This window comes from Rhizobium sp. 05L429, from assembly GCF_056397645.1.
Window position 1 is genome coordinate 53909 of sequence record NZ_JBFTNV010000011.1, and the last position, 111932, is coordinate 165840.

Annotated in this window: 112 protein-coding genes, 4 pseudogenes and 1 other annotated feature (2 of these 117 running past the window's edge); of the genes and pseudogenes, 70 read left to right on the top strand and 46 right to left on the bottom strand. The window is 61.4% G+C overall.

The window, feature by feature from the left end:
* The 6 genes from AC1DNW_RS13750 to AC1DNW_RS13775 all read left to right on the top strand — a co-directional run.
* Window positions 1-164: the end of a hypothetical protein gene (locus tag AC1DNW_RS13750; protein WP_113310936.1), read on the top strand. The gene continues 400 nt to the left of window position 1, outside the view; 164 of the gene's 564 nt are visible here — the last part of the coding sequence; its start codon lies beyond the left edge, outside the window; its stop codon occupies window positions 162-164.
* A 240-nt stretch (window positions 165-404) separates the two neighbouring features.
* On the top strand, window positions 405-1040 hold the full coding sequence (locus AC1DNW_RS13755; RefSeq protein WP_477853181.1) for a phage connector family protein: 636 nt from the start codon (window positions 405-407) through the stop codon (window positions 1038-1040).
* Window positions 1033-3132, top strand: a complete 2100-nt coding sequence (locus AC1DNW_RS13760) for a phage tail protein (protein WP_113310938.1) — start codon at window positions 1033-1035, stop codon at window positions 3130-3132. The genes AC1DNW_RS13755 and AC1DNW_RS13760 overlap by 8 nt, the downstream gene beginning before the upstream one ends.
* Window positions 3113-3607 (top strand): hypothetical protein, encoded by a 495-nt coding sequence (locus tag AC1DNW_RS13765; RefSeq protein ID WP_113310939.1) that lies wholly within the window; start codon window positions 3113-3115, stop codon window positions 3605-3607. The genes AC1DNW_RS13760 and AC1DNW_RS13765 overlap by 20 nt, the downstream gene beginning before the upstream one ends.
* On the top strand, window positions 3600-4112 hold the full coding sequence (locus tag AC1DNW_RS13770; protein WP_113310940.1) for a virion core protein, T7 gp14 family: 513 nt from the start codon (window positions 3600-3602) through the stop codon (window positions 4110-4112). Before AC1DNW_RS13765 ends, AC1DNW_RS13770 begins: the two co-directional genes overlap by 8 nt.
* Window positions 4113-4120: 8 nt before the next feature.
* Window positions 4121-6655 carry a hypothetical protein gene (locus AC1DNW_RS13775; protein WP_113310941.1) on the top strand — a complete coding sequence of 845 codons (2535 nt, stop codon included), beginning with the start codon at window positions 4121-4123 and terminating at the stop codon, window positions 6653-6655.
* Window positions 6656-6746: 91 nt separating this feature from the next.
* Here AC1DNW_RS13775 and AC1DNW_RS13780 read toward each other — a convergent pair whose 3' ends face one another.
* From AC1DNW_RS13780 to AC1DNW_RS13795, 4 genes are all read right to left on the bottom strand, one after another.
* Window positions 6747-8000: a hypothetical protein gene (locus AC1DNW_RS13780; protein ID WP_477853183.1), complete on the bottom strand. Its 1254-nt coding sequence runs from the start codon at window positions 7998-8000 to the stop codon at window positions 6747-6749.
* Between the two features lie 16 nt (window positions 8001-8016).
* On the bottom strand, window positions 8017-9603 hold the full coding sequence (locus AC1DNW_RS13785) for a CHAT domain-containing protein (protein ID WP_113310943.1): 1587 nt from the start codon (window positions 9601-9603) through the stop codon (window positions 8017-8019).
* A 15-nt stretch (window positions 9604-9618) separates the two neighbouring features.
* A complete protein-coding gene (locus tag AC1DNW_RS13790) occupies window positions 9619-11946 on the bottom strand; it encodes a PAS domain-containing protein (RefSeq protein WP_113310944.1) in 2328 nt (775 codons plus the stop codon).
* A 280-nt stretch (window positions 11947-12226) separates the two neighbouring features.
* On the bottom strand, window positions 12227-13882 hold the full coding sequence (locus tag AC1DNW_RS13795) for an alpha/beta-hydrolase family protein (RefSeq protein WP_113310945.1): 1656 nt from the start codon (window positions 13880-13882) through the stop codon (window positions 12227-12229).
* Between the two features lie 196 nt (window positions 13883-14078).
* On the opposite strand from AC1DNW_RS13795, the gene AC1DNW_RS13800 reads away from it, so the two are divergent.
* From AC1DNW_RS13800 to AC1DNW_RS13810, 3 genes are all read left to right on the top strand, one after another.
* Window positions 14079-14516 carry a GNAT family N-acetyltransferase gene (locus AC1DNW_RS13800; RefSeq protein WP_113310946.1) on the top strand — a complete coding sequence of 146 codons (438 nt, stop codon included), beginning with the start codon at window positions 14079-14081 and terminating at the stop codon, window positions 14514-14516.
* Window positions 14517-14620: 104 nt separating this feature from the next.
* Window positions 14621-16219 (top strand): hypothetical protein, encoded by a 1599-nt coding sequence (locus tag AC1DNW_RS13805; protein ID WP_113310947.1) that lies wholly within the window; start codon window positions 14621-14623, stop codon window positions 16217-16219.
* On the top strand, window positions 16216-16629 hold the full coding sequence (locus tag AC1DNW_RS13810) for a hypothetical protein (RefSeq protein ID WP_113310948.1): 414 nt from the start codon (window positions 16216-16218) through the stop codon (window positions 16627-16629). The genes AC1DNW_RS13805 and AC1DNW_RS13810 overlap by 4 nt, the downstream gene beginning before the upstream one ends.
* A gap of 64 nt (window positions 16630-16693) precedes the next feature.
* Here AC1DNW_RS13810 and AC1DNW_RS13815 read toward each other — a convergent pair whose 3' ends face one another.
* Window positions 16694-17365, bottom strand: a complete 672-nt coding sequence (locus AC1DNW_RS13815) for a VOC family protein (protein WP_113310949.1) — start codon at window positions 17363-17365, stop codon at window positions 16694-16696.
* 105 nt (window positions 17366-17470) lie between these two features.
* Window positions 17471-18388 carry a LysR family transcriptional regulator gene (locus AC1DNW_RS13820; RefSeq protein ID WP_162748606.1) on the bottom strand — a complete coding sequence of 306 codons (918 nt, stop codon included), beginning with the start codon at window positions 18386-18388 and terminating at the stop codon, window positions 17471-17473.
* 117 nt (window positions 18389-18505) lie between these two features.
* On the opposite strand from AC1DNW_RS13820, the gene AC1DNW_RS13825 reads away from it, so the two are divergent.
* Together AC1DNW_RS13825 and AC1DNW_RS13830 are read left to right on the top strand one after the other, a co-directional pair.
* Window positions 18506-19375, top strand: a complete 870-nt coding sequence (locus tag AC1DNW_RS13825; protein WP_113310950.1) for an aldo/keto reductase family oxidoreductase — start codon at window positions 18506-18508, stop codon at window positions 19373-19375.
* Between the two features lie 284 nt (window positions 19376-19659).
* A complete protein-coding gene (locus tag AC1DNW_RS13830; RefSeq protein WP_113310951.1) occupies window positions 19660-20676 on the top strand; it encodes a carbon-nitrogen hydrolase family protein in 1017 nt (338 codons plus the stop codon).
* Window positions 20677-20744: 68 nt separating this feature from the next.
* Here the strand turns inward: AC1DNW_RS13830 and AC1DNW_RS13835 are convergent, their stop codons facing one another.
* From AC1DNW_RS13835 to AC1DNW_RS13865, 7 genes are all read right to left on the bottom strand, one after another.
* The gene (locus AC1DNW_RS13835) at window positions 20745-20888 is read right to left on the bottom strand and encodes a hypothetical protein (protein ID WP_477853187.1); all 144 of its coding nucleotides are present in this window, start codon (window positions 20886-20888) and stop codon (window positions 20745-20747) included.
* On the bottom strand, window positions 20888-21151 hold the full coding sequence (locus tag AC1DNW_RS13840; RefSeq protein ID WP_477853188.1) for a TetR/AcrR family transcriptional regulator: 264 nt from the start codon (window positions 21149-21151) through the stop codon (window positions 20888-20890). Before AC1DNW_RS13840 ends, AC1DNW_RS13835 begins: the two co-directional genes overlap by 1 nt.
* Before the next feature lie 136 nt (window positions 21152-21287).
* Window positions 21288-21785: a hypothetical protein gene (locus tag AC1DNW_RS13845; protein WP_113310952.1), complete on the bottom strand. Its 498-nt coding sequence runs from the start codon at window positions 21783-21785 to the stop codon at window positions 21288-21290.
* Window positions 21786-21959 carry a hypothetical protein gene (locus AC1DNW_RS13850; protein ID WP_162748592.1) on the bottom strand — a complete coding sequence of 58 codons (174 nt, stop codon included), beginning with the start codon at window positions 21957-21959 and terminating at the stop codon, window positions 21786-21788.
* 43 nt (window positions 21960-22002) lie between these two features.
* Window positions 22003-22707, bottom strand: coding sequence for a hypothetical protein (locus AC1DNW_RS13855; RefSeq protein ID WP_113310953.1), 705 nt, complete (start codon window positions 22705-22707; stop codon window positions 22003-22005).
* 85 nt (window positions 22708-22792) lie between these two features.
* The gene (locus tag AC1DNW_RS13860) at window positions 22793-23098 is read right to left on the bottom strand and encodes a hypothetical protein (protein WP_113310954.1); all 306 of its coding nucleotides are present in this window, start codon (window positions 23096-23098) and stop codon (window positions 22793-22795) included.
* Entirely contained in the window at window positions 23083-23409 is a 327-nt protein-coding gene (locus tag AC1DNW_RS13865; RefSeq protein WP_113310955.1) for a hypothetical protein, read from the bottom strand. The genes AC1DNW_RS13860 and AC1DNW_RS13865 overlap by 16 nt, the downstream gene beginning before the upstream one ends.
* 269 nt (window positions 23410-23678) lie before the next feature.
* Between AC1DNW_RS13865 and AC1DNW_RS13870 the strand changes: the two are divergent.
* From AC1DNW_RS13870 to AC1DNW_RS13895, 6 genes and pseudogenes are all read left to right on the top strand, one after another.
* A pseudogene (locus AC1DNW_RS13870) lies at window positions 23679-23972 on the top strand (hypothetical protein); the annotation flags it as partial.
* A 10-nt stretch (window positions 23973-23982) separates the two neighbouring features.
* Window positions 23983-26775, top strand: coding sequence for a hypothetical protein (locus AC1DNW_RS13875; protein ID WP_477853239.1), 2793 nt, complete (start codon window positions 23983-23985; stop codon window positions 26773-26775).
* Between the two features lie 239 nt (window positions 26776-27014).
* Window positions 27015-30641: a hypothetical protein gene (locus AC1DNW_RS13880; protein ID WP_162748595.1), complete on the top strand. Its 3627-nt coding sequence runs from the start codon at window positions 27015-27017 to the stop codon at window positions 30639-30641.
* Between the two features lie 55 nt (window positions 30642-30696).
* Window positions 30697-30948, top strand: a complete 252-nt coding sequence (locus AC1DNW_RS13885; protein ID WP_113310958.1) for a hypothetical protein — start codon at window positions 30697-30699, stop codon at window positions 30946-30948.
* A 151-nt stretch (window positions 30949-31099) separates the two neighbouring features.
* On the top strand, window positions 31100-31303 hold the full coding sequence (locus AC1DNW_RS13890; RefSeq protein WP_113310959.1) for a hypothetical protein: 204 nt from the start codon (window positions 31100-31102) through the stop codon (window positions 31301-31303).
* Window positions 31300-31695, top strand: a complete 396-nt coding sequence (locus AC1DNW_RS13895; protein ID WP_113310960.1) for a hypothetical protein — start codon at window positions 31300-31302, stop codon at window positions 31693-31695. The genes AC1DNW_RS13890 and AC1DNW_RS13895 overlap by 4 nt, the downstream gene beginning before the upstream one ends.
* Before the next feature lie 134 nt (window positions 31696-31829).
* On the opposite strand, the gene AC1DNW_RS13900 is transcribed toward AC1DNW_RS13895, so the two are convergent.
* The gene (locus AC1DNW_RS13900) at window positions 31830-32255 is read right to left on the bottom strand and encodes a hypothetical protein (protein ID WP_113310961.1); all 426 of its coding nucleotides are present in this window, start codon (window positions 32253-32255) and stop codon (window positions 31830-31832) included.
* 131 nt (window positions 32256-32386) lie between these two features.
* Between AC1DNW_RS13900 and AC1DNW_RS13905 the strand changes: the two genes are divergently transcribed.
* From AC1DNW_RS13905 to AC1DNW_RS13965, 13 genes are all read left to right on the top strand, one after another.
* Complete coding sequence (locus AC1DNW_RS13905) at window positions 32387-33187, top strand: hypothetical protein (protein ID WP_113310962.1); 801 nt, start codon at window positions 32387-32389, stop codon at window positions 33185-33187.
* 438 nt (window positions 33188-33625) lie between these two features.
* Complete coding sequence (locus AC1DNW_RS13910; protein ID WP_113310963.1) at window positions 33626-34213, top strand: thioredoxin family protein; 588 nt, start codon at window positions 33626-33628, stop codon at window positions 34211-34213.
* A gap of 60 nt (window positions 34214-34273) precedes the next feature.
* A complete protein-coding gene (locus AC1DNW_RS13915) occupies window positions 34274-35905 on the top strand; it encodes an FAD-dependent oxidoreductase (RefSeq protein ID WP_113310964.1) in 1632 nt (543 codons plus the stop codon).
* Complete coding sequence (locus AC1DNW_RS13920) at window positions 35902-36228, top strand: 4Fe-4S dicluster domain-containing protein (RefSeq protein WP_037107632.1); 327 nt, start codon at window positions 35902-35904, stop codon at window positions 36226-36228. Before AC1DNW_RS13915 ends, AC1DNW_RS13920 begins: the two co-directional genes overlap by 4 nt.
* A gap of 13 nt (window positions 36229-36241) precedes the next feature.
* Window positions 36242-37078 (top strand): ABC transporter ATP-binding protein, encoded by an 837-nt coding sequence (locus AC1DNW_RS13925; RefSeq protein WP_113310965.1) that lies wholly within the window; start codon window positions 36242-36244, stop codon window positions 37076-37078.
* Window positions 37079-37094: 16 nt separating this feature from the next.
* Entirely contained in the window at window positions 37095-37952 is an 858-nt protein-coding gene (locus tag AC1DNW_RS13930) for an ABC transporter permease (RefSeq protein WP_113310966.1), read from the top strand.
* A gap of 30 nt (window positions 37953-37982) precedes the next feature.
* Window positions 37983-39017: an aliphatic sulfonate ABC transporter substrate-binding protein gene (locus tag AC1DNW_RS13935; protein WP_113310967.1), complete on the top strand. Its 1035-nt coding sequence runs from the start codon at window positions 37983-37985 to the stop codon at window positions 39015-39017.
* A 154-nt stretch (window positions 39018-39171) separates the two neighbouring features.
* Window positions 39172-39999, top strand: a complete 828-nt coding sequence (locus AC1DNW_RS13940) for an oxidoreductase (protein WP_113310968.1) — start codon at window positions 39172-39174, stop codon at window positions 39997-39999.
* An 86-nt stretch (window positions 40000-40085) separates the two neighbouring features.
* Entirely contained in the window at window positions 40086-41024 is a 939-nt protein-coding gene (locus tag AC1DNW_RS13945) for an AraC family transcriptional regulator (protein WP_113311156.1), read from the top strand.
* Between the two features lie 201 nt (window positions 41025-41225).
* The gene (katE, locus tag AC1DNW_RS13950) at window positions 41226-43340 is read left to right on the top strand and encodes a catalase (RefSeq protein ID WP_113310969.1); all 2115 of its coding nucleotides are present in this window, start codon (window positions 41226-41228) and stop codon (window positions 43338-43340) included.
* 342 nt (window positions 43341-43682) lie between these two features.
* A complete protein-coding gene (locus tag AC1DNW_RS13955; RefSeq protein WP_113297112.1) occupies window positions 43683-44180 on the top strand; it encodes a hypothetical protein in 498 nt (165 codons plus the stop codon).
* A gap of 2 nt (window positions 44181-44182) precedes the next feature.
* The gene (locus AC1DNW_RS13960) at window positions 44183-45409 is read left to right on the top strand and encodes an HlyD family secretion protein (protein ID WP_477853195.1); all 1227 of its coding nucleotides are present in this window, start codon (window positions 44183-44185) and stop codon (window positions 45407-45409) included.
* A 153-nt stretch (window positions 45410-45562) separates the two neighbouring features.
* Complete coding sequence (locus AC1DNW_RS13965; RefSeq protein ID WP_113310970.1) at window positions 45563-45877, top strand: hypothetical protein; 315 nt, start codon at window positions 45563-45565, stop codon at window positions 45875-45877.
* Here AC1DNW_RS13965 and AC1DNW_RS13970 read toward each other — a convergent pair.
* Window positions 45838-46767, bottom strand: a complete 930-nt coding sequence (locus AC1DNW_RS13970; RefSeq protein ID WP_113310971.1) for a LysR family transcriptional regulator — start codon at window positions 46765-46767, stop codon at window positions 45838-45840. The two genes, AC1DNW_RS13965 and AC1DNW_RS13970, sit on opposite strands and share 40 nt — an antisense overlap.
* Before the next feature lie 116 nt (window positions 46768-46883).
* Between AC1DNW_RS13970 and AC1DNW_RS13975 the strand changes: the two genes are divergently transcribed.
* Both AC1DNW_RS13975 and AC1DNW_RS13980 read left to right on the top strand, forming a co-directional pair.
* The gene (locus tag AC1DNW_RS13975) at window positions 46884-47483 is read left to right on the top strand and encodes an NAD(P)-binding domain-containing protein (RefSeq protein WP_113310972.1); all 600 of its coding nucleotides are present in this window, start codon (window positions 46884-46886) and stop codon (window positions 47481-47483) included.
* A gap of 12 nt (window positions 47484-47495) precedes the next feature.
* Complete coding sequence (locus tag AC1DNW_RS13980; RefSeq protein ID WP_113310973.1) at window positions 47496-47879, top strand: limonene-1,2-epoxide hydrolase family protein; 384 nt, start codon at window positions 47496-47498, stop codon at window positions 47877-47879.
* A gap of 347 nt (window positions 47880-48226) precedes the next feature.
* On the opposite strand, the gene AC1DNW_RS13985 is transcribed toward AC1DNW_RS13980, so the two are convergent.
* Complete coding sequence (locus AC1DNW_RS13985; RefSeq protein ID WP_113310974.1) at window positions 48227-48850, bottom strand: LysE family translocator; 624 nt, start codon at window positions 48848-48850, stop codon at window positions 48227-48229.
* A 220-nt stretch (window positions 48851-49070) separates the two neighbouring features.
* Between AC1DNW_RS13985 and AC1DNW_RS13990 the strand changes: the two genes are divergently transcribed.
* From AC1DNW_RS13990 to AC1DNW_RS14020, 7 genes are all read left to right on the top strand, one after another.
* Window positions 49071-49370, top strand: a complete 300-nt coding sequence (locus AC1DNW_RS13990; protein ID WP_113297076.1) for a hypothetical protein — start codon at window positions 49071-49073, stop codon at window positions 49368-49370.
* A gap of 79 nt (window positions 49371-49449) precedes the next feature.
* Window positions 49450-49593 carry a hypothetical protein gene (locus tag AC1DNW_RS13995; RefSeq protein ID WP_477853199.1) on the top strand — a complete coding sequence of 48 codons (144 nt, stop codon included), beginning with the start codon at window positions 49450-49452 and terminating at the stop codon, window positions 49591-49593.
* Between the two features lie 62 nt (window positions 49594-49655).
* Window positions 49656-49832: a hypothetical protein gene (locus AC1DNW_RS14000; protein ID WP_162748596.1), complete on the top strand. Its 177-nt coding sequence runs from the start codon at window positions 49656-49658 to the stop codon at window positions 49830-49832.
* A gap of 83 nt (window positions 49833-49915) precedes the next feature.
* Complete coding sequence (locus tag AC1DNW_RS14005) at window positions 49916-50161, top strand: hypothetical protein (RefSeq protein ID WP_113297077.1); 246 nt, start codon at window positions 49916-49918, stop codon at window positions 50159-50161.
* A 102-nt stretch (window positions 50162-50263) separates the two neighbouring features.
* Complete coding sequence (locus tag AC1DNW_RS14010) at window positions 50264-51163, top strand: transglutaminase-like domain-containing protein (RefSeq protein ID WP_113310975.1); 900 nt, start codon at window positions 50264-50266, stop codon at window positions 51161-51163.
* A 66-nt stretch (window positions 51164-51229) separates the two neighbouring features.
* Window positions 51230-52039: a transglutaminase-like domain-containing protein gene (locus AC1DNW_RS14015; protein WP_113297079.1), complete on the top strand. Its 810-nt coding sequence runs from the start codon at window positions 51230-51232 to the stop codon at window positions 52037-52039.
* Between the two features lie 175 nt (window positions 52040-52214).
* Complete coding sequence (locus AC1DNW_RS14020) at window positions 52215-53618, top strand: AAA family ATPase (RefSeq protein WP_113310976.1); 1404 nt, start codon at window positions 52215-52217, stop codon at window positions 53616-53618.
* A 35-nt stretch (window positions 53619-53653) separates the two neighbouring features.
* Here AC1DNW_RS14020 and AC1DNW_RS14025 read toward each other — a convergent pair whose 3' ends face one another.
* The 3 genes from AC1DNW_RS14025 to AC1DNW_RS14035 all read right to left on the bottom strand — a co-directional run bounded on the left by AC1DNW_RS14025 (window position 53654) and on the right by AC1DNW_RS14035 (window position 58150).
* The gene (locus AC1DNW_RS14025) at window positions 53654-54304 is read right to left on the bottom strand and encodes an HD domain-containing protein (RefSeq protein ID WP_113310977.1); all 651 of its coding nucleotides are present in this window, start codon (window positions 54302-54304) and stop codon (window positions 53654-53656) included.
* A 102-nt stretch (window positions 54305-54406) separates the two neighbouring features.
* Window positions 54407-57307, bottom strand: coding sequence for a PAS domain-containing protein (locus tag AC1DNW_RS14030; protein ID WP_477853201.1), 2901 nt, complete (start codon window positions 57305-57307; stop codon window positions 54407-54409).
* A 210-nt stretch (window positions 57308-57517) separates the two neighbouring features.
* Entirely contained in the window at window positions 57518-58150 is a 633-nt protein-coding gene (locus tag AC1DNW_RS14035) for a CatB-related O-acetyltransferase (RefSeq protein WP_113310978.1), read from the bottom strand.
* Between the two features lie 167 nt (window positions 58151-58317).
* On the opposite strand from AC1DNW_RS14035, the gene AC1DNW_RS14040 reads away from it, so the two are divergent.
* Entirely contained in the window at window positions 58318-58656 is a 339-nt protein-coding gene (locus AC1DNW_RS14040) for a YciI family protein (RefSeq protein ID WP_113310979.1), read from the top strand.
* A 38-nt stretch (window positions 58657-58694) separates the two neighbouring features.
* Here the strand turns inward: AC1DNW_RS14040 and AC1DNW_RS14045 are convergent, their stop codons facing one another.
* Window positions 58695-59480 (bottom strand): ATP-grasp domain-containing protein, encoded by a 786-nt coding sequence (locus AC1DNW_RS14045; RefSeq protein ID WP_113310980.1) that lies wholly within the window; start codon window positions 59478-59480, stop codon window positions 58695-58697.
* 233 nt (window positions 59481-59713) lie between these two features.
* Between AC1DNW_RS14045 and AC1DNW_RS14050 the strand changes: the two genes are divergently transcribed.
* Window positions 59714-60244, top strand: coding sequence for a DUF1269 domain-containing protein (locus AC1DNW_RS14050; RefSeq protein ID WP_113310981.1), 531 nt, complete (start codon window positions 59714-59716; stop codon window positions 60242-60244).
* Between the two features lie 156 nt (window positions 60245-60400).
* On the opposite strand, the gene AC1DNW_RS14055 is transcribed toward AC1DNW_RS14050, so the two are convergent.
* From AC1DNW_RS14055 to AC1DNW_RS14065, 3 genes are all read right to left on the bottom strand, one after another.
* A complete protein-coding gene (locus AC1DNW_RS14055; RefSeq protein ID WP_113310982.1) occupies window positions 60401-61888 on the bottom strand; it encodes a SulP family inorganic anion transporter in 1488 nt (495 codons plus the stop codon).
* Window positions 61889-61957: 69 nt separating this feature from the next.
* Window positions 61958-62013 (bottom strand) — a sequence feature (sul1 is cis-regulatory element that is thought to sense ions involved in sulfur or methionine metabolism; They are found in Alphaproteobacteria).
* A 259-nt stretch (window positions 62014-62272) separates the two neighbouring features.
* A complete protein-coding gene (locus AC1DNW_RS14060; protein WP_113310983.1) occupies window positions 62273-64051 on the bottom strand; it encodes a PAS domain-containing protein in 1779 nt (592 codons plus the stop codon).
* A gap of 322 nt (window positions 64052-64373) precedes the next feature.
* Window positions 64374-64988, bottom strand: a complete 615-nt coding sequence (locus AC1DNW_RS14065) for a helix-turn-helix domain-containing protein (RefSeq protein ID WP_113310984.1) — start codon at window positions 64986-64988, stop codon at window positions 64374-64376.
* A 268-nt stretch (window positions 64989-65256) separates the two neighbouring features.
* Here AC1DNW_RS14065 and AC1DNW_RS14070 point away from each other — a divergent pair, with 268 nt between their 5' ends.
* The 8 genes from AC1DNW_RS14070 to AC1DNW_RS14105 all read left to right on the top strand — a co-directional run bounded on the left by AC1DNW_RS14070 (window position 65257) and on the right by AC1DNW_RS14105 (window position 70929).
* Entirely contained in the window at window positions 65257-65379 is a 123-nt protein-coding gene (locus tag AC1DNW_RS14070) for a tautomerase family protein (protein ID WP_162748597.1), read from the top strand.
* Window positions 65372-65584 (top strand): hypothetical protein, encoded by a 213-nt coding sequence (locus AC1DNW_RS14075; RefSeq protein WP_113310985.1) that lies wholly within the window; start codon window positions 65372-65374, stop codon window positions 65582-65584. Before AC1DNW_RS14070 ends, AC1DNW_RS14075 begins: the two co-directional genes overlap by 8 nt.
* A gap of 79 nt (window positions 65585-65663) precedes the next feature.
* On the top strand, window positions 65664-66092 hold the full coding sequence (locus AC1DNW_RS14080) for a hypothetical protein (protein ID WP_113297092.1): 429 nt from the start codon (window positions 65664-65666) through the stop codon (window positions 66090-66092).
* Window positions 66093-66186: 94 nt separating this feature from the next.
* The gene (locus AC1DNW_RS14085) at window positions 66187-68724 is read left to right on the top strand and encodes a CHC2 zinc finger domain-containing protein (RefSeq protein ID WP_113310986.1); all 2538 of its coding nucleotides are present in this window, start codon (window positions 66187-66189) and stop codon (window positions 68722-68724) included.
* A 99-nt stretch (window positions 68725-68823) separates the two neighbouring features.
* Window positions 68824-69039 (top strand): hypothetical protein, encoded by a 216-nt coding sequence (locus AC1DNW_RS14090; RefSeq protein ID WP_113297094.1) that lies wholly within the window; start codon window positions 68824-68826, stop codon window positions 69037-69039.
* A gap of 106 nt (window positions 69040-69145) precedes the next feature.
* Window positions 69146-69370, top strand: coding sequence for a hypothetical protein (locus tag AC1DNW_RS14095; protein WP_113310987.1), 225 nt, complete (start codon window positions 69146-69148; stop codon window positions 69368-69370).
* 178 nt (window positions 69371-69548) lie between these two features.
* Window positions 69549-69827, top strand: coding sequence for a hypothetical protein (locus AC1DNW_RS14100; protein ID WP_113297096.1), 279 nt, complete (start codon window positions 69549-69551; stop codon window positions 69825-69827).
* 304 nt (window positions 69828-70131) lie between these two features.
* Window positions 70132-70929, top strand: coding sequence for a glycosyl hydrolase 108 family protein (locus AC1DNW_RS14105; RefSeq protein ID WP_113310988.1), 798 nt, complete (start codon window positions 70132-70134; stop codon window positions 70927-70929).
* 45 nt (window positions 70930-70974) lie between these two features.
* Here the strand turns inward: AC1DNW_RS14105 and AC1DNW_RS14110 are convergent, their stop codons facing one another.
* The gene (locus AC1DNW_RS14110; protein WP_162748598.1) at window positions 70975-71964 is read right to left on the bottom strand and encodes a LysR family transcriptional regulator; all 990 of its coding nucleotides are present in this window, start codon (window positions 71962-71964) and stop codon (window positions 70975-70977) included.
* A gap of 116 nt (window positions 71965-72080) precedes the next feature.
* Here AC1DNW_RS14110 and AC1DNW_RS14115 point away from each other — a divergent pair.
* Both AC1DNW_RS14115 and AC1DNW_RS14120 read left to right on the top strand, forming a co-directional pair.
* Window positions 72081-73066 (top strand): annotated as a pseudogene (locus AC1DNW_RS14115) (MBL fold metallo-hydrolase).
* Between the two features lie 245 nt (window positions 73067-73311).
* Window positions 73312-73653: a hypothetical protein gene (locus AC1DNW_RS14120; RefSeq protein WP_113297099.1), complete on the top strand. Its 342-nt coding sequence runs from the start codon at window positions 73312-73314 to the stop codon at window positions 73651-73653.
* A 197-nt stretch (window positions 73654-73850) separates the two neighbouring features.
* Here AC1DNW_RS14120 and AC1DNW_RS14125 read toward each other — a convergent pair whose 3' ends face one another.
* Together AC1DNW_RS14125 and AC1DNW_RS14130 are read right to left on the bottom strand one after the other, a co-directional pair.
* Window positions 73851-75191, bottom strand: coding sequence for a hypothetical protein (locus AC1DNW_RS14125; RefSeq protein ID WP_477853207.1), 1341 nt, complete (start codon window positions 75189-75191; stop codon window positions 73851-73853).
* Between the two features lie 212 nt (window positions 75192-75403).
* Window positions 75404-75598 carry a hypothetical protein gene (locus AC1DNW_RS14130; RefSeq protein ID WP_113507809.1) on the bottom strand — a complete coding sequence of 65 codons (195 nt, stop codon included), beginning with the start codon at window positions 75596-75598 and terminating at the stop codon, window positions 75404-75406.
* Between the two features lie 483 nt (window positions 75599-76081).
* Here AC1DNW_RS14130 and dusA point away from each other — a divergent pair, with 483 nt between their 5' ends.
* The 3 genes and pseudogenes from dusA to AC1DNW_RS14145 all read left to right on the top strand — a co-directional run bounded on the left by dusA (window position 76082) and on the right by AC1DNW_RS14145 (window position 78918).
* Entirely contained in the window at window positions 76082-77119 is a 1038-nt protein-coding gene (gene dusA, locus AC1DNW_RS14135) for a tRNA dihydrouridine(20/20a) synthase DusA (protein WP_477853208.1), read from the top strand.
* A 149-nt stretch (window positions 77120-77268) separates the two neighbouring features.
* On the top strand, window positions 77269-77787 hold the full coding sequence (locus AC1DNW_RS14140) for a DUF992 domain-containing protein (protein WP_113297103.1): 519 nt from the start codon (window positions 77269-77271) through the stop codon (window positions 77785-77787).
* A 294-nt stretch (window positions 77788-78081) separates the two neighbouring features.
* A pseudogene (locus tag AC1DNW_RS14145) lies at window positions 78082-78918 on the top strand (SDR family NAD(P)-dependent oxidoreductase).
* Between the two features lie 71 nt (window positions 78919-78989).
* On the opposite strand, the gene AC1DNW_RS14150 reads toward AC1DNW_RS14145, so the two are convergent.
* On the bottom strand, window positions 78990-79529 hold the full coding sequence (locus tag AC1DNW_RS14150; RefSeq protein WP_113297105.1) for a Pycsar system effector family protein: 540 nt from the start codon (window positions 79527-79529) through the stop codon (window positions 78990-78992).
* 178 nt (window positions 79530-79707) lie between these two features.
* Between AC1DNW_RS14150 and AC1DNW_RS14155 the strand changes: the two genes are divergently transcribed.
* The 4 genes from AC1DNW_RS14155 (at window position 79708) to AC1DNW_RS14170 (ending at window position 86846) form a co-directional block, all read left to right on the top strand.
* Window positions 79708-83424, top strand: a complete 3717-nt coding sequence (locus tag AC1DNW_RS14155; RefSeq protein ID WP_477853210.1) for a FecR domain-containing protein — start codon at window positions 79708-79710, stop codon at window positions 83422-83424.
* On the top strand, window positions 83424-85448 hold the full coding sequence (locus tag AC1DNW_RS14160) for a CHASE2 domain-containing protein (RefSeq protein WP_477853212.1): 2025 nt from the start codon (window positions 83424-83426) through the stop codon (window positions 85446-85448). Before AC1DNW_RS14155 ends, AC1DNW_RS14160 begins: the two co-directional genes overlap by 1 nt.
* Window positions 85449-85612: 164 nt before the next feature.
* Window positions 85613-86305: a fumarylacetoacetate hydrolase family protein gene (locus tag AC1DNW_RS14165; protein WP_115034591.1), complete on the top strand. Its 693-nt coding sequence runs from the start codon at window positions 85613-85615 to the stop codon at window positions 86303-86305.
* A 10-nt stretch (window positions 86306-86315) separates the two neighbouring features.
* Window positions 86316-86846 carry a gamma carbonic anhydrase family protein gene (locus AC1DNW_RS14170; protein ID WP_477834690.1) on the top strand — a complete coding sequence of 177 codons (531 nt, stop codon included), beginning with the start codon at window positions 86316-86318 and terminating at the stop codon, window positions 86844-86846.
* Between the two features lie 106 nt (window positions 86847-86952).
* On the opposite strand, the gene AC1DNW_RS14175 is transcribed toward AC1DNW_RS14170, so the two are convergent.
* The 3 genes from AC1DNW_RS14175 to AC1DNW_RS14185 form a co-directional block, all read right to left on the bottom strand.
* On the bottom strand, window positions 86953-87879 hold the full coding sequence (locus AC1DNW_RS14175) for a pentapeptide repeat-containing protein (RefSeq protein WP_477834688.1): 927 nt from the start codon (window positions 87877-87879) through the stop codon (window positions 86953-86955).
* Window position 87880: 1 nt separating this feature from the next.
* Window positions 87881-88732, bottom strand: coding sequence for a hypothetical protein (locus AC1DNW_RS14180; RefSeq protein WP_113310996.1), 852 nt, complete (start codon window positions 88730-88732; stop codon window positions 87881-87883).
* Between the two features lie 456 nt (window positions 88733-89188).
* Window positions 89189-89887, bottom strand: a complete 699-nt coding sequence (locus tag AC1DNW_RS14185; RefSeq protein WP_113310997.1) for a DUF1223 domain-containing protein — start codon at window positions 89885-89887, stop codon at window positions 89189-89191.
* Window positions 89888-90121: 234 nt separating this feature from the next.
* Between AC1DNW_RS14185 and AC1DNW_RS14190 the strand changes: the two genes are divergently transcribed.
* The 5 genes and pseudogenes from AC1DNW_RS14190 to AC1DNW_RS14210 all read left to right on the top strand — a co-directional run bounded on the left by AC1DNW_RS14190 (window position 90122) and on the right by AC1DNW_RS14210 (window position 93411).
* Window positions 90122-90982, top strand: a complete 861-nt coding sequence (locus AC1DNW_RS14190; protein ID WP_113310998.1) for a cytochrome b/b6 domain-containing protein — start codon at window positions 90122-90124, stop codon at window positions 90980-90982.
* The gene (locus tag AC1DNW_RS14195) at window positions 90979-91755 is read left to right on the top strand and encodes a molybdopterin-binding protein (protein WP_477853214.1); all 777 of its coding nucleotides are present in this window, start codon (window positions 90979-90981) and stop codon (window positions 91753-91755) included. The genes AC1DNW_RS14190 and AC1DNW_RS14195 overlap by 4 nt, the downstream gene beginning before the upstream one ends.
* A 178-nt stretch (window positions 91756-91933) precedes the next feature.
* A complete protein-coding gene (locus AC1DNW_RS14200; protein ID WP_113311000.1) occupies window positions 91934-92206 on the top strand; it encodes a hypothetical protein in 273 nt (90 codons plus the stop codon).
* 75 nt (window positions 92207-92281) lie between these two features.
* A pseudogene (locus AC1DNW_RS14205) lies at window positions 92282-92473 on the top strand (gamma carbonic anhydrase family protein); the annotation flags it as partial.
* A gap of 167 nt (window positions 92474-92640) precedes the next feature.
* A complete protein-coding gene (locus AC1DNW_RS14210; protein ID WP_113311162.1) occupies window positions 92641-93411 on the top strand; it encodes a glucose 1-dehydrogenase in 771 nt (256 codons plus the stop codon).
* 93 nt (window positions 93412-93504) lie between these two features.
* On the opposite strand, the gene AC1DNW_RS14215 is transcribed toward AC1DNW_RS14210, so the two are convergent.
* The 3 genes from AC1DNW_RS14215 to AC1DNW_RS14225 form a co-directional block, all read right to left on the bottom strand.
* On the bottom strand, window positions 93505-95028 hold the full coding sequence (locus tag AC1DNW_RS14215) for a hypothetical protein (RefSeq protein ID WP_113311001.1): 1524 nt from the start codon (window positions 95026-95028) through the stop codon (window positions 93505-93507).
* Window positions 95029-95143: 115 nt separating this feature from the next.
* A complete protein-coding gene (locus tag AC1DNW_RS14220; RefSeq protein WP_477853217.1) occupies window positions 95144-95302 on the bottom strand; it encodes a hypothetical protein in 159 nt (52 codons plus the stop codon).
* A gap of 180 nt (window positions 95303-95482) precedes the next feature.
* Window positions 95483-96223 carry an SDR family oxidoreductase gene (locus tag AC1DNW_RS14225; protein ID WP_113299194.1) on the bottom strand — a complete coding sequence of 247 codons (741 nt, stop codon included), beginning with the start codon at window positions 96221-96223 and terminating at the stop codon, window positions 95483-95485.
* 136 nt (window positions 96224-96359) lie between these two features.
* Here AC1DNW_RS14225 and AC1DNW_RS14230 point away from each other — a divergent pair, with 136 nt between their 5' ends.
* Window positions 96360-97034: a TetR/AcrR family transcriptional regulator gene (locus AC1DNW_RS14230; protein ID WP_477853219.1), complete on the top strand. Its 675-nt coding sequence runs from the start codon at window positions 96360-96362 to the stop codon at window positions 97032-97034.
* A gap of 59 nt (window positions 97035-97093) precedes the next feature.
* On the opposite strand, the gene AC1DNW_RS14235 is transcribed toward AC1DNW_RS14230, so the two are convergent.
* The gene (locus AC1DNW_RS14235; protein WP_113311002.1) at window positions 97094-97471 is read right to left on the bottom strand and encodes a nuclear transport factor 2 family protein; all 378 of its coding nucleotides are present in this window, start codon (window positions 97469-97471) and stop codon (window positions 97094-97096) included.
* Between the two features lie 115 nt (window positions 97472-97586).
* On the opposite strand from AC1DNW_RS14235, the gene AC1DNW_RS14240 reads away from it, so the two are divergent.
* Complete coding sequence (locus AC1DNW_RS14240; RefSeq protein ID WP_113311003.1) at window positions 97587-98048, top strand: MarR family winged helix-turn-helix transcriptional regulator; 462 nt, start codon at window positions 97587-97589, stop codon at window positions 98046-98048.
* A gap of 23 nt (window positions 98049-98071) precedes the next feature.
* Here the strand turns inward: AC1DNW_RS14240 and AC1DNW_RS14245 are convergent, their stop codons facing one another.
* The 8 genes from AC1DNW_RS14245 to AC1DNW_RS14280 all read right to left on the bottom strand — a co-directional run bounded on the left by AC1DNW_RS14245 (window position 98072) and on the right by AC1DNW_RS14280 (window position 104291).
* A complete protein-coding gene (locus AC1DNW_RS14245) occupies window positions 98072-99616 on the bottom strand; it encodes a DHA2 family efflux MFS transporter permease subunit (protein WP_113311004.1) in 1545 nt (514 codons plus the stop codon).
* A gap of 290 nt (window positions 99617-99906) precedes the next feature.
* Window positions 99907-101142, bottom strand: a complete 1236-nt coding sequence (gene arsK / locus AC1DNW_RS14250) for an arsenite efflux MFS transporter ArsK (RefSeq protein WP_477853222.1) — start codon at window positions 101140-101142, stop codon at window positions 99907-99909.
* Entirely contained in the window at window positions 101139-101864 is a 726-nt protein-coding gene (arsH, locus tag AC1DNW_RS14255; protein ID WP_162748600.1) for an arsenical resistance protein ArsH, read from the bottom strand. The genes arsK and arsH overlap by 4 nt, the downstream gene beginning before the upstream one ends.
* Complete coding sequence (gene arsC, locus AC1DNW_RS14260; protein WP_113311006.1) at window positions 101839-102267, bottom strand: arsenate reductase (glutaredoxin); 429 nt, start codon at window positions 102265-102267, stop codon at window positions 101839-101841. Before arsC ends, arsH begins: the two co-directional genes overlap by 26 nt.
* Window positions 102264-102968, bottom strand: coding sequence for an MIP/aquaporin family protein (locus tag AC1DNW_RS14265; RefSeq protein ID WP_113311007.1), 705 nt, complete (start codon window positions 102966-102968; stop codon window positions 102264-102266). The genes arsC and AC1DNW_RS14265 overlap by 4 nt, the downstream gene beginning before the upstream one ends.
* Window positions 102965-103408 (bottom strand): arsenic resistance N-acetyltransferase ArsN2, encoded by a 444-nt coding sequence (gene arsN2 / locus AC1DNW_RS14270; protein ID WP_113311008.1) that lies wholly within the window; start codon window positions 103406-103408, stop codon window positions 102965-102967. The genes AC1DNW_RS14265 and arsN2 overlap by 4 nt, the downstream gene beginning before the upstream one ends.
* Window positions 103408-103938 carry an arsenate reductase ArsC gene (locus AC1DNW_RS14275; RefSeq protein WP_113311009.1) on the bottom strand — a complete coding sequence of 177 codons (531 nt, stop codon included), beginning with the start codon at window positions 103936-103938 and terminating at the stop codon, window positions 103408-103410. Before AC1DNW_RS14275 ends, arsN2 begins: the two co-directional genes overlap by 1 nt.
* Window positions 103935-104291: a metalloregulator ArsR/SmtB family transcription factor gene (locus AC1DNW_RS14280; RefSeq protein WP_113311010.1), complete on the bottom strand. Its 357-nt coding sequence runs from the start codon at window positions 104289-104291 to the stop codon at window positions 103935-103937. Before AC1DNW_RS14280 ends, AC1DNW_RS14275 begins: the two co-directional genes overlap by 4 nt.
* 42 nt (window positions 104292-104333) lie before the next feature.
* Here AC1DNW_RS14280 and AC1DNW_RS14285 point away from each other — a divergent pair, with 42 nt between their 5' ends.
* Both AC1DNW_RS14285 and AC1DNW_RS14290 read left to right on the top strand, forming a co-directional pair.
* Window positions 104334-104852 carry a DUF6428 family protein gene (locus AC1DNW_RS14285; RefSeq protein ID WP_113311011.1) on the top strand — a complete coding sequence of 173 codons (519 nt, stop codon included), beginning with the start codon at window positions 104334-104336 and terminating at the stop codon, window positions 104850-104852.
* A gap of 173 nt (window positions 104853-105025) precedes the next feature.
* On the top strand, window positions 105026-105340 hold the full coding sequence (locus AC1DNW_RS14290; protein ID WP_477853226.1) for a pyridoxine 5'-phosphate oxidase C-terminal domain-containing protein: 315 nt from the start codon (window positions 105026-105028) through the stop codon (window positions 105338-105340).
* Here AC1DNW_RS14290 and AC1DNW_RS14295 read toward each other — a convergent pair.
* Window positions 105331-105984, bottom strand: coding sequence for a TetR/AcrR family transcriptional regulator (locus AC1DNW_RS14295; RefSeq protein WP_113311012.1), 654 nt, complete (start codon window positions 105982-105984; stop codon window positions 105331-105333). The two genes, AC1DNW_RS14290 and AC1DNW_RS14295, sit on opposite strands and share 10 nt — an antisense overlap.
* A 186-nt stretch (window positions 105985-106170) precedes the next feature.
* Here AC1DNW_RS14295 and AC1DNW_RS14300 point away from each other — a divergent pair, with 186 nt between their 5' ends.
* A complete protein-coding gene (locus AC1DNW_RS14300; RefSeq protein ID WP_113311013.1) occupies window positions 106171-107076 on the top strand; it encodes an NADP-dependent oxidoreductase in 906 nt (301 codons plus the stop codon).
* A gap of 8 nt (window positions 107077-107084) precedes the next feature.
* Window positions 107085-108311 (top strand): TCR/Tet family MFS transporter, encoded by a 1227-nt coding sequence (locus tag AC1DNW_RS14305; protein WP_113507827.1) that lies wholly within the window; start codon window positions 107085-107087, stop codon window positions 108309-108311.
* A gap of 109 nt (window positions 108312-108420) precedes the next feature.
* Here the strand turns inward: AC1DNW_RS14305 and AC1DNW_RS14310 are convergent, their stop codons facing one another.
* From AC1DNW_RS14310 to AC1DNW_RS14320, 3 genes are read right to left on the bottom strand one after another with little or no spacing between them, the layout of a single operon-like run.
* Window positions 108421-109536, bottom strand: a complete 1116-nt coding sequence (locus AC1DNW_RS14310) for an alpha/beta hydrolase (RefSeq protein ID WP_113311015.1) — start codon at window positions 109534-109536, stop codon at window positions 108421-108423.
* A 53-nt stretch (window positions 109537-109589) separates the two neighbouring features.
* Window positions 109590-110015: a cyclophilin-like fold protein gene (locus AC1DNW_RS14315; protein WP_113311165.1), complete on the bottom strand. Its 426-nt coding sequence runs from the start codon at window positions 110013-110015 to the stop codon at window positions 109590-109592.
* 49 nt (window positions 110016-110064) lie between these two features.
* Window positions 110065-111264 (bottom strand): MFS transporter, encoded by a 1200-nt coding sequence (locus AC1DNW_RS14320; RefSeq protein WP_477853237.1) that lies wholly within the window; start codon window positions 111262-111264, stop codon window positions 110065-110067.
* Window positions 111265-111404: 140 nt separating this feature from the next.
* Between AC1DNW_RS14320 and AC1DNW_RS14325 the strand changes: the two genes are divergently transcribed.
* Window positions 111405-111932: the 5' portion of a LysR family transcriptional regulator gene (locus AC1DNW_RS14325; protein ID WP_113311016.1), read on the top strand. Its footprint extends 360 nt past the window's final position; 528 of the gene's 888 nt are visible here — the first part of the coding sequence; its start codon is at window positions 111405-111407; its stop codon lies off the right edge, out of view.

A 111932-nucleotide genomic window follows, 5' to 3' on the forward strand; every position in this document is an offset into this window, starting at 1 on the left:
CGGAAACGGCAAAGACGGTGCATGACAATATCCTGCAGCGTACCGGCAAGGATGTGACGGTCATTTCCGGACCTGGCCAGAACCGGTATTTCGAAGACAACGGCTGGATCACCGACTATGGCACCTACAGCAAGTACACCTGCAGTATGATTGGCGACTCCTGATAGGTGGGAGCCAGCCAATGCCGTTTGGGCGAAACGATTCTGGGAGGGACAAAGTTGTGGCACCGTCTCGCTCTCCCGATAGGTCAAGGATGTGGAAAACGGTCGCGGCACGTTAAGTTCCCCACGCCGGCGGCTTTGGGGCGGGCTCTTCTGTTCGCGTCGTCACGGTGAAGGTGTAGCGCCACTTCACCCCAACAACCATCCCCACGCTAGCCCTAGCCCAACTCAAGAGGTTGGTTCATGGCTACTGTCGTCTCTATCTGCAATCTCGCCCTTTCCAATATCGGCAAGGACAATATCAACGATCTCACCGAAAAGAGCGCCGAAGCGCGCGCCTGCAATCAGTTCTATGCGCAGACGCGCGATGTGCTGCTGCAGTCCTTTTCCTGGCAGGCCGCCGGCAAGACGCTGTCGCTGGGCGAACTGGAGAATGACAAGCCGGGGGTCTGGCGCCATTCCTATGCGCGGCCGGCCGATTGCCTGCAGATCCGCTGGATCCGGCCGCGTTATTCCACCGATGCCGCCGCGACGCCCGAAGCGCTGAACCCCGATCTCGACGAGGCCGGGCGCGAGCTGCAGTACCCTTACGCGCTCGAAGGCGACAGGCTCTATTGCGATCTCTCGCCGGTGCTCCTGCGCTATACCTGCCGCCTGACCGACCCGACGAAATATTCGCCGCTCTTCGTCGAAGCGCTCTCCTGGCATCTGGCCGTGCGGCTTGCCATGCCGCTGACGCGCGATCCGAAAATTCGCGCCGATGCGATGGCGATTGCCCAGAGCACGCCGGCCGCCGCCGAACAGGCCGAGGCCAATCAGGTGAGGCACACGAGCGAGAATTTCGTCAGCGAACTGATTGCGGTGCGCGCCCATGGCTGATTTTCGCGCTTACCAGCCCTCCTTCACCGCAGGCGAGCTTTCGCCGGCACTTGGCGCCCGCGTCGATCTCACCAAGTATCAAAGCGGCTTGCGCACGGCGCTGAATGTCTTCGTGCACCCGCATGGCGGCGTGTCGAACCGGGCCGGGCTGCAATTCATCCACGAGATCAAGGACAGCACGAAACAGGCCCGGCTGATCCGCTTCCAGTTCAATACCGAGCAGACCTATATCCTGGAATTCGGCCACCAATATATCCGCATCTTCCGCGATGGCGGGCTGGTGCTGACCGGCGCCGCTCCCTACGAGGTCGTGACCGCCTATACGGCAGCGGACGTGCAGGATCTGGTCTTCGTGCAGGAAGCCGATGTGCTCTATCTCTGCCACGTCAATCACCCCGTGCGAAAGCTCGGGCGGCTGGCCGACAATAACTGGACGCTGACGACGGTCCTGTTCAAGCCGCTGATCAATCCGCCGGCGGGCACGCCTTCGGTCACCAAGCCCGGTGATACATCAGGCAAGCCCGGCTATGTGGCAACCACATACCGCTACTGCATTTCTTCCGTCGCCGACAGCGGCGAGGAAAGCCTGCCCTCCAATGCCGGCGCCACCGTCAACGACCTCGCCATCCAGGGCGGCATCAACCGTGTCGCCTGGGCCGCCGTCACGGGCGCGGCGCGCTACATCGTCTATCGCGATGATAACGGCATCTTCGGCTATGTCGGCGGCACGACCGGCCTCACCTTCGATGACGAGAACATCACGCCCGACCTCTCAGACACGCCGCAAACCGGCCGCAACCCCTTCAATGCGGCGGGCAATTATCCGCGCTGTGTGACCTTCATCGAGCAGCGGCTCGCCTTCGCCTCGACCTCCAGCGATCCGCAGGCCGTCTGGCTCAGCCAATCCGCCAATTACGAAAATTTCAGCGTCTCCTCGCCCGCCAAGGCAAGCGATGCCGTGACCTTCCGCATCCGCGCCCGGCAGGTGAACGAGATCCGCTCGATGATCTCGGTGCGCGGCCTGCTGCTGCTGACATCGGGTTCCGAATGGATCGTCACCGGCGGCTCGACCGCGGATGCGATTTCGCCCTCCGCCATCAAGCTCGATAACCAGGGCTATCGTGGCGCCGCCAAGGTGCAGCCGATCGTCGTCGGCAATACTGTGCTCTTTGCCCAGCGCCTTGGCGGCGTGGTGCGCGATTTCTCCTATGACTATACGCAGGACAGCTATGTCGGGAAGGACCTGACCATCCTTGCCCGCCACCTTTTCAAGGGCCGCGAGATATCAGCCTGGGATTATGCGCAGGCGCCCGACTCCGTGGTCTGGGTCGTGCTCGACGACGGCGCACTGGTGTCGCTCACCTACATGAAGGAGCAGGATGTCTGGGCCTGGACCCGCCATGAAAGCGGCCCCGGCAATGACGCCTTCTTCGAGGATGTGACCGTCATCGAGGAGAATGGCGAGGATGTGCCCTATTTCATCGTGCGCCGCACGGTCAATGGCACCCGGAAACGCTATATCGAGCGGCTGCACAGCCGCGCCTTCGACGCTGTCGAGGATGCCTTCTTCGTCGATTGCGGACTGACTTATCAGGGTCCGCCCGCCGCGACCATCACCGGACTTGGTCATCTCGAGGGTCAAGCCGTCGTGGCGCTTGCCGACGGCAATGTGGTGCGCAATCTGACCGTCAGCGGTGGCAGCGTGCGGCTGCAGAACGCCGCTTCGAAAATCCATATCGGCCTGCCGGTGACGGCGGCCATCGAAACGCTCGATCTCGATGTCGGCCAGGTGCAGGGCCTCGGCACCGTGCAGGGCCGCACCAAATCCGTCTCCGAAGTGACCTTCCGGGTGGAAAACACCCGCGGCATCTTCACCGGGCCGCAGGATGGCGAACGCGACAGCAATGTGCTGGTGGAATACAAGCAGCGCCGCAACGAAAACTGGAACGAGGCGATCAGCCTCTATACCGGCGATCTCACCATCACCCCCTATTGGGACTGGAACACCAGCGGCGCCATGTGGGTGAAACAGTTCGACCCGCTGCCGATGACGATCCTCTCCATCATGCCGGATGTCACCCTTGGCCGCTGAGATCGCGATCATGCCGGCGAGGCCCGACCATATCAGAGAGATTGCTGCGCGAATGCGGGCCGCCGACCGCGACGAAGTCTTCGCCGCCTCGGGCCGCTCGCCGATCTCGGCGCTCTCCTTCTCCTACCGCCACTCGTCGCTCGCCTGGACCGCGTTTTTCGATGGCCGGCCCGAGGTGATGTGGGGTGTCGGCGATATCAACATCCTCACCGGCATCGGCGCGCCCTGGCTGCTCGGCACGGATGCGGTGGAGGAAAACTTCCGTGCCTTTCTTCGGATCTCACGTGATTGGCCTGCTCAACTGTTGAGCCGTTATGCCGTGATCAGAAACTTCGTGGATGCGCGCAACACGGTCTCCCTGCGCTGGCTCGAATGGCTGGGCTTCCGGCTTTTCGAGCCTGTGGAGATCAACGGGCATCCATTCCGGCTCTTCGAAATGGGCCAACTCTTTGAAATGGGAGAGACCGATGTGTGATCTTGGTCTTGCACTGACATTGGGCTCGACGCTTCTCGGCGCAGCCGGTCAGGTGCAGCAGGCAAAGGCGACCAGCGAGGCGAACAAATACAACGCCCAGGTCGCCGAAATGAATGCCCAGATTGCCGACAAGCAGGCAAAGGACGCGATCGAACGCGGCAAGCAGGAAGAGCAACAGAAGCGCCTGCAGACCTCGCAACTCGAAGGCCGCCAGCGCGCGGCGATGGCCGCAAACGGCGTCGACCTCACCTTCGGCTCACCGCTCGATACGATCGTCGACACGGCTAAAATGGGCGAGATCGATGCGTTGAACGTGCGCACCAATGCCTATCGCGAAGCCTATGGCTACAGGATGCAGGGCACCAACCAGCTGGCGAGCGCCAAGCTCGACCGCATGCGCGCCGATGCCGCCGTCAAGGGTGGCTACCTCGATGCCGTAGGAACGATCCTCGGCGGCTCGGGCAAGGTTTATACGCAGGGCCAGGCCCTCGGCTATTTCAAGTGAGGTGATGAATGCCGACCGTTCCAACCTATCAGGATACGCAGCAGCACGTAGCACTTCGCCCGGAATATACCGAGGGCTTCACGGTCAAGGCTGATGCCGAGGCCTTCGGCGCCGCCATCGGCCGCGGCATGCAGAATGCCGCCACCGGCCTCGGCACGCTGGCCGATGCCGTCGTGACGGTCGAAGAGCTGGACAATGCCAACGCCGCCAAGGATCGCCAAACGAAATTGGGCGACTGGCAGCGCGAGGCGCTTCATGGCAAGAACGGCTTCCTGACGCTGACCGGCCGCGCCGCCGTTGAGGGCCGCGCCGCCTTCGAAAAGCTCGCCGAGCAGAAACGCGCCGAATTTGGCAAGGGCCTGAGGCCCGGTGCGGCGCGCGCCTATGAGGAGGCCACCCGCAGCAGCATGAGCACCCTGCTGGACAGCACGATCCGCCACACATTCGACCAGCGCAAGGCCTGGTTTGCCGAGACATCCCAAAAGAGCATCAAGTCCTCGGCCGAGGATGCCGTCGCCGTCTATAACGACCCGGCCAAGGTCACCGCCGCCATTCACAAAGGCATCACCGAGATCGAGCATCAGGGCCGCATGCAGGGCTGGAGCAAGGAAAAGCTCGCCCGGGAGAGCGCGCAATATGTCTCCGACACGACGAAGAAAGTCGTGCTGCGAATGGCGAACGAAAGCCCCATCAAGGCCGAGCAATATGCCAGAACGGCCCCCGGCCTGCTGCCCGCCGACCAGACCGAACTGCTGAAATCACTGGAACCTGCCGTCACCAACGAGAAGGGCAAGCGCAACGCCGCCGACATCATCGCCGGCCTTCCCCCGACCTATACCGGCGCGCCGGACACAGGCGCTTCGCCCGGTTCGGCGCAGGCCGAGCCCCAGGCGGCCGACGGCGAGACAGATAACCGCCAGCCCGCCGGCGCAGGCACAAAATCCAGTGGCCGACAGGCCGGCAGCCTCGAGGTAAAGGACGCCGGCGACAGCACCGCGGGCACCCGTCCGGCCAATTCGCCGACGACAGCATCTCAAACCGCAGTCTCACAGAACACGGCCTCGCAGACCACCGGCGCTCAGACCGCTGCCCCTCCGGCCCCTTCCCGCCAGCCGAGTGGCCCCGAAGATTTCCGCACCGTCGCAGGCACGCTCGCCTTCCCCGGCAAGGCGAAGGACGACGTGGCACTCGCAGGTTTCGTGAAAAACGCCGCCGGCCCCTCGGTGGATCCCTCGCTCAAGCCTTGGCTGGCTACGCTTGCCACACGCGTTCTGCGCGCAGCAGCCCCTGCCGGCACCGCCATCGAAGCCGCGACGCTCGCATCCAAAGCCTTCTTGCGCTTCGGCCTGCCGACCGAAACGCCCCGCCCGGGCGACCTCGTCGTCCTCGGCACGGCACAGCAGGCCGGCACCACGAGCGGCACTCGCAACAGCAACAACAACAACAACGAAGACAAGGGCCATATCGGCTTCTTCCGTGGCTACGATGCCGACGGCAATATTCTCGTGCTCGGCCCCGATCCCAGACGTGCGGGCGAAACCGCGCTGACCGCCCATGCTGCAAATCAGGTCATCGGCTTCCGCACATCCGGCATCGTCGACGAGAAGACGATGAACCTGCCGAACTACAACCCCGACGGCCTTGCAGCGATCGACGAGGGCCTGAACGGGATCACCGATCCCAGCCTGCGCGCCGCCACTGCCGCGCAGCTGGAATCCTATTGCATCTCGCAGAAAAAGGCGGTGGACGCGAACCGCGTACAGATGCAGGAATGGGCCAACAACCAGGTGATCGCCGACCCCAACTTCGACCCGAGGGCACTGCCGGTCCACATCCGCCAGGCCATTGGCCCCACAGGCATGTCGACGCTTCTCGACTACAAGGAAAAAGTCCGCGCCTACGGCCAGCCGACCACCGATCTTCACACCCTCTACGATCTGCAGATGCAGTTCGCCAACGACCCCGCCGCCTTCGCGCAGATCGACGCCTTCCAGTATCGCGCAAAACTCTCCGACAAGGACTGGGAAAAGGTCACCGGCTGGCAACAGATGGCTGCAACCAACCAGCGCAAGGCACGCCTCGAAAGCCTCGACCTCACCACCGCCTTCGAACTCGCCCGCCCGCAGCTCGAAGGTCTCGGCCTCCTGAACAACGCCGGCTTCCTCTCATCGAGTGAAGCCCCCCGCCGCGCTGCCCTGTTCCAGACCATGCTGGTGGACCAGATGGACGAGTTCAAAACGATCAACAACGGCCAGAACCCGCAGCAAAGCGACGTCCAGAAAATGATCAACCGCCTGCTCCTGCCGATCGTCATCAGCATGCCCAGCCACGGCCGCGGGCTGCCGGCAAGCGAGACCTCAGGCTACATCTTCGAAGCCAACAGCCGCGCCAACGACGCCAGTTTCGATATTGCGGTGCAGTACGAGGATATTCCGCGGGATCTCAGGATGGCGATCGAGGCGGATCTGACGGAGCCGGGCAAGCCGAGACCGACGCGCAAGCAGATTGAGGATGGATATGAAGCATTTATTCTCAATCGTTGATGTAGGATATGAGGACACGCGGCTGCTGTGCATTGCCCGGCAGCTGCTCAGCCGGGGCCTTGATTGAACCTCTCTGGCCGATGAGGTCAGGCTAACTCGCCAGGACAGCCTGGACGATCCGATCGGACACGTGCCCTGTCGGCTGCTCCGCGAGCGACGGAAATAATTCGGAAGCACGCTTCCAGACGGTTGATCCCGATCTCAGCTCGTCTTTCTGTTTTTCATTGAGATCCTGGCCGCCACCGACGAGAGCCTCATAGATCGTCGGAAACTCTGCGACCGCGCTCATCACACTGTCCAGTTCGCCGCCGCGCGATGCACCCGCCGTCGCTACCTCGACGCCGAAGACCTGCGCCGCCTTTTGATATTCCACCAGATAGCCCGCAATGAGCGCGTCGCGATCCCGCGGGATCAGCTGCGCCGATCCGTAGACGGCGCGCTGCAATTTCTTGAAGGCATTGGCCGCAGCGCTCGGATCGCCGCCGAAACCCTCGATCACCTCCTGCCAGAGAGAACCGAACAGATCCGGCGCCGTGCCCGTGGTTTCCACCAGTGAATCGAGCCTCTGCACGCTGACCAGGCAATAGTCGAACTCCGTGACCAGCCTGGAAACCGGATCCGCGCCATGGCGAAGCCTTCCCTTCGAAACGAAGAGCTTGCCCTTGAGGGGCGTATCCTCCGGTGCGTTTGACACGAGGAGATAGCCGCTGTTGCGCAGCAGGTTTCCATGCAGCGCCTCGACCGCCGGCGTGACCTCCTTCACGCCCAGCAGGGAGGTAAATCCGTCATAAACTTTTTCGGCCACCGCCAGCGCCGGCGACAGCGCCCCGCCGAAAGCCTGGCTGATGGTTCCCATCACATTCAAGAGCGTCTTTGCAATATCGTCGCCCGGAACGGCATAGACGCCGATAAAGGCTTCCACATTGGCCTGGGAAACCGGCGTCGGCGGAATGATTTCGATATCGCGAAGCTCGACCCAGCCCGACTGGGGTTTGTCCTCGTCACCGGCATCCGGCTGCGTCAACTGCAGTTTTTGCCTGATCGTGTCAGGCCCGAGCGAGAAAGGCACCGTCTCCCGCTTGCCGCCGCGGTTGAACTCCGCAAGGCAGACGCAGAGCGGCAGCACCTTTTGCGCATAACGCCGCGAGTCCGTGAGATGCAGGCCCGCCAGCCGAAGCGCGAAATAGCACCCGCCCGGCTCGAACGCCCGGCCGTCGACCCGTGCAGGCAGATCGTCATGCGTGACGCGATCATTCTCGAACCATTCGACCAGACGCGGCTGGCTGGGCGCCGAGCGGATCTTGTCGATGGATTGCTTGAAGCCGAGCAGAGTCGTTAACGACACGGTCTCCTCCTTGGGATCATACGGTCCACTCCTCATTCTGGGCGAGCAGCATGGGGGACGCAAAGGTTGGGCTCCTCGGATAATTCGTCCGGGTCAGGCTGACAGCATGGTGAAAGGCGCGCGCCATCGCGATGTTCTTGGCGAGCTCCTGATGGAGGCATTGGGTAAAGTAGGAGGCCTCCTGATCGTCCACTTCCCAGCGGAACCCGATCACGGCCGGGATACCGGCCTGCGCCAGCCTGAAGACCGCATCGGGCGAACTGCTCTGGCACGATGACAGCACGACGAGCCGCAGCTGGGATTCTCTCGCCCAGCGCGCAAACGCGCCGATCTCGAGCATCGCCAGTTTGCCCGGCGCGGATCCGGGCAAAACCAGGAAGACGGTGCCATCGTCGGCACGAACGCTGTGCCCGGCAAAATGCAGGATCTGCCACGGCGCATCCTGCAGCGGCGCGGCCATCTTTTCCCGCAGCTGCGTCAATGCATCCAGCGGACCGGCCTGCAGCAAAAGCAGCTCCGGATGCGGCAGCTCGGCCTCTTCCCGGGCGGTCCTTATGCCTTCGAATTCCGCGTCGAGCGCTGCAAGCTTGGGCAGCACCAACTGTGGCCTGCCGCCGAACTTCACGCCCGGCAGTTCCTGCACCCCATGCGCATCCGACTTCACGAACAGGACGGGGCCGGAAAAAGACTGCGCGCTGGCCAGAGGTGTGGCGATCAACGATTCCTTCTGCAGGCAGATGCGGCGCGCTACCGGAGAAAGAAACCGGACGAAATTCTCCTTGGGCTGATCGTAGAGCAGCTCGAACGGAACGTAGACAAAGGGATGGGAGGGATTTGCCGCGTCGGTCAGAAGGCTGAAGCGGACATGAATATTGTCCAGCGTACCGACATAGTTCAGGCACTCGACGATCCCCTTGCGGATTTCTTCGGCCGAATAGGCGAGCTCGTCCGACAGGTCCTCGCCGGTTTCCTTGAAAATCAGATCCCAGTCGTCGACGTAGCGGGCCGGCGCCGTGCCGGCCCGGCGCCGCAGTTCCCATGTCGAGAATTTCTGGTTCAGCTGCGTCAGCTTGTTGCGCCCGGTCCAGGCGCGCGTCATCTCCATGATGGTGCCCTTGCCGCTTGCAGCAACCACGACACGGATGCTCGTCGCGCCGATTTCGAGTTCGACCGTCCCGCTCGGCGCGGTGGCCGTCGGGACGGACCGGTATTTCCTGCGCGACTCCCTGAGGCGCGTCAGCGTCTCGCCGATCCTGTCGGCCGTGTCCTGCGAGATGATGGCCGTTGTTTCGTAGCGGCTGGCAATTCGCGCAAGTGAATCATAGGGATGCGGAGCCCATAACAGAATGGGAATGTGCCCGTCGCTCTGGCGCACAGCGCTCATGATGTCCACGGCATCAAGCGCCGCACGCTCGGCACTCTCTCCGTGCACAGGCATGGCGCCGATGAGAATGCCGTCGAACGCTCCCTTCTTGCTTGCCACCGCTACGACCGCGTCATTTCCCGTCTCTGCACCAACGGTGCTGATCTCAATCGAGCTCAATTCGATATCAAGGGCTTGATTCCAGCTCTTGTCGGGCGAAACGACCAGTAGGCATGTCATCGGCTTATCCTCGATTCAGGTCGGGCTGATCGGCAGGCGCACAATCACCCGCCATTCCCCGTTGGAACCAATGCCCTGTTGAATTTCTCCGTTATGCGCTTCGACCACGACCCGGATCACACCCAGACCGTGCCCTGACAATGCGTGTGCCCTGGACTCCGCATAGGCGATCTGGTCCCGGCCGCCATCGCCTCCATCCACCTCGTCAACTTCGCTTTCAATTGTCGCCATGCTTGCGATCGCGTGCTGGAGGACGACTTCGATCTCGGCAACGGCGCCATTGGCGGTCAGTCGGGCTCGCAACAGATTGTCCGCACTGCTGATGGACAAGGGATATCCCAGCAGCGAGCGAAGAGCGAAGGAAAGCCGCTCCGGATCGCCGCCGACCAGCAGCGGACCGTCGGGCACATCAAGGGTCAGCGTAGCGGCTTCGTTGGCAGGCAGTGCGTCACGGAACCGGAGGAGTTCTGCTGTCAGATCCAGTTCGCTCGTGCGCCGTCTCGGCTGTGAGATGACGTCATAGACGCTTGCCACTCTTTCATATGGAATCTTCGCCATCGTGAGGCAGCGCAGCGCCTGCTCCACCGACAAGTAGGCCGGTCCGGCGGCATCCATGCCGGCGAGTGACCGTTTCAAGAGGGCGGCTGCAAGCATCAGGTTGCCATGCGCCTGCCCCATGACAGTCTGCACCGCCATTTCCATATATTTGAGGGAGCCGACCCATGCAGCATTTTCGACATCACCCAGAAGCCATACGTGCCGATGGAATGCGTCGTCATGATAGGACGCCCCGGCCATCGCCGGACGCTCGATGCCGTCAGGCCCGATAAGGCGCAGATGCTCGCCCGACGCCGGGATAGATCCGGAAGCAATTGCTTCCTGGCTGGCCCGATCGGCTCCATAGGCTTCCAGATGAGCGTACCGGTCCGCCTCCGGCAGCGGCAGCGGAACATCTCTCATGAGACCCAGCAATCTGCGCGCCGCCTTGTTTGCGCGCTCGATGCGCGTACCTTCGCCCAGGACAACGACGCCCTGGTCGACAAGGTCCAGCAACACGGAACCGAGCCGTGCCTCGAACCAGAGCTGCAGCGCGCGTTCGATTTCCTCAACGAGATGTTTCAGCGCCTCCTGCTCCGGCGGCGGGAAGGCGTCGAGCTGCGTCGACTCCAGATCGAGTATCCATTCGATCTCGACGGATGTTTCCCTCATCAATCGAAGCGGCAGGCACATGGCCGATGCAGCAGCCTCCGCAGCTTGCTTATAACCGAACGGCGGCGGCTTAGTGCGGACATCTCGCGCGTACAGGGCTTTTCCCTCGCTCAGCACATGGCCAAGCATTCCCTGATCCAGCTTCTGGACAAATCCGTCCTCGACCTTCAGGGACTTCTCCGTGTCATATTGCGCGACGATCTCGAATTGTCCGCGGGCGCGATTGACGCGAAACAGGCCCACATATTCGAGCTCGAACCCTTCGCCGATCATGCGCACGCAGTCATTCGCCAGGGGGCGCGGCAGGGCGCGGGGTGTGAACAGCGCCGAGATTGCCCTTGCCCGGGTCACCGTGCGCCGCTCGAAAGCTTCGCCTATCAGCCGCAGGACGAGTTCCAGGCGAAAACTGTTCAGATATTTCTGTTCCGTGTCCCCGAAAGGCCCAGGCTCCGTTTTCGCACGGCGCCCAAGCGTCAGCGAGGCCGCAACGCGGCCGCCGTCCATGCGCATGGCAGAGACGTAACTTTCGATGCCCCGCTTGCTATATTCCTGGGAAACCGGATTTTCCTGCAGCGCCCTGGCTTCGGGATTTTTCTCGTAATAATCCTCGAGACTGGAAATCGAGATATTGGCCCCCTCCGTCCTGTCCATCAGGATCGTGGGGATTTCCATCCAGCGGGCGGGCCACGGAAACTCGGCATCGCCATCCATGGCAAATCGACCGCGGATCAGGGTCATGTCTTTCCTGGGGCTCGTATAGGATTCGATATAGGTGAACACGTCGAAGGCGAGATAGCTGCGCAGGATCCTGTGCACCTCGCGCAGCATTTGCACGGGATCGCCGCCGGCGGCGCAGCAGGCATCGAACATCTCGACCGACGCATTCCGACCGGCTTCGTCGGCACTCTTGCTGACGAATGCCTCCAGCATGGTGGCGGAATCCGGCAACTGAGAATGAACATGCTCCTTGGCCAGGCTCAGACTTTCCCAATCAAGCTTTGGTGTTGCGAGCATGCCGGCGACGTCATGGGCAAGAATGTCCCAATCACCTGTTCCGGATGCAGCTTGCGAAAGGGCCGATACAAGTTCATTCGACCCCGGCGCCGTTATATTGTCGCTGGAAGACTTTGACATGGGTTAGCCCGCCAATACTATTCACAGGAACTACATCAGCGAGCTAAAATTTCTATCACAACTGCAGGAAGAAGAATAGCCTGTTTATTTATTCGAAACTCCAAATGATGGTAGTCAGGTCAACTGATGACTGACAAGGAATAAATACCGCTCGGTAACATGTGATCCAGAACACATGATCACAATTTCGTAGTCTATCGAAAGTATAACTCGGAATTTCACCTGAATAAGACATTTTTAATATTTCGGCTTCGGCGATGAATGCCCTCGTCCGTTTCATTCACTTTGCAACAGACACCCTCTCGAAATGCACCTTCAACCGCTCAATCTCCTCGGGCGACCATCCGGCCGGGTCCGTCACCGCGACCCAGGCATCGATGTAATGCTGCGGCGCATAGACATGGCCATAGCCCATGGGCGACGTGGTGGCGATCATGGCGTCGAAGCCGAGTTGCAGAGTGGTTACGATCGGAAACCACCGGAAATACGGCGAGACATCAGGACCTCTCTCCCCCTTCATCCAGTCCGGCTCCCGATAAAGCGCGCGCCAGTCGAAAAAGGTGACGGGATCGCTGGCATATTGCAGGAAAACGATGCGGACCGGCCCCCAGGCAGCGTCCGGACGATCGGCGGTCGTCTGCTGATTGGCAAAGCGGATCATGCTGCCATCGCGGAATTGCGGCAGCCAGGCCGGCGATCCGGGGTTCCGGTTTGCCGTCACATGGGCCCATGTGGAACTCGCAAAGGGCGGCCCGCTCCATAAAGCCCCCTGGAACGGATCGGCAAACACGTCGTACAGATTGACGGACGATTGGGAATTCAGTGCCCCGAGGCTCAGGCCGTGCAGATAGAGTTTCGGGCGATGATCGCGCGGCAGTGTCCGCCAATAGGCATAGATTTCGTTGAAAAGTGCTCTTGCCGCATCGGACCCGTATTCAGGCTCGACCATCAATGAGAGCCAGCTGCTGAGATAGGAATATTGCATCGCGACCTCAGCCACATCGCCGCGTAGGAGATATTCGACCGTATCCATGGCCTCGGGATCGACCCAGCCGGTCCCCGTCGGCACGACGACGATCAGGAAGGCCCGCTCGAACGCGCCCTGGCGCTTGAGTTCCGCCAGCGCCAGGCTTGCCCGCGCCTCCGGGCTATCTGCGCTGTTCAAGCCAACATAGACCCTGATGGGCTCCTTTGCGGGAGACTGCAGGAAGGTGCCGATCTGGTCCCGTGTCGGCCCCGATGTGACGAAATGGCGCCCCTGCCGCCCGAGCTCCTCCCAGTTGACGAGCGATGCCGCGCTTCCCGTCTTGCCTTGATCGCCAGGCATCGGCGTATCGTCATCGATCAGCGCGTCGGCCTCCTGAAAGGATGAATCGACGAGGCGCAGCGCAACATGGAACAGCAGACCTTCGGCAATGGCCCAGAACACGAGGATCGACAGCAGGGTTCCGGCAACGGCGGCGAGCCGCCTTGGAATGAAACGGCTGGTGCGGGCATAACTGGCAAGAACCATTCGTCTGAAAAGCCGGCCGATCGCGACCAGCAGGATGAAGACGAATGCCGCGGTAAGGACCAGCAGGAAGGGTTCGATCGTGGCGTTGGGAGCAAGCTGCATCAACGCCCGGACGGAATTCTGCCAGGATGACGACTGCCACACGAAAAACGCAGCAACCATGACGCCTGCTATCACGGCCACGGACCGGGCCAACCGCCCGGTGATAAGCCGGAACGAGGGAATCTCGAGATAGATCCAGAGCCATTGCAGGAAGGCGCCACAACAATATCCGGCCGCCGCACACGTGCCCGACAGCGCGCCTTGCACGAACCACGACCGCGGCATCAGGCTCGGCGTCAGCGACAGACACAGGCCGACCAGCGCGAAGAAAAGACCGGGCCATGAAAGGGGCCTGACAGAAGCTATCGTGGAATGTCGCATGAACACCTTCCAACACGCCGAACGCTGCATTCCCTGTTGTATGACAACACTCGCATACAATCCAGAAGCGATGCGCGTGATCGCATGATAGGCTGCAATATTCGCCTGATGCCCCGCAGGCCAAAAACCGCATCACAAAAACCGACATCCCGCCCCGTTAAGCCACGCCTTTCCCGATCCGAATGCGAGCCGAAAAATGACCGCCATCACCACCCGCGTCATCGCCGAGCCGACGGAAGCCGATCACCTCGCAATCCTCAATCCGCTGTTTGCCTTCAACGAGGCGAAGACGGGGGATGACAGGTACAGGCCGCTCGCGATCGCGCTCTCAGACGAGACCGGCCAGGTCGCAGGCGGGCTCTGGGCGAAATTCTACTATGATTGGCTCTTCGTCGAGCTGCTCTTCGTGCCGGAAAGGTTGCGCGGCCGCGGGCTGGGCGCAAGCCTGTTGCTGCAGACCGAGGAATGGGCAAGAAACCACAGCCGCAACGGCATCTGGCTCGACACCTTCAGCTTCCAGGCACCCGGCTTCTACGAGAAACAGGGCTACACCCTCTTCGGCGCGATCGATGACTATCCGAGCCGGCACCGGCGGATGTTCTTCCGCAAGCTGCTGTCTGCCGCCTCGGCGTAACGGCCGCAGGTCGCAAGGATCGATCGCCTCTCTCACGAATCTTGGTCAGGTCAGGCCGACAACCTTCCTGCGCCTATGGTCTGGAAAACCAGAGGCGCGATCCCATGACCATTTCGAGCGAGATAAATCGATCCGGCCCCTATAGCGGGGACGGTGTCACCACGGATTTCGAATACAAGTTCAAGATCCTCGAACCCCAGCATCTGCAGGTGATCCGGACGGATGTCTCGGGCACGGATTCAATTCTGGTGCTCGACGCCGATTACACCGTGACCGGCACTGGCAATGACGGCGGCGGAAGCGCGGTCATCGTACCCGCTCCGGCCGACGGCAGCAGGATAACGCTGCTGCTGGACGTGCCCTTCACCCAGGAAACCGACCTGGAAAACCAGGGCGCCTATTATGCGGAAACCGTAGAGCAGGCGCTTGACCTTGTCGTGATGAGGCTCCAGCAGCTCAAGGAAAGAGCGGCCCGCGCAGTCACCATTCCCCCGTCATTCGATTCAGCGACGATCGACAAGCTCATTGCAGACGTTCTGGCGCTCAGCGGCAAAGGCGACGCGCTGGAAGCCGTTGCCGCTGTCTCGCAGTATCTGGAGACCGTGGCTGATATTGCTGATGAGATTCCTGCTGTTGCCGGCCTGACGCAGACCGCCCAGCAGAAAGCCGCTGAAGCCGCTCAGTCGGCGACGAGCGCAAATGCCAGTGCCGGCCTCGCGGCCGCCTATGCAACAAATCCGGAAGATGTTGTGGTTCCAGGTTCGGGCGGACTGTTTTCCGCCTTTCATTGGTATCGCAAGACGCTGGCGATCTACAATGACGTCGCCAATACCCTGGCCGGCTGGGTGCACGGTGCGACTGCAAAGACCGACATCGTCGATGCCGATGAATTCGCCATCGCGGACAGTGCGGCAGGCTGGGGCCTGAAGAAGGTTCTGGCAAGTAGTGTTGTCAAATACGTCTGTGTTTCCACCGGTCTTGATTTCTTTACAGGATTCATTCCCGCTTATGTCGGCGTTACCTCTGTCACCATCGGCCCAGGCGTTGGCTGGTTTGGCGGCAAGAAGCATCAGACCACCGTTGCCACGGCAAAAACGCTTGTTCAGCTGCTCGACACAGGGGCTTTGCAGCCGTCAAAGACGTATTTTCTCTATGCCGTTAAGAAGACATCAGATGGCACCACGGATTTCGTGATGTCACTGTCGGCATCGGAGGCGGGCGTCACGAAGCCGGTCGGGTGGGAATGCCTGTCTGGGAGCCGCGTGGGCCTGATTATCACCAATGCATCGGGAAACATTGTTCCGTTCTGGCAGACCGGCAATGAGGTCAACACCGACACCTACACGTGGTTCACCGCCAACGCCAATGTGCAGGGCCTAGCCATACCGAGCAATATTCCTGTCGGGCTGAGTGTAGATGTCTGGGTGCTGATTGACACTGTCGTGGCAAGCACGGGACAGGACTGCGTCGGGATCGTTTCAGATGCTGCCGTCGCCAACTACACAACAGGTGCCGCCCATCAGGTTCGGTGCCGGTCACGCTCGGGCAACGACTATCCAGACCAGAGTGCGGCGGCAGGCAAGGCGCGAAGCAACGTTAATGGTCAGCTCTGGAGGTATGCCGGAGTGACAAGCACAGCCTGTTCAGCCTCCTTCCTGGTATGCGGCTGGCATGATTACACCTGCAAGAGGTTATTCGCATGACAACTGTGTATGTTCGCTACGACAGCGCCGGAACTATCCTTGAAATACTCACCCGCGATCAGCCTGATATGATCCTCGTCCCTCATGACGACCAAGAGCCCGCGATTGCGAAATACCTTCGCGATCCGACGGGCTCAGAAGATCGCTTCCCTTCCCTCAGGAAATGGCAGCTCTGGCTCGCAGCGCTCGAACTCGAACCGCCGATTTTCAAGGCCGATGTTCTCTCCACGGTCAATGGCATGGCAGGGATGTCGGTCAAAGATAAGGAAACCGTGCGTATCATGATCGAAGACGCGCAGGACTATTCCCGTAAAGACCCCCGTATCGATCTGCTCGCGGTGGCCATGGGAATTCCACCGGACCAGATGGATGATCTTTGGAAGTGGGCGGCCCAGATCGAGCCCGTGTGACATGGGCTCTCGTAAGATGGCGAGCGGGACCGGCCCATCCGGCCGGCGCCGCTCGGCAATCGCCTCATTGCGGCAACGGCTTGCCTGTCTGCTCGGCCATCATGTATTCCGCATACCAGTCCGGCCAGTTCTCGTCGTGCTTTCCGCCATTGCGCTTTTCGTGCTCGCCATGCGCTTCTGCCGCCCGGCGCAATCCTGCGGCGAGGTCTTTCGCCGTGCCGAAGGCGGCAAGGTCCGAAGTGATGCGGCCGGCTAGCCGGACGGTGATTTCCTGGAAAAGCCAGCCATTGCCGTCAGGGTCGTTGAAGGAAGCGAAGGAGCGGTAGCTGCCCCGATCGGGATCGGGGCCGCTGACCCGGCGCCGGCCGAAGAGATAAGGCACGTCGGGGCCGCTGTAGACCTCACCCTCGGGATGAAAGGCCTCGCTGACCTCGACGCCGCGCTCGCGCAGCTCCTTTCTGATCGCCTCGATATCGGAGACGATGAGATAGAGGCCCTGTGCGGAGCCGGGCGCTGCCGGCGTCACGTTTTTCCCGAAGATGACGGATGCGTTCGAGCCCGGCGGGGTGAACTGGATCACCCGGTAATTGTCACCTGAGGAATAATCGGCATCGAGGCGCCAGCCGAGCCCGCCGTAAAATGCCTTGGCCCGGTCGACATCCGAAACTGGCACGACAATGATCTCCAGCTTCATCTCGCTCGTGCCGTTGCCGGTCATGTTGCTTGCGCTGCTCATGATCTTCCCCCTCCATCGTCATTACGATGGTGTTGTTGATGATGGCGATGCGGCGAATGCATCGCCCGTACCCACTCTACCACGTTGCGGGCCGATGATCTCAGCTCACCCTTCCCGCGGCATCGCCTTGATGAAATCGATGAAAGCGCGCAGTGGAGCGGGCACCAGCCGGCGGCCGGGATAATAGAGGAAGGGGCCGGAAAAACTTTCCCACCAGGGCTCCAGCACCGGCTCCAGCGCGCCGCTTTCGAAATAGGGTCTGAGCCAGTCCTCGAAGGTGAAGACGATGCCGGTTCCGGCCACCGCCGCATCGACGGCGAGATCCGTACCGCCGCCGTTCTGGACGATCAGCGGGCTTGGCGGATCGACCCTGACGATCTCGCCGTCGCGCTCGAATTCCCAGACCGGAATGGCGCGGCCGGCAAAACGCCCACGGATGCAGGCATGCTCGAGCAGATCGCGCGGATGCTCAGGCCGCCCATGTGCGGCGAGATAGGCAGCTGAGGCACCCCCGGCAAAACGCTGGATGCGCGGGCCGATCGGCACGGCGATCATGTCCTGCTCCAGCCGCTCGTCATAGCGGATGCCGGCATCGCAGCCGGCGGCGATGATATCGACGAAATTCTCCTCGGTGACGATTTCCAGCCGAATATCCGGATAGGCTTTCAGGAAAGCCGGCACGATATCGGGCAGCACCAGCCTTGCCGCGCTGACGGGCACATTGAGCTTCAGCGTGCCGGCCGGCCGATCGCGAAAATCCTTCACGAAGTCGAGGGCCGCATCAATCTCGCTGAAGGCGGGGCCGAGCCGTTCCATCAGCCCACGGCCGGCCTCCGTCGGCACCACGCTGCGTGTCGTGCGGTTGAGCAATCGCACGCCGAGTTCCGCTTCCAGCCGCCGCACCGCATCGCTGAGCGCCGATGAGCTCATATGGCCCGCCCGCTCCGCCTCGCGGAAACCACCGGATCTTGCGACGGCGAGAAAAGCGCTGACATCGCTGATTTCAGGCACACCTTGTTTCATATTCCAGATCTCACTCATTGTCCTCCACACAGGACAGCCCGTCCGGATTATAGCCAATTGTCCAACCAATGATCCAGGCCTATCTCCTCTTCGCCTTCAAACGGAGATCCAGAATTCATGTCTACTGTCGAAAAATCGGGAAGCTTCAAACTCGGCGACCGCACGGTGAAGCGGCTCGGCTATGGCGCCATGCAGCTTGCCGGCAAGGGCGTCTTCGGGCCGCCGCGGGATCGTGACGAAGCCATCGCCGTGCTGCGCGAAGCGGTCGAAAGCGGCGTCAACCACATCGACACCAGCGATTTCTACGGCCCCTACGTCACCAATGAGATCATCAGGGAAGCGCTGCACCCCTATAGAGACGATCTTGTCATCGTCACCAAGGTCGGCGCGCTGCGCGGCGCCGACGGCTCCTGGAATCCGGCCTTCTCGAAGGAAGAGCTGACCGCGGCGATCCACAGCAACCTGAAAAATCTCGGCCTCGATGTCATCGAAGTGGTCAACCTGCGCGCCATGTTCGATGTGCATGGTCCGGCCGAAGGCTCGCTCGAGGCGCCGCTGACAGCTCTGGCCGAGCTGCAGCAGCAGGGCCTGATCAAACATATCGGCCTATCGAATGTCACCGCAAAGCAGGTAGATGACGGCCGCAAGATCAAAGACATCGTCTGCGTCCAGAACCAGTACAATCTCGCCAACCGTGAGGATGACGCGCTGATCGACAAGCTCGCAGACGAAGACACGGCCTACGTGCCCTTCTTCCCGCTCGGCGGCTTCTCTCCCCTGCAGTCCTCGACGCTCTCGGATGTCGCCGCCCGCCTCAGCGCCACGCCGCTGCAGGTGGCGCTCGCCTGGCTCCTCAAGCGCGCGCCGAACATTCTGCTCATCCCCGGCACATCCTCGCGTGGTCACCTCAGGGAAAACCTCGCGATTGCAGATATCGAGCTGCCCGATGATGTAATGGCTGAGCTCAACGGCATTGCCGCAGCGTAAGGCGCCTGACTCTACGCAAGGCAAACAGATGGCGGCGGATCATCCGCCGCCATCCAGGAAGTCGCGTCACAGCCTCCTCACGGGCACCTCCCCAGATTGACGAATCGCGCCGGCAGCGACATCTTCTGGCTTAGGCGTGGCCTGCGCCCAACCTCCATCGATCCTCCCCGGCAGGGTCTTTCAAACGGAGGCAAAGGGACTTCCGTCTCGGGTTCGAAAACCTTGGTCCGATCGCTCGGGCGTGGTTGCCGGGGAACATGCGTCCGTGACGGAAAGGCCTGACAATGACCCGAAACGGAAACTTCAAACGCAGGGTGCGCACCCGCGCCGCAAAGACCGGCGAATCCTATACTTCAGCCCTCAGCCACATCCGCGCGCCGCAAACAACATCCCGAACAGAACCGCAAACGGATGAGCCCACAGGCAAATCCCTGCGGCTGGCCGTCGCCCAGTCCACGGTCCGCCTGGACCCGCGCGATGCCGACGCCTTCCGCGCCAACGGCACCGAAATGCGCCACCTCATGCGCCAGGCGCACGATGCCGGCGCCCGCCTCCTCCACTTTTCCGAGGGAACGATCTGCTTTCCCCACAAGCGCATCCTCTCCGAAATCGGCCCCGCCGAGATCGGCGCTGCCGACTGGAGCCGTTACCAATGGGAGGTCCTGCGCGAGGAGATGGAGGAGACGAGAGAGCTCGCAAGGGAGCTGAAGCTCTGGACGGTCTTCGGCGCACCCCACCGGCTGACCCCGCCGCACCGGCCGCATAACAGCCTCTATGTCATCTCTGACAGGGGCGAGCTGGTGACGCGCTATGACGAGCGCCTGCTCTCCCACACGAAGATCTCCTTCATGTATTCGCCGGGCAAGATCCCCGTCACCTTCGAGGTGGACGGCCTTCGCTTCGGCTGCGCTGCCGGCATGGAGTCGCATTATCCCGAAATCTTCATCGAATATGAGAGGCTCGATGTGGACTGCATGCTCTTCTCGACTTCGGGAGAAACACCCTCTGCAGCCCCGCCCTTTGCCGCCGAGGTGCTCGGTCTCGCCGCCAGCAATACCTATTGGGTCAGCTACGCCTCCCACGCCCCGCAGAGCGTGATTGCTCCCTGCGGCATCGCTGCCCCCAATGGCCAATGGGCAGCCCTCTGCCCAGCGGACGGGAAGCCCGGCATCGCCTTTGCCGACATCACCACCAATCCGGAGAACCCTGCGCGGCCCTGGCGGCGCACCGCCCGCGGCGATCTCTACCAGCCGCACCAGATCGACGGCGATCCGAGAAGCGACAGCCGCGAAGCTTTCTGAAACGCCCGTAAACAGACCGGCGGGCAATCCGCCCGCCGGCGCCATAAGACGCCTTGTCTTGTGCCGGCCTATGTCTTCCCGTGACCAAGCGCATCCATCGCCGTCGCGATGAGGAGCTCCCGCCATTCCTTCGTCAGCCTGGAGTGCACCGCAATGCCGGCGGTGATACCCAGGCCGGAAAAGGCGCTCGTCATGCGGATCAGCCGCTCCATTACGAGATTTGCAAGATCAATGCCGGGTGGCCTCGTGCATGGCCGCTCGAAGGCGACGGCCACCACTGCCCTGTCCCGGTCTTGATTACAGCATCATAAACCGCCTGCTTGGTCGGAAGATGATGCAAGAGCCCCGCCTTCGAATAACCGACGGCATCGGCAATCTGCTGCAGCGCAGCATGGGCAAGCCCATGCTGCGCAAGAAGTGCTGCCGCCCGGTCTATGATCCCGGCATCGATTTCGGCTTTGGTTGGTCTGAGCATGGTCGGACGCTGTGTTCCTCTTGCCTTGCGCTGAAGTGACCGCATTGTGAGCGGCGCACCATCAGGCTCCGCTATAAGGGATGAGTGCGCCTTTGCCTGGTCCGGTCTTCTGCAGCCGGCGAAAATCTGGGGAAGATCAGTCTCTGAAAAGAACGGATGCAGAAAACCCTGCGACCACCCCGCTCCCGAGCATGAAGAGAACAGAAGTCCCCTCGGTCGAAACACCGGAAATGCCAGAGGCTATGCACCCCCAAAACGATATCGTGAGCAATTGCAAGAATGCCTTCCGCGAGGTGCGGTTTGTTATCTGCAAACCGCCGGGCTTTTCCGGCGGGTGGAATCTGAGGCGAAATTTGCGCGCTGAAAAGATGGCCGCCATGATGATCATTGCGAACCACCCCCGCCCGCGCGCGAGGTAGTCTGTCCGTTGCTCAGGTGCGGTGTAAGGCTCGATCAGCCGCAGGCATAGGATACAAGACGCAAAAACGAAAGTCGCGCTGGCCAGCGTCCAGAAAAACGCGACTAGCGAGTATTCGAATCCCCTCGGCAGATACATGCTCAGATGCTTGGCTGCAAACCATGCCGCCACAAGCGCTAGGATGACGGCGGCAAGAAATCCCAGATCAAGTATCATTCACGTCCTGCCCACTTTCCGCGGGGGCTCTATCGGCAGGTAGAACCTGCGCCGAAACGCCAGCAGCGAATAGAGCCGCCCCTTCGGCAATACCCGCCCCCAATATTTCGCCCCAGGCCACGCCGCCATGAAGGCGGGCATGACGGCGGATGCGAAACCCAGATCATCTGTCATCACGTCCCGCCCATTTTGAATTTTACAGCCGCCATCATCCAGCTCAGCGATCGGGCTGCGACCAGCTCTTGCAATCGTCATGGCAATATTCAGGAAACGCCGCGATGTTGCTGGCGAGCGTGGGGTATAGCCTGACGTAAGTGACATCCATCAAGGTGCCGACAGTGATCTCGAAAGTCCCTGCCGGCAGACTGTCCTCATAGGCCGCAGCATCGGGGAAAGCGGCATCCGACGGGCGCGGCAACTGAACGAAGCTGATCGACCACAAGCTCGGATTATCGTCGAGCAGATAGCCGGAGAACCGCTTGCCGGCCTCCGTCGATCCCAGGTCGTGAATGGCCTTGATCATGTCGATATTGGCATTCTTGGTCTTCAGTTCGACAACCGTCGGTGCGCCATTGCCGGAGGCCCGCACAGCCTTGAGCGTCTCCCAATATCCTTTCGAACGCTGTGGGAAAAACTCGGCGAAATAAGCCTTGCCGTTGAGCATATGGATTTGGAACTTGCCGACCCGGCCATAGCGCGTGACCTCGTCGAAGCAGGCAGCTTTTATGGTTCCGTTATCGCAGGCGTACCATCCCTGCTGGGACAGGATACTCACGGCCTTGTCACCCATCCTGACGCCGAAGAGGAATTCCGGACGCCCATGATCGTCAGCACCGGCCGCATCGGAAACGACCGACACAAGAGACAAAAATAGCCCGATACCGGCCGCAATCAGCCTTTGCCCCAGACATCCCGAGAACATATTTCCCTCCGTTGCGGCTCGCGCCCCGCCCGTCTTTGCCGCCCCGTCCGCAAATGCGGCCGCCTCTTTCCACATCTGTTGACGCTCAACCATTGAGCTCGCTGAGCGCACCGAGATAACCAAGCCCCGTCGCCGCAAGGCAGGCGAAGGTTCCGCCCATAAGGCCCGCATGCGCATCCCGGCCCCCGCCCTTGACGTCACGAACGATGAAAAATGCGATCAGGGAGAACAGAAGGATCGCAAGCGCCGTGCCGATGATTCCGCCGATGAAATAGCCGGTCCCGCCTGAGCGATCCGGCACCTGCTCGCCGATCGCGAGGCTCGTCCACAGGCCGCCGAGGAAGGCGAGCACCGCGAGCAATACGATGCTGTTTTTCAGCCCATCAGCCATATGTGCGTTCGCGTGATGTTTTGAGGCGGATAGAACCGGTCCCGATAGCGATAGGCAGCAACAGCGCCGACGAGCGCCACGATCACGACCGCATAGATCCCGCCGGTGAGATAGGACACGAACGGTGCGTTGGAATGCGTCGGGTCCATCAGCCACAGACACATAGCCGAAAAGAGATATGCGAAGGGAGCGCCGATCAGCGCATAGACGAAAACCCGCCATGCCTGCCGCCCACCTTCGGGAAGCATCTGGCTCCAGTGCATCGCCCCCAACCATGCTGCAATCAACGCAGCTCCGACAACCACAGGCATCGATAGCCCTCCCCAATTTCCGATAGAATCGTCCCGCCCGTGCAGCCTCATTCCTGACGGAGGCAAGCCACGGATATAACGCCGGATTTGACGCAAACTCACGGAAACGACGCCGGCAGGACGCCGGCGCTGAAAATATCATTATTCAATCTGCGGATGAAAATCCAGAGGGGCGCTTCAGCCTCATTCGCCATCGGCATCCCTCCCTCGATTTATAAAACAACCCTTCCGCATCTACCCTTGTCTCTCGGCCGAACGGGAGACAAAGCATGGACATCACGTCGGATTATGACGCTTGGTCGCGCAAACGACGCGAACAAAGCGCTGCCGCCGCCAGCAGCATTATTCAATCCTTGGATGAAAATCCAGGTGAGGCTGCAGATAACCTTAATTTCGCGCGTGAGTATGCGGATGTTACGAATTGCCCTGCGCCACCATTGCCGCTGGTCGCAGAATATCGCGACTTCTTTCAAAGGCGCATCGATGAAGCGCGCAACAAGGAGATCCTCTCTGCTTCACCACGTCTGGCCCGCTGGCTAAGCGAAAACGCCACTGCGACGGCATTGGCGAAGGATGATCTTCACAACCTGTCCTCCCTGGAGAGCCTGGCGCAAAAGGCTTCGTCGCCGCAACCTACCCCCCCGCCCGCTGTTCCACCAGCGGCGGCGATTTCGCCCTCTGCAGGACCGACAGCAACTTCACCTGCGAGCCCTGCCACGCCATCAAACGCGCCCGCAACTCCAGCAGTGGAATCCACTGCCACAGCTACGCAATACATCGTTCCAACCGGCCCCGCAGGATCTACGGCCATCGCACCGCCAGATATTCCGGCACAGCCCGTCGCTCCCGCCGTGGCCAACGCGCCTGCAGATTCCCAAGCGTCTCTCACCGAAGATCAAGGAAGAAAAAGAAGCGCTCATCGACAAGATCCTCGCTGCAGCAAACGCTCATCTTGATGAGATTCCCGCGCTGGAAGAGGAAATCCGGACACAGTCCTGGTTCGATGCAGGGACAGGTCAGCTTGCTCTGGACGCCGTGCGCGCGCAAAAGACGACGGCGGATGAAGTCAGAACGATGCTGGGATCCCGGTACGGTCTGGCAACGCCTGAGAAGGCCTGGGCAAGAGTAGAGTCTTTCGGCCGAGACGTTGCCGATGGTGCTACCACCGGGACGGATCGACTCTGGAAAGATGCAAAGTCTCTCGGAGAGGGCATTGCCGACGAAGCTACCACCGAGGCAGGTCGGCTCTGGGAAGAGGCAAAATCCTTCGGACAGGGCGTTGCCGACGAAGCCACCACCGAGGCAGGTCGGCTCTGGGAAGAAACAAAGTCTTTTGGACAAGGCGTTGCCGACGGAGCCGCTACCGGGGCGGACCGGATTTGGGAAGAAGCAAAATCCTTCGGACAGGGCGTTGCCGATGGAGCCACTACTGGGGCGGACCGGATCTGGGAAGAAGCAAAATCCTTCGGACAGGGCGTTGCCGATGGAGCCACTACTGGGGCGGACCGGATCTGGGAAGAAGCAAAATCCTTCGGACAGGGCGTTGCCGATGGTGCTGCTACCGCCACGGATCCGATCCTGGACGACATCGCATGGCTTATCGGCAAGGCCGAATCGCCGGAACGAGACGCTTTGGTCGAGGAGGTCATCCGTGCAGGTTCACTGAAATCCGATCAGGAACTGTACGAGTTACGTCAAAACCTCTGGAAGCAAACCTGGTTCAACCCGACCACCGCCATGTCGGTTTTGTCCGGTATCCTTGATAGAAGCACGACCCCAGAAGATGCCAGGGCCCAGCTTGGGGGCGGCTTGACCCGCGAGCAGGTTCGGGAAAGGCTCGACGCAATTCTTCAGAATGGCGCGGAATTTTTTAAGGGCACTGCAAGCACTGCGGTTACCGAGACCGGCCGCATCATCGAAGGCACGGGACAGCTTCTCAGCAGCCCCCTGTCAAAGGAAGAGCAGGCCCTGGTTGACGGGATCGCCGGCGCGCGCAACCTCAAGCCTGATGAGCTTGCTCTCCTGAAGCAGCAAATTCTTGAGCACGGTCTTTTTGTACATCCGCGAACGGCGAACGCGATTTTGCAGGGCGTCCTGGAGGGGAAGATAACACCCGATCAGGCCAGAGAGCGACTGAGCCCCCTGTTTTCCGATGTTTTCAAGGGTATCCAGAGCTATGGTGAGCAGCTTGGGGATTATGGCAAGACGCTTTTCCCCGCTGCGCCCGGTTATGAGAACAGCTTCGGTCGACAACTCGGCGAGATGGTCGGGTCCAACTTGCCTGGCATCACGGCCACTCTCGCGCTTGGCCCCGAGTTTGGTCTTGCAGTGGAAATGTTGCGAGGCGCCGGAGACGGTGCTGCCGCCGCCAGAGAAGCGGGAAAGCCCGAGGACGAGCAAACCACTGCGGCCATGCTCTACAGTATGACCGCGCTAAGCGACAAGATTCCAGCCGGAAAGCTGGCAGCACCACTCATCGAACGCCTGACCCAAAATCCGCTCCTGCAACAGTTTCTCAAGCAGGCCATCCAGGAAGGCGCAGCGCAGACGTTTCAGCAATTGCTACAAAATTTCATTAAACGGCAATGGCTGGACAAAAACCAAGAGGTGCTCGACAAACTCTTGGACACCTCTAAAGCGGGTGCAGGTCTCGGTTTGCTCAAGACGCTGCTGGATATCCTCATCCATATCCGCGGTTCGGCCCGCGCATCGGCCCTCGTCGGCATGCTTCAGCCTGATGGGGCGGAATTGGCGCGCCAGACCATCGGTGAAATCTCCCTCTATGCGCAAGCTTCCAAAACCCGCACACGCTCAGGCGACAACTTCTACGATTTTGTATCAACAGCCACAGCAGGCACGCTGGCCGATAAGCTTTCCGTACCGGCCGATGCCTTCGTTCGGCACTTCGTCGCAGCCGACGTTGATCCGCATGAGCTTGCCGACAGCCATGGCATGACGCGCCACGCTCTCGATATGGCGCAGGCGACTGGCGGCGACATCCGCATCCCGACAGCCACCTATGCCACCTATTTCGCGGGCTCGAAGCATGATCCATTCCTGATGGACAATATGCGCTTTCAACCGGGCGCTCTGACCGCCGCCGAGGCCAAGGTCTTCCGCGAGCAGGGCGACGCTCATAGCCAAGCCGCCAATTCAGAGGCGAAGCGCCTTCTCGCTTATGCCCTCACCAATCATGCCGCCGAACGGCGTGTCTACCATCAGGTTGCTTCGCGTGCCCGTGCGGCCGGACGTCCCGAGGAGACGGCGGCGCGCTACGCCATGACCTATCCGGCTCTCTATTCCACAATGGCAGCCTCAGATGGCCTCAGCCTCGACGAATATCTGAACCGCTACCCGCTGTCCTGACCGGCAAGCGATTTCCCGAGGAATTCACTTTGAAAAATTTGACAGATCGTTCCGCCGATACCGCGACTTCGCCCGCTCAGCAACCGATTGATAATCCAGCAACGGAAGCCGATAGCTCAGCATCAGCCACGTCGCCACATCTGTTCCAACGCCCGACTTTCACACCGGATAGTCCAATCCGACTTCCAAACGGCGCCGAAACCATCCTCGACATTTTCCGCAAGACGGACCTCGCCGCGATGTTGGACGGAGCAAGCCGCCATTTCCTCGATATCATGCACGATATGGCCAACCACGGCGTTCGCCCCGCGGGTGAAAGTTTCGCCCATCTCGAAAGCTGGTGGCGCGAGAACGCCCGTGCCGGTGCCACCGATAGCACCCGCACCAAGCCCGGCGTCAAGATCACCGCAAAAGATGTAGCCTCCGCACTCAAACAAGCCACCACGGGCGACTTGGTCAAAGACATCTCCATCGATGCCGGCATGCGATCCCGCTTTGCGCGTGCCGCCGAAACCTATCTGATCGAAGGCAAGGCGCCCTCACCTGAGATGCGCGGCGTGTTCGAACAGTTCCGCGACTGGCTGCTCTCGATCTATCGCCGGCTCGTCGCCCTCAATGTTTCCCTCGCGCCCGACATCGCCGCCATCTTCTTCCGCCTGCTCGCCTGCGACACCGCAATCGAGATGGCCCAACAGGATACCGGTGGCGATGAGCCCGTCTTTGCCAATGCCGAGACCGCGGGCCTGACGCAGGCGCAGTATAACCGACTGCTGAAGCTGCGCGCCCAGGCCGCGCGGGAGGCGAAAGCGCAGCTGCTGCGCCAGATGATGGAGCCCGTGCGGCGCGAGGGGCAGAAGAGCTATCAGGCGGAAAAGGCTGCCGTGCGCACCGAGGTGGAACGGGAGATCAACGCCACCGGCCTCTACCGCGCCATCGAATGGATGGCGAACCGCCGCTGGCTGGATGATGAAGCCCCCGCACCTTCCGGTGACATCCGTTTCGACAAACCCGCCCTCGTGGCGCGATACGGCCCCGCCATCCTCGAAGCCCTGCCGCGGGGTGAGCATCCCCTCTACGTTGATGAAGGCGGCCTCGATCCCGATATCGTCGCCGATCTCTTCGACCTCGGCTCCGGCGACGAGATGGTCGCTGCCATGGCGCTGGCGCCGAGCCGCGAGGATGCGATTGCCTTCGAAGTCGAACGCCTGATGCTTCAACGACACGGCGATATGCTGATCGATGGCTCGGCCGAGGAGCGGGCGATCGCGGCCGTGCACAATGACAAGCGGGCGCAGTGGCTGGCGGCCGAGCTGAAGGCCATCGTCGAAGTCGCCGGCAGTGGCGAAGGCCTGACGGTCGGCGAAGCCGAGGCCTATGCGCTGTCGGCGACCGCGGGCATGGAGGTCGGCGATGCCATGGCCGGCGCGCGCTTCCTTGCGGCCGGGCGGCGCACTGGCATGGAAGCTGCCCGGCTGGGCAATGAGCTGGCGCAGGATGAAAGCTGGCGTGACAGGGCGCGCAGGGGGATCGCCGCCGCCGGCACTAGCGATGCTGAGACCACCCCTCACCCCGAACAGAATGAACGTATCGGCAAGCTGATCACGGCCAAACGCCGGCAGCTTCTCAATCACGCGATCTATGTCGAAAGTCTGAAAATTATCCGCGAGGTGGAAACCTTCGAGGCCGATGCCGAGCATCTCGCGAGCGGCACGACGCGCGAAAAGCTTGCGGAAGCCAGCCGCCGCGATGATGGCCGCATCGACTATCTCGGCGCGATCGACGCGCTGCTCGATCGCTATGGGCTCGCTGGTCCGACAGGAAGCCAGACTGCCGCTCAGGACGACCCGCGCACCGCCGTGAGAAACTATACCCTGGCCATGAAGGCAGCAGGCCGGGAAAACGAGCTGGCCATTGCCGATAGCGTGCTGATCACTTCCGGACGCCAGTCCTACAAGGAGATCACGCTCGAGCGCTTCCGCGCTGTCATGGCCGCGCTGAAAAATCTGGAACATGCCGCAGAGCGCGCCGGCAGGCTGATCGATACCGATGGCGAGACGGATTTCGACGAGACCGTCGCCGCCCTGCTTGACGCCGTCGGCAAGGCAGCGCCACCGGCCGCCGGCATCCGCCCTCACCTCGACCCTGCCCTTGCTGCCGACGCCCTGCTGCAGCAGATCGGCGGCGGCGCGGCTGGCGCCGCCTATCAGGCCATCAAGGCGCCGCTCGATGCCGCCGCAGGGCGGCTTGCGCTCAGCAGACAGAAAGCCGCCGCCGATCTGCAGGCGCTCTATGATGTCTATTCGGCCGAGGAGCGGCGCGAGATGGCGCAGGCCCGCTATCTTCCGGCGCTCGGCCGGTCCCTGTCGAAATGGGATTCCATCGCCATTGCGCTCAACGCCGGCAATGAGGCCAACCGCCGGCGCCTGACGGATGCCCGCATCGAGGGCGCGCTGGATGAAGCCGGGCTCGGCGGTGTGCTCGCCTCACTCGACGAACGCGATGCGGGTTTCGTGCGATCCGTCTGGGATTTTCTGGCCAGCTTCCAGCCCGATATCGCCGCGCGCGAAAAGCGCCTGACCGGCATCGAGCCGCAATGGGTGCAGCCCGTGCCCGTCATCATCGCCGGCAAGGCGCTGAAAGGCGGCTATTACCCACTGGCCTATGATGCCACGGAGACGGCGCCAGATCTGCCGCAAGCGCTGCTATCAGGCCGTCTCGCCAAGTCCCAGACCGAGGCCAGCCATGGCCGGTCCCGCACCGATCTCATAGGCCGCCCGCTCGATCTCGATATCGCCGTGCTGCACCGGCATGTCAATCACCTGCTCTACGACCTGGAATTCAGCGAGCCGCTTTCGAATGTCAGTCGCCTGCTTGATAATGTCAGCCTTCAGATGGCCCTCGAAGACATCGGCCGCGAAGCCGATCTTGAGACCTTGCAAGCCTGGCTGAAGGAAACGGCCGCCGGCGAGCTGCGCTCCGCAGACAGCATCGGCCGCATGGCTCGCCTGGCGAAGAAGAACGTCACCGCCGTCAGCCTGGCCAATGATCTCGCGGCAGCACTTTCAAGCCGCTACCGGCTTGCCGAAATAATCGCCGCGTCAGGTAGGAGCGATTACGTGGCCGCTCTGCAGAATACCTTCCGCCCCGGCATCATCAGGCAAGTCGTCAGCCACTCGCCCCTCATGGCCGGTCGCCAACTTTTTTCGGATGCCCGAACGGCGTGGGAAACGATGGCCGGCTGGCTCACGGAGACGCTGCGATACCATCTCATCGAGATACCGGTGTGGCTCGCACACTATGACAAGGGCCTGCGCCAATTCGGCGGAGATGAAGCGCGCGCCATTACCCATGCCGATGCGTACATGCAGCATGCGATATTAGGCCCGTTCCCGGCACATGCCGGAGCAAGCGAAACCCTGCGGCTCTTCACGGCTCTCGGCTCGCATCTCGCCGCGAAGTTCAAGGCCGCCGCCGAAGCCACCGATGCGGATGCAGCACAAACCACGCAGCAGGGCCTTTCTCTCGCCATGGATCTGACCGCACTTGCCATGGCGGACACCGTGTTTACTACGGTGATGGGCGGGCGGCATGGCGACGCCACATGGCCGGTCTTCCTGGCCCAGCACACCGGCTATTCCGTCATGGCCGCCCTGCCCGCGATCCGCGACGGGGAAAACCCGCCTGTCGGCTCCGACAGCGATGCAAAGGCGCTGGCAAATGCCATCAGCTCACCATCAGGCGACCTCAACATCGACCACCGGCACATAACCGAGATCATCGCCGCCACCGGTCTTGTGGCAGAGTCACCCGCTGATGAAATCCTCCGCAAGATCGATGCCGGTCTCGCGCAGATCGCCCGGCCGTGATTTTCGATTTCAACCGTTCACCCCCTATCCATGATGCCAAACGAGGAATGGCATCATGGACGAAACGACCCGCAACGAACTTGAGAAGCTCCACGGCAGGATCAACGATTTGAAGGAGCGTGTCGTCTCGCTGGAGGCGCAGCAGCCGCATATCAATGCCGCCCTGCTGCGTATCGAAGGCAGCGTAGAGAAGCTTGCAAACCGCATCGGCAAGGCACTCTGGGCCATCGTCGCCATCATGCTGACGCCGCTGGCCGGGTTGTTGATCAAGGCGATCGCCTCCGGCGCGCTCGCCCGCTTTCTCTAAGCAATTCCAGCAAAAGTGCGTAGCGGTTTTGTGTCAGAAATTTTGGGGAAAACAAAGAGATAAAGCATTTCTCTAATTCAAACTCTCTGAGTTCACCCCGACAACTCTCCCCAGGCCATCCTGCCGCTCCATCACAACAAGGGCAGCAGACATGACCCTCGTCTTCATCCGCATTCTCCTGCGTTACCTCGCCGCCATCCTCGTCACCCGTGGGCTGATCGCCCCCGATCTCGGCGAAATGATCTCGCGTGATCCCGATGTCGCTATGGCCCTTCAGGTCGCCTCCGGCGTGCTCATCGCCGCCATTGCCGAAGGCTGGTATTATCTGGCGCACCGCTGCGGATGGGCGAAATGAAGTGGCTGAGCGACCTGCTGCTCGGCGGCATCATCGAGAAATTCACCGGCCCGCTGCTATCAGCCTATCAGGCAAAACTCTCGGCCGAGACCGATCAGCAGAAGCTTGCGGCCGAGGAAGTGATCAAGGGCATCGAGGCTGCCCGCGATATCGCGGTCGCGGAAGCCGCCGACCGCTGGAGCGCCACCCGCCTCGGCCGCCTGCTCATCGTCATCCCTTTCGGGCTCTGGTGGGCGGCGATCTACATGGTGCAGCTCCTCAATCCCTGGTTCGGCCTCCACCTCGTCGTCGTCGACGTGCCGCCGCGCATCAATGACATGGCGCTGGTGCTGATCCCGGCGATCGTCGTCGGCGATGCCGGAGCGCTGCTCGCGCGGCGTTTGAAGAGATAGCAAGACACCAGCTCAACCATTGCCTGCCATCATCACCCCATCAAGAGAGCGACGGGTTGGGGGCCGAATTCCTCCGGTGACCTTGCGAAACGCCTTCGGCCGGAGCCAGGCGCTCTCTTGATGCCAGCCTTCTGCTACCAGAAGCGCCACCACGGATGCTTTGCAGTTGATGAAGCCGGTGCGATGGCCGCTATGGGTTCGCCATCCGGGCCATAGAACTCCCCGTCGTCTCCCTGCACTCTGGCGCCGAGGTGTTCGGCGATCGACCACATCTTGCGGCGAATTTCGGGATCGGGGTTCTTGGCGTCGATGTTATCGCTCCCGCTCCAGGCAAGCCAGCACAGATCGTTTCCACGCTCTCCGCCGGAATAGGCTGTCCAGACGCAGAGGCCTTTCTGTTCGACGCGGAGAACCTTGCCACCATTCAAGGCAGTTTCGGCAAAACCATCGTGCCGCAGCTCGGGGTCGCCCTCCACATAGGCAAGCCAGTCCTCAAGCGAAAAGCCCGGGTTAGGGTCAAACCAGTTCTCTTTGCGGGTAATATGAAGATCATACCCCATTTGCCTCACCCTCCACGGGAATTCATATCCTGGGCCGACCCTACGTTCGGCACATAAACAAAAGGTTGCGTATGACGAGCTGTTAGGGCCGACTGCGCGGGCTCGCAGCGACGGATTCGGGAAATTCAGGCATGACGGAAGAAACCTGTAACGAGATCACCCTTGTCTCCGCCGAGGAACGGCCCGATCTCATCCCCGCGTTCGACGAACTCGGTGCAGCCGTCTGGCCGAAATTCATCGGCGGCGACGCTGCTGTCATCAAATACTGGAACAGTCTGTTCTCTGACGGCCTGCGCCGCCATCAGTTCCTGGCCGTCGGCAGGGACAGCCAGGGAAACGAGCAGGTTGTTGCTACATCGAACAGCATCCCCTTCCTCTGGCCCGAACCTGAAGACGACGCCTCCCTGCCCGGTGCCGGATGGGATGCCGTTCTCGCCCGTGGCGTAGAGGCGCTTACGTCGGGTCAAAAACCCAATACCCTCTCAGCCCTCGCCATCGTCGTCTCGCCCGCCATGCGCGGTTCGGATCTCGCCGAACGGCTGATCGCCAACATGAAGGCGGATGCCAGACATTACGGCTTTCAGGCCCTCGTCGCCCCCGTGCGCCCCACGAAGAAGGCCGCCTATCCCCTGACATCCTTCGAGAACTACATCGCCTGGACGACCCCGGCAGGCGCGCCCTTCGATCCCTGGGTGCGCAAGCATTGGCAGCTCGGCGCCCGCCTCGTCAAAATCGCTCCGAACTCGATGCGGGTCGAGGCGCCGCTGTCGCAATGGAGCGAATGGAGCGGTCTGCGCTTTCCCGTTTCCGGGCCGTACCATCTGGAGGGCGGTCTGACGCCGCTGATTGCGGATTGTGAGAGCGGGCTCGGGCTTTATAAGGAGCCGAATGTCTGGATGCGGCATAGGCTGGAGGATGATTTGAAGGTCTGATTGCTGGAGCTGAGACTGAAGATCCGCGGATAGAACCCTTGTGCCACGTAGCCCCCTCGTCCACCCTTCGGGCAACTCTCCCCGATGGGAGAAGGGGAAGCCGCGCCGTCTCAGGATAGTCTCAAGGACATCGTATGCCACCTCTCCTTCGCCGCTCGGGGGTCCGAAGGACGGGTCGAGACCCGTGGCTCGACCCCGGTCAGGGGGCCCGAAGGGTCGGATGAGGGGGCTCCGGGCCCCAGCCTCTCCTCTTTCTGCCTGCCAAGACTACCGAGTCCTCCTTCCATCCTCTCCTCCGCCACACTCCCAAGATTTTTCCACGATCCATCCCATCAACGAAAACCTATTTCGCTAAAGCCCCATCGAAGCAAATGTCTTCGGGTTCAAACTTCATAAAATTTATAGATTATATCTCATTCATGCATCAGGAGGATATCCGTGCCCAAGACCGCTTCCAATCCCATCGAGCTCGGCACCCGTGCTGCAGACTTCATTCTGCCTGACGCCAAGGGTGTGCTTCACAAGCTCTCCGATTTTGACGGCACGCCGGCGCTGCTCGTCGCCTTCATTTCCAACCGTTGCCCCTTCGTGCAGCTGATCCGCAATGATCTGGCCGCTTTCGCCAGGGAATACGAAGCCAGGGGCCTGCGCGTCATCGCCATCAACAGCAACGATTCGGAAGCACACCCGGAAGAAAGCCTTGCGGCCGTCGGCCAGGAAGCCGAAGCGATCGGCTACACCTTCCCCTATCTGAAGGACGAGGCGCAGGCGGTGGCGAAAGCCTATGGCGCGGCCTGCACACCTGATCTTTTCCTCTTCGATGGCGCGCGCAAGCTCGCCTATCACGGCCAGTTCGATGATGCCCGCCCGGGCAATGGCAAGTCCGTCACCGGCAAGGATCTGCGCGCCGCCGCAGACGCGGTTCTCGCCGGCGCCAGGCCCGCAGCCGAACAGACCGCATCGATCGGCTGCAACATCAAGTGGACCGCGGGCAACGAACCCTCCTGGTTCTCCAACGCTGCCTGATATCAGTCGCGGCAGCTACTCCCTCTGCCGCGCTCTTTCCCATGATCCAGAGATTTCCTGATGTCGCTGAAGCGTAAAGACTTGGCGGGCAGCGGCCCGTTGCATCTGCAGACGGACGTGCTGGTCCTCGGCGGCGGGCCGGCCGGCGCGTGGGCGGCATTGTCGGCTGCGCAGAATGGCGCCCGCGTCATCCTCGCCGACAAGGGCTATCTCGGCACGAGCGGCGCGACCGCCCCGTCGAACACCGGCACGTGGCTGGTGCCGCCGGGCGAAAACCGTGCCCAGGTCGTCGAGCGCCGCTGGCAGCGCACCGCCAATCTCGCCGACCAGCGCTGGATGCTGCGCACCGTCGACCAGGCCTATGAAAACCTGCTGAAGCTTGCCGAATGGGGCTATCCCTTCCCCGACGACGAGGATGGCAAGCTCTATATCGCCAATCTGCGCGGCCCTGACTACATGGCGTTCATGCGCCGCCGGGTGCTGAAAGCCGGCATCACCGTCCTCGATCACCACCCTGCCCTCGAACTCTATTTCGATGGAGAAGCCGTCACGGGTGCCGCAGGCATCGACCGCCAGCGCGACCGCGACTGGCGCGTGGATGCCGGCGCCGTCGTGCTGGCGACAGGCGGCTGCGCCTTCCATGAGCGCATCCTCGGTGCTGCGGCGCTCACCGGCGACGGCCACCTGATGGCGGCGGAAGCCGGCGCCAGTCTCTCTGGCATGGAATTTACCGGCAAATATACGCTCGCCCCCTATGGCTCCTCGCTGAACAAGGGCCTGCCCTTCCGCTGGGCCTCCTTCTTCCGCGAGGATGGCACGCCGATCCTCGATAGCGACGGCAACCACCTGCAGAACGGCATCGGCGAGCGCGAAAAGGAAATCGCGAAAGCCATGATCGAGGCCCCCGTCTATGCAGTGCTCGATCAGGCCGAACCCGCCCTGCAGGACTGGCTGCGCCGCGGCCAGCCGAACTGTTTCGTGCCCTATGATCGCTCGCCGGTCGATCCTTTCGCCCAAATGTTCCGCGTCACCTTCCGCGCCGAAGGCACCGTGCGCGGCACCGGCGGCATCCGCATTGCCACATCAGATTGCGGCACCGATGTGCAGGGCCTTTATGTCGCCGGCGATGCCGCAAGCCGCGAGCCCTTGGCGGGCGCCACATCAGGCGGCGGCGGCCCGAATTCTTCCTGGGCCATCGCCAGCGGCTGGTGGTCCGGCCAGGGTGCGGCGGGTCATGCCAAACGCCGCGGCGACAAGGCCTTCCGCGCCAATTCCAGCCCGCTCGGCCAGGCGGGTCTGCGCCCCGGCGGCACTTCGAAATCCTCACTGACGCCGAAGGATGTCATCGACAGCGTGCGCGCCGAAGTCACACCGCTGGAGAAGAACTATTTCCGCGAAGGCACCCGCCTGCAGGCGAGTCAGGACAAGCTCGACACACTCTGGGCCGATGTCAAAAACCACCTGTCCGGCGCCGGCCTCGACAGGCTGAAGGCACGCGAGGCAGCCTCCATTGCCGCCCACGGCCGCTGGTCGCTCGCTTCGGCGCTGGCCCGCAAGGAAAGTCGCGGCATGCACCGCCGCTCGGATTTCAAGGGTAATGACCCGACCTTCGCCCATTCCATCACCGTGCGCGGCGTCGATGACATCGTGGTCTCTTCCGCACCCGAGGCCCGACAGGAGATCGCATCATGATCGAAGTCGTCTCCGAAAGCCGCTGCGTGGAATGCGATATCTGCGTGAAGGTCTGCCCTGCCAATGTCTTCGACGCCACCGACGGCGTTCCCGTCATCGCCCGCCAGGATGACTGCCAGACCTGCTTCCTCTGCGAAATCTACTGTCCGACCGACGCGCTCTATGTCGCCGAGCGCGCCGACGGTCCCCTCGCCATCACTGAAGAAGAGGTCGAGGAACGCAATCTCTTCGGCAGCTATTCCCGCGCACTCGGCTGGCAGCGCGGCAAACCGGGCGGATCGCAACTCGACCCCACCCACCGCATCCGCGTCGCGCAAGTCTGAATTGGAGAAGCCCATGGACCGCATCACCGTCACCGATGTCCGCAAGACCTTCCAGCTGAAGCCCGGCCAGACGGTTCAGATCGATGGACGCCCTTCGGACCGCGTCACCGTCTTGAACGGTATCGATCTCACCATCCGCAAAGGCGAATTCATCACCCTCGTCGGCCCGAGCGGCAGCGGCAAATCCGTGCTGCTCGACATTATCGGCGGCCTCACCGAAGCCTCTAACGGCATCGTCCGGATCGATGGCAAGCACATCGTCAAGCCGGACCCGAAGACCGGTTACGTCTTCCAGCAATATGCGCTGTTTCCCTGGCGTACCGCTCTTGCCAATATCGAATATGCGCTTGAAGTCCACGGCGTTCCCAAGCGCGAGCGCACGGAGAAGGCTCGCTACTTCCTCTCCCTCTTCGGCCTCTCCGGCTTCGAGGATCGTTTCCCCAACCAGCTCTCCGGCGGCATGCAGCAGCGCGTGGCGATTGCCCGGGCGCTCGCGACCGACCCCGAAGTCCTGCTGATGGACGAGCCCTTCGCCGCACTCGATGCCCAGACCCGCGAGATCCTGCAGACCGAGCTTCTGCGCATCTGGGAAAAGATCAACACGACTGTCGTCTTCGTCACCCACTCGATCGACGAGGCGATCTACCTCGCCGACCGCATCGTCGTCATGACGGCGCGCCCCGGCACGGTGAAGGAAATCATCGATATCGACCTGCCGCGCCCGCGCGATGGCGACATCAGAGCAAGTGCCGAGTTCAACGCCCATCGCGGCCGCGTCTGGGAAGCGCTGCGCGACGAAGTGAACAAGGCGCAGAAAGACTGGGCGCTTTCACCCGCCTACGCCCACTGAAACCGGGAGAACTCTCATGGCATATGTAACCGACAAGACCATCCTCGGCGCCGAGCTGTCTCCCGCCCGTCCGAAGCGCACCACCCCGCGCGCCAAGCGCCGCATCGAATTCGGCGCCGCGAGCTATGGCCTGCCGCTCATGGTCGTCTTCTTCGGCCTCTGGGAAATCGCGCCGCGTCTCGGCTGGCTGAACCGCATCTTCTTCCCGCCGCTGAGCGAAGTGCTGGTGGCCTGGTACGCGATGCTACTCGACGGCACACTCTCGGCCAATATCGGCATCAGCCTGCAGCGCGCCGCCATCGGCTTCCTTCTCGCCGTCGTCATTGCCGTGCCGCTCGGCTTCCTGATGGGGCGTTATACGCTGTTCGAAAAGGTCTCCGACCTCTTGGTGCAGACGCTGCGCAACACCTCGCAATTTGCCCTTCTGCCGGTCTTCATCCTGCTGCTCGGCATCGGCGAGGCTTCGAAGATCGCCATCTGCTTCTATTCCTCGATCTTCTTCCTGCTGATCAACACGATTTCGGGCGTCAAATCCGTCGATCCGCTGCTGTTGAAAGCCGCCCGCTCCATGGGCACGTCCGATCTCGACATGTTCCGCAAGGTCATCCTGCCGGCCAGCATTCCCTCCATCGTCTCGGGCATGCGTCTTGCCGTCAAATCCTCGATCTTCGCCGTCATCGGCGCCGAAATGCTCGCCGCTAAATCCGGCCTCGGATTCCTGATCCAGCAATCGCAGCTGATGATGGAAACGGCCGATATGTATGCCGGCATCATCACCATGACCGCGATCGGCCTGCTCGTGAACTACCTGCTCGTCTGGTTCGAGCGCTGGGCGACCGCCTGGAAGGGCAATTCCGAAATCTCTCACAACTGAATGCAATACCGTTTCTGAAGGGGACACCACATGACAAGCTTCAACCCATCCATCCTGCGCCGCACGCTGCTATCAGGCCTTGCGGCGCTTGCGCTCGGCAGCGCAGCACTCGCGACACCGGCCCTTGCCGAAGACAAGCCCGATGTCATCCGCATCGGCAGCACGGCTCCCGGCCATCTGAAATTCATCCTCGAGCGCCATAGCGGCTCACTCGCCAAGGAATTCGAAAAGGACGGCATCAAGGTCGAATTCATCGCCTTCACCAATGGCGGCTCGGAAGCCACCACAGCGCTTGCCACCGGTGCTGTCGAATTCATTTATACCGGCAACAATCCGGCGCTGCGCGTCGCCGCAGCCGGTGCGGATGTGAAGGCGATCGGCCTCTCCAGCTTCGTCAAGGAAAATGGCTCGGCGATCATCGTCAAGACGGACTCGCCGATCAAGTCGCTGGCGGACCTGAAGGGCAAGAAGGTCGCCTATCTCACCGGCACCGTGCGCCACTCCACCTTCGCCAAGGCGCTGAAATCAGCTGGCCTGTCGCTCACCGATGTCGAATCCCTGAACCTCGCCTTCGACGCGTCAGGCCCGGCGCTGGTGCGCGGTGATGTCGATGCCGTCGTCGAAAGCGGCGATGTCGCCGCCAAGCTCGTCGACACCGGTGAGGCCCGCGTCATCCTCGATGCCTCCTCGCATCCGGAATGGTCCGCCCCCTTCCTGATCTCTGCCAATGGCGAATTCGTCAAAAAATACCCTGATCTCGTCAAGCGCCTCTTGAAGGTCGATATCGAAACCGCCCGCTGGGCCGATGCCCACCCGGAAGAAACGATCAAGATCTTCGTCGACGAAACCAAGTCCTCGGAAAAGTCCGTCCGCAAGACCTACAAGGACAACGTCTTCTACCAGGACCCGAAGATCACGCCTGAGGCGCTCGCCTCGCTGAAAAGCGAAGAGCAGTTCATGGCCGACGCCAAGCTGCTCAAGGGCTCCGTCGACTACGACAAGTGGATCGACACCAGCTTCCTCGACGCCGCCTATAAGGAAGTCGACGCCAAGAAGTCGAACTGATCTCCGGGCAGAACCCGCAAACGTTTCCTCGCCATCTGTGTTGTTGGCGGGGAGAAAATTGGCGCCTTTCGCAATATGTCTGGCGTCGTCTGCAAATGATCTGGCATGATGCGCCGATTACCTTGCGTTCTATGCAAGAGCAAAAAGGTGCATCATGAACAGCAAATCCCGACCCACGGCCCTGGTCACCGGCGCGTCATCCGGCATGGGGAAAACCATCGCCGGACGTCTGATCGCTGATGGCTATCTGGTCTATGTCGCCGCCCGCAACGTCGAGAAGATGGCCGATCTGGCAGAGCTTGGCGCAATCCCGCTGCAGATGGATATTTCGAAGGACGAGGACATCGTTGCCGCCGTCAGGGCCATCACCGAGAGATCTGGTGGCGTCGATGTGCTGGTCAACAATGCCGGCTTCGGTCTCTACGGCCCTGTCGAGGAGATCCCGCTCGATGAGGCGCGTTATCAGTTCGAGGTGAACGTCTTCGGCCCCGCGCGCCTGACCCAGCTTCTGCTTCCGGCTATGCGGGCGCGCGGCGCAGGCACCATCGTCAACATCACCTCGATGGGCGGCAAGATCTATACAGTGCTCGGCGCCTGGTATCACGCCACCAAGCATGCGCTGGAAGGCTGGTCCGACAGCCTGCGGCTCGAGCTCGAACCCTTCGGTATCCGCGTCGTCGTGATCGAGCCGGGACTTATCGAAACAGGCTTTGGCGACGCCGCTTCCCGGGGCATCCTGGAACGGTCCGGCACCGGCCCTTACGGGAAGCTCGCGCAAAGCGTGGCCGCCTCCATCGACAGGAGCTATGGCCGGGGCCAGGGAACCGATCCCAAGGTCATCGCCGATGTCGTCGGTGATGCCGTCCGGTCGGCCCGGCCCAAAACCCGCTATGCAGCGGGCAAATACGCAAAGATGATGATCTGGGTGCGCAAGTGGCTGGGCGACCGCGCCTTCGACCGGCTGATCAAGAGCCAGATGTGAAGGTCGCCGTAGAGGATGCAATGATGACCGGGAATGCGGGCGACAGATGCAGGCTGCCGCAGGCCTTCTGGCGGGCGGCGGACCGTATGGGCCTGCCCGCCCCGGCTCTGCTGCGTCAGGCAAGGCTGCCGGCGACACTGCATATCGCGCCGGAGACATGGCTGTCCACCGCGCAGTATTTCGCGCTGTGGCGTGCGGTCGAAACGCTGTCGCAAGACCCCGCCATCGGCCTGCGCATGACCATCGAGACCGATACTTCCGTGCATCCGCCTGCCACGATGTCGGCCTTCTTCGCCCGGGATTACCGCGATGGGCTGCACCGGCTGGCGCGGTTCAAACGGCTGTGCACCCCGGAGGAACTGACCGCAGCCGAAACCGGGAGCGAATGCCGGGTCGCGGTGCGCTGGCTTCATACCGATGAAGCCGAGCCGGATGCGGCAGCCGACGTGACCTTTGCGGCGATCCTTGAACTCGGGCGGCGCGGAACGGGGCGGCATCTCATGCCCATCCGGGTCGAGATGACCCGAACCGGGCCAGTGAGCGAAGCACATCGATCCTACTTTGATGCACCTGTTCGTACCGGCTGCGCGCAGAACGTGCTGGTGCTGGATCGTGCCGATCTGGACCTGCCGTTCTCAGGACATAACCCCGAACTGCTTGCGATCCTCGATCCCTCTCTTGCTGCATCGCTTGGCGAGATCGAAGCACGATCCTCGCTCCCCGATCAGGTGAAGATCCTGATCAAGCGCCGCATCGCCAGCGGCAAACCCGATATTGCCGATGTGGCCCGCGAAATGGGCATGAGCGAGCGGACCCTTCAGCGCCGCATCACAGAACAGGGCACGAGCTATCGCGGCCTGCTGGACGAAGCACGGCGGGAACTCGGCCGCCGTTTGCTGTCCGACGGGCAGAACGGCATCGAGGAGATCGCATTCCTGCTGGGCTTTCAGGATACCAGTTCGTTCTATCGGGCCTTCCGCGTATGGGAAGGGCTTACCCCGGCAGAATGGAGAGACCTTCACTGAAACGGTTTGTCCAGCGCCGCCCCATGCTCTCGATTCAGCGTATATCAGCAACCGCCCAAAAGCCTGCTTTGTTGATCGCCGAAATTCCGCGCGTCTCCCTGAGCCCGATTTCACGTCGGTCCGAATACAGTGGCGACAGCGTTTCCGGACAGGAACAATGAGCAGTTGAGTGCATTCCCTCATCGACCCAAGGAGGGACCCATGTCACCCAAAACCGTAAAAACAGCTGCATCCGCAACCGCGACGATCCACGATCAGCGCCTTCACAGGGGGGCCGGCGGCGAGCTCCATCAGATCGCCGAGGATGGCGCAGACGTCTTGACGACGTCGCAGGGCGCACCCGTTGCAGACGATCAGAACACGCTGAGGGTCGGCCCGCGCGGCCCGGCCCTGATCGAGGATTTCCATTTCCGCGAAAAGATATTCCATTTCGACCACGAGCGCATTCCGGAGCGGGTGGTCCATGCCCGCGGTTATGGCGCGCATGGTTTCTTCGAGACCTATGCCCCCCTGTCGAAATATACGAGGGCTGATCTTTTCCAGCGCGCCGGCGAGAAGACGCCGGCCTTCGTGCGCTTCTCCACTGTCGCCGGCAGCAAGGGTTCCTTCGATCTCGCGCGCGACGTGCGCGGTTTTGCCGTAAAGATCTACACCCAGGAGGGAAACTGGGATCTGGTCGGAAACAATATTCCGGTCTTTTTCATTCAGGATGCCATCAAGTTTCCGGATATTATCCATTCGGTCAAACCTGAACCGGACCGCGGCTTTCCCCAGGCGCAGTCGGCCCACGACAATTTCTGGGACTTCATCTCGCTGACCCCGGAAAGCATGCACATGATCATGTGGGTGATGTCCGACCGCGCGATCCCGCGATCATTCCGCTTCATGGAAGGTTTCGGCGTGCATACCTTCCGCTTCGTCAACGAGAAGGACGTATCCACTTTCGTCAAATTCCACTGGAAGCCCAAGCTCGGGCTGCAGTCGGTGGTCTGGAACGAAGCCGTCAAGATCAATGGCGCCGATCCCGATTTCCATCGGCGCGATCTTTGGCAGGCGATCCAATCGGGCAACTTCCCGGAATGGGAACTCTGCGTGCAGCTTTTCGATCAGAAATTCGCAGACGAGTTCGATTTCGACGTGCTCGACCCCACCAAGATCATTCCCGAGGAGATCCTGCCCGTCCAGCCGATCGGCCGGCTGGTGCTCGACCGCATGCCGGACAACTTTTTCGCGGAAACCGAACAGGTCGCCTTCATGACCCAGAACGTCCCGCCCGGCATCGATTTCAGCAATGATCCGCTGCTCCAGGGACGCAACTTCTCCTATCTCGATACGCAGCTGAAGCGCCTCGGCGGACCGAACTTCACGCATCTGCCGATCAATGCACCGAAGTGTCCCTTCCACCATTTCCAGCAGGACGGGCACATGGCGATGCGCAACCCGGTCGGCCGGATCAACTACGAACCGAATTCCTCGGGCGAAGGCCCGCGTGAATCGCCGGCCAGGGGCTTCCGCACCTTCCCGTCGGAGGAAACGGGGCAGAAGGTGCGCCTGCGTCCCGAAAGCTTTGCCGACCATTACAGCCAGGCGCGCCAGTTCTATATCAGCCAGACGCCGCCCGAGCAGCGTCACATCGCCGCCGCCCTGACCTTTGAGCTCAGCAAGGTCGAAAACCCCGTCATCCGCGAGCGGATGGTATCGCATCTGCTGAACATCGACGAGACGCTGGCTGCGAAGGTGGCAGCAGCGCTCGGCATTGCCGACATGCCGAAGCCGGCGGACGCGGCCATGCCGACCCGCCAGGATCTGGAGCCTTCAGCCGCACTCAGCATCATCGAGCGCGGACCCAAACGGTTCGAGGGCCGCAAACTCGGATTGCTGGTGACTGATGGATCGGACGCGGGTCTCATTGGAGCCATTACCGGCGCAATTACCGGGGAAAAGGGCGTGGTCGAGATCATTGCGCCCAAGATCGGAGGCGTGACCCTGTCGGACGGCTCGTTCCTTGAAGCCCAGCAGATGATCGATGGCGGACCATCCGTTCTCTATGATGCGGTCGCCGTTCTCGCCGCAGAAGACGCGATGCCCGACCTCCTCAAGGAATCCACCGCCCGCGATTTCGTCGCCGATGCATTCGCCCATTGCAAGTTCATTGGCTACGCAGCCCCTGTCCTGGCGCTCATGCGGAAGGCAGGCATCGAGGATCTCGATGAAGGCACGGTCGAGATCGGCTCGGCCAAGGACATCGAGGCATTTGTCGCTGAACTTGGAAAACTGCGGGTCTGGGCGCGAGAGCCCTCCGTCAAGATCCGCTAAACGCATCCGTGCCGCGGGCCTGCCCCGCGGCACCAATTCCTGCTTTTAAGCCTCTCAACCGGAAGCCTTATCCGAAAGGCCGACAGCTACATGTATTTACGCCGATATTACTGTTGCGTACTTTCGTGTTGCATACAAAGCGCCTAAACTTCAGCCCACACTAAAATGCCATCCGGGGGGAAGTCAGGCATGAGAGACCGATTGAACAGGATGAGGCAGTGTGGACGCCGCCTGACCGCGACCGTTGCGGCGGCATCGGCGGCCACGCAATCTGCGTCAGCAGCCGATGACGCAGCGACGCGGGCCTATCACACCGCCCTCACCGACCATGTACCCGGCTTCATCACCGGACCCGGCCAGACCGACTATCTCTTCATCGCCGTCATTGTGCTGATCCTGGTAATGATCCTCGCCATCGGCAATTTCTACTTCCAGCTCCATGCCGTTCCCGAGCGCATCGCGCACCGGGCCAACAAGGCGCAGCTGGAGATCGTCGCCGTGCTGGCACTGATCTCGCTCTTCACCCACAATCACCTCTACTGGATCATCGGCCTGCTGCTGGCGATGATCCGAATTCCGGATTTTTCGACACCGCTCTATTCGATCGCCCGGTCGATTGCGAGGCTCGCAAGCCGCCATCCCGAGGCCGGTGTTGCCCCGGCTGCTCCGCCAGCCTCAAATCATGCTGCCCCGGTTGCAGCAGACCCGTCGCCCCCAGCCAATTCTCCCACGGCCACTGCGCCCGTTTCCGGTGCACCGATCGCTCCCGCGCCATCCGCCACGCATCCGCACATCGTCCAGCCGGTCATCAAGTCCGGTGCACAGGGAGAAGGTATCTGACCATGCTTGAACTGATGCTGTGCTCGATGCTGACCATCCTCCCGGATTATCTCTACCGCCGCTATGTGCAGGATAAGCGCATCGGCCGCGAGATCACCCTCTACAGCATGTGGTACGAACTGCGCTGGGGCATTTCCGCCTGTCTGCTGCTCACCATCTCGCTGATCACCATGATCTTCTATTTCCACCCCTCGACGAAGAGCGTCACCGCCGTCTTCCGCACAGTTACCATCCTGCCGGAATCCATGGGCCGGGTCGATGAGGTCTATGTCGGCGTAAACCAGAAGGTCGCGGCTGGCGCACCGCTCTTCCGCCTCGACGACTCCGCCCAGAAGGCCGCCCTTGATGTGGCGCACAAGCAGATTGCCGAAGTCGAGGCTCAGAGCAGGGTGGCCGAGAGCGAGCTTGCCAGCGCCGACGGCATGATCCGGCAGGCTGAAGGCGCCCTGCAGGTCTCGATCGACGAGTTGCAGATGAAGACCCAGCTTCTGAAGAACGATGCGGTTGCCCGCCGCGAGGTGGACCGGCTGACCAATACCGTGGAAAGCCAGCGGGGCATGGTCAGTGCCGCCTATGCCAACAAGGAAACGCTGCAGACCAAGCTCAACGTGCTCCTGCCGGCGCAGAAGGCCAGTGCCGGGGCAGCACTCAACCAGGCCCAGGTGGAACTGGACAAGACGGTCGTCAAGGCCGGCATCAACGGCACCGTCCAGCAGTTTACGCTGCGCAAGGGCGATGTGCTGAACACCATGCTGCGCCCGGCGGGCATCCTCGTGCCCGAAGAAGCCGGCCGCGGCACGCTGGTTGCCGGCTTCGGGCAGATCGAGGCGCAGGTCATGAGGCCCGGCATGGTGGCCGAAGCCACCTGCGTTGGCAAACCCTTCGCCATCATCCCGCTCGTCGTCACCGAGGTGCAGGATGTGATCGCCGCCGGCCAGCTGCGCCCCACCGACCAGCTCGTCGATGTCACGCAACTGTCAAGCCCCGGCACGCTGACCGTTTTCCTGCAGCCCCTCTTCCCCGGCGGCCTCGACGGCGTGCCGCCCGGCGGCAGCTGCATCGCCAACGCCTATACCAACAACCACGAAGCGCTCGCCGACCCCAATATCGGCACCTTCAAATCGATTGGCCTGCATGTCATCGATACGGTCGGCGTGGTGCACGCCATGATCCTGCGCATGCAGGCCATGTTGCTGCCGGTCCAGACGCTGGTGCTGACGGGGCACTGAGGGCATTTGTCGAGGCAAGCACTGACTCCTCTCCAGCATGCCTGTCCGAGCATGACGATTGAGCGCGTGGCAACCCGGCCACGTGCCACCTTGCGAAGCGCCCTCCAACCCCTCACCTATGCAACAGAACTTGCCTCACTCCACAGGCTTCCCATGAACCCCGCAGCCGACGACTTTTCCCAGGCGCTTGCCCTTATACCCGAGGGCTACAGCGAAGGTAGCTTCGAAGCCGGCCGCTGGGGCGCCACCGTCAAGCGCTCGCCGGATGGCAAGCGCATCTGGCTCTATGCCGAAGATCTCGGCGGCAGCGATGTCGTCAGCTTCAACCTCTACCTGCTGGAGGCAAGCGGCAGCAGCCTGAAACCCTGCGAGATGTCGTCCGCCAAGGTGGTCGCCTTCGTGCTCGGCTACCGGCCGGACAAGCAGGGTCACCCCAGGCTGCCCGCGAAACGCTCCGCCAGCCGCTGACGCTGAAAGCCCTCGATGACGAAATCGACGAACACCCGGGTCTTGAGCGGCAGCAGTGTCCTGTTGGCGTAATAGACGGAGATCGGGCCGATATCGACATACCAGGAGGGCACCAGCCGGATCAGCTCGCCGCTGTCGAGATGGGCAAGCGCATCTGGCTTGGAGAGCAGCGTGACGCCCAGCCCGAGAAGGGCGGCCTTCCGCATGGCGGCGGGATCGTTGACGACGATCCCCGGCGTGAGATCGACAGGCTGCACCTCTCCCGCAGCGTTACGCATCTGCCGTTGCGGAATGCGCCCGGTATTGATCGATTTCATGACGATGCCGTCGAGCCCCGCAAGTCCGGCCGGATCGGCCGGCAGCACGCGGCCATTGATATACGCAGGTGACGCCACCGCCACGAGATGGGCCGGCGCCAGCACCCGCGCCACCACGCCCGAGGCAAGCTCGAAGCCGCCTCCAACAGCCGCGTCATAACCTTCGCCGACCAAATCCACCTGCCGGTTCTCGAACATCCATTCCGGCCGCACCAGCGGGTAACGCTTCATGAAGTCGGGCAGCATGGGCAGCACATATTCTATGCCGAAGGCCGGGCTGAGGCTGACTTTCAGGATGCCGGCCGGCTCCGCCTGCTCGTTGGAGATTTCGGCTATCGCCCCCTGGAGCCCCTCGAGATGGTCGCGCATGGCGATGAGAAAGCGCTCGCCTGCCTCCGTCAGCGTCAGGCTGCGCGTGCTGCGATGAAAGAGCCGGAGCTTCAGATTGACTTCGAGTGCCGCGACATTGCGGCTGACCGCCGCCGGCGTCAGGCCAAGGCGCCGCGCCGCCGCCGAAAAGCCGCCGAGTTCAGCGCTGCGCACGAAGGATTCCAGGTTAGCCAGGCTTTCCATCAACCACGACCTTCAAGAGACACTTGAAACTGATACCATCCATTTCGGCCTAATCAAAGAGGAATGGCAGCGCGATATTGGCTCTATCGAAACGACATTCAGAAAGGAAACTTGCCATGTCCATCGGTATCATCGGCGCCGGCAATATCGGCTCCGCCTTCGCCCGCGCTCTCGCCCGTAACGGTATCTCCGCCACCATCGCCAACAGCCGCGGCCCGGAAACGCTGGCCGAGCTCACCGCAGAACTCGCCCCGCATATCACGGCCGGAACGATCGCGGAGGCTGCCGGCGCCGATATCGTCCTCATCGCCGTGCCCTGGTCGAAGCTGCCGGCGGCACTGTCCAGTCTGCCGGATTGGGCCGGCCGCATCGTCATCGATGCCAATAACCCGATCGAGGCACCCCTCTTCAAGCCGGCCGAACTCGGCGGCCGCCTGTCGAGCGAAATCGTCGCCGGCCTCGTGCCCGGCGCCCGCCTCGTCAAGGCCTTCAATCACCTCTTGGCCAACCTCGTCTCCGCCGACCCCAAGGCCGAAGGCGGCAACCGGGTGCTGTTCTATTCGGGCGACGATCAGCAAGCGAAGGCGGAAGTCGGCGCGCTCATCACCCGCCTCGGCTTTGCGGGCATCGATCTCGGCCCGCTCGCGACAGGCGGCAGCCTCACCCAGTTCCCCGGCGGCCCGCTGCCGGCAATCAACTTCGTCAAGTTCGGTTGAGGGTGGAGCACCATGTCACCTCTCGAAACGGCGCAGACGTTCTTCGCCCACTGGAGCGCCAACCGCATCGACGAAGCCGTCGCCATGCTGAGCGATGATGTGCTCTACGACAACGTGCCCCTGCCTGATATCGTCGGTCGCGAAAACGTCCGGAAGTTCCAGGCCGATTTCGGCATCGGCACCGGCTTCAAGGTGGATTGGAAAATTATCGAGATCGCTGTCTCGGGCGATGTCGTGCTGAATGAGCGCATCGATATCTTCACTCATGAAAGTGGCGGCACGATCACCCTGCCGGTCATGGGCACGCTGACGGTGGAAAACGGCAGGATCACCGTCTGGCGCGACTATTTCGATCTCGCAAGCTTCGAACGGCAACTGGTGACGATCAAGCCATAGCGGCTGCAACCACCTGCACCTTACGCGGCGCCGGCAATATCGGCGCCGCCTTTGTCAACAGCCGTATAGCCCTTAGACAAAGGTAACCACGAAGCGGGATACGGACAGATTTAGTAGATGACCCTCAGGCCGGCTAGACCGGGCTCGTGTTCAGTCGCAACCCTGTAATAAGTGCCACCGTTCCGGCAATACACGTGAATGAACGCAGCTGGCGCATGGAAACCATAGCACTCGCTTGCGGATTAACCTCTGGCGCGACTATTTCGACCTCGCGAGCTTCGAGTGGCAGCTAGCAGCGAAAGCGATAGCAACTCAAACCCCGGACATATCAGTGGCCGGGGCGCCGCTCACTGCTGCTGGAATGCCAGCCGCACGCCAAGCGCCATATAGATCGAGCCGATCACCTTCCCCTGCCAGCGGCCAATACTCCGGTTCCTGCTGAGCCAGCCGCGCACCGAGCCGGCGCCGAAGGCCAAGGCAGATGTCACGCTGATGCTGAGCGCCACGAAGATGATGCCGAGCAGCGCGAATTGCCCGATCACCGATCCGCTCTCGGGATGGATGAACTGCGGCAGGAAGGCGAGGAAGAACAGCGCCGTCTTGGGGTTCAGGATTTCGGTGAATATCCCCTGCCGGAAAGCCTTGCCGGGGCTGATCTCCGGGGCCGCCGCCATATCGAGATTGACGGACTTTTCGATGAAGGCCCGGTATCCGAGATAGATGAGATAGGCCACGCCGATATATTTGACCACTTCAAAGGCGAGTGCCGAAGTCGCAAGCAAAGCCGAAAGGCCGAAGGTCGCCATGGTCGAATGGATGAGATCGCCCGCCCCAATGCCAAGCCCCGTTGCGATGCCCGCCCGCCGGCCGCCGCTGACCGATCGGGCGAGAACCAACAGTGTCGCCGGCCCGGGAATCACCATCAGCCCGAGCACGACAAGAATGTAGGTCGTCAAAACAGCGATACTCATCTTCGATTCCGTGCTTGAAATATCCGCCCTTAAATTAACGGCTTCGGCCGTCGGCGCAATATTCGAAAAGTTTACACCGCGACTGCTGCCGAGCCCCTGCTTTCCGCGAGAAACGCCTTGCGCCGGACACCGAATAAGCGCAGGATTCCAATCGCTGGCAGCCACTTCAAGGGCGCTGCCGGTTCGGGCGTTAGCCTGGCCCCAACGAAAGGAGGACGTGATGTCTTCCGACTTTTATCCGTCAAGCCTGTCGCGCAATCTCATCCGAACCGGTGCCTTCGGCTACCGCGAGAATGTGGCGCTCGGCATTCTCAATCGTGCCGAAGATGCCGCCGCCAGGCAGCGGGACCAGCGTTTCGAAGCCATCGGAAATTTCGTGGCTTTTCCCGATTTCAGCCGTGGGCCGCAGGCCGGCCGCGGAACAAACGCGCGCCGCATCCATTCTCTGGGGCAGTTGCATGTTTCCACATTGGCAGCCTCTCTGGACAAGCGCTCCGGCATCGGACCCCTGCCCCTTTGATGCCGCAACGGCCACGCCGGCCAGCCGGCGGCAGCCTCAATACCTGATATACCCCGCATCACCACACCAGGAGGAAACCATGGCCAAAGGCCAAGTCCGCAGCAACCGCGAAACCCGCAAGCCGAAGAAGGACCGTAGCGCTTCGGCGGCTACACCTGCCCCGGCGCCCGGCACGCAGGTCAAGATGGCAAGCAGCAGCACGGGCAGCGACAAGAAGAAATAACGCCGAGCCCTCCGGTGTGACGGCCCTGCGGCCGTCCCGCCCAAGTTCCAGAGGATAACAATATGACCACCGACAAGCGCGCAGCGGAAAATCTCTTTCGCGCGCCGCAGCCCGAAAAAGCCTCCGATGCCGAAAAGCTTCAGGATGTTCGCAAACGGCTGCTCTTGAAACAACGCGAAACCAGGCAGGATGAACGCCGCCAGCGCCAGATAACGCGGGCGACGCTTCCCGTCGTTTGATCCTGAACCCGCCGGCCCCGAAGAGCTGGAAGACTCCGAAATCGGGATGGCTCGGCATATCAGGAGCGAGCAAGGACCATAAAGTGGCAGAATTCAATTATCAGACAGAAGCCGGGCTTTACACCGGCAAGACATTGCGCAGCACCCGTGGCCCCCGCTACAAGCGGTTTGAAACCGCCGCGGAAGCGGTGCGTTTTGCCATGGAAGATATGCCCGGCTCGCAATTGCGCGGCTGCGTGCTGGAAGTGAATGAAGCCCGCTTCGACGAAAGGCAGATCCGCATGCTCTACGATGCGCCTGCCTATCCGCTCTCGCGCAGAGAGAAGTGACGGAGACGTGACGGCGCCGCGGTCATTTCCCGCGGTCATTTCTCCCTGCGGTCATGTCCCCACGGTTATTCCAGCGCCGCGCCATGAAAACAGGGAGGCAGGATGACGATTTTCTCCGTCCGCCACATCACATCCTATCATTACAAAAGGCCCGTGCATTTCGGCCAGCACCGGCTGATGTTCCGCCCCCGCGACAGTTTCGACCAGACGCTCCTGAACTGCAGCCTCGATGTCTTTCCCAAGCCGGATTCCGTCCGCTGGATCCACGATGTCTTCGGCAACTGCATCGCGCTGGTCGAGATATCGGCGGCCTCCGCCGAACTGCGCTTCGAAACGGTCATCCGCCTCGACCATACGGTGCAGGTTCCCCTCGATCTGGAGATCGATACGCAGGCGTTGCGCTTTCCCTTTGCCTATGATGACGACGAGGCGATCGATCTCGAACGGACCATCGTCAGGCACTATCCCGACGCCGATGACGAGGTGGGCAAATGGGCACGGCAATTCGTGCCCTTGAGCCAGCGGGCCCGCACCGGCCATATCCTGATGACGCTCTGCTACGCCATCCATGAGAGCTTCAACTATAACAGGCGCTCCGAACACGGCACGCAGCCGCCCCGCGATACGCTGCGGCTGCGCAGCGGCACCTGCCGCGATTTCGCGCTCTTGATGATGGAGGCGACCCGCTCGCTCGGCTTTGCCGCCCGCTTCGTCACCGGCTACGTCTATGTGCCGGATCGCGACGGCTCCGTGACAAGAGGCGGCGGCGCGACCCATGCCTGGTGCCAGGTCTACCTGCCGGGTGCCGGCTGGGTGGAGTTCGATCCCACCAATGGCATCGTCGGAAGCCGCGACCTGATCCGCGTCGGTGTCGCACGCGACCCGCGCCAGGCCGTGCCGCTCTCGGGAAGTTACGACGGCGGATCGCGCGATTTCGACAGCATGAAGGTGCAGGTCAACGTCACCACGGAACGGGAATTCGATGCCGCAGGCGGCGGGTGACGGAACGCCTGGCCCGCTCACGCATTCGCCTGCAGGACCACCGCTGTTTCAAAGGACCACCGCCCCATGAAGATACGCGCAGGCTTTCACATCGGCTATGAATGCGAACACGAAACGCCCATGCTGCTGGTCCTCAACCTCCACCCGTCCCGACGCGTGGATCTGCTGACAGAACAGGCGCTCACTTTCGACCAGCCGATCGAAGCCTGGTCCTATACGGACGGCTTCGGCAATGCCTGCAGCCGCATTACAGCGCCGCCGGGCCTCACGACCATTTCCACCGAATTCGAAATCTATGACAGCGGCCTGCCCGATCCCGTGCCCGATGGCGCCATGCAGCACGATATCAACGATCTTCCCGATGACGTGCTCGTCTACCTGCTCGGCAGCCGCTATTGCGATACCGATCGTCTGGCCGATTTCGCCTGGAAGACGTTCTTCAAAACACCGCTCGGCTGGCCGCGCGTCCAGGCGATCCTCGATTTCACCCACAAGCGCATCGCCTTCGACTATCTGAAGGCCGACCCGCTGCGCACCGCCTTCGGCGGCTTTACCGACCGCACGGGCGTGTGCCGCGACTTCGCCCATCTCGCCATCACGCTCTGCCGCTGCATGAACATTCCGGCGCGCTACTGCACCGGCTATCTCGGCGATATCGGCGTGCCCAAGGATCCGAACCCGATGGATTTCAGCGCCTGGTTCGAGGTTTATCTCAGCGGCCGCTGGTACACGGTCGACGCCCGCCACAATACCCCGCGCATCGGCCGCATCCTGATCGCCACCGGCCGCGACGCCACCGACGTCGCCATGTCGACGGCTTTCGGCCCCGCTGTTTTGAAGCGCTTCGAAGTGATCACGGACGAGATGCCGGTTTGAGACGTGGGAAAGCGGGGAAATTCCACCATGCGGACCCTCCCCCGCCATAAGACGCAACGATCAGGCCTTGCGTCGCTTTAATGGCGTCCCCTTGCAATTTCCATTACCCACGATAAGGTAATCAAAATTAAGGTAATCGTGATTAAGGTAATCGTAATTACAGTGGGTGGATTGAATGGAGTTTCTAGGTCGCGAGCGCGAACTTCAGTTGGTGAGAAGCGAGCTGGATTCCTCAAGGCCATCCCTCGTCATCTTGTTTGGCCGGCGCCGCATCGGCAAGTCGAGATTCCTGCGTGAAATCGCCAAAGGCCGTAACGAAATCTACTTTCAGGCGACACGCGTCTCATCGCTTCTTAACCTGGAGCAATTCAAAGCCGAAGTCGGAAAAACGATTGGTTTCAAGCCACAACTCAACGCTCTGTCCAGTTGGGAGGGCGTCCTCCACTATGTGGCGGAGCGTGCAGCAGAACACCCGGGCCTGATCGTCACGATCGATGAGTTTCCATACCTTCTCGATGACGAGCCCGCGCTACCTTCCATTCTTCAAAAATTCTGGGACTCTGATGCGCTCAGCCAAGGAGCCATGAAGCTGATCCTCTGCGGTTCCGCCATCTCTCAAATGGAAGAATTGTTGGCCGAGCGGAATCCTCTTTACGGGCGCAAGACCTTGTCGCTGGACATGAAGCCGCTGCCTTTGAGTGACGTTGCCAGATTTTTCCCGGAATACGGGGCTGAAGACATCATCAAGGCTTATGCGATTTTCGGCGGCATTCCCTACTATCTCCAACTCTGCAACCCGAACGCGCCCCTTAGGAGCAACGTCGTCAATTTGCTGTTGACCGAGACGGGCACACTGATTGACGAACCGAACACGCTGTTACAAACCGAGCTTAGGGAACCGAGCTTTTACTCCAGCATCCTGGCGGCCGTTGCCGATGGCTGTAACAGCAAATCGGAGATCGCAAATCGACTGGGCGCCAAAGCAGACAGCATCGGACCCTATATGGCAAAATTGCTGGTCCTTGATCTTATCAGCAATGCCAAGTCGTTGGATGCAGATGAGAAGGGCCGAAACCGGCGCTATCGCGTCGCAGACAGCCTGATTTCCTTCTGGCATCGCTTCGTGCGCCCGAACCTGACTGCGATCAGCAGCGGTTTTGGCGCAGACGTTTATGACCGTGTCGTGGAGCCTCGGTTTTCAGAATACATGGGCATCGAATTCGAAGCGATCGCGCTGGAATATGCCAGACTCCACATTCAGGAAGTACTCGGAGTCCCTGCCCAGGAAGTCGGTCAGATCTGGGGCCATTCCGATTTTGACATCGATGTCGCCGGCAGATTGCTGGACGGTGCATTCTTCTATGGGGAGTGCAAATGGAGGTCGAGCGCGATCGACCTTGGCCATGTAAGGCTGTTACGCGAGCGATCCGAAAAGACATCTTACGGAAAAGGTGCCGCCGACAAGCATTTCCTGTTCTTCAGCAGAACGGGTTTTTCGAGCGATCTCACCGAGTTGGAAAAAGACGAAAAGCAACTTCATCTGCTCACCCCCGAAACCCTGGTGAGACCGCGCGGGTAGCTCCAGGTTCGCCCCGCAGCGTCTTGCAATAGTCCTCACTCGTCAAAAGGCGCCTGCGCAACAAGATCGACGGACGACATAGGAACCGCATAACCGGGCACGAGACGTTCGCCGAAATCGCGGACGAAATTGTCATAGGTCGTTTCCGGCCGCGTCCTGGCGATGTGGCAGAAACAGCCGGTCATCTTCTTCTTCATGCCGAGCCGGGGAAATTCCGCGACGATCGCCCGCATCTCGGCCGCCGGAATGAGGCTGTGCTGGAAGCCGACGACATCGAGGCAGATGCCGGTCGTGCAAAGCGCAATCTCGGCCTCCTTGTAGAGACCGATCGATGGCGTCGAGTTGAGCGCAACCGCATCCCAGATCATCTGGGCGCGGCGCCGGTCAAGCCCGGCATCCACGGCAAAGCCGCGGGCGAGATCGGCGGCCTCCACCTCGAACCGGCGCGGCCCCGCAAACCGCTCGTTGAGGGTGATGTCATGCAGCAGCGTGCCGAGTGCCACGACTTCGCCGTCATGCTCGATCCCCTGCAACTGCGCCGTCCGCACCGCAAACAGCCAGGATCGCATCACGTGATTGAAGAGATAGGGCTCGCAGACCGACCGCGCATAGTCCACCGCCCGATCGATGACGGGTGTATCGGAGACGGAAATGCCGGCAACGATCCGTGTCTCTGTCGTGCTCATGATGCCAAAGCCTTCTTCTGATGCTGGAAGCAATCAGAGGAATAGGCCTGATCGAAATGCCTCGCCATCGAACGAAGGTTTGCCCATGGCATCAGGCGCGTCTTACGCCGCTGCCGCCTCGTCCGGCAGAGTGAAGATGAACCTAGTCCCGCGCGGCTCGTTCCCTTCCGCCCAAAGTTGCCCGCCATGCGCCTCGACGATCGAGCGGCAGATCGCAAGCCCCATGCCCATGCCCTGCTCCTTCGTCGTGAAGAACGGCTCGAAGATCTTGTCGGGAAATTCGATGCCGGCACCGCAGTCGCTGACTGCAACCCGTATCATGCCACCCTCCCTGCGAACGCGGACCTGAAGGACCCTGCTGTCGGGAACGGCCTCCATCGCGTCCATGCCGTTGCGCATGAGATTGATGACGACCTGCTGGATCTGCACCCGGTCAAAGGGAACGGGCAGAACAATATCCTTGCCGTCTATATCGATGCGAACGCCGCGCCGCACGGCCTCCTCGGCCAGCAGGTCGCCCGCTTCCGTGATCACCCGGCCGAGTGTGACGCAATCCCGCTTGTCTTCGGCGCGCTTGAACAGGGCCCGCACGCGCGTGACGACATCGCTTGCCGAATGCGCGCTGGCGATGATGCGCTCCAGCGTTTTCTGCGCCCGCTCGATATTCGGCGGCTCCGCCATCAGCCAGCGCTGGCAGGCGTCCGAAGAACTCAAAACGGCCGAGAGCGGCTGGTTCACCTCATGGGCGATGGAGGCCGAGAGTTCCGCGAGGCTGGCCGCCTGGCTGGCGCGCGCCAGGCTTTCCTGTGCTGCAAGCAGCTTCTCCTGCGCCCGCACCTCGCCGTCGATATCCAGGCAAACGACGTTCCATTGCACGATGGCGCCCTCGGCATCGCGCATCGGTGCCGCGCGCGTCTCCACCCAGCGATATTCGCCATCGAACCTGCGCAGGCGATGCCGGCGGGCATAAGGTTCGCCTGTTGCCAGCGCATGGGTATATTTCTCTTTCACCTGGGCCAGTTCGTCGGGATGCACGCCGGCATCCAGCGTGCCGGAAAGCCGGGATTTTCCCGTCCCGTCGAGTTCGTCGAGATCGTAGCCGAGGAAGTTGCGCAGTCTCTGGCTGCGGAAGATCGGCTCGCCATCCGGCGCGGCGCAATCGATCATCGCCGGCAGGGTTTCCACCAGTTGCCGCAGGAAGCGTTCGCTCTCGCGCAGGGCCTCCTGGGTGGTGACCAGGTCGTGGATATCGGTGCTGACGCCATACCATTGCAGGATGGCGCCTGAGGCGTCGCGCAGCGGTTCCGCCCGCGTCTCGGTCCAGCGGTAGCTGCCGTCGGCGCGGGCCTGTCGGTATCGCTGGACATAGGGTTCACCGGTGGCGAAGGAGTGGCGCACCGCCTGGCGCGCCGCCTCCCGGTCATCAGGATGGATGACGCTGAGCGACGGCGAGCCATCCTGCGCAGTGATGTCTTCAAGAGTGGCGCCCGTCACCTCGGTAAAGGGCTTGTTGACATAGGTCGGCCGTCCCTCGGCCGTTGTGGTCCAGATCAGCGCCGGCACGGTATCGACAAGCAATTGCAGCTGCCGCTCGCGTTCGCGAAGTGCAGCCTCCGTGCGCTTGTAGGCGTCGATATCGACAGTCACGCCATACCAACCGGTAATGCGCCCCTCGGTGTCGCGTGTCGGGCGCGCTGCCGCGCGGTGCCACACATAGGCGCCGTTGGCGCGCAGCACCCGGTATTCGAAATTCCAGTGCTCGCCCGTCCTCAACGCGTGGCGCAAGGTCTCGCCGGCCGCCTCGCTGTCGTCGGGATGCACGCCGCGCTGCCAGCCCTGCCGTCCGCCCTCGATGAAGGGCTTGTCGTCGAGAAGCAGGTTCAGGTCTTCGAGCACCATGGCGATCGAGGTCTGCGCCGTCGGCGTTGCATAGGTGAATTGCCCTGACGCGTCCAACGCCCAGGCGCCGCCATAGAGGTTTTCGATGGCGAGTGCGGCACGCACCGCCTCGCCAGTCTCGCCGAGTTCGCTCGCCGTCGTCCATCGCTCGTCCTGCCGCGCGACAGCCGGATCGACCTCGACGCTGGTGCCATATGTGGGCTCCACCCGGAATTCGACCCAGCGATAGCTGCCATCGGCCTGAAGCTTCCGGTAGCTGCTGACCTGGGGAATGCCGTGGAAGAAAGCCCGCGCCCGCGCCTGCTCCACCGTCGCCCTGTCATGCGGATGAACCTCTGCCATCGACGGCAGCGTATCGGATGCCGTCACACCGGCGGCAGAACCGCCGAGCTCATCAGCCGCAGGTTCGTTGTGCGGAGGCGCGATCTCGACATCGATGACCGTGCCGTACCATCCGGTGATAACGCCGTTGCCGTCGCGCAGCGGCTGTCCCGTGCTGCGTGTCCAGCCGTAACCGCCTCTCGGGCGCAGCATGCGGCTGTCCATGCTGTAATGCTCGCCCGTCTGCAGGCAGCGTCGCCACAGGGCTGCAGCAACCTCGTAATCGTCGGGATGGATCGCCCGCTTCCATCCGAATTCCTTATTGACGAGCGGTGCATTGAAGTCATCAAGGCCGAGACCGAGAAAGGCAAGCACGCTGGGCGTCACGTAGAGAAAAGCGCCGGCGGCATCCGTAGCCCAGGCAATACCCGTCAGCCGTTCCACCGATTTGGCTGCCCGCACCGGATCGGCGTCGGGCTTCTCCGGCGTGTTGGCTGAAACGACCGGGCCGAGACACAGCGAAAGCGCCAGGAAAGCCACCCACGACAGCGCGGCGTCGCGCATATCGGGATAAAGCGCAGCTGCCAGAAGCGCGCCGACGAGGGCGACCGCCAACGCCGCGTAAAGCAGCCGGGCAGCAACGCCTCGCCCATAGAGAAAAGCCGCGACGACAGGACCGAGCAGCCCGAGCGGCGACAATGTCAGCCACGACACGACCGCCCCGATGAGGCAGGCGATGACAGCAAGCCCCAGGCGTCGGTAGGAATCATCCGGCATCAGCATGCGTCCATCCCGCCATCAGGCACAGGCTGAAAACAATTGGCGGGCCGGCCGCTGGCGGCCATCGGCGTCCGGTCGCATGGAGGCATGGTTCGACCTGATCCCATCATGTCAGAAGATTGTTACACCCTGTCCCTGTCGAGGATAGCGCCACCGGCAACAATTGGAAGAGCGCCGGCGGTCGCAGGCATCGCGCCCATGTCGAGGACCGGTTCAGGCCCGCTTGAGGGCCGCGAGATCGCCGCTCTCCAGCGCCGGCAGATTGGCTTCGATCTTGTCGATCGGCCAGTCCCACCAGGCAAGTTCCAGGATCTCGGTGATGATCTCGACAGGATAGCGCATCCGGATGATGCTGGCCGGATTTCCGCCGACGACGGCATAGGGCGGCACATCCCGGGTGACGACCGATGAGGCAGCGACAATCGCGCCGGCGCCGATCCTGACACCCGGCATGATAACGGCATCGTGGCCGATCCAGACGTCATTCTCGACCACCGTATCCTTCACCGGCAGATCCTTGTAGCCGAAGGTTTCCGGCTTGAAGATGCGGAACGGATAGGTGGTGATGCCGCCCATCGGGTGGTTGGCCGAACTGGTAATGAAATAGCTGCCGCGGGCAATCTGCACGAACTTGCCGATGACAAGCCGCTCCCGGCAACTCCCCCCGAGATAGGGCGCGAGGATTTCGGCCGTCTCCTCCAGCTTTCCGTAATGCGTGAAATAGCTGTAATCGCCGATCTCCATGCGCGGATGATCGATGACATTCTTCAGGTACATCGTCGTCTTCGAAACCCTGCCATCGGGATGGGTGACGGGGAAGGCTAGATTTGCATCGAGAAGCGGCATGACAAGACCTTTGCGCAGACGGGATCCGGGAGCAGAATTCCCTATAGCCGATCCATCGGCAGGATCCAAAATTTCGCAAGCCGTCGGTCGAATTCCGCCCTCGCCGTTCGACCAGAAAATGAAGGAAGGCCAAGGCGGCCTCACCCTACCCCAGACAGGAGAAGCCCATGCCGCAATATCTGGTCGCCATCCACCTCCCCGACGATTACGACCCCTGCAAGGAAGACGAGGCGCTGCGCCACGATATCGATCTGCTGAACGAAGAAATGGTCGCCGCCGGCATCCGGACTTTCGTCGGCGGCCTGCAGCCGGTCAGCACGGCGATGTCGGTGCGGCGGAAGCCTGACGGCAAGCTGCTCGTCACCGACGGGCCGTATATCGAAACCAAGGAGCATATCGGCGGTTTCTGGGTGCTGGAGGCAGCCGATATGGAAGAGGCGCTCGCCTGGGGCCGAAAGGCCGCCATCGCCTGCCGGGCACCGGTCGAGGTGCGCCCGTTTCATTGAGCCAAATGCGATAGCGCCGCCTCAAAAGCAGCAAGGCATCAGTCTCGCGCGAGACCGTCGATATCAGCAGCAAGCTTCCTAAGATCCGCTGCGTAGAAGCCGGCAGCGTTGATACAGTTCGTCTCGAGGAGCTTCAGGCCCTCCTCCGTGCGGCAGATATCGACCACATAGGCCGACGCGTAGCCGGGATTGATATCCACCATGCGCTGCGCGAACGCGAGCGCGTCCTCATCGATCTCGTGACGGTGGATGACACGCGATCCATCCTTATAGAGCGAATAGGTGACGACCCGCCCTTGCACGACCCAGAGCCGCCATTCGCGCAGGATACGAACAGGTTTTGTCAGCATCAGCAGCGTATCGTGGCGCAACGATCCGTTTGGAATCTCATCTTCATCAAGCACCAGCACCCGTTCCGCCATACGGATGATCTCACCCGCGGTTTTCACATTGCCGGGCTCCTCCTTGCTGTCATCGACGGGCCGCAGGAACCATTCCGTCCCGTCATCGGCAAGACGCGCGGGCACATCGCGGAGGGTCATGAACAGGGCGTCGGCTCCATTGAGCAGGTAAGGGTGCCACGCCTCTTCCTGCACAAAAGGCCGCAGCTTCAACATGCCTGGCCAGTAGCCCTGGGCCTCCGCGTACCGCCACAGTGAATAGGCGCCGAACATGACCACGGCGCCGGGATCGGCAACGACAGGCTCGGGGATCAGCTCGCCGACGAAGGGAACGACCTTGTGCCACGTGTAGGAGATGCCGAGTTGGTCGAGCGCTTCGGCCAGCTTTCTGGTGTCGTCGAAATCCTGGAGAAGCCACTGCATCCGTTTCAACCCATTGTCGTCGCTTTGTGCCGGAGTAGCCGCGGCATCGCAACTGTGTCTTCGTCACGGTCAGGCACTTATTCGCGCGCGGGCAGGCATCGCCGCTTCGGACCATCCCCCTTCATCGCCCTCTCACATCCCGGTGCTAGCCCTAGAAAAGGGTGGCCCGGGCCATGGACGGAACCGCGCGCGCGCCTATCTGCCGCATCTGTAATCCAACAGGAGGGAAAGCCATGTCAGAACTTGTGGTGCTTGGTTTCGATACCGCCGACAAGGCGGATGCCGTGCTCAACCGGCTCGTCCAGCTTGAGAAGGAATATCTCGTCGATCTCGAAGATGCCGTCATCGCCGTGCGCGACGCCGGAGGCAAGGTGCGCCTGAAGCAGAGCGTCAACCTGACGGCTGCGGGCGCAACGAGCGGCGGCCTGTCGGGCGCGATCTGGGGCTCGCTCGTCGGCCTGCTCTTCCTCAATCCGCTGGCCGGCATGGTTCTCGGCGGCGCCTTCGGCGCAGGCTCCGGCGCGCTCGCGGGCTCGATGACCGATTACGGCATCGACGACGACCTCATCAAGAAGCTCGCCGACACCATCCCCGTCAACAGCTCCGCCCTGTTCCTGCTGCTGCGCAAGGTGCAGCCGGAAAAGGTACTGGCCGAATTCAAGGGCGAACACGCCACCATCCTGCGCTCTTCGCTCTCGCCGGAGCAGGAAGAGCAGCTGCGCAAGGCGCTCGCGACTGAGCCAGTGGCGACGCCGGCGGCCTGATCGATCGGCCAAAGGAACAGTGCCGGGCGTAAACTCCACGCCCGGCATATCCGGAGAAACCACAACTTCGCTCCAAGCTCGATAATATCCCGGATGTGATGGGTGTCCGGCGCAAACCGGACACCCATCACATCTGTTTTCAGCTAGCAATCCGCATCAATGCAGCGAGGCGCCGGCCGCCGCCCGCTCATCCTTGTCATGCAGCGCGAAACGATCCACCATGTCGGCGCTCGCCTTGTTGAAGCCGAGCACCTGCACATCGCTGCCCGCCTTGCGGAGCTTGAGGACCACCTTGTCGAGCGCACCGACGGCAGTGATGTCCCAGAGATGCGCGCCGCTGACATCGATGACGACCTTCCTGCCCGCATCGGCAAAGTCGAAGGCGCCGATGAAGCTTTCCGCCGAGGCGAAGAAGACCTGCCCTTCGACGCTATAGGTCACGACGCCGGTCTGGCTGTCCTCCCGCCTCGCAACGCTGAAGAGCCGCGCCACCTTGCTGGCAAAGAAGATGCCGGACAAAAGCACGCCCACCACGACGCCCTTGGAAAGATCCTGCGTCGCCAGCACGGTCGCAACCGTCGCCAGCATGACGATGGAGGATGTGCCGGGATGCCGCTTGAGATCGACGATCGATTTCCACGAGAACGTGCCGATCGACACCATGATCATCACGGCAACAAGCGCCGCCACCGGCACGATGCGCAGGATATCGTCGAGCACCAGAAGCAGCACCAGCAGGAAGGCGCCGGCCACGAAGGTCGAGAGACGCCCGCGCCCGCCCGAAGTCACGTTGATGACCGACTGGCCGATCATGGCGCAGCCGCCCATGCCGCCGAACAGCGCCGAGACGATATTGCCGGCACCCTGCCCCATGCATTCCTGGCTCTTGTTGCTCGGCGTATCCGTGAGATCGTCGACGATCTGCGCCGTCAGAAGCGATTCCAGCAGGCCAACGGCGGCAAGCGCCACCGAATAGGGAAAGATGATCCGCAGTGTTTCCCATGTCAGCGGCACCGCGGGCCAGGCAAACGGCGGCAGCGCCGTCGGCATCTCGCCGAGATCGGCCACCGTATGCACATGAATGCCGAAGCCTAGCGCGATGCAGGTCACGACGACGATGGCCACCAGCGGCGAAGGAATGGCCTTGGTCACGTAGGGAAAGAGATAGATCACGCCAAGCGCGATGGCGATCAGCAGATAGGTCACTTCGGGCACGCCGATCAGCTGCGGCAGCTGCGCCACGAAGATCAGGATCGCCAGCGAATTGACGAAGCCGGTCATGACCGAGCGCGACACGAACCGCATCAGCCGCCCGAGCTTCAGGGCGCCGGCAATGATCTGCAGCACACCCATCAGAATGGTCGCCGCAAACAGATACTGGATGCCATGATCCCGCACCAGCGGCCCCATGAGCACGGCCGTAGACGCCGTCGCCGCCGAAATCATCGCCGGCCGTCCGCCGCAAAGCGCCGTCACACAGGCAATGGCGACAGAGGCAAACAGCCCGACCTTGGGATCGACCCCCGCAATGACAGAAAAGCCGACGGCCTCCGGTATCAGCGCAAGCGCCACGACAATGCCTGAGAGAATATCGGCACGAATGTTGGAGAACCACTCCAGACGGTAGTTTGAAAGAGATCGCATTTGAGAATTTTTCACAGTCGAAGGCAACGACCGGAGGGACCGGTCCTGGGAGGTAAGGTTGCGTTCACGTGTTGTCTGGCGGATCGGCGGCCAGAAGAGCCACCCGGGGTTTCACCGGGTCCTTGTGGATGGGCGTTGGTAGCGGAGATTGTGGGGGGATGCAATGGTCTCCGCGTCTCCATAGAAGAGCTGGCCGTGCATCTTGGCTACGGCACTGTCATCGTTTGCAATGCAATTGACACAGATCTTACCGAGGCGCTTTTCGTAAAACAAAGATTTCTAAAACATCTCGAGAAATGGCAGCAAAAGTATTTGTCCGGGCTTACAAAATGACTACTCAGACTTCGGCGGCAGCAGATGGATCATCTCCATTTCCTCAAAGAGTTACCCCCTAACCTTAATCACCTCCCCCACCGGCGCCTCCAGCCTGAACTCAAACCCTGCCGCCTCATATCCCAGCACCGCCGTCCCCTGAAACGACGCCGGCAGCAGCCGTCCAATCATCCGCGTCCCGAACCCCTCGCGCGCCGGCGCGCTGATTTCCGGTCCGCCGCTCTCCCGCCATTCCAGGGTGAATTGCCGCTCGCCGTCAGCCGCCGTCGTCACATCCCAGCTGAGGTCCACCCTGCCGGTCTCATTGCTCAGCGAGCCATATTTCAGGCTGTTGGTCGCAAGCTCGTGCAGCGTCAGCGTCAGCATCAGCGCCTGCTGCGGCGCGAGGTCGAGATCGGGGCCCGATATGCGGATGCGCTCGCTGAAATCGCCGACCGAGATCAGCGCTGCCTGCCCCAGGCTGTGCAGCCTGGCATCCGCCCAGGCGGTTTCCGTCAGGATATCGGTCGCCCGCCCCAGCGAGATCAGCCGGGCGCTGTAGGTTTCGGCGGCCTCTGCCAGGTTGTCGGCCTGGCGGAAGGTCTGGTTGGCGATCGATTGCACCAGGCTCAGCACATTCTTCAGCCGGTGGCCGAGCTCGTGATTCAACAACTGCTGCTGCTCGCGAGCCTTCACCCGTCCGCTGATATCGGTCGCCATGCCGAACCATTCGATGATATCGCCATAGCGGTCGAACACCGGAATGGCGCGCGAGAAGGTCCAGCCCACCTCGCCATTCGCCTGCTTCACGCGATGTTCGAGCTCGAAGGGGCGTCGCTCGCGGATGGCGCTGGCTATTGCCATGCGCAGATGCGCCTGATCCTCGGGAAAGACATAATCTTCTATCCAGCGCAGGGTCGGCCCCTCGACAGCGGAGAGGAAGCCGCGCCCGTCGAGCTGGTGCATTTCCTGCCAGTCAGCGCTCATGCGGTAGACGACGTCGGAGCTGGCATTGATCAGCGCCCGCGTGCGCTCCTCGCTGTGCCGCAGCGCCTCTTCCGCCCGCCTGCGCGTGGTGATGTTCTGCATCACGGCAAGCAGCTGGCCCGCCTTTCCGCCGAGCCGCGAGACGAACATTTCCAGCACCATGCCCTGCGGCTGCGATTCCCGCTCGAAGCGGAGGGGCTCGCCCGTTGCAAGAACCCGGTCGTAGTCGTCGTACCAGTCCTCCACCTCGTCGGGGAAAAATTCGCGGATGGTGCGGCCGCTGAGATCGGCCACGCCGAACATCGCCTGCATCGCCTTGTTCATGGCGATATAGCGATAGTCGCGCCGCCCGTCGGCGCCGACAGGCAGGCGCTCGATGATGCAGGCGCCTTCGTCGATGGAGTTGAACAGCGTCCGGTATTGCGCCTCGCTGTCATGCAGCGCCTCCGCAACCTGCTTCCTGTCCTTGATATCGCGGAAGATGACGGCGACCTGCCGCTTCTCCGGTTCGCCGATGCGGAAGGCGTGGACCTCGTACCAGCGGCCGAGCGCCTCGGCCTGATGCTCGAACCGGGCGGACTCCCCGGTCAGCGCGATCCTGCCGTAGATATCGAACCAGCGCTGCTCATGCCCGGGTGCAAGCGCGCGCATCGTTTGGCCGGTGGCATTGGCCAGCCCCGTCTGCCGCTCGAAGGCCGGGTTGGTCAGCAGGAAACGATAGTCATGGGGCCGGCCCTCGTGATCGAAAAGCACCTCGATCGTGCAGAAACCGTCATCGATGGCATCGAAGAGGATCCTGTAGTGCTGTTCGCTGTCGATATCGTCTTTCCCCGCCCGTCCGGCGCCGTCTGCTTCAATGTCCATCCAATCCACTTCCCGCTCGCAAGGCGCATCTTCCCGCGCGCCCCCTTGCGTAAACCCGTCCGCAAGATGGGCGCAAGCACGATAACCATCCCTTCCGCGACAGAAATTAGCGCTCGGCAGATCATTTCAAGAGAGGGGAAGCGGGGTCCGCTCTAGAGAAAGCTCGCCTGAAAGGACGTCGCCGTCAGCGAAACATGCGCCTCCAGCGGTGGGCCGCCTTGTCATAGGCCCGGCCGGCAAGGTCATCGGCAAGCATCGCGAAATAGTCCGCAATGATCAAAGCGTTCTCTTCGTCTGTCCAGTCTATGCCCGCCATATCGCCCTACGGTATCAGCGCCAGCACCGGCGTCGCCGAGACCAGCACCGCCTCCTCCACCTTTCCCGCCGGCGAAACCACCCTGGCCTCGCCGGTCTTGCGGGCGCGGTCGAGCTTGGCGAGGATCTGCTTGCCGCCGACAAGGCCACAGATCGAAAGCGCGCCGATCGCGCCGGGCTCGATGCCATCGGTCGGTGCGAAGAACAGCACGGCATCGTCCCAGATCGACAGCGCGCCGGAGGAGGCCCGCACCTGGGCGGCGATGATCCGGCGGTTGCGGCCGGCGCCGATCGCGAGCTGGGCCTTGTCGAACACCGCCTGCGGCAAGGGCTGCGGCTCGGAAAGCGGGCGCACCTCGCCATCCTCGCCGATGGTGGCAGAGAGCAGGATCTTCGGCCCTTCGCTGTCCTGCGCAATTCCCGCATGGCGCATGACCTCGGTCACGGTTACGCCGAGAAAGGACCCGATCTCGGCCGCCTCCTCCATGGTCATCTTGCGCTTGCCGGAGAAGGTGCGGGAAACAGCGGAGGCATCCTTGCCGAGATGGCGGGCGAGCGCGCGCAGCGACTGCCCCCTATCCTCCAGCTGGTTGTGAAACCAGGCGCCATCGATCTCGGCCATCCGCGTCCCCATGCACATATGCATCGTTGCTGATTTGTTGCAAAAAACGCAACGGCACGCAAGCAACCGCACCGGGCTTTTTACCGTCAACCTTTGACATGGTTGATCTGCTCCAGTTGCATCACCGCTTGCCTTTTGCGCCGAATACCTCTCCGCCAGGACCGAAATACAAAAGATAGGTATTTTTTCCTATTTCGATTGACGTTGTGATTTCGACAACATAATCTCAACTTAGACAACAAGAGACGCATGGGACAGGTGGATCAGAATGGCAGAGGCCCGAACGCCCCGGCAGAAAGCCGCCGCCCAATTCGCGCTGATGCCGGCTGAGCTCGCAGCCGAGCCCGGTCTCGCCCCCTCGGACATGATGGCGGAGGAGGACGATGCGTAAGGAGCCTCTGTCCATGCTGGCGCAATCGGAGCTGATCGATGCGCTGGTCGGGCGCTGTGTCATGCGCGGCGGCGAAGCGGCGGGTGAAACGCTGCTCAAGATCGATGGCGATGATGTCGACGACCTCGTGCATCTCGCAAACCGGCTGCGCCGGCTTGCCCTCTTCGAAGACCGCATCCGCGCGATGGTGATGGCCCAGTCTTAGGCCGTCAGAAGCGCCGAACACCAATTCGCAACGTCACAGAAGCCCGGAAGTGAAGCCTGGAAATACAGTGAGGACCGATATGCAGACCATCACGACACGTTCAGCCGCAAAAGCCCCCATCTCGCAAAGCACTGGCCCGCAAACCACTGGCCCGCTCTCCATCACCAAGCCCCTGCTCTGCCCCTGCTGCAAGCAGCCGGTCACCATTCCCGCGCCGGAGATCGTCATCGATCATTATGGCATCACGCCGATGGAAGGCCGCATCTTCGCGGCGGTCTGGAAGGGCAAGGGCCTGCCCGTCATCACCGAGCGCATCTTCACCGCCATGTATATCGACGATCCCGATGGCGGCCCGTCGCCGGACAGGATGTACCTCGCCTTCAAGGTCGCGCTTTGCCATCTGCGCCAGAAGCTGGAAGGCTCCGGCATCGGCATTGCCAATGTCGGCTATCGCCGCGGCTACCGACTGGTGCTCGAAGGCAGGTTTCCGAGCACCGCTTCGCGTTAAAATCCCCGCCCGAGACGTGAAATGACCATGGCCGCCGCCCGCACTGGGCCGGCCATGTTGCGATAACAACAACATTCCTTGCAAGAGCCGCAACATGCCTTCAGATGTCGAACGGCTTCGCCGCGATGTGTCGCTGTCTGAGACGGCGGCGCATTATGGCTGCAGGCTGCAAAGGAACGGGCATGAACACATAGCCTGCTGCCCCTTCCATGCCGACGAAACGCCCTCCTTCACCATCTTCAGAGGGCAGGATGGCATCGAGCGCTTCCATTGCTTCGGCTGCGAGGCCGGCGGCGATGTCCTGGATTTCGTGCGGCAGATCAAGGGCGTCGATCTCGCCGAAGCGATCCGTATCCTCGAGGGCGTCAGCCGTCCCGATGGCGTCGGCCATATCAGGCCGAACAACGCCCCGCGCGCCCGGCAAGTGCGCGATGCCTATGAAGGCATCACCCCCCTCACACCTCCATCAAAGCCGCTCAAGTCGGGCGCCCGCATCCGCCTCTATAATCCCAAGCGCCAGGGCGATCGCTTCGAATGGGGCTCCTTTGCTCCGTCGATGGTGTTTCCCTATCGCCAGGCCGATGGCGCGCTGATCGGCTATGTGCTGCGCCGAGATCTCGCCGATGGGGCCAAGGAAACGCCGATGGTCATGTTTGTCCGTCTGCCCGACGGCAAGGAGACCTGGTGCCGCTACCCCTTCCCCAAGCCACGTCCGCTCTATGGCCTCGAAAGCCTCGGCGAGACGAAACAGGTGATCGTCGTCGAGGGCGAGAAATGCCGCGACCGGCTAGCGGAAAAGTCCGGCCGCACCGTGCTTTCCTGGGCCGGCGGCACGCAGGGCGTCAAACACACGGACTGGTCGCCGCTGTCAGGCCGCGATGTGGTGATCTGGCCGGATTTCGATGCGCCCGGCCTTTCGGCGGCAGACGAGATCGCCGCCATCCTCTCCGCCCTCGGGGCGCGCGTGCGCCTCGCGGGCTTTGCCGATGCCGCGGCTGCCTCGAAGATCGAGCATTTCACCTTCGGCGACTGGCAGGAAGGCAGCCTTCCCGCTCGCGGCTGGGATAGTGCCGACGCCGTCGATGCCGGCTGGACGCGCCTGGATCTCGATGCCTTCATGCGCGCCACCATCCGCCGCTACGCCCCACCGCCGGTCGAGCCGCCGCCGCGAGCGCCGGAACAGGTCAAAACCAGCCCGAAAGAGCCGCCGCCGGGTATCGATGGCATGGACCGCATGCCGGAATGGTTTCCAAGCCAGCCCTTCGGCTCCGAAGTCTGGCTGGCGCGCATTTTCAACGAGCATCTGGCGCAAGCCTGCGGCGGGCGGATCGTCCGCGCCGATGGCAAATTCTGGGCCTATGGCCCCTCGGCCTGGCGCCCTATCCCCGAGCAGAAGCTCCGCCTTGCCATCCATGCCTTCGACGCAATCGGCATCGGCCAGAAGGAAAAGCCGCTGAAGCTCGGCCGGCACATGATCGACGGCATCGTCAACGAGTTCGGCACGCGCACGGCCGATGCCGGTTTCTTCGGCAATCCCGTCATCGGCGTCAACGCGCTGAACTGCACCGTCACCCTCAACGAGGCCGGCAAGGTCCTCTGCCGCCCGCATGACCCGGACGACCGTTTCCGCTTCACCATATCAGCCGACTACACCTTGCCCACCGAAGGCCACCTGCCTGAGGGCTCGCTGCTGCACCGGCTGCTGCACGGCGCCTTCCACGGCGACCCCGACGCCGCCGACAAGATCGACCTCGTTGCAGAAATGCTGGGTGCCGCCGCCTTCGGCCTTGCCACCCGCATCCGTCAGCCGAAGGCCTTCATCCTGCTCGGCGAGACCGCGAGCAACGGCAAATCCACCATCGCCTCGCTATTCCGCGCTCTGCTGCCGGAAGGTTCCGTCTCCTCCATCTCGCCCGCCTTCTTCAATGATGAAAAGCGCATCATCAATCTCGCCGGCAAGGCCGCGAACGTCGCCGACGAGCTGAGTGCGGCGGCCATATCAGGCGAGGAATTCAAGGCCGCCGTCACCGGCAACCCGATCGAAGGCCGTAGCCTCTACAAGGATGTCGAAAGCTTCACCCCCCGCGCCCTGCATTGCTTCACCACCAACACGCTCCCCCGCTTCAACGGCGGCATCGACCGGGGCCTGCGCCGCCGCCTCGTCGTCATCCAGTTCAACCGCAGCATTCCCGACCATGAGGTCATCCCCGATATTGCCGAGCGCATCGCCGAGGAAGAGCTTGAACTGCTGCTCGGCCTTGCCGTGTCCGGCGCCCAGCGGCTGAAGCAGAATGGCGGCTACACCATGCCCGAAAGCTCCAGGGACGCGCTGAATTCCTGGCTGCTGCTCGATCCGCTGAACGAATGGTTCGACATCCGCGTCGAACCCGCCGCGATGGAGCCCGCCGGCGGCTGGCTGCGCACCGCAAGGCTGTTTGAGGATTTCCGCAAATGGGCGATCGACCAGGGCTACCGCGAAAACTTCCTGCCGCCCGTCAACACCTTCTCCCAGCGCCTCAAATCCATGCCGGATGTGCGCCTTGCGCGGCTTGCGACCGGCATGATCGCCCAGGGCGTGACGCTGAAGGAAAGCGCGATGAACGCCACGGCCGGCTATGCCGATGTGTTCTGAAACGCGGGCATGGGAGGCGGCGGGGATGCAGTACTTTTTTTGAACCGCGTCGGAACTCGCTCGGCTGCCGGCCATTATCGAAGAAATGGAGTTCTTCCAATGCAGCTTTCCCTTATCGAGCCCGGCCACGCCTACGTATCGCGATATGACAGGCGCCGCCGCTATGTGCGGCAGGTGGAGGATGGCCAGGTTGCCTATCGGCAGTTCATATTCGGCATCCCGATTTACCGTTCGCAATCTCTCGACGCATTCGCGCACTGGGCGCATGAAGATGCGGAATTATCCGAGAAACGCTGGCTGGCGGCACCCGTCTGAAGCAGGCAAGTCGTTCCGGCACGCCATCAGCATGATGCGGCGGCCTTTCGATCAACGGCGTTTCAGCCTCAAGCCGACAAGAAGAAGTGAATTGAAAAGAAATAGCATGTCACGCCAGAATCTCGACCGCATATTGTTTGACCGCATCTGGCATCTCGGAGCCCAGGCTGTGAAGGATGATCGCCTGTCGACACTCGCCTATGCGACCGTCACCAAGCCCACCCTGGAAGAATATCAGGACAGTCGCGGCTCCTTGCAGGCAGATCTCATAAAGGTCATCCAGCTCGGCATTCTGAAGCTTCGTGAGAGAGGTGAACTGCAGGAGCCTTAAAACCGGCGCCTTCTAACGTATCGTCCGAAAATCGGGATCGATTTTCAAAAAGCCTGATTTGCGATGACCACATGCGCAAAACAAAGACTTAAAGCGTGACAAGCGGATCTGGATCGCGACACGCTTTAGGGCGCGGCTGCAGCGCCCGATCACAATCAGAGATCAGATCGGAAAACACGTGCGCCAGATCAAGCCCGCAAACGAACTGACAAGAGATCAACGCTTGGCGGCTCTGCTGTTGTTGAGCGAAACCCTGCACTTTTCCGCCCTCGTGGCAAAAGGCAACGGTGATCGCCTGTCAACCGTCATGGAAGAGCTTGCCGGCCGCCTCTTCCGCGATCGCGAAAAAATCGCCTCCTCTTCGTTTGCGACATCAGACGCAATCGTCAAAGAGGCCCTCGACATGCTGGCAAGATTCAAGATGGCCAATCCCGAGGTCAGTAGCACCAGACATTGATGTCTTCAGGCAATACGCCGATCGGCATCAACTGCCAGGCCGGTCGAGCGAATTGCCCCGCCTTGCACAGCCATTTCCGATGCGATTCCACACCTGCGAACCGTCCCTTAGCCTTATTTGATTAGGCTTCATTTCGGAACGATGTCTCTCGCGGGTGGTTCTTTTACAGGCCGTCAAAAGCCGGCCGCCGCGCCCCTCTCTGTTCTCCTGTAACGGAGGCGGCGGTCACTCCTCCCGTCCTCATGCAACAGGCACAACTGTTGCCGTCAGATCTTGTCGCGATCCATCGAAAAGGACCCGCGGCATGACCAGCGCAAATTTCCCCGAATGCCTCTCCATCACGCTCGCATCCGAAGGCGGCCTCTCCCTGGAGCGCACCGACCCCGGCAACTGGACCGGCGGCAAGATCGGCAAGGGCACGCTGAAAGGCACCAAATACGGCATCTCGGCGGCCGCCTTCCCCGATCTCGACATCCGCAACCTGACGCTCGACGACGTCCAGCCGATCTACAAGGCCAGATACTGGGACGAAATCGGTGGCGACACGCTGCCTGATGGTTTCGACCTCGCCATCTTCGACTATGCCGTCAACTCCGGCTCCGCCCGCGCCCTGCGCGACGCCCAGACCGTGATCGGCGCTCCCGCCGACGGCAAATTCGGCCCCATCACCCGCGCCAAAGCCGCAACCGCCGGCACAAGGGAAATCAAAGCCCTCTGCGCAAGGCGGCTGAGCTTCATGCAAAGCCTGGCGATCTGGAAAACCTACGGCAAAGGCTGGTCGGCCCGCGTGGCAAGGATCGAGGTGAAGGCCGTGGCGATGTTCCTGCGCAGCCAGCCGGGCGTGAACGCCAAGGCCGCCCTGGCGGATGAGGCAAGCAAGGCCGAGAAGGCTGCCGGCACGCTGCGGAAGGCAGGTGCGGCAATTGCGGTGTCGGCATCGGGTGGGGCCGGAACGGGTGCGGCGCTGCCGGCGGAGGCGAATCTGTGGGTGCTTGGTGGGGTAATGGTGGCCGGGCTCGCGGTTGCGGGTGTGCTCGTGGTGAAGGCGGTGCGGGAAAAGGAGCGTGCGCAGGCATATCGGGAGGCGATGGTCGGGGGCTAGCGGGCGGAGGCCAGCTTGCCCCCCTGTGAAGAAGCCGCCCTCGTGTCAGTCCTCTGGCCCGCTTGCCGGATCGGTGCGCCAGGTGAAATGTCTGACATGGTCCAGAAATGCACGCATAGCCGCGCTCGGGAGCCGCCGGTTCGGATAATAGAGAAACCAGCTTGGCAAAACCGGACTCCAATCGGGAAGGAGCTCCATCAGCTTTCCTTCCTGGATATACGGTCTCGCGTAGTCGTCAAATACGTGCGCTATTCCCATGCCGGCCAGGGCGGCCTGAAGCTCGTTAGCGGCCGAACTCAGTGTCAGACGCCCCGCAGGCGTTATCTCCATCAGATCGTCTGCACGGGAGAACCTCCACGATACCAGGGTGCCGCCTGGAAACCGGCGCTGGATACAGTCGTGGCCGACAAGATCGTGCGGTGTCAGCGGCCTTCCGAACCGTTCGACATAGTCAGGGGAAGCCACGATCGTGTAACGAAGCGACGGCCCCAGGGGGATTGCGATCATATCCTGTGCCAGTTGCTTACCGAACCGGACGCCTGCGTCGAAACCAAGTTCCACAATGTCGACGATCGCAGCATCGCTGATCACCTCGATCTTCACCGCTGGATATTTTTGCATGAAATCAAACAGTAACGGACATAGGACATGATCGACGGCCGGAGCCGGCGCATTGATTTTCAATGTGCCGGACGGGCTTGCTCGAAGATCGTCCACTTCTCTGATCGCGAGCTTGATGTCACTCAATGCCGGAGCGAGGCGCTCGAGCAGGCGCTGGCCTGCTTCGGTGGGGTACACGCTTCTTGTCGTCCGATTGAGCAGTCGTATCCCCAGGACCTCTTCGAGTGAGTTGATCGTCTGGCTTAAAGCTGAAGACGAGACGCCACGTTCAGCCGCCGCGGCACGGAAGCCGCCGCATCGCACGATCGAGGCGAATACATCGAAACTGTCCAGCCGCAATTGGCTCATTGCGAAGCAGTCCTTATCAAGCCAGGTAGGTTTACATATCTTATCAGCGCGATGTCTGTGTGTCATCTCAGAAGGACATCCACCGGCACTCGACCGGATGGACGATGATCGGCAACCAACCGCTGTTGGGACTCGCGGCTGTTCTGCGAGCTGCTTCAGCAATGACTGCGAAGGATGCACACATGAACGCTTTCACGCTGAACAGGCGCGCCGTAATGCTGAGTGCGGTGATTGGCGCCACGAGTACATTTCTTGGTGGCGCCGCCGGTGTGGTTCAGGCCCAAACGAAGACACCAGGCTCTGGCAACATAGGCCACTACCGGTTTCGCGTCGGCGAAATCACGGCAACGGTTTTGAGTGATGGCGTCATCGGTGGCCCTCCGAGGATCTATGCCAGTGATGCACCGGAAGCAGAGCTTCAGGAGGTGTTGCGTCGCGCCTTTCTTCCCACCGACCATCTGACGCTCAACCTGATACGCTGCTCATCGAAAATGCGGGCCGCCGCATCCTCATCGAAGCAGGAGCAGGCGGCACGATGGGACCGAACGCAGGTCGCATTTTTGCCAATCTGGCAGCAATCGGTCTCGATCCGGCAGATATCGACGTCGTGGTCGTCTCGCACACACATCCCGACCATGTGGGTAACCTTCGAACTGCCGACGGCACAATGGCTTTCCCCAGAGCAACTGTTTTCGTGCCACGCGCCGACTGGGAATTCTTCGTCCGCAACGATCCCGATCTGTCATATATGCCGGTACCCGAGGATTTCCGCGTTCGCTTTGGTGCGGCCATCAAGCATAGTCTCGAGCCTTATGCCAAAGACGTTGAGCTCTACGAGGCTGGCGCCGAAATCGTGCCGGGGCTCAGCACGATCGCAGCGTTTGGCCACACACCAGGAATGGCAAACTTCATCGTTCATTCAGGCAATGATCAGCTGCTGCTGACGGCAGACCTCGCCTACCATCCCGTTGTCAATGTCGACAATCCGTGGCGACCCGGCCCCGATAGGGACAAAAACGCAGCGCTTGCCTCCCGTCGACGGATTTTCGATATGGCTGCCGCCGACAGGATCCCGGTCCTTGGCTTCCACTACCCCTTCCCTGGTCTTGGTCGCATGCTGAAGACCGATGGCGGATACGCCTGGGTTCCCGCCAACTGGCAGTTCTGACGCTTCAGCTTCGAGAACGGAGCTACGTTACGAACGCCCGCCGAAAGCCGATTTCCACGATATCGGTGACTGGAACGTCTCGCCCGCTGCCACACGCGCGTCATGCGGGCGATACGGTTTTCAACCGCCTATAGAAGAAATCAAGGAGCGCAAAGAATAGAATTCCCGCAGAGCGAGAATCAAAATAAAGATGCGGTGCCTATTACAGCACAAGACGCTGTCATCAGCTTATTTGAGGGATAATCATGCGCGCCCATATTGCAATGACATTGATTGCCACCGCACTTCTGGCCGGCTGTGCGCCGACCGAGAAGCAGTTTGATGCCGCCATCACGGTGCTTCAGGGCAGCGAGCGAGCGAGAAACGACCTTCTTGACGATTGCATCAGGCGCCTGAGCTTTTCCGACAAGAAGACGCATCACAACGCTGCGGTCGTGATGAACGTGGCGGACAAGGACGCTCCGAAGGTTGCCTGCAGCCGATACACGAAAGCGCTCGTCTCCGGCCGCGCCAACTATCAGGATCTGCTCGACATTCAAAATAAGCGCTACACTCCGAAACTCGTCAAGATCTTCCAGGGCCGCTGAGGCGCGCGACGCATCCAGCGTCTTTTCGTGCCCGCCCTTGCCGATGGCAGGGCGGGCACAGACAGCAAGACCCCGGAAAGCAGCAGGGCAATGCTTCTCGTTGCGGGAAAGCCGCGCCCTGCAAGATCCGCTCCTGCGGCAGCTACCTTCCGTCGCGAGGTCGATATCGGGCGGTAAAACGCTCCCAGCGGCAGCGCTCAGCCACTCCATGACATGGCAGTCCTCGCCCAGTCGCCGCGCTGCGCCTCTGGCACGGGATCTATTGCGTTGAGCCTCATCGTTATCGAGCAAGCCTCTTCGTCGCTGAGTTCGGAGAGTTTCGTCAGCTTGCGCGCCTCCTCTACGGTCACACCCAGGTGCTGTGTAATCATTTGCAAGATGTCCTGCGCGGTCATCTTCACCGCCGTGGGCGGACGCGTCTTCCCGTCCTCATAAGCCAGGCGTTTGGCTTCCAGATATTGGAAGTAGCGCTCTTTCACCTGCGGAATGGCCTGGGCGCTCTGTGACATCCTCGAGTTCACCAATTCCTTGCAGCCCCGCGGATAGTAGCGGGCAAGAGCCTCATTGAGCTCACCAGTCTTCTTCAAGACATCGATCGCAATTGCATCGCTTGCCCGCGACAGCGCAGGATTGCCGTATTTGGCCACCATTGCCGCCGCTTGTGCTCGCGGATCGAGCTTGCCTCCAGAGGCTTCGGTCTTGGCAAGCAACTGCCGCGTTTCATCCTCGTGATCCATGAAGACCGCGTGAACGAAAGGATTGATACCGGCGAGAACCTGCATCTCCTTTTCGAAGGAGCCAGCCTTCGGTTTTTGCGCGACCACACCCGGTATGGTCTTCGAATCTGCGGCAGGCTTTTGCTTCTGCGGGGATGGACCGAGCGAGAGCAACGCCCTGCCCCAGTCGCCCTGTCGCTCTTTCGGCGCAGCGCCTACGTTATAGAGCTTCTTTGCTATCGAGCACATGTCTTCGTCGCTCACACCGCTGGGGGCCTTCCTTGCCTTGTATATCTCGCCCCCAGTCATTCCCAGGTACCACTTCATGATGTGGTCTCGCTCCTTGCCGGACATCAACGGTACAGGAGCGCGGAACTTGCCGTCCTGATAGGCATAGGCTTTCGCTCTCAGATCAGCCATGCGACCGTTTCTGACTTCGGCAATGGAATACCAATCCCACATATTGCCGGTGAAGAAATACTCACAGCCTTCGGGATATTTTTCGGCCACAATCTCGGCAAGCGCGGCGGTCTTGTTCATGACCGAAATCACTGCACTGTCGCCTGCGCGCGCAAGGGCAGGAGTACCATATGTCGCGATCACCCCAGCAAGGATCTTCCGCTCCTCATACACATTCGCCCAGCCTTCCCCATAGACTTTCCGTGCCGCGTCCATGTGGTCCTGATAGATAGCCTGTAGGAGAGGATTGATCCTCCCCATGAATCGAACCATCCCCTCCAACGGCTCCTTCTCCGCATCTTGCGCAAATGCGCCTGATGCGGAGACCGTGATCGCCACCAACAGCAACAGTAATCTTTTCACGAAACCCCACCCCGAATAGTTGCAATACGTCTATGTCTGAAATTCCGGACCGTCCACGACCGGCTAGAAAAATGGTAAAAATATCAGGGGAATGCGCGCCATACTTTCGACAGCAGTGCCTTGGACATCCCGCAGCGTCAGCCGCCCCGCTGATATGGAGCGGCAGACGTTAGCCCGCCCGTTCGGTCATTCACACGGACAGACCCGAGAACTCAGCTGTCCAGCTTCAGCGCCAGCTGCTGCCCGCCAAAAACCTTCAGCACATGTTTATTGATCGGCCGCATCGCCTCGATACGGCGCTGTTCTTCCCGCCTGCGCGCTTCGTGGCGCTCGCGGTCGGCACGCAGCTGCGCCACAAAGGCCATGGCCTTGTCTGCTGCTCCTGAATAACTCGGGCTGGCTGCCATCGAACTCTCCATGAGAACGTTTATCTGTTCTCATTTTGTTCTCATTTCCGAAGAAGTCAAGCGCGCCTTTTTCGTTGGTTAAGAAAAGATTAAGAATCGGCGCAAGCAGGCTGCCGACATGCGCGTAGAGAAAGCGCCAAGTCTTTGACGCAGAAAACTATTCTCTTGTCTGGAGCCAGATCATGGCGAAAGACATGAGGCCGCAAAGGGTGGCGATCAGAAGCAGGTTGTCCATCGAAATCCTCCTATATGTGGCAAAAACGCGGCAGAAGGAATTTGGTTCAATTGTCCCTGTATTTCGTGGGTCGGTTCGCCCCTGGTGTCGATCTCGCTTTATCCCCATCTCTCCTGTATAAGCCCCTCGTCTCGGGAGCCCGCTCCATGACCGCGCCCGCTCTGGCGATCCATCGAGTGCCGCGCGACATCAGGCTCGTCCGTGATGGCAGAGCCGCGAGATAACCAGACGAAAGAAGATTTGAGATCATGACCACGGCAAAGACGGCTGCATCCGAAAACAACCAGCGCTACTTCAAGGCGCCGGTTTTTGCCGTTGCGCCCATGATCGACTGGACGGATCGCCACTGCCGTTATTTCCACCGCCAGATCAGCCGCAACGCCCTGCTCTATACGGAAATGGTCGTCGCCGACGCGATCATTCATGGCCCGCGCGAACGCCTGCTTTCGTTCGACGCCGCCGAACATCCCCTCGCCCTGCAGCTCGGCGGTTCGGATCCGGCTAAGCTCACCGAGGCCGTGCGTATTGCCGAGCCTTACGGTTACGACGAGATCAACCTCAATGTCGGCTGCCCGTCGGATCGCGTCCAGTCGGGCACCTTCGGCGCCTGCCTGATGCTCACGCCTGAGACGGTTGCCGAATGCGTCGCCGCCATGAAGAAGGTCGCAAACCTCCCGGTCACGGTCAAATGCCGCATCGGCGTCGATGAGCAGGAGCCGGAAGAGGCCCTGCCCACGCTGATGACCAGGGTGATCGATGCCGGAGCCGACGCAATCTGGATCCATGCCCGCAAGGCCTGGCTGAAAGGCCTCTCCCCGAAGGAAAACCGGGAGATCCCGCCGCTCGATTACGAGATCGTCTACCGCATGAAGGCCCGCTTTCCCGATGTTTTCATCGGCATCAATGGCGGCATCCAGACGCTGGATGAGGCAGAAGGCCACCTCGCCCATGTCGATGGCGTCATGCTCGGCCGCGCGGCCTATCAGAACGCCGCGATCCTTTCCGAGATCGACCAGCGCTTCTATGGCGCACCCGCCGCCGAGCCGGATTGGAACGATCTGCGCGACCGCATGATGGCCTATGCGGAGCGCCATATCGCCAATGGCGGTCGCCTGCAGCATATCGCCCGCCACATGGTCGGCCTCTTCACCGGCCTGCCGGGTGCCCGCCGCTACCGCCAGATCCTGTCGACCGATGCCGCAAAGCCGAATGCCGGCCCGGAAGTGATCGCCGCCGCCTTTGCCGCCGTCGATTTTGCGGGTAGCGCCGAAGCCGTCAGCGCCTGAACGGCATCAGGCATCGATCCGGACCATCAAAGCAGACATTTACCGACAGATCGGGCTTGCAGCCCGGTCCGTTTCCTTTCGACGTTTGAACGAAGTCGGGTTGAACACGTTTATAACGGTCCCCCCAGAAGACTAGGAAGGAAACACTCATGAAGAACCTCATCATCCTTGCAGCTGCCGCTTCCCTCGGTTTCGTACCCGTGGCCGAGGCCGCGAGCCAGCACAAGCAACCGAAACACGCCGCCCAGCAGGTCGCAAATGAGCCAAGGCAGCGTCTCGGCACACTTTCCTGCGAAGTCGCCGGCGGCGTCGGCATGATCATCGGCTCGAGCAAGGCGATCGACTGCCGCTTCAAGCAGAACACCGGCAGGGTCGAACACTATAGAGGCACGATCGGCAAGCTCGGTCTCGATGTCGGCGTCACGGGCAAATCCTATCTCAGCTGGATCGTCGTCAACACCGCGCCCACGCGCGTCGGTGATGGCGCTCTTGCCGGCACCTATGTCGGCGCTTCCGCCGGTGCTTCCGTCGGTGTCGGCCTCGGGGCAAATGCGCTGATCGGCGGAAATTCGAAGAATTTCGCATTGCAGCCGCTCAGCGGTGAAACCGGAACCGGTGTGAATGTGGCCGCAGGCGTCTCCCGCCTCCAGTTGAAGGCCACGCGCTAACCCCTACAGGCGGCGGCCGACAGGTCGCCGCCGCTTCACGAAGTCGTTCGCGCCATCTGCAAGGAAACGATTGGCGTTTTCGCTACCGGCTGGCCGTGCAGGCACGATGAAGCGGACCGAATAACGCCGATCGCAGCCTGTCCAGTCGATCACAGACAAAACAGCTGCTCTCCCTGATCTTCACAATGGCGCGGTGGCGCCGTATTTTGCGCTGTCCGGCGGATATGTCGCAGCCCGGATGCGCACTGACGGACCGCGGCCCGCAAACAACCATCGTATGGGAGGATCGCCGACATGAAGGATGTCGTCGCGCTGGTAACCGGCGCAAGCCGCGGCGTCGGCCGCGGGATTGCGCTTGCATTGCTCGCCGAGGGCGCCACGGTGCATGTCACCGGAAGGACGCGCTCCGAGGCAGAAGCAACCGGGGGCAAACACGCGGGATCGCTGGAAGGGCTCGAGCTCGAGGCCGCGGATCTGCCCGGACGCGTCGTTCATCAGTGCGACCACAGCAACGACACCGAGACCGAGCGCGTGGCCGAAGAGATCAGAGCCGGCAACAGGCTGGACATTCTGGTCAACAATGCATAGCCCGGCTACGAAAACATGGTCGAGGATGGCGATTTTACCTGGCCTCGAGCCTTCTGGGAGCAGCCCGTCTGGCGGTGGGACGCAATGATCGGCACGGCCCTGAGGGCGGCTTTCATGATGTCTCGTGCAGTGGCGCCTGTCATGATCTCGGCGCAGCGTGGTCTGATCGTCAATATTTCATTCTGGGCAGCGCAATTCTACGACGGCAACGCAATCTATGGCATGGCCAAGGCCGCTGCCGACAAGATGGCCGCAGACTTCGCCCATGATCTGCGTCCGCACGATGTCGCCGCCGTCGCACTCTATCCCGGCCTGGTCCGCACCGAAGCCGTCATGCAGAACGCCGAATATTTCGACCTGTCCAACTCCGAATCCCCCAGGTTCATCGGCCACGTCATATCAGGACTCTGGCGGGACCCTGCGCTGATGTCGAAATCCGGGCAGGTCCTGGTCGCGGCGGAGCTGGGTCGGGAATACGATATTGCTGACGTCAACGGCTACAGACCTGTTCCCCTCACAGCGGCGGACTTTGCGAAAAGCTGAATTCGCGTCTGGCATTGCAGCCTCGAGCGGCATCCGCCAGTGATCATGGGAGCGGCAAACCAGACCGTGGATTAGGCCGCCACCAGCAGCAGCACATAAGCCACGACCGTCACCATCAGTCCCCGAAACGCGATCGTCACGAACCGGTATTTGCTGCGCGCGATATGCGAAAGAATGTCGGCATTTTCCACATACTGGTCGAAGAGATAGCGCTCGTCGCGCCGGATCGCCGCATCGAAGAAGACGTCGCGATGCCGCGGCCATGCGCCCCAGAACATCGATGTGGATTTATCGAGCCGCCGCGGCAGCACCACGAGGATGGCCGACAGAATCGAAAAGACCGAGGCTGTGGCCAGGAGGCCGGAGAAGAGAATGGCCTGCGGCGTGCCCTGCGCATAGCGCACCCAGGTGAAGACCGCCCTCACTTCGACGGAGCTCACAAGAAAGGCAAGCATGAACGTAAAGATATAAGCGGCTTTCTGATCCGATATCTTGATCTGATCATAGAATATGTCGTTGATTTTCTTGATATGGTCGAAATATCCCGAGCCGATATCATCCGTCGACGGAGAACTGGAGGGCAGCTCCGCATAATTTTCAAACTCGCTCAAAGGAAACCCCACCCCGCAATAGTGTTTCCCTAATAATACACTTGGTTGTGAAAGCAAGAACACGTGTGCATCCGACTTGACTTTTACACCGGTCTTGGCCAAACGGGAAAAAGATGCGGGGGTATCTGGGATGTCGGGGTCGAAGTCTTTTCTGTGCGCGGGATCCACTCTTGCGCTCATGTCAGCGTTACTTGCGTGTCCGGTTACAGCCGAGCCGCTGCAGCGCGCCACGCCGGCTGCAGGCTCCGTCATCGCCCGCAAGACCGGCGAGGAAGTGCGCTTCGTCGATGTCAGCAACTGGCGCGTCGTCGATCTCAACCAGGACCTTCTGGATGGTGACGTGCTGCGCACCAATGCCACCGGTCAGCTCGCCATCCTCTTTTCCGATCACACCCAGATCCGCCTCGGCCGCAATTCCGCGCTGCAGGTCAAGAAAATGTCTGCGACCGGCGACACGATCCTCAATCTGCAGTCCGGCACCATCTGGGCCCGCGCCCAGCGCGGCGGCCAGGGCCTGACGGTCGAGACACCAGCCGCCGCAGCCGCCATCCGCGGCACGGACTGGACGATGACCGTCGACGGCGCCCGAACCTCGATGATCGTGCTCGAAGGCCGCGTGGCGCTCAGCAACCCGCAGGGCAGCATCGAGGTGAACGAGGGCGAAGGCGCCGTCGCCACCATCGGCCAGGCGCCGCACAAGCTCATCAGCGTCAATCCGGATGATCGCGAGCAGATGCTCTTCTATCTGGACCTGCGCGACGGCTTCGGCCTGATGCCGACCTCGCCGCTGCGGGCCGACCGTATGGCCACCGAGCGCCGCCGCCTTCTGGCGCTGCCGCCCGAGCGCCGCAGCATAGAAGACTGGCTGGAACTTGCCGAGGTGCAAAGCGCCTTCGACGGGCGTCAGGCCGCAGCTGCAACGTTGCAAAATATCCGCAGCCGCAAGCTGACGGTCGCACAGCAGGCCCGCGTCGACCTGCTCGACGCCACCATTGCCGGCTCCGAAAAGCGCTATGGCGATGCCGCCAGGCTCTTCCAGAAGGCGCTGCCGCATCTCGACCCGACACGCCGAACCATGGCCCGATATGGCGGCTATTTCGCCCGGTCGCTCGCCGATCCCGCGCATGCCGAACCGCCTCCAGCCAACACCACCGGCCCCTATGGCGCGATCATGCAGGCCTATACGGCCGGCTTCCTGGAAAACCCGCGCGCAGCGCTCGAGATCATCAGGAAAGCGGAACAGCACTATCCAGATGACCCGACCCTGCCGGCAGTCCGCGCCCAGCTGGCGCAGCTCGTCGATGACCGTGAGCAGATGAAGGAAGCGATAGAACGCTCGCTGGCGCTCGACCCCGATCACCCGATGGCGCTCTCCGCCCGCGCCGGTTACAAGGCAGCCTATGAGAGCGACATCAACGGCGCGCTTGCGGACCTGAACCGCGCCATCGAGCTTGCGCCCGGCGCGTCGGGCACGCTGAATTCGCTCGGCCTGCTGCAGAGTTCGCGCGATGCCAATGGCGAAGCGGAAAAGGCCTTCAAGAAGGCGATCGAGCTAGACCCGCAGGATCCGCTGCTGCATGCCAACCTCTCGATCCTCTATCTCGATCAGGGGCGCATGAAGGAGGCCAAGCGCGAGATCGATACGGCAATCGCCCTCGACCCGTCCTTCGATATCGCCCTGCTTGCCCGCGGCCGTTACTACCTGCAGTCCGGCGAGCGCGACAAGGCGCTGGAGGATCTACTGGCGGCCAGCACCGCCAATCCGGCTCATTCGCAATCGCAGCTGATGCTTGCGGCCGCACACTATGAAAAGGGCGATCGCCTCCCCTCCGAGCAGGCCCTCGATAATGCCAACCGCCTGGATGATAACGATCCGGTCATCTCCGCCTTCCGCACCGCTGTCGATATCGACGACTACAATTCAGATGGCGCGATTGCCAACGCGCAGGAATTCCTGCGCCGCTCGCGCGCCCGCGGCGGCGATTTCAGCGGGCTCGGTGCCAATGCGAGCGCCGGCTCGACGCTGAACAACGCTTTCCGCCTTCAGGGCCTGGATGCCTGGGGCCGCTATTATGGCGATGCCGTCTTCGATCCCTTCAAAGGCAGCGGTTATATCGACCAGTCGATCAAGGGCAGCATCTTTCCTTTCGTCAACGCGACGAGCTTCAGCGATGACAACGTCATCCAGAACCGGAACAATGCGTCGAGCTACTCGTCCTTCATCCAGGGCCTGCTGCTCTCTCCCCACATGCTGTCCGGCCGTTCGCGCTCGGCATCGCTGTTCGATGTACCCTTCATCGAAGGCTCGCTCGGCGGCGGCATCAACAGCGTCGACGGCCACACGCGCCGCATCGGCGAAGCGGAAATCCAGGGCTATTCGAACGCGACGATCCCGATCAGCTTCTACGGCAACCTGACCTGGGAAGAGCTGGCGCTCGATGGCGATTACCGTGACTTCGGTGGATATACGACGGACAACAAGCTACTCACGGGCAATGCGTACCTGACGGCCACGCTGACGCCTGATGACCGTATCGTCAGCTTCATCAATCATGGCAAAAGCTACGGACCGCTGAATGCTCTGACGACAAGCACGGCATTCACCGACCGCCTGAATGAAGAATTCTTTCTGCCGGTCTTCGGCGGTGTAATACCGACGATGGATCTACCTCTCTATCAGAACAGATATGATGAGGGTGAGACGACGATTGGCGGCATCGGCTGGAGCCACACCTTCGGGTATCGGAATGTGCTCAATACCGCACTCCTCTATTCCGAAGGCAAGGCGAAAAGCCTCTTCGATTATACATTTGATGCCTCCGAGGCTACCGGCGCTCCCGCTCCAGATCTTTTTCCGTTCATGGAAACGAGCCTGGAGAATTCCTCCAAAACTTACATAGCTGCGATCAGCCATAACATCGGTGATGACACACTGACCTGGCGATACGGTATCGAAGGCGGATGGACCGATAGCCGCAACAAGACAACGATTCATCTCGATGACATTTTGGGTTTGGTGGGCGAGCGGACATTTGATCCGACCGACGAGAGCAACCGCGTCAATATCGGCCGCGCCTATATCGATCTCCTTCACGAGATCACACCTGCTCTAAAGGGCGAATACGCACTGTTCGCCACACGCCTGGAAGGCGACGGCACCGATGTCAGCCGGCTTGAGCCTCGTTTCGGCCTTGCCTGGGAACCCGTGCAAAATCAGTGGCTGCGCGCCGCCTTCATGCGACAGGGCCTCGACACGGGCGTACCATCATTGGCGCCGGTCGGCATCCTTGGCCTGCAGGCCAACCAATTCTCGGTCGGAGCAGAGGGCTACGCCGATACGGTTGCCTTGCAATGGGACGCAGAATGGACGGACCGTTTGTTTACCTCGGTCGAATACCAGCATCAGGAATTGCACGATTTCTCGATCGGCCTGCCGATCACTGGCCTCGCAATCGTCGACAGTCAGTCTTATGGGCGCGGCACCATCGACCGCGCCGCCGTCACGGCCAACGTCGCGCTTGGATCCGGCTTCGGCCTCTCGGCCACCTATGCCTATATGGATTCGGAGAACAAGGATCCGACAGCCTTTAACTATCGCGGCGATCTGCCCTTCATTCCGCAAAACTCGGGCCAGATCGCGCTAACCTGGGTCAATGAAGCCAAGGTGAAAGCCACTGTTGCGGCAAACTATGTCGGCGAGCGTCCCGGCGATCTGGTCGGCACGAAGCTCGATGATTACTGGAGCCTGGATGCCCATCTCATCTGGGAACCTTTCGACAAGCGCATCGCACTCGAGGCTGCTGCTTACAATCTTCTCGATGAAGATTTTGAAGTTCTGCCCGGCACCCCCGGCTGGGGCCGCGCCTTCAAGGGCACGCTGAAGATCCGCTTCTGATGTCGGCGCGCGCCGTCCAGCCACGCCCTCACGCAGAGCGCCCCACAAGGCAGGACCGCCCGTCGGCCCGCCCGCCCGGCTGGCCCTTCTCAAGCCGCAGCATCCGCCTTCTCGTGCTGGCGCTGGTCACTCTGATCACGATCTCGCTGATCTCCCGCCTGCCCGCCTGGACTCTGACGGAGCTGCGCACCTTCGACTATCTCTCCACCGTCGACGATCCCTTGCCACCCGATGGCGGGCCGATCATCGTGGCGATCGACGAGCCGGCGCTGGCCGATATCAACGCCCAATGGCCCTGGCCGCGCAGCCTGCATGCCGAGCTCGTCAAGCAGCTGCGCGCCGCCGGCGCCAAAGCCATCGCGCTCGATATTATCATGGCCGAGCCTTCGACGGCCGAAAACGATCAGGCCATCACCGCTGCCGTCGGCCCCGATGTCGTGCTTGCCGGCGATGAAACCCTGATCAAGACGCCCCAGGCCGACCAGCTGCTGCGCACCACGCCGCTGCCGCAGATGACGGAAGCCGGTGCGCGCACCGGGATCGCCTCGATCACCCTGAATGGCGACGGCGTCTTCCGCAATATTCCATCCTATTCGGATGGCTTTGCCATGGAGCTTGCAAAGGCTGCGGGCATCAATGCGACGCATCTGCCGGCAGGCTCCCTCATCCAGTCCCTCGGCCCGGCCCGCAGCTACCCCACCGTCTCCTACTATCAGGCGCTGGACCCGAAGAATTTCCTGCCGCCCGATATCTTCAGGGATCGCGTCGTGCTGGTCGGCCTCAGCCTGCAAAACGCCCCCGAGATCGACCAGGGCGGCGCCGATGCCTATGCCACGCCCTATACCGTCCACACCGGCAAGCTGATCTCCGGCGTCGAGGTGCAGGCCACCATCTACGACAATATCGTCCATGGTCTCGCCATATCCGAAGCCGGACTGCTGCCGGTCGCAACCTGCATTCTCATATCGGTCATTCTGGCTGCCGCCACGGTCTGGAAAGCCACGAGCTGGCGAACGCTGGTCGCCACCGCCGCCGCCGTGCTCGCCTTTGCGGCAGTCAGCTATGCCGGCATCCGCTTCGGCCATGTCTTCGTCTCGCCGCTTGGGCCGACCGTTGCCTTCGTCGCCGTCGCCTTCGGCCAGGCGGCCTTTGATTATACCGAGGAGCGCCGCCAGAAACGCCAGATTACGCTCGCCTTTGCCCAATATATCTCACCCGATCTCGTCAAGCGCCTGTCGAACGATCCTTCGCAGCTAAAACTCGGCGGCGAGCGACGTACGCTGACGGTCCTGTTTTCCGACGTGCGCGGCTTCACCACCATCGCCGAGACGATGAAGGACGATCCCGAGCAGCTGACGACGCTGATCAACCGCCTGCTGACGCCGCTATCCGATGTCGTCATGGATCACGGCGGCACGATCGACAAATATATGGGCGATTGCATCATGGCCTTCTGGAATGCGCCGCTCGACGACCCCGATCACGCGCTGCACGCGGTGAAAGCGTCGATTGCCATGCAGGATGCGATCGGCACGCTGAACCGCGAACTGGAGCGCGAGGCCGTCGCGTCAGGGCGGCCGCTGCATATCCTCAAAATGGGCGTCGGCATCAATACCGGCGAATGCATCGTCGGCAATATGGGTTCCACCCGCCGCTTCGACTATTCCTGCCTCGGCGACAGCGTCAATCTCGCCTCTCGCCTGGAAGGCGCTTCAAAGAATTACGGCGTCGCCCTGCTGCTTGGAGAAGAAACCGCCCGCCTCATCGGCGATCATTACGCCGTGGTCGAGCTCGACCGCATCATCGTCAAGGGCCGCACGGTGCCCTCGCCGATCTTCACCGTGCTGCATGGCGGTCACCGCACGGCCCTGCGCGAACACGATGCCTTTCTGAATGCGAAATATGCGGACCGGCTCACCATCTCCGACCCTGCCTTCGAAACACTGCCGAAAGCCATTCCGGAGCTTTCGGCCTATTACGCGCTGGTGCGCAACAACCTCGCGCAGGACGACGCGGCTCCATAGAGCAATTCCAGCAGAACTGCGCAGCGATTTTGCGTCGGGAATTGCGTGAGAACAAAAAGATGGTGCACTTTCCCCTGGTCGCCTTTTGAGTCTAGGATGCCGCCAGACTCTTTGGACAGACCACTCGTCCGATCGCTATCCCGTAACAGCCGAGAAGTCCCATCATGTCCCTGCCTGCCACCGTCATCCCCCTGCCGCAACCCGTTCTCCTGCCCGTCGAAGGCAGTGCCGAGGCCTTCCCGGTCCGCCGCGTCTATTGCGTCGGCCGCAATTACGCCGACCACGCCATCGAAATGGGCCATGACCCGAGCCGCGAGCCGCCCTTCTTCTTCCAGAAGAACGCCGACAACCTGTTTTCCGGCAAGGATTTCCCCTATCCGCCGCTATCATCGGATGTGCATTTCGAGGTCGAATGCGTGCTGGCGCTGAAGGCCGGCGGCGCCGATATTCCGGCAGAAAAGGCGCTCGACTGCATCTATGGCTACGCCGTCGGCATCGATTTCACCCGCCGCGACCTGCAGGCCGAAGCCAAGAAGCTTGGTCGCCCGTGGGAGCTCGCCAAGGCCTTCGAACATTCCGCCCCGGTCTCGCCCATCGTGCCGGCAAGCAGCCTCGGCCATCCCACTGATGGCCGCGTCTGGCTGGAGGTGAACGGCGTCAAAAAGCAGGATGGCGACTTGAACCAGATGATCTGGAAAGTCCCGGAAATCATTGCGGAGCTTTCGAAACTCTTCGTTCTTGCCCCTGGCGATGTCATCATGACCGGCACACCCGCCGGCGTCGCCGCCATCAACAAGGGCGACAGCATCTCCTGCGGCGTCGACGGCATCGCGACGCTGTCGCTGAAAGTGGTTTGAGGAGACGAAAATGGCGATCTATGCGCTCGCAGGTGTAAGACCGAAACTACCACCCCACGGCACCTTCTGGATCGCCCCCGATGCGCATGTGATCGGCCATGTGGAACTTGCCGAACAGGTCGGCGTGTGGTTCGGCGCGGTGCTGCGCGGCGACAACGAACCCATATCAATCGGCAAGGCCACCAATCTTCAGGAAGGCGTCATGGTCCACACCGACCCCGGCTTCCCCACCACGATCGGTGAAATGTGCACTATCGGCCACCACGCCATCATCCACGGCTGCACGATCGGCAACAATTCGCTCATCGGCATGGGCGCCACCATCCTGAATGGCGCCAGAATCGGCAACAACTGCCTCGTCGGCGCCAATGCGCTCGTCACCGAAGGCAAGGAATTCCCCGACAATTCGCTCATCGTCGGCTCGCCCGCCAAGGCAATCCGCACGCTCGACGACGAGGCGGCCGCAAAGATCGCCGAGTCCGCGAGAAAATATGTGAGCAACTGGCAGCGCTTTGCGCGGGATCTCGAGCGGATCGACTGAGCGCCGGAGACTGGATCAGCTTATTTATTGCAACTCTTGAAGTTCTTTGAACGCCCTTCCTTAAGAAGGACGATCATGGGAGCAGGCCGATGGTCAATCACTGGAGTCACGCAAGAGGCATTTTAATGCGCACAGGCAAGTCAGTCGCCACCGGCTCGTCATCGTTCATCCTAATCATGCCTGTGGGCTCCACCACGAAATTAGCGACAAAGAGAGCATTTGAATAAAAGAGAGTCGCAGCCACCAGATAATTTCCGCTCTCGGTCATCCCGTCATAAGTTGCGGAACGCGCTGAACGCGCAATTACATGACGCGTTTTGTCGTCCATCTCCTCTGGCAAAAATGGGTCGTCGACCGTTTCTAAAACGCAAAACGGCCCCTCTTCCCCATGCACCATCGAGCAGAAAAAACGAACATAGTCCAATATGTTATCTTCACTGAGGTGAATCGGCGCCTTAGCGTTCACCTCATGAATTGGCGGGCTCGTCCCATTGAGACGAAATATCTCGCCTTCATCGTGAAGATAATAGATTACAAGATCCCTATTTCCCCAGCTCTCGTCGGTAAATGCGAACATCTTCGTATTTTCGTAAAACGGCAGTCCTCGCTGAAAGCCTCGGGTCGTCTCTGGGCTCATACGGTATTTGCCATCCACTGGCGCAACTCGCGCGATCCAATCCTCCAAAGTTTTCGCTGATATCTCGGACCAGTTTTTACCACTCCCGCCCAACAGTCGGCGGTCTAACTCGGCCCCCCCCACCCAGACGATTTCGTCTAGTCGAGCACCTTCCAACAATGCGCCTTCGAGCGCGGTCCGGCTCAACCGCGCGCCCCTCATATCACTGCCGCGAAGATCCGCGTCCCGGAAGCTGAACGCTGTCAAATCCTCTCCAGCGACTTTCAGCTCTCGCAAGTCGGCGCCTTCGAAATCTACGTCGGGCACAAGCCCTGCCAACTCAGCCAGCCGCGCAAGGCTGTCCGTGTCCGAACAAGCCTCATAGAGTCTCTCTACCGCCGCCTCTAATCTTTGCATGTCAGTTTTCTCCCGATTTCAACGGAAGCCTTTGCAACATCACCGTGCCCGCGAGGATCTTGCCGAGCGCCAAGCGCCCTACGATGTCGCGCTTTTCTCGCCCATCGACCAATCGCTTTCCATACTGATGTATGGGGCTATATTCATTGAACTCGATTTCAGTCCAGTGAAAATCGCGCGCACGCACCTCCAACCGCATCTCGATACAGCCATCGGGCTCAATCATCAAAACTCTAGCCAAACCTGCATCTTCGCTTGCGGACCGCATTCGCTCGCCGATAAGCACAGAAACATTGCCGCTCGAGGTCTCAAAAGGAATGAGAGGATCTGGCTCGATGAGCCAATCAATCTGCCCGACCTTACCGTTCATGCGCTTCTTTAAGAATGCTGTGATAAGGCTTCTCTTGCCTTCCGTTTCTTCGGTCAACTCATGCACCTCGTGTTTGCCGAATGCATGCCGCAGCTTACCATCCGCCTTGCCCTCAGCCGAAACACCCTTCCATAAACCTACTTCAGCCTGCGCCTCGACTTGCGCCTCCCCACCCTTCTCGCTATCGCGTGTTTTCGTTACCTTCACCTTCAAATCCTGTGTTTCCTCCGAGTGGACGACATATGCAATACTCTCGGGTTCACACGCGCAACCCAGCCCGTGCGCGCTAATGCGCCCACGAGTGAGAGCGAACTCAGCACGACCTTCATCAAAATCGATTGCTCCTGGATTGAAGTGCACAGTCCCGACAAGGATAAACCCCTCTGCAGTACGCTGAGCAGCCGAAAAATCAGGAAATACAACGTCGGTCTCTGCCAGGGCTTCTCTGCTGATCTCTCCACGTCCCGTCTTCTTCCAGAACATCGCCCGCCCTCGCGCTTCCGCAGCCGTCTGTACTTTACTATTTTTTCTTGGGCCTCGCGAGATACGTTGTATTAAATATTGCTTGGCTCTATAGTTAAGTCGCCACTCCACCCTGTTTTCTTTACATAGAAAACTACATTTCGATTTCGGTATAAAACTCCATACTATTACTCACGCATCGATAAAAATAGAATTTCGTCATTGCACTTGGAGAGATCAGATCAGACATAGAAACTCTTTACGTTTACTCTCAAAACACTCTGTAATCAGTAAAGGTTTTATGTCTAGCGGGCCATCCGCGCGCTGGATGATTAGGCTATCGCCAAGGTCACCCGGTCGGCGAGGAAATATGTCGGCAACTGGCAGCGCTTTGCGCGGGATCTCGAGCGGATCGACTGAAACCGACCGCGGGCGGATCGCAGGCGACCGCGGGAGGATCTGCCAGCGAGACGGTTTTCAGTCGGTCGTTGCGGCGAGAACCCTGCCGCCTTCCGGCTCCTGGACGATAATAGCGCTCTTGAGGTCGCCGGTTGCAGCCGGGATCGGCAGCTTCAGCATCTTGCCGTCCCAGGTGCCGAGACGCGTCAGCTCGTGAACGACATGAGCGTGCGGCAATGTCTCGCCGGCATTCTCGCCCCTGGCGACCGGAACCTCCACGGTGCCCGGAGCATAGCGGACGAGCCACACGTCGGCCGCGGCGGTCCGGCCCTTCGCAGCGTCGATGACGGCCACGTCCCGGGCTAGCTCGATCCCGGGGCCGGACAGTGCGGGCTCGGACGCGATCACGCGCCGGATCTCGTTGAGATCATAGCCGACGGTCGACTGATGGCCGTTGACCACCATCTGCGGCGTGAAAGGGCCGGATTGGCCAAGTGCAGGCTCATAGGTCACCTGCCGGTCGGTGAATTCCTTCTTCCCAAAAATATCCTTCCATCCGAGATAGTCCCAATAAGTCACCGAGAAGCTCAAGGCGAGCACGTTCGGATCATTGCTGAGCCTGACGAGATTGGCATTGGCCGGAGGGCATGAGGAACAGCCCTGGCTGGTGAACAGTTCGACGACCGCTGGCGACTGCCCAGCGGAGGCCTGAGCGGTGGAACCAAAAGCAAAGACTGCTGCGATGACAGCAAGATTGAACGCGGCTGAATGTTTCATGGCGGTGCTCCCTGATGACGTGCATCTCGCCCTCCTTCGCAGGTGGAACGCCATTCGTTACAGCCTCACGCATTTGTGACGGCATCGGCCGGATGCCGAAAGGCCGCGCCGTCGGCCTTTCCCGGCGGCAGGTTCCCGGCTGCAAAGAAAAAACTTCGGGACACCTGTAACAAATCCCGCGTCGCCTACGTACAGGCTGTAGGAACGCGACGGTACCGGACATCGAAAACGATCATGGCGACACTCGACGATCACAGCCAGGCCACACCGACAGGCCCGATGACAACAGTCATTCGCCGGCACTCGGTGGCGACCCGCCTTACACACTGGGTCAACGTTCTCTGTCTCAGCCTGCTTTTGATGAGCGGGCTGCAGATTTTCAATGCCCATCCGGCGCTTTACTGGGGCCAGTACGGTGCGGATGCAGATCCGTCATGGCTGTCGATAAGTGCCGTCGAAGAGGATGGCGGCACGCGCGGCGTGCTTCGCATCGGCAATCTGCAGATCACGACAACAGGCATTCTCGGCGTTTCGGGAACGGGCGATGACGCGACCGAGCGTGGCTTCCCTTCCTGGATCACCATTCCGAGCTATCAGGACCTCGCAACCGGCCGCCGCTGGCATCTGTTCTTTGCCTGGCTCTTCGTCATCAACGGATCGATCTATGCGCTCATCGGCTTTCTGTCAGGCCATTTCCGCCGCGATCTGGCGCCAAGCAGCGAAGAGATCTCGCCGCACCATCTGGGGCAGGAGATCGCCGACCACGCGCGCCTGCGCTTCCCCAAGGGTGAAAAGGCAAAGCGTTACAATGTGCTGCAGAAGCTCGCCTACCTGATCGTCATCTTCATCCTGCTGCCGCTGATGTTTGCAACGGGCTTGACCATGTCACCCGGCATGGATGCCGGCTATCCCTTCCTGCTCGACCTCTTCGGTGGCAGGCAATCGGCCCGGTCGATCCACTTCATCTGCGCCTGGTCGATCGTCCTCTTCGTTTTCGTGCATGTCGCAATGGTGATCCTGTCCGGCCTCTGGAACAACATGCGCTCGATGATAACGGGCCGTTACGTGATCGAAACCGAAAGGGACGATCGATGACCTTCTCCATCACACGCCGCCACCTGTTGATCGGATCGGCTACCGGCCTCGGTGCATTCGGCCTGACCGGCTGCGACGATGTCGTCCAGAACGCCAATGTCCAGTCCGTTCTCGAAATGGCCGAGACGCTGACGATGAGAAGCCAGCGGCTGCTCGTTCCCAAGGACAAGCTGGCGCGCGAATTTTCCGAAGCCGATATCTCGCCGACATTCCGGCCGAACGGCACGAGCCAGCCCGACAGCGAAGCCTATGCGCAGATGATGGAAACCGGCTTCGCCGACTGGCGACTGAAGATTGACGGGCTGGTAGAGCGTCCCGTCGAGCTTTCGCTCGCAGATCTGAAGAAGCTGCCCTCACGCACCCAGATCACCCGGCACGACTGCGTCGAGGGCTGGAGCGCCATCGGCAAGTGGACGGGCGCGCCCCTCGGACCGCTCCTGCAGAGCGTAGGGCTGAAGCCTGAGGCCCGCTATGCCGTCTTCTACTGCGCAGACCAGCTTGAACAGACGCTGGACGGCAGCGGAACCTACTACGAGAGCATCGATCTCATCGACGCCTTCCACCCGCAGACCATCCTCGCCTACCAGATGAACGGCAAGGATCTGGAGGTCGCCCACGGCGCCCCGCTTCGCCTGCGCGTCGAGCGCCACCTTGGCTACAAACATGCCAAATATCTGATGCGGATCGAGATCAAGGACAGCTTCGCCGGCCTGTGGGGCGGCAAGGGCGGCTTCTGGGAAGACCGGGGCTACGAGTGGTACGCGGGAATCTAGAGCAATTCCAGCAAAAGTGCGTAGCGGTTTTGCGTCCGGAATTGCGTGAAAACAAAGAGATAGAGTGTTTCCGTGATTCGAAGAAAAACGGAAACACTCTAGGCACTCGTGCCTCCGTACAGTCTTGCCGCGGGACAGTCTTGCAAAGGGCAATGGCGCCCACAAGGAGGAGAAGGTCATGTTGAAATGCACAGTAGCAGCAATCGTCCTGGCAGCGGCTTTCGCGCTGCCCGCTTTGGCAGAGGACGCGATGATGTCGGCGAAATGCGACAAGGCTTCCATGATGAAAATGGAGGCCAACATGGATGCCATGAAGGATCCTGCCATGAAGACAAAGAAGGAAATGGCGTCCAAGGAAATGATGATGGCCAAGGATTCCATGAAGGCCAACAAGATGGAAGAATGCAAGATGCACATGGAAAAAGCCATGAAAAGCATGAGCAACATGTGAAGCGTGTCAGAGCGATGCGGGCGGCCCTGGGGCTGCCCGTGCCGGCATCGGCATGAACGCCGCTGCACGATCGGCAACTGCCTCGTCGGCGCCAATGCGCTCATCACCGAAGGCAAGGAATTCCCCGACAATTCCCTGATCGTCGGCACACCGGCCAAGGCCATCCGCACGCTGGACGACGAGGCGATCGCGAAGATCACCCAGTCCGCGAAGAAATATGTCGGCAACTGGCAGCGCTTTGCACGGGATCTGGAGCGGATCGATTAGCTTATGCCGGATATGGGCAAAGCAGCCCTGATGCGTCGGCGCAATCCGTCGGGCGAGCAGCGCTCGGGATGCCCGAGACGCTGGGGAAGCTCATTGGTATGTGCGGAACATCTGGCGTCCGCAAGCCGACGCTGGCATAAATGAGCTTCATCGAGGGAGGCATCATGATGCAGAAGAACGCGCCGGACTTCAGCCTTGCGGGCAAGGTGACTTTGGTGACGGGAGCGAGCCGTGGCATCGGTCGAGCTTGCGCACTTGCCTGTGCCGCAGCAGGCTCCGATATTGTTGTGGGGGTCCGTGATGTCGCCGCCTCGGCGGGCCTGGTTGCCGAACTCGAGGGCACGGGACGAAAAGTTCTCGCGGTTGAACTGGACATTCCCAACAAGACCCATATCGCACAGGCCGTCGACGCGGCGCTTGCTACGTTCGGTCGGATCGACGTCCTCGTCAACAATGTCGGCGTGGCTCCGGGCAATCTTGCGGAACTCGTTGAGGAGAAAGACCTTGACGAGATACTCGATGTCAACGTCAAGGGCACCTTTCTGATGACGCAGGCCGTTGGCCGTCACATGATCAAGCGCAATGGGGGCCGGATCATCAACATCAGCTCACAGGCCGGTACCGTGGCGCTGCGTGGCGAGGCAATCTATTGCATGAGCAAGGCGGCAATTAATCACCTCACGCGCTGCCTTGCAGCCGAATGGGCACGCTACGATATCACCGTAAATACCGTATCGCCGACGTTCATTCACACCGACGGTACAGCACCTTTTCTATCCGATGCCGACAATCGCAAAGCGACACTCGGTCACATTCCACTCGGTCGGATCGGTGAAACCGATGATGTGGTGGGTGCCGTAGTCTTCCTTGCATCTCCGGCTGCGAGCCTGATCACCGGCGCAAACCTGCTGGTGGACGGTGGATGGTCCGTCGCCTGAGGCCGAGGCGGCCCCTGCAGCAAAAGTCTTATGCAAACGAGGAGAACTACTCGTACTGCCTCCCCTCCCGCCTCCCATCTGGGGTTTGGCGGCCTATCGCTGCAGTTTCGGGCGCACGGTGATTTGCACGCCGGCCGCATTCGTCACGCGCGCTTGCGCGGTCGCCCGATCGAGCAAGTCCTGGCGGAAAGGCGGGGGATCGCCTGGATTGATGAACAGCTTGCCGAAATTGACCGCGATGTGCTTTCGGTCGATTTCCCCCACGATCCGTTTGCACTGCTTGATGTCTGCCTCGTAGGCGGCGTCCATGACCAGCTCGACCGCCATGACGCTGAGGTCGTTGGTCTGGTCGTAGCCGCGCCGAGCCCAGGCCTCCACCGTCGGCGATGCGCCAGGCGGCGTTAGCGACGGGTCGCCCACGAAGGCAAAGACGGCGCGCACCTTGCCGAAGTAAACCCCGTTGCCGTCCTCGTTCCACACCTCCAGCACCGGGCCGGCATAACGATATTTCAGCGTTCCGTTGCCGCCGGTGTAGAAGCTCGAAAGCTGGTCCTGCGGCGGTCCGACATAGGCGTCCACCGCCTCGAACATGACAGTGACGCTGCCCTCGCCGTCCTTGAGCAATTGGCCGTCGATGAACCAGCGCACCTCAAAGATCGGTCCGCCCTTCAGCAGGTGAAGGTCGTAGCGTGTCGTCGTCTTCAGTCGGTAGGCCAGCGCGCTATACTGTTTCTCAGGGAACCAGCAGACCCGCATCTTGACCTGAACTTGGCGATCGAGGCGCCGCACGACATCAGTCACTGCCGAATCCAGCCTTGCCAGATTGACCGGCGTCGCGGACGCGTGGCCCTTTGCGAGATAGTCGGCTTCGTCGTCGGTAAACTTCATCTCGAAGTCACGCGCTGCCGCGCTCAACTCGTTTCCGAGAAAGACCACCGCATCGATGCCGAGCAGGTCGTCGGGATCGATAATCTCGTCCAGCCCGGCGGCATCGGACAGCGCATCGCGCAGTTGGCCGGAAATTGCGTCCCTCACCGCCCTGGTGATCGCCTTGACTGCGTTCTTGCGTGCGGCAGCGTCGCCCAGCCGGTCGAGCCGCGTCTGGATCCCGTCTATCGGGGCGACCACCATGCCGTTCGCGTCGCGCGACAATTCGCTGTCGTACCCGCCGGCGATCAGCTTCGTCAGCTCGGCCGACAGCGCTGGTCCAAACACCTTGTTGAATTTCTTGTGCCCCGCCTCCGATGTGCTGGGCGAGAATGCGTCCTGATCCCAAAGCAAGGCGACCATTCCGGCGAGGCCTGGAAACCAGCTGCCTATCTCCAGCAGGGCCGGCCGAAGACGGAATGACCGCGTCCCCAGCGCCGCCGGAATCGGCAGCGTCGCCGGCGCGTTCACATCACCGGTGCCTAGCAGCCACGGGCTCGCCGGAGCACCCTCGAATGTCTTTACCCCGATCGAAGGCAATAGGGTGCCGGGCGGCGGCGCACCAATCGTATCCGCATCGGCCTTGAAACCCAGTATCCACATGTAAGGCTCGTCACCGCCGGAGTCCTCCGTGGTGCGTACCTGCAGCTGGAAAAGCGCGAAAGTGACATCGATTTCCGTCGGTCGCATAGCAAAGACCTTTCCCAGACATGCCCTGCAGCTTGGGTTGAATCATCGGATGCTTTGGAATGGATGAATGCAAATAAACGCTAAACGCACAAATAGCATGGACCGTCGATAAATTCTAGAAAAAGGTGCAGACTTCTCTGGCAGCGACCACGGCTGCCCCGGTATCGGCGCCCTCCCTGAAAGCGTCCAGATTGTGCATAACGGTCTTGTCCTTCACGCCATGATCCTGCCCCTCCAGCGGCCGGCCATTCAGATCGAATACCCTCTGGATCACCTCGACTGACTGCCGACCACCGGATCAGTTTGCGCCGATCGAGGGTGGATCGACCATTCCCGATAAGGCGAGCGGCGAACTATGGCATGCATCTCCTCTGCCAGCGCTTTCGAAGGATGCGGAAAAGGCCGGCACCGGCCGGCCTCTTCCTGGTGCTGATCTTCCCGAAGCCAGAAGCCCTCAGGTGTTCAAGCCGCCATCCACATTGAGGATGGCGCCTGTGATGTTCCTTGCGGCGGGGCTTGCGAGGAAGGCGACGGCAGCCGCCACATCGTGGGGCTCGCCGTAGCGGCCGAGCGGTATCAGGGCGCGCTGGAAGTCGGCATATTCCCCGTCGGCCGGGTTCATGTCCGTATTGGTCGATCCCGGCTGAATCAGGTTGACGGTCACATCCCGAGGTCCGAGTTCGCGGGCAAGACCACGCGTGAAGGACTGCAGCGCGGATTTCGTCATGTAATACACCGTGCCGGTGTCGCCAACGATGCGTTCGGCGCCGGCCGAGCCGATATTGATGACGCGGCCTCCGGCTTGCAGATGGGGAATGGCGGCCTGCGCGGCGAGCACCGGCGAGCGCACGTTGACGTCAAGCAGCGCATCGATCTGCGCGACGCTGAAGCCCGCAATCGTGTCGTAAAGCGCGATTGCCGCATTGTTGACGAGAATGTCGAGACCACCAAGCGCGCGAGCCGCCTCCTCCACCGAGCGCTTCACGGCCGCCGGATCGGCGCTGTCGGCCTGGATTGCAAATCCCCGCCTGCCCTTGCCCTCGATAGCGCGAACGACCTCGGCGGCGCGATCGGCCGAGCGCTCATAGGTGATGGCGACATCGGCGCCCTTTTCGGCGAGCGCCACCGCAATGGCAGCGCCGATCCCACGCGATGCGCCCGTCACGAGAGCACGTTTTCCAGCGAGTTCAGTCATCAATCGTCCCTTTCTGTATTGATCGACACAGAATTAGCTAGGGACGCCGAACGCGCCCGTCAAGAATATTGTATCGATCGACACAAAATATATGGAGCTGTTGTCGAGGCGCGTCGGCGGGTTTATATAGTGACCGATGCAGAAATCCGACCAGACGCCGCAAGCCCAGGATATGACGGCCAACCAGACGACAGCCACCCGCAACCGCGGGCGGCCGCGTGCCTTCGACCGGGAAGCTGCGCTCGCGAAGGCGACCCGCCTGTTCTGGGAAAAAGGTTTCGAGGCGACGTCGATCACCGACCTTACCGAGGCGATGGGCATCGGATCGCCAAGCCTCTACGCGGCCTTCGGCTCGAAAGAGGCGCTCTATGCCGAGGCATTGAACTACTACCAGGAGACCAACGAGGCGCTTGTCTGGGCAGGCTTTCGCGCCGCCCCCACGGCGCGCGAAGCCGTCAACGCGCTTCTCATGGACTCGGCGGCGGTCCTGACCGGCTCCGTCGTCGATATTCCGCTCGGCTGCATGGTGGCCCTCTCCTCGGTCGGCAGCGAAGGCCATGCCGAACTCGGCGAACTGGTGCGAACCGCCCGCGCCGTCACGCTCGACCTTCTGAAGCTGCGCCTGACCCAGGCGGTATCGGCAGGCGAAATTCCAGCCTCGACCGACATTCACGGCCTCGCCCGTTTCGTGCAGACCGTCCAGAACGGCATGTCGATCCTCGCCCGCGATGGAGCAAGCAGCAGCGAACTGGAATCCGTGGCCGAGGTCTCGATGCTCGGATGGGACGCCCGCACGGGAGGACGATCATAGCGCGACGACGGGCATGAGCCTGAAGTGGTCATGAGGCGGGGATGACCGCCCTTCCCGGCCTAATCCACCTCGCCGATGTCGAAGCGGATGATCCTGTCGTCCTCCATGCGGAAGATATGCATCACGGTCTTGTCTTTCAGGCCATGATCTTGCCCTTCCAGCGGCCGGCCATCGAGATCGAATACCCTCTGGATCACCTCGACCTCGATGGCACCATCGTCCACCTCCTGAAACGCGACCGGCTCGACATGCGGGCTGACGATCGCCCATTGGCGTGTCCAGTAATCCCGAACCGCCTCACGCCCATGAACATGGCCGCCCTCCATGCCGTTCGCCCAGGCGACATCATCGGCCAGGACGGCAAGCACCCCGTCGATATCCCGCGCATTGAAACGCTCATAGATGCGCTTGATCAGTTGCGTCTGTTTTTCCGACATGCTGTTTCCTCTTTATAACTGAGCGGGGTTCGGTCGACATTGACCAACACCGCCAGCACAGTTACATACGTACATATATAGTTTGCAGTCAACGGCGGACAGGGAGCGAAATGCAATGAGTGAAGACGTGCTTTCCACACCGGGGCATCTCATCAGCCTCGCGGCGCGCGGCTTCACCCGCCTCAGTGAATCCCGTCTCAAACCGCTGGGCTTCGGTGTCGGGCAATTGCCGGTTCTGGTCGCGCTGCAAAACGGCAACGCGAGCACGCAGCGCGATCTCGCCCGCTTTGCCAAGGTGGAACAACCGCCGATGGCGCAGATGCTCGCCCGCATGGAGCGGGATGGCCTGATCGAGCGCACGCCCGACCCGGCTGACGGCCGAAGCAGCCGCATCATGCTGACTGAGGCCGCGCGGGAAAGCATGCCCGAGGCGATAGCGACCCTGTTTCAAGGCAACCGCGACGCGCTGGATGGCTTCACACATCAGGAATCGGAACAGCTCGTCAGCCTGCTGACGCGGTTGATCGCCAATCTGGATAAAATCGCCGGTGCCGATCCGAACTCACGCGACCCGTAGTTTCTGACCCTCTGCGCTGACCATCATGCGGCTGACTCCACCTTCCTCGCAAACGGCACCCACAACAGCGCACAGGCCGTCAGCACCGCCACCACCAGCCATGCCTCGTTCAACGCTTGAACGGTTGCCGCCGTCTGCACCAGCGGATCGAGGATGGATGTCGTATCGGCATCGAACTCCCCCTGGTGCCCGGCAATCGCCTGCAGCGGCGCGCCGACGAAAGCTGCTGCGTCGACGTCTCCTGCCTTTAGCCGATCCCACAGACCTTGGCCGAGCGGGTCCGAGCGCGTGTAGATGATCGTGTCGATCAGCGCGATGCCGATTGCGCCGCCGAGGTTGCGCATCAGGTTGAACAAGCCGCTGGCATCGGGAATGCGCTCCGGTGGCAAGGTGCCGAGTGCCAGGCGCGTTGGCGGCAGCAGGCAGAACATGATGGCGATGCCGCGGATGATCTGCGGCCAGAACATCGCCTCATAATCGGTCTGCGGATCCTGAAAGGCGCTCATGCCGATGCCGATGGCAAAGAGCGTGAAGCCCGCAGCCGACAGCAACCGAGGATCCGTCCGCTTTTCGAGAGCCACGGCGATCGGCGCGGTAACGAGCTGGGCAATGCCCGTCACCAGCATCGTCATGCCGATTTCGAGAGCATTGTGCCCGCGCACGAAGGCCAGGAACACAGGCATGAGATAGACGGAGCCGAAGAGGCCGATGCCGAGAATGAAGCTCATTGCCGAGCCCGCCAGAAAATTCCGGTCGCCGAAATTCCTGAGCTCGACCACGGGTATGGCTCTCCTGAGCGACCGCCACGCGAAGACGCAGCCCGAGACCACCGACAGACAGATGAGGCCGGCGACATAAAGCGAGGTCCAGCCACTCGTCGGCGCCTCCTTTAGGCCGAGTTCCAGTGCTGCCAGGCTCGCCGCCATCAACAGCAGTGACAGGGCATCGAGATGCCGGAGCTCGGCGAGGTTGACGCCCTCGCGCGGAAGCGAGCGCATGGCGACGAGCGCTGCGACAATGCCGGGAATGACATTGATCAGGAACAGCCAGTGCCACGAATAGGTCTCCGTCAGCCAGCCGCCGACGATCGGCCCGACGGTCGGCGCAAGAACCGCAAGAACACCGGCGATCGTCGTCGCAAGCGCCTGCCGCTCATCCGGAAACAGGATGAAGACCGCCGAAAACACCGAGGGAATGAGCGTACCGCCGGAAAAGCCCTGGATGACGCGCCAGGCGATAAGTTCGCCGAAACTGTCGCTCGCCGCGCAGCCCGCCGAGGCGATCACGAACAGCAACAGCGACGTCACGAAGAGCCAGCGCATCGTCAGCAGGCGGGTGAGAAACCCCGTCAGCGGGATCGCCACCACCTCGGCGATGAGATAGGCGGTCTGCACCCAGCTCATCTGATCCGGATGGATAGCGAGTGCGGACTGGATGGTCGGAAGCGACGTTGCGACGACCTGAACGTCGAGGATCGCCATGAACATGCCGAGACACATCGCCAGAAATCCGATCCACCTGCGAAGTGGTGGAGCGGCGGACAAAACGAGTTCAGACCGTTCGGGCATGGAGTGGTCCTGGAAGCAGTTCCGGCAAATGCGTGCGGCGGCGGACAATAGCAGTGCGCAGAACGGCATGCCAAAACATAATGGGAAAAGTACGAAAGTGCCTATCACAAAGAGGTGGTGCCCGGCTGATGCCACTACCGGATTGCCGCAATGAAAAACGATGATCGAAAGCCCGCCGAGAGTGGCCGTGACGCCGAGCGATGTGTCAATGCGGATATGCGCGATGCCGAAGGCGAGAACGAAGGGAGCGAGTGCGGAAAGTTGCTGACGCGCCGAAGGGGGATCCGGGGCTAGGTCTCTGCACGACCGAGAGTGTGATGCGATCGGTCAAGCAACTGCGCCAGCCGGCCAATCGCGATGAACGCGAGGACGGCAACGGCACCGACGATGGCCGCAACCGTGAGCGACCACGACACCCCGATGTTCTCCATCAGGAACGCCAGGATAAACGGTGCAGTCGACGAGATGACCAACCGGATCGCCAACACCTGTCCCTGTCGCCTGCCGTAACCCTCACTGCCGAAGAGCGCCAGCGGAAGCGTTCCCTGCACGATGCTGCTCAGGCCGGAGCCGAGACCAAAGATCACCGCGAACACCAGTGCGCCAGGTACGGACGGGGCCGTGACGATCAGTATGACCAGCGCCGCCGGCAGCAGCACCGCGGAGATAAGCGCCAGAGTCAACTGCGAGAGGCCGCCCCCAAAGAGCATGTTCGTGAAGCGGCTCAACACCTGCGAGGGACCAAACAGCGTGCCGACCATCACCGCCATGGCGCCAAGACCAAGTCCTGACAGCACGGGAACCATGTGGACGAGAAGCGCGGCGTTGACGAAGCTTTCCAACGCAAAGCCCGTCACCATCAGCACGAAGGCAGGCGTGCGGATCGATGGCGCAAGGCTGGGTTCCACATGCCTTGTCGGCCCGCCGGCAGCGTCTTTGCGGCTCTTGCTGGCGCCGAAGGCCAGCCAGGCATGAATGGGCAGGCAGACCGCGATGTTAAGCGCGGCAAAGCAGAGATAAACCGCCTGCCATGACATATGCGCGTGGAGCGCGGTCGTGATCGGCCAGAAGATAGTCGAGGCAAAGCCGGCGATCAGCGTCAGATAGGTGATGCTGCGCTGGGCAACCTTCGGCCTGATCTGCACCAGCAGTGCGAAGGCCGCACCATATTGCACCAGATTGGATGCCGTCTCGATGGCGATCAGTGTGGCGACGAAAGCGATTTTGCCGGACGAGAGGGCACAGGCCGCCAGTGCCGCCGCGGCGATCGCCGAGCCACCCGTCATCACGCGGCCGGCGCCGAAGCGATCGATCCATTTTCCCATTGTCGGCGCGGCAAGGCCGCCGATAAGGAGCGCGGCCGACAGCGCGCCAAATATCCATTCCGAAGACCAGTTCAAATCCCGCGCCATGCTCGGCGCGAGAATACTGAAGCTATAATAGAGCGACCCGTAACCGATGATCTGTGTCAGACCGAGGGCGAGGATGGCGGCGACGGGCGGTCTTTCGGCAATGGTCGTGGTCATATGGATTTGAGGCTCACGCGCTTTTCTAGTTTTTCAGCCTCTTCCTTCCGCTCGCTGTAGCGGTCGGTGAGGTAATGAGAGGCGTCGCGCGTCAGGATCGTGAATTTCACAAGCTCTTCGCAAACATCAACGACGCGATCGTAATAGGATGAGGGTTTCATGCGGCCTTCGGCATCGAATTCCTGAAAGGCCTTCGCCACCGACGACTGGTTGGGGATAGTAATCATGCGCATCCAGCGGCCGAGGATGCGCAATTGGCCGATCGCGTTAAAGGATTGCGAACCGCCTGAGACCTGCATGACGGCAAGCGTCTTGCCCTGCGTCGGCCGAACCGATCCCACCGATAACGGAATCCAGTCGATCTGCGCCTTCATGATCCCGGTCATCGCGCCGTGACGCTCCGGGCTCACCCAGACCTGGCCTTCGGACCATTGCGACAGGTCCCGCAGCTCCTGCACCTTGGGATGTGTCACCGGTGCGTCGTCCGGCAGCGGCAATCCCTCGGGATTGTATATGCGCACTTCGCAGCCGAAATGTTCGAGCAACCGCGCCGCCTCATGCGCAAGGAAACGGCTGTAGGAAACCGTTCTCAGCGACCCATAGAGAATGAGGATACGCGGCTTATGCGTGGAGAATGCCGGGCGAAGCTGCGCCAGATCAGGCTGGCGCAGATGCTCCTGCGAAGCGGCTGGCAGATCAGACAATGCGCTTGCCCTCGGCATCGAGCACCTTCTCGCCGTCTTCCTTGGTGAAGGCACCCCTATGCGTCTCCGGCAGGATATCGAGCACGACTTCCGAGGGACGGGCAAGGCGCGTGCCTACAGGCGTAATCACGAAGGGGCGATTGATCAGGATTGGATCTTTCAGCATCGCATCGAGCAGTTGCTCGTCCGTCAGATCGGGGTTGTCGAGGCCAAGCTCCGCATAGGGCGTGCCCTTTTCACGGATCGCACCACGAACGCTCAAACCGGCATCGGCAATCATCTTCACCAGTACGTCGCGCGACGGCGGGTTTTTCAGATATTCGATCACGGTGGGCTCAATGCCGGCGTTCTGGATCATCGCCAGCGTGTTGCGCGAAGTGCCGCATTCCGGGTTGTGATAGATCGTGACGTCAATAGTCATGAGGCGGATTCCGTTTTGGTGAGGGTTTTGGGATTGCGGGCTTCCATCAGCAACCATCCGGCGAGCATCAGCGCCAGCAATGCGCCGAGGATTTCGGCGACGATGAAGCCTGGCAGATCGATCGGGCGAATGCCGGAGAATGTGTGCGTCAGCGACCGGGCAATCGCGACCGCAGGATTTGCAAACGAGGTGGAAGCGGTAAACCAGTAGGCGGCGGTGATATAGAGGCCGACCAGCCACGCCACGGCATCGGCGCGAAACCTGATACCGGCGAGGATGACGAAGACGAGCCCGAAGGTCGCCGTCACTTCGGCGAGCCATTGCGCTCCGCCTGATCGTACGGTTTCCGACGCCTGCAGCAAGGGCAGTGCGAACATGCCATGCGCAAGCATCGTGCCGGCAATGCCACCGACGATCTGCGCGATTATGTAGGCCGGAAGCGACGAAGCTGGCAGTTCACGCCGGAGCGCGAAGACCATCGAGACGACTGGGTTGAAATGCGCGCCGGAGATCGGGCCGAGGATGGTGATCAGCACGACCAGCATCGCCCCTGTTGCCAGCGTATTGCCGAGCAACGCAAGTGCCGTATCGTCCGTCAGGTTATCGGCCATGATGCCGGAACCAACGACGGTTGCCACGAGCAACAGCGTGCCGAGCGCTTCGGCGACCAACCGCCGCGACAGAGGAAACACCGCACTCATGCCGGCAGGCTCCGAACCATCAGGGCGGCGGATGCCGGGCACAGGCTTGCGGCCTGCCGCGTCGTCAGGATGGCGGTCGGCGCTTCATCGCGGGCAATCGAACGAAAGCCGAGCGATTGAAAGAAAGAGGCGGCTGATTCCGTCAGCAGATAGGCGACACCGGCACCTTTCCTATGAGCCTCATCGAGCAGGCCGAGCGTGATCGCATGGCCGAAACCGAAACCTTGCCGATCGGACAGCACGACGATGGATCGCAGAAGTGCCGCCTCGCCATAGAGTTCCAGCCCGCCGAAGCCGACCGTCTCGCCGTCGCGCGAAAACCGGTAGAAGCTTCGGCCGGCATCCGTGAGGTCATCGACCGGAAGCCCGGCGCCGGCAAGTGCGGCGCGCAGGCTTTCGTCATGGCCTTCCAAGGGCTGCTGATTAAGATCGAAACCCATCAGCTCGCCTTGGGCTGCTTGATGCTGGCGCCTTCCATCGTGCCGATCTGACGCAGGTGCGTTTCCAGCGCGAGCTTGTCGATCGAGGCGAGCGGCAGGCTGATGAAGGACATGATGCGGTTCTTGAGGAAACGGGCGGCCTGGGCAAAGGCGCGGCCAATTTCCACTTCGCTGCCTTCTATCGCCGCGGGGTCTTCGACGCCCCAATGGGCGGTCATCGGATGGCCGATCCACACCGGGCAGGCTTCGCCGGCGGCGCTGTCGCAGACCGTGAAAATGAAATCCATCTCAGGCGCACCCGCTTCGGCGAATTCGTCCCAGCTTTTCGAGCGGAAGCCCGTTGTCGGATAGCCGAGCGCTTCAAGCTCCTTCAGGGCATGCGGATTGACCTCGCCCTTCGGCTGGCTGCCAGCCGAATAAGCCCTAAAGCGGCCTTTGCCTTCCGTATTCAGGATGGATTCCGCCAGGATCGAACGGGCCGAATTGCCCGTGCAGAGAAAGAGCACATTGTAAACGCGGTCTGTAGTCATTGCAGTTCCTCCTCCATTTTAGGGGTACAGCAGGCCGCGACCTCGGCGGCAGGCGCGCAGATTTCCGGGTGACCGGAGCAGCAGTCTTCCATCAGGAAGCGAACGAGGCCGCCGAGCGCCTCGTAATTCGCCGAGTAGATGATCGAGCGGGATTCGCGCTGCTGCGCGATCAGGCCGGAGCGTTCCAGTTCCTTCAGATGGAAGGACACGTTCGACGGCGAAATTTCGAGCTTCTCCGCAATCGCGCCGGCCGCCATGCCGTCAGGGCCGGCGACGACAAGCATGCGGATGATGTGCAGTCGCGTTTCCTGGGACAATGCGCCGAACGCGATGAGGGCTTGACGTTGATCCATATTTCAACAATCCTTGAATGATTGAAACGAGGAATAACGCAGATGAACGCGATCGACAACAGTAAAATGCAGAAGGACGATATCACCCTCGGCGAGCTCATGAGCATCCTCTCAGGCGCCAAGGATTCACCGCTCGTTTTTTACTATAATGGCCGCCCGGTGAAGCCCGGCTATCATGTCACCGAGGTCAAGGCCGGGCAGTTCTCGGCACTGGACTGCGGGGCAAATCCGGAAGCCTGGAGCGAGATCTTCATCCAGCTTTGGGATATCGAAGAGGACGACCGCACCCATATGCCATCAGGCAAATTCCACGCGATCATTCGCAAGGTCACCGAGCATGTGAAGCTTGACGATACGGCCAAGCTGACATTCGAAGTCAGCGACGGCGTGCAGCCGATGCAGCTCTATTGCGCGTCCATGCCGACACTGCGCGCCGGCGCCGTCCATGTCGACCTCTCACCCCGACCGGCAAGTTGCAAGCCGCGCGACCGGTGGCTGGCGGAACAAGGCCAGACTGCCGCCTGCTGCGCTCCGACTAGCGCCGCCAAGTGCTGCGGCTGAATGGCCCCGATGTGAACGATCCGCCGATTTCCGCGGCCGCCAGAGCCAGCGCTGTCCTCGCGCCGGGAACTCGACGCCGCGAATCGACGAACAGGTCGGCGCGTCCACGCCGATCCTGAGATCGTCGCTCCGAGCTGGCAGCTCTTCATCGTCATGCCGCATGAAGTCGAGTCTTGCAGGGCGCCGAGAACCGGCTGCATCACCGGCTCTTATATCGGCGGGAAAAGCCCGGCTGGCCGCGTGAAAGCCTGTGGCCACGAGCCCGAAACCCGCGCGGGTGCGATCAGACGCAAATCATCGAAGATTCCCGATCTCGCCCCTTGCAATCCGCCCCGCCAAACATCATATCCCGGTTTCACCTGAAAACGGACTTGCGCTTGGTATCGACGTTGGTCGAGCCGCGTTCGAGCTCCACAGGCAAAGGGCGCTCCCCGCAAGGGTTGAGCGCCCTTTTGATTCCGGCGGTGGCCCAGCAGATTCAGGCGTAAGCCGTGCCCGCCATGGCAGCCTTCACCCCTAGACTTCCCTGATCGACGAGCGCGAGAAAGACGGCCTTCGCCTTGGCCGTATCTCGCCCCTGCCGAAAAGTCCGGTGCGCCTCGATGAAGGCGACGCTCCAACTCGCGAGAAGCATGGCGGCCGCTAGTTTGGCCGAGGGGTCCGCGGGGTCCTGGCCGGCGGCTTCGGCAAGCACCACCGCCAGCTCCCGGGCGATCTCGTCCCGGATCGCCCGTGCCCTCGCCTTCAGCGTTTCGCTGTTCTCCACCGTCTCGATGAAACCCTGGCTCGCCGTTGAAAACAGCAGGTAAGGCGTCTGCTGTCGGACGAGCCGATGCGCCAGCAGCCGCAAGGTCTCGATCGGCGAAACGCCGGCATCGCGCTGCCGCAGAGCTTCACGCAGCGTCTCGCGCGCCTCCTCGTCGCGATCGAAGAACATGTCCTCCTTGCGCGGGAAATGGTTGAAGACAGTCATGCGCCCGACATCGGCAGCCGCGGCAATCTCATCGACCGTCACATTCTCGAAACCGCGCTCGAAAAACAGCCGGTCGGCGGCAAGCGAGATGGCGCGGCGCGTAGCGAGGCGCTTGCGGGAGCGCCGGTCGGAAGCTGTTTCGTCTGCTGGCATCGTCATGGCGCACTCCATAGCAGGATTTATGTACTGAGTACACCATCGTTGACAGGCACTGGCCGGCATACTATTACTATACTCAGTACATATTAATATGCAGTACAGACAACGCCCTTTGACGCGAGACCGGGCCGCCGCGCCCGACACCGCGATCGGCCGGACTTTGCCAGCATCCGCCACGGAGAACCCATGAAAGCCGTTCAGTTCAGCCGCTACGGCGGCCCCGAAGTTCTCGAAATCGTCGAGATTAGCCCGCCACATCCCGGCCCCGGCGAGGTGCGCATCGCGGTGCGCGCCGCCGGCGTCAACCCGTCGGACTGGAAGCGCCGCGAAGGCCGATATCGCGCTTTTGAGGAGGTGAGTTTTCCCACAGGCGTCGGCGTCGAGGCCTCCGGCATTGTCGATGGGGTCGGCCCCGGCGTCTCCAGCACCTTTGTCGGCGACGCCGTCTTCGGTTATGGCCGGGGCACGATGGCAGAACATGCCATCCTCACCCATTGGGTCCACAAACCTGACGATCTGCCCTTCGAGATCGCCGGCGGCCTGCCCGTCATCGCGGAGACGGCCTGGCGCAGCCTCGACGAAGTTGGCGTCAAAGCCGGCCAGACGCTGCTCGTCAGCGGTGCCGCCGGTGGCATCGGCTCGGCCGTCCTCCAGCTTGCGCGCATCAGGGGCATCACCGTGATCGGCACGGCAAGCCCGCAGAAACATGATTACCTGCGTGAACTGGGCGCCATCCCGACGACCTACGGACCTGATCTCGCAGACCGCGTCCGGCAGCTTGCGCCTGAAGGGATCGACGCAGCATTGGATATCGTCGGTTCCGGCATCATCCCCGAACTGATCTCCATCGTGGGCGATGCCGCGCACGTCCTCTCCGTCGCCGATTTCTCGGCCGAGGAATATGGCGCGAAATTCTCACGCGGCCCGCCGAAAGATCCCGAACGGGTACTGGCCGATGTGGCCCGCCTCCATTCAAAGGGACAGTTCCGCCTGCACATCGACGAAAGCTTTCCGCTGGAGCGAACGGCGCAAGCACAGACCGTCAGCGCCGCCGGGCGGGTCACCGGCAAGCTCATCATTTCCATTCCATGAGTTCCACCATGAACAAACCTCTTATCGTCATTTTCGCCGCCATCGGCCTCGATGCCGTGGGCATAGGGTTGATCTTCCCCATTCTCCCGCGCCTGATCGAGGAGGTGACCCAGAGCAACAATGTCGCCCCCACGATCGGCATCATGACCGCGCTCTACGCGCTCATGCAGTTCGTGTTCGCCCCCATGCTCGGCGCACTCAGCGATGCGATCGGCCGGCGCCCCGTTCTGTTGATTTCGCTGGCGGGTGCTGCAATCAATTATGTCGTCATGGCCTTTGCGCCTTCGCTCTCACTGCTGCTCGTCGGCCGCGCCATCGCCGGCCTCACCAGCGCCAATATGTCTGTTGCGATGGCCTATATCACCGATATCTCGCCCGAGGATCAGCGCGCCCGCCGCTTCGGCCTCACCAGCGCCATGTTCGGCGCCGGCTTTATCATCGGCCCGGTTCTCGGCGGTCTGTTGGGCGACTATTGGCTACGCCTGCCCTTCATCGCCGCCGCCGCGCTCAACGCCTGCAATCTGCTGCTCGCCCTTTTCATCCTCCCCGAATCCCGCACGCCCGAGTCCCGAAAACCAGGCTCCCGCGCACCGGCCGGCCGCAAACTCGACCTAACCGCCCTCAACCCGTTTCGCCCGTTGCTGCGCATCGTCTCGATGAAGGGCCTTCTCCCCATCGTGCTGGTGTTCTTCTTCCTGAGTGCCGCCGGCGAATCCTACGGCACCTGCTGGGCGCTCTGGGGCTTCGATGCCTTCAGGTGGAACGGCTTCTGGATCGGCCTGTCGCTCGGCGCCTTCGGCATCTGGCAGACGCTGATGCAGGCCTTCCTGCCCGGCCCGGCAACCCGCCTGCTCGGCGAACGCTGGTCCACCGTCACAGGCCTTGCCTGCGCCTGTGTAGCGCTGACAGTCATGGCCTTTGCGGAAAAGGGCTGGATCATCTTCGCCATCATGCCGGTCTTCGCCCTCTCCGGCATCGGCGCGCCAGCCTTTCAGGCGCTGGCCACCCGCCAGGTCGATCCTGCCCGCCAGGGAGAGCTGCAGGGCGTTCTGGCCTCGGTCGTCAGCCTCGCCTCCATCGTGGCACCCCTCGCCTTCTCGTCCTTCTATTTCGTCGTACGAGAGAACTGGCCGGGCGGCATCTGGCTCTCGGTGATCGTGCTCTATGCAATCGCGGTGCCGCTCGTTCTTCTGAGCACAAGGACGGCAGGCGCTACGCAACCTGTCAGCGCGTAGGCCAAATCGAGTGGCGCGGATGGACGAAAGGCAGACAAGGCCTCAAGCGAGATCGGGGCCCGGACATCAGGTCCGGGCCCTCTCATCTCGTCGAGAAAGACCTGCTGGATCACGCCGCGAGGTGCTGATCGAAAAAGCTGGACAGCTTGTCGAACGGGATGAGGTCTACGCGGTCGTAGAGATCGACGTGACCGGCACCCTTCACCCAGACGAGCTCTTTCGGCTCGTCTGCACGCTTGTACGCGTCTTCGCTGAATTCCTTGGAGTGAGCCTGATCGCCCGTGATAAACATCATCGGACGGGGTGAGATCGTCTCGATGTCGTTGAACGGATAGAAGTTCATAAACTTGACATTGCTGGTAAGTGTCGGATGCGTGGTCGTGAGCCGTGTCGCACCGGTCGGGGTGAATTCGCCTCTCGGCGTGCGGTAGAAATCATAGAATTCCCGCTGGATGGGATGGGTGTCGGCTGTCAATTCGTGAACCGTGCCGCCGATCAGCTCGGCTTCGCCGCCCTCAAACTCCACATATCTTTGTTCTGCTGCTGCGGCGATGATTTCCTTCCGTTGCTCGACGGTGAGCGAGTGGTTGAGCGCATCCCGGCTGGCGGAACCCATGTCATACATGCTGACTGTCGCGATGGCTTTCATGCGCGGATCGATCTTGGCTGCGCTGATGACGAAGCTGCCGCTGCCGCAAATCCCGATCGCGCCGATGCGCGCCCTGTCGACGAAGGACTGGGTGCCGAGGAAGTCGACGCCCGCGCTGAAACCTTCCGAATATACATCCGGGGAGACCAGGTTCCGCGACTGGCCATCGCTTTCGCCCCAGAACGGCAGGTCGATCGACATTGCGACGAAGCCCTGTTCGGCCATCTTCGTGGCATAGAGGTTGGCGCTCTGCTCCTTCACGGCACCCATCGGATGACCGACGATGATTGCCGGCGTCTTTGCATTTCGGTCGAGGTCTTTCGGAAGGTAGAGATTACCCGCGACGTTCATCTGATACTGCGTCTTGAAGGTGACCTTCTGAAGCGTCACCCGATCGCTGGTGTAGAAGTTGTTTGCGCCATTGGACATGTCTTGAGCCTTTGCAAATGTGAGGTTGAGAACGGACATCGCACCGAATGCCGCGATGCCGGCACCGGTCATTTTCAAGAGGTGACGGCGGTCGACGCCTGTGCCGGATATGTCGAGCGCCGCTTTGGATTCGTTCTTCTCGTTCATCGTCGTATCTCCGTGGGGAAGGACAAGGGGAATGCAGACACGCAACGGCGTCGTCAGATGCTCTCGATGCGAAGCGGAAATTCGCCGCGCATGAGCAAAGGTTCGATGCCGTCGTCGAACCGGCCAAGACGGATCAGGCCGGACGAATATCGATAGAAGCTGTGGAACAGAGCCAGGTTGCCCCATGGGGCGAAGTAGCAGAGATCGCCTGGGCGCTCATTTCCGAAGGCACCGCTTCCAGCCTGCGTCAGTTTGCGTGGCAGGTAGGTGATCTTTTCGTTGGTCGAGTAGTCTTCAATATCAAGGTCAAGCGGCAGCATGGACGCGAAGTCGCGGGCTGACGCATTGTCGTAGAGGGTCGCGGTCATCGCCTGACCGTTGAACATCATCCTGATCTTCACCTTTGTCGGCTCCTGGCTTGCTGGATCGTTGCCTTGCTGTCCTCGGGCCAATGGCGGGAAAACCGCTGTCGCAATCATCGATCCGAGAACGGTGCGGCGGCTGGGGGCTTCCAGATCCGCAACCACGTCACATGCTCCTGACGTACCGCCACGCCACGGCGGCAAGGACGGACGAGCCGGTCAGAAGCACGGCGGCAAAGGCGAATGTCGTCCACCAGCCCGTTGCGTCGAACAGGACGCCGCCCAGAGAAGCGCCCATCGTGATCGCAAGCTGGATGGTGGCAACCTGCAGGCCGCCCCCGGCTTCCGCGTCGTCGGGCATGGTCCGGCTCAGCCATGTCCCCCAGCCGACCGGAGCGGCGGTGCCGAAAAAGCCCCAGGCAATCAGGAGAACCGCCGTCATGACGGACGATGTACCGAATGCGATCAACAACAGGGCGATCGCCGCCATCACGAGCGGGATCGATCCGAGGATGCTGAACAATCGCGTCTGGAGCAAAGCGCTGACGCAGTAGGTTCCGACGATCCCCGCCAGGCCCATCAGGAGCAGCAGCAGGGAAAGGGTCGATATCGAGACCTGGGTCACCGTTTCCAGGAACGGGCGGAGATAGGTGAACAGCGCAAACTGCCCCATGAAAAGCAGCGTGATTGAGGCCATGCCAATTGCCACCTCGGGACGCGCAAGCAACCGGAGGACATTCGGAGAGCCTTCCTTCCGACGCGGCGGGAGGGACGGCAGTCTGATCCACTGCCAGAGGAGTGCCAGCAGGGCGAGCGGCACCACGGCAAAGAACGCCCCGCGCCAGCCGATATATGCACCCAGAAGGCTGCCCAGCGGTGCGGAAATCGTGGCCGCAATGGCATTGCCGGCATTCAGCATGGCCAGACCTTTTGGGACCGCATCTTCGGGCACGAGGCGCATGACGATGGCTGTCGACATCGACCAGAATCCACCGATTGCAACCCCGAGCAGGGCGCGTCCGATCATCAGCACCAGGTAGTCAGGAGCGAAGGTGACGATCGTTCCGGAGATGACCAGAAGAAACGTCAGTGACGTCACCACCAGACTGCGGTCCAATCGGCGGGTGACCGACGAGACGAACAGGCTGGTGACAACAGCGAAAATACCGGAGATCGAAATCACCTGGCCCATATGGCCTTCGGTCACGCCGAGGTCTGCCGCGATCGGCGACAGCAGGCTGACCGGCATGAACTCGGATGCGATCAGGACGGCAACGCAAAGCGCCATGGACAATACCGCTCCCCAGGCTGCCGTCGCGGGAGCATTTCCGCCTGTGACGTCGGGGCCAGAGGAGTTCTCGCCCATCAGGGCGGAGGCGCTATCGGTATCAAGTGCGAGCGTTTGCTGTGTCATGAGGGCAATGTATAGCGAGCCCACTTCACTTATTAGCCGTTGCAATTAGGATGGACTTATCGGACCGTGATATAAATTCTCCGGAGGTGTGCGTGAAAAGAGAAGACCTGAACGACATGCTCTGGTTTCTGGCCGTCGCCGAAGAGCGCAGCTTCACGAAGGCCGCGGCGCGTCTCGGCACGTCGCAGTCGACGCTCAGTCACACGATCAAGCAGCTCGAAGCCCGCATGGGCCTGCGTCTTCTCACCCGCACGACACGCAGCGTTTCGCCGACGGAAGCGGGCGAGAGGCTCATTCGCTCGCTCGCACCACGTATCGAAGAGATCGAGACCGAAATCGACGAACTGATGGAAATCCGGGACACGCCATCCGGCACGATCAGGATCACCTTGTCCGATCACGCGCTCGAAACCGTGGTGTGGCCGAAACTGTGCCCGATCCTGAAGGACTATCCGGACATCAAGGTGGAACTCAACAGCGACAACGGCTTCCGCAACATCGTCGAAGACCGGTTCGATGCGGGGGTGAGACTGGGCGAGAGCGTGGACAAGGACATGATCGCCGTTCGGATCGGGCCGGACTGGCGTCTCGTGGCGGTAGGGTCTCCAGAGTATTTTGCC

Bases quoted from the DNA above. Each gene is read 5' to 3' on its own strand.
- AC1DNW_RS13755 (WP_477853181.1), top strand. From the start codon at position 405: ATGGCTACTGTCGTCTCTATCTGCAATCTCGCCCTTTCCAATATCGGC.
- AC1DNW_RS13760 (WP_113310938.1), top strand. From the start codon at position 1,033: ATGGCTGATTTTCGCGCTTACCAGCCCTCCTTCACCGCAGGCGAGCTT.
- AC1DNW_RS13765 (WP_113310939.1), top strand. From the start codon at position 3,113: ATGTCACCCTTGGCCGCTGAGATCGCGATCATGCCGGCGAGGCCCGAC.
- AC1DNW_RS13770 (WP_113310940.1), top strand. From the start codon at position 3,600: ATGTGTGATCTTGGTCTTGCACTGACATTGGGCTCGACGCTTCTCGGC.
- AC1DNW_RS13775 (WP_113310941.1), top strand. From the start codon at position 4,121: ATGCCGACCGTTCCAACCTATCAGGATACGCAGCAGCACGTAGCACTT.
- AC1DNW_RS13785 (WP_113310943.1), bottom strand. From the start codon at position 9,603: ATGACATGCCTACTGGTCGTTTCGCCCGACAAGAGCTGGAATCAAGCC.
- AC1DNW_RS13790 (WP_113310944.1), bottom strand. From the start codon at position 11,946: ATGTCAAAGTCTTCCAGCGACAATATAACGGCGCCGGGGTCGAATGAA.
- AC1DNW_RS13795 (WP_113310945.1), bottom strand. From the start codon at position 13,882: ATGCGACATTCCACGATAGCTTCTGTCAGGCCCCTTTCATGGCCCGGT.
- AC1DNW_RS13800 (WP_113310946.1), top strand. From the start codon at position 14,079: ATGACCGCCATCACCACCCGCGTCATCGCCGAGCCGACGGAAGCCGAT.
- AC1DNW_RS13805 (WP_113310947.1), top strand. From the start codon at position 14,621: ATGACCATTTCGAGCGAGATAAATCGATCCGGCCCCTATAGCGGGGAC.
- AC1DNW_RS13810 (WP_113310948.1), top strand. From the start codon at position 16,216: ATGACAACTGTGTATGTTCGCTACGACAGCGCCGGAACTATCCTTGAA.
- AC1DNW_RS13815 (WP_113310949.1), bottom strand. From the start codon at position 17,365: ATGAGCAGCGCAAGCAACATGACCGGCAACGGCACGAGCGAGATGAAG.
- AC1DNW_RS13820 (WP_162748606.1), bottom strand. From the start codon at position 18,388: ATGAAACAAGGTGTGCCTGAAATCAGCGATGTCAGCGCTTTTCTCGCC.
- AC1DNW_RS13825 (WP_113310950.1), top strand. From the start codon at position 18,506: ATGTCTACTGTCGAAAAATCGGGAAGCTTCAAACTCGGCGACCGCACG.
- AC1DNW_RS13830 (WP_113310951.1), top strand. From the start codon at position 19,660: ATGACCCGAAACGGAAACTTCAAACGCAGGGTGCGCACCCGCGCCGCA.
- AC1DNW_RS13835 (WP_477853187.1), bottom strand. From the start codon at position 20,888: ATGGAGCGGCTGATCCGCATGACGAGCGCCTTTTCCGGCCTGGGTATC.
- AC1DNW_RS13840 (WP_477853188.1), bottom strand. From the start codon at position 21,151: ATGCTCAGACCAACCAAAGCCGAAATCGATGCCGGGATCATAGACCGG.
- AC1DNW_RS13845 (WP_113310952.1), bottom strand. From the start codon at position 21,785: ATGATACTTGATCTGGGATTTCTTGCCGCCGTCATCCTAGCGCTTGTG.
- AC1DNW_RS13850 (WP_162748592.1), bottom strand. From the start codon at position 21,959: ATGACAGATGATCTGGGTTTCGCATCCGCCGTCATGCCCGCCTTCATG.
- AC1DNW_RS13855 (WP_113310953.1), bottom strand. From the start codon at position 22,707: ATGTTCTCGGGATGTCTGGGGCAAAGGCTGATTGCGGCCGGTATCGGG.
- AC1DNW_RS13860 (WP_113310954.1), bottom strand. From the start codon at position 23,098: ATGGCTGATGGGCTGAAAAACAGCATCGTATTGCTCGCGGTGCTCGCC.
- AC1DNW_RS13865 (WP_113310955.1), bottom strand. From the start codon at position 23,409: ATGCCTGTGGTTGTCGGAGCTGCGTTGATTGCAGCATGGTTGGGGGCG.
- AC1DNW_RS13875 (WP_477853239.1), top strand. From the start codon at position 23,983: ATGATCTTCACAACCTGTCCTCCCTGGAGAGCCTGGCGCAAAAGGCTT.
- AC1DNW_RS13880 (WP_162748595.1), top strand. From the start codon at position 27,015: ATGTTGGACGGAGCAAGCCGCCATTTCCTCGATATCATGCACGATATG.
- AC1DNW_RS13885 (WP_113310958.1), top strand. From the start codon at position 30,697: ATGGACGAAACGACCCGCAACGAACTTGAGAAGCTCCACGGCAGGATC.
- AC1DNW_RS13890 (WP_113310959.1), top strand. From the start codon at position 31,100: ATGACCCTCGTCTTCATCCGCATTCTCCTGCGTTACCTCGCCGCCATC.
- AC1DNW_RS13895 (WP_113310960.1), top strand. From the start codon at position 31,300: ATGAAGTGGCTGAGCGACCTGCTGCTCGGCGGCATCATCGAGAAATTC.
- AC1DNW_RS13900 (WP_113310961.1), bottom strand. From the start codon at position 32,255: ATGGGGTATGATCTTCATATTACCCGCAAAGAGAACTGGTTTGACCCT.
- AC1DNW_RS13905 (WP_113310962.1), top strand. From the start codon at position 32,387: ATGACGGAAGAAACCTGTAACGAGATCACCCTTGTCTCCGCCGAGGAA.
- AC1DNW_RS13915 (WP_113310964.1), top strand. From the start codon at position 34,274: ATGTCGCTGAAGCGTAAAGACTTGGCGGGCAGCGGCCCGTTGCATCTG.
- AC1DNW_RS13920 (WP_037107632.1), top strand. From the start codon at position 35,902: ATGATCGAAGTCGTCTCCGAAAGCCGCTGCGTGGAATGCGATATCTGC.
- AC1DNW_RS13925 (WP_113310965.1), top strand. From the start codon at position 36,242: ATGGACCGCATCACCGTCACCGATGTCCGCAAGACCTTCCAGCTGAAG.
- AC1DNW_RS13930 (WP_113310966.1), top strand. From the start codon at position 37,095: ATGGCATATGTAACCGACAAGACCATCCTCGGCGCCGAGCTGTCTCCC.
- AC1DNW_RS13935 (WP_113310967.1), top strand. From the start codon at position 37,983: ATGACAAGCTTCAACCCATCCATCCTGCGCCGCACGCTGCTATCAGGC.
- AC1DNW_RS13940 (WP_113310968.1), top strand. From the start codon at position 39,172: ATGAACAGCAAATCCCGACCCACGGCCCTGGTCACCGGCGCGTCATCC.
- AC1DNW_RS13945 (WP_113311156.1), top strand. From the start codon at position 40,086: ATGGGCCTGCCCGCCCCGGCTCTGCTGCGTCAGGCAAGGCTGCCGGCG.
- katE (WP_113310969.1), top strand. From the start codon at position 41,226: ATGTCACCCAAAACCGTAAAAACAGCTGCATCCGCAACCGCGACGATC.
- AC1DNW_RS13960 (WP_477853195.1), top strand. From the start codon at position 44,183: ATGCTTGAACTGATGCTGTGCTCGATGCTGACCATCCTCCCGGATTAT.
- AC1DNW_RS13965 (WP_113310970.1), top strand. From the start codon at position 45,563: ATGAACCCCGCAGCCGACGACTTTTCCCAGGCGCTTGCCCTTATACCC.
- AC1DNW_RS13970 (WP_113310971.1), bottom strand. From the start codon at position 46,767: ATGGAAAGCCTGGCTAACCTGGAATCCTTCGTGCGCAGCGCTGAACTC.
- AC1DNW_RS13975 (WP_113310972.1), top strand. From the start codon at position 46,884: ATGTCCATCGGTATCATCGGCGCCGGCAATATCGGCTCCGCCTTCGCC.
- AC1DNW_RS13980 (WP_113310973.1), top strand. From the start codon at position 47,496: ATGTCACCTCTCGAAACGGCGCAGACGTTCTTCGCCCACTGGAGCGCC.
- AC1DNW_RS13985 (WP_113310974.1), bottom strand. From the start codon at position 48,850: ATGAGTATCGCTGTTTTGACGACCTACATTCTTGTCGTGCTCGGGCTG.
- AC1DNW_RS13990 (WP_113297076.1), top strand. From the start codon at position 49,071: ATGTCTTCCGACTTTTATCCGTCAAGCCTGTCGCGCAATCTCATCCGA.
- AC1DNW_RS13995 (WP_477853199.1), top strand. From the start codon at position 49,450: ATGGCCAAAGGCCAAGTCCGCAGCAACCGCGAAACCCGCAAGCCGAAG.
- AC1DNW_RS14000 (WP_162748596.1), top strand. From the start codon at position 49,656: ATGACCACCGACAAGCGCGCAGCGGAAAATCTCTTTCGCGCGCCGCAG.
- AC1DNW_RS14010 (WP_113310975.1), top strand. From the start codon at position 50,264: ATGACGATTTTCTCCGTCCGCCACATCACATCCTATCATTACAAAAGG.
- AC1DNW_RS14015 (WP_113297079.1), top strand. From the start codon at position 51,230: ATGAAGATACGCGCAGGCTTTCACATCGGCTATGAATGCGAACACGAA.
- AC1DNW_RS14020 (WP_113310976.1), top strand. From the start codon at position 52,215: ATGGAGTTTCTAGGTCGCGAGCGCGAACTTCAGTTGGTGAGAAGCGAG.
- AC1DNW_RS14025 (WP_113310977.1), bottom strand. From the start codon at position 54,304: ATGAGCACGACAGAGACACGGATCGTTGCCGGCATTTCCGTCTCCGAT.
- AC1DNW_RS14030 (WP_477853201.1), bottom strand. From the start codon at position 57,307: ATGCTGATGCCGGATGATTCCTACCGACGCCTGGGGCTTGCTGTCATC.
- AC1DNW_RS14035 (WP_113310978.1), bottom strand. From the start codon at position 58,150: ATGCCGCTTCTCGATGCAAATCTAGCCTTCCCCGTCACCCATCCCGAT.
- AC1DNW_RS14040 (WP_113310979.1), top strand. From the start codon at position 58,318: ATGCCGCAATATCTGGTCGCCATCCACCTCCCCGACGATTACGACCCC.
- AC1DNW_RS14045 (WP_113310980.1), bottom strand. From the start codon at position 59,480: ATGCAGTGGCTTCTCCAGGATTTCGACGACACCAGAAAGCTGGCCGAA.
- AC1DNW_RS14050 (WP_113310981.1), top strand. From the start codon at position 59,714: ATGTCAGAACTTGTGGTGCTTGGTTTCGATACCGCCGACAAGGCGGAT.
- AC1DNW_RS14055 (WP_113310982.1), bottom strand. From the start codon at position 61,888: ATGCGATCTCTTTCAAACTACCGTCTGGAGTGGTTCTCCAACATTCGT.
- AC1DNW_RS14060 (WP_113310983.1), bottom strand. From the start codon at position 64,051: ATGGACATTGAAGCAGACGGCGCCGGACGGGCGGGGAAAGACGATATC.
- AC1DNW_RS14065 (WP_113310984.1), bottom strand. From the start codon at position 64,988: ATGGCCGAGATCGATGGCGCCTGGTTTCACAACCAGCTGGAGGATAGG.
- AC1DNW_RS14070 (WP_162748597.1), top strand. From the start codon at position 65,257: ATGGCAGAGGCCCGAACGCCCCGGCAGAAAGCCGCCGCCCAATTCGCG.
- AC1DNW_RS14075 (WP_113310985.1), top strand. From the start codon at position 65,372: ATGCGTAAGGAGCCTCTGTCCATGCTGGCGCAATCGGAGCTGATCGAT.
- AC1DNW_RS14080 (WP_113297092.1), top strand. From the start codon at position 65,664: ATGCAGACCATCACGACACGTTCAGCCGCAAAAGCCCCCATCTCGCAA.
- AC1DNW_RS14085 (WP_113310986.1), top strand. From the start codon at position 66,187: ATGCCTTCAGATGTCGAACGGCTTCGCCGCGATGTGTCGCTGTCTGAG.
- AC1DNW_RS14090 (WP_113297094.1), top strand. From the start codon at position 68,824: ATGCAGCTTTCCCTTATCGAGCCCGGCCACGCCTACGTATCGCGATAT.
- AC1DNW_RS14095 (WP_113310987.1), top strand. From the start codon at position 69,146: ATGTCACGCCAGAATCTCGACCGCATATTGTTTGACCGCATCTGGCAT.
- AC1DNW_RS14105 (WP_113310988.1), top strand. From the start codon at position 70,132: ATGACCAGCGCAAATTTCCCCGAATGCCTCTCCATCACGCTCGCATCC.
- AC1DNW_RS14110 (WP_162748598.1), bottom strand. From the start codon at position 71,964: ATGACACACAGACATCGCGCTGATAAGATATGTAAACCTACCTGGCTT.
- AC1DNW_RS14120 (WP_113297099.1), top strand. From the start codon at position 73,312: ATGCGCGCCCATATTGCAATGACATTGATTGCCACCGCACTTCTGGCC.
- AC1DNW_RS14130 (WP_113507809.1), bottom strand. From the start codon at position 75,598: ATGGCAGCCAGCCCGAGTTATTCAGGAGCAGCAGACAAGGCCATGGCC.
- dusA (WP_477853208.1), top strand. From the start codon at position 76,082: ATGACCACGGCAAAGACGGCTGCATCCGAAAACAACCAGCGCTACTTC.
- AC1DNW_RS14140 (WP_113297103.1), top strand. From the start codon at position 77,269: ATGAAGAACCTCATCATCCTTGCAGCTGCCGCTTCCCTCGGTTTCGTA.
- AC1DNW_RS14155 (WP_477853210.1), top strand. From the start codon at position 79,708: ATGTCAGCGTTACTTGCGTGTCCGGTTACAGCCGAGCCGCTGCAGCGC.
- AC1DNW_RS14160 (WP_477853212.1), top strand. From the start codon at position 83,424: ATGTCGGCGCGCGCCGTCCAGCCACGCCCTCACGCAGAGCGCCCCACA.
- AC1DNW_RS14165 (WP_115034591.1), top strand. From the start codon at position 85,613: ATGTCCCTGCCTGCCACCGTCATCCCCCTGCCGCAACCCGTTCTCCTG.
- AC1DNW_RS14170 (WP_477834690.1), top strand. From the start codon at position 86,316: ATGGCGATCTATGCGCTCGCAGGTGTAAGACCGAAACTACCACCCCAC.
- AC1DNW_RS14175 (WP_477834688.1), bottom strand. From the start codon at position 87,879: ATGCAAAGATTAGAGGCGGCGGTAGAGAGACTCTATGAGGCTTGTTCG.
- AC1DNW_RS14180 (WP_113310996.1), bottom strand. From the start codon at position 88,732: ATGTTCTGGAAGAAGACGGGACGTGGAGAGATCAGCAGAGAAGCCCTG.
- AC1DNW_RS14185 (WP_113310997.1), bottom strand. From the start codon at position 89,887: ATGAAACATTCAGCCGCGTTCAATCTTGCTGTCATCGCAGCAGTCTTT.
- AC1DNW_RS14190 (WP_113310998.1), top strand. From the start codon at position 90,122: ATGGCGACACTCGACGATCACAGCCAGGCCACACCGACAGGCCCGATG.
- AC1DNW_RS14195 (WP_477853214.1), top strand. From the start codon at position 90,979: ATGACCTTCTCCATCACACGCCGCCACCTGTTGATCGGATCGGCTACC.
- AC1DNW_RS14200 (WP_113311000.1), top strand. From the start codon at position 91,934: ATGTTGAAATGCACAGTAGCAGCAATCGTCCTGGCAGCGGCTTTCGCG.
- AC1DNW_RS14210 (WP_113311162.1), top strand. From the start codon at position 92,641: ATGCAGAAGAACGCGCCGGACTTCAGCCTTGCGGGCAAGGTGACTTTG.
- AC1DNW_RS14215 (WP_113311001.1), bottom strand. From the start codon at position 95,028: ATGCGACCGACGGAAATCGATGTCACTTTCGCGCTTTTCCAGCTGCAG.
- AC1DNW_RS14225 (WP_113299194.1), bottom strand. From the start codon at position 96,223: ATGACTGAACTCGCTGGAAAACGTGCTCTCGTGACGGGCGCATCGCGT.
- AC1DNW_RS14230 (WP_477853219.1), top strand. From the start codon at position 96,360: ATGCAGAAATCCGACCAGACGCCGCAAGCCCAGGATATGACGGCCAAC.
- AC1DNW_RS14235 (WP_113311002.1), bottom strand. From the start codon at position 97,471: ATGTCGGAAAAACAGACGCAACTGATCAAGCGCATCTATGAGCGTTTC.
- AC1DNW_RS14240 (WP_113311003.1), top strand. From the start codon at position 97,587: ATGAGTGAAGACGTGCTTTCCACACCGGGGCATCTCATCAGCCTCGCG.
- AC1DNW_RS14245 (WP_113311004.1), bottom strand. From the start codon at position 99,616: ATGCCCGAACGGTCTGAACTCGTTTTGTCCGCCGCTCCACCACTTCGC.
- arsK (WP_477853222.1), bottom strand. From the start codon at position 101,142: ATGACCACGACCATTGCCGAAAGACCGCCCGTCGCCGCCATCCTCGCC.
- arsH (WP_162748600.1), bottom strand. From the start codon at position 101,864: ATGCCGAGGGCAAGCGCATTGTCTGATCTGCCAGCCGCTTCGCAGGAG.
- arsC (WP_113311006.1), bottom strand. From the start codon at position 102,267: ATGACTATTGACGTCACGATCTATCACAACCCGGAATGCGGCACTTCG.
- AC1DNW_RS14265 (WP_113311007.1), bottom strand. From the start codon at position 102,968: ATGAGTGCGGTGTTTCCTCTGTCGCGGCGGTTGGTCGCCGAAGCGCTC.
- arsN2 (WP_113311008.1), bottom strand. From the start codon at position 103,408: ATGGGTTTCGATCTTAATCAGCAGCCCTTGGAAGGCCATGACGAAAGC.
- AC1DNW_RS14275 (WP_113311009.1), bottom strand. From the start codon at position 103,938: ATGACTACAGACCGCGTTTACAATGTGCTCTTTCTCTGCACGGGCAAT.
- AC1DNW_RS14280 (WP_113311010.1), bottom strand. From the start codon at position 104,291: ATGGATCAACGTCAAGCCCTCATCGCGTTCGGCGCATTGTCCCAGGAA.
- AC1DNW_RS14285 (WP_113311011.1), top strand. From the start codon at position 104,334: ATGAACGCGATCGACAACAGTAAAATGCAGAAGGACGATATCACCCTC.
- AC1DNW_RS14295 (WP_113311012.1), bottom strand. From the start codon at position 105,984: ATGACGATGCCAGCAGACGAAACAGCTTCCGACCGGCGCTCCCGCAAG.
- AC1DNW_RS14300 (WP_113311013.1), top strand. From the start codon at position 106,171: ATGAAAGCCGTTCAGTTCAGCCGCTACGGCGGCCCCGAAGTTCTCGAA.
- AC1DNW_RS14305 (WP_113507827.1), top strand. From the start codon at position 107,085: ATGAACAAACCTCTTATCGTCATTTTCGCCGCCATCGGCCTCGATGCC.
- AC1DNW_RS14310 (WP_113311015.1), bottom strand. From the start codon at position 109,536: ATGAACGAGAAGAACGAATCCAAAGCGGCGCTCGACATATCCGGCACA.
- AC1DNW_RS14315 (WP_113311165.1), bottom strand. From the start codon at position 110,015: ATGATTGCGACAGCGGTTTTCCCGCCATTGGCCCGAGGACAGCAAGGC.
- AC1DNW_RS14320 (WP_477853237.1), bottom strand. From the start codon at position 111,264: ATGGGCGAGAACTCCTCTGGCCCCGACGTCACAGGCGGAAATGCTCCC.